This is a genomic window from Burkholderia sp. MBR-1, assembly GCF_013822785.1.
Classification (GTDB): domain Bacteria; phylum Pseudomonadota; class Gammaproteobacteria; order Burkholderiales; family Burkholderiaceae; genus Burkholderia; species Burkholderia vietnamiensis.
The window spans coordinates 1,875,879-1,986,588 of sequence record NZ_CP053609.1; the positions used below are offsets into that span (position 1 = coordinate 1,875,879).

The 110,710-nt window shown below is 66.6% G+C and carries 106 protein-coding genes, 1 other RNA gene and 1 pseudogene (2 of these 108 only partly in view); 65 read left to right on the plus strand and 43 right to left on the minus strand.

From position 1 onward, the window contains the following. Positions 1-1,008, plus strand: partial view of a glycosyltransferase family 4 protein gene (locus tag MBR110_RS08610; protein WP_011885033.1) — the 3' portion only. 57 nt of this gene lie to the left of the window's left edge; only the last 1,008 of its 1,065 coding nucleotides appear in the window; its start codon lies off the left edge, out of view; its stop codon occupies positions 1,006-1,008. 91 nt (positions 1,009-1,099) lie between these two features. On the opposite strand, the gene MBR110_RS08615 is transcribed toward MBR110_RS08610, so the two are convergent. From MBR110_RS08615 to MBR110_RS08625, 3 genes are all read right to left on the minus strand, one after another. Beyond that, positions 1,100-1,687, minus strand: a complete 588-nt coding sequence (locus MBR110_RS08615; RefSeq protein WP_011885032.1) for a BPSL1445 family SYLF domain-containing lipoprotein — start codon at positions 1,685-1,687, stop codon at positions 1,100-1,102. 202 nt (positions 1,688-1,889) lie between these two features. Then, positions 1,890-2,348 carry a hypothetical protein gene (locus MBR110_RS08620; RefSeq protein WP_034195365.1) on the minus strand — a complete coding sequence of 153 codons (459 nt, stop codon included), beginning with the start codon at positions 2,346-2,348 and terminating at the stop codon, positions 1,890-1,892. A gap of 331 nt (positions 2,349-2,679) precedes the next feature. Then, positions 2,680-2,970, minus strand: a complete 291-nt coding sequence (locus MBR110_RS08625) for a PsiF family protein (RefSeq protein ID WP_034195366.1) — start codon at positions 2,968-2,970, stop codon at positions 2,680-2,682. Between the two features lie 274 nt (positions 2,971-3,244). Between MBR110_RS08625 and MBR110_RS08630 the strand changes: the two genes are divergently transcribed. Further along, positions 3,245-4,267, plus strand: a complete 1,023-nt coding sequence (locus tag MBR110_RS08630) for an asparaginase (protein ID WP_034195367.1) — start codon at positions 3,245-3,247, stop codon at positions 4,265-4,267. 92 nt (positions 4,268-4,359) lie between these two features. On the opposite strand, the gene lysM is transcribed toward MBR110_RS08630, so the two are convergent. The 5 genes from lysM to gcl all read right to left on the minus strand — a co-directional run bounded on the left by lysM (position 4,360) and on the right by gcl (position 8,869). Next, the gene (lysM, locus tag MBR110_RS08635) at positions 4,360-4,830 is read right to left on the minus strand and encodes a peptidoglycan-binding protein LysM (protein ID WP_014723131.1); all 471 of its coding nucleotides are present in this window, start codon (positions 4,828-4,830) and stop codon (positions 4,360-4,362) included. A gap of 11 nt (positions 4,831-4,841) precedes the next feature. Further along, positions 4,842-4,964, minus strand: coding sequence for a hypothetical protein (locus MBR110_RS32075; RefSeq protein ID WP_014723130.1), 123 nt, complete (start codon positions 4,962-4,964; stop codon positions 4,842-4,844). Between the two features lie 341 nt (positions 4,965-5,305). After that, on the minus strand, positions 5,306-6,199 hold the full coding sequence (locus MBR110_RS08640) for a 2-hydroxy-3-oxopropionate reductase (RefSeq protein ID WP_046426104.1): 894 nt from the start codon (positions 6,197-6,199) through the stop codon (positions 5,306-5,308). A 40-nt stretch (positions 6,200-6,239) separates the two neighbouring features. Beyond that, the gene (gene hyi, locus MBR110_RS08645; RefSeq protein WP_011885026.1) at positions 6,240-7,049 is read right to left on the minus strand and encodes a hydroxypyruvate isomerase; all 810 of its coding nucleotides are present in this window, start codon (positions 7,047-7,049) and stop codon (positions 6,240-6,242) included. Between the two features lie 44 nt (positions 7,050-7,093). After that, positions 7,094-8,869 (minus strand): glyoxylate carboligase, encoded by a 1,776-nt coding sequence (gene gcl / locus MBR110_RS08650; RefSeq protein WP_181708989.1) that lies wholly within the window; start codon positions 8,867-8,869, stop codon positions 7,094-7,096. Positions 8,870-9,061: 192 nt separating this feature from the next. Between gcl and MBR110_RS08655 the strand changes: the two genes are divergently transcribed. The 8 genes from MBR110_RS08655 to MBR110_RS08690 all read left to right on the plus strand — a co-directional run bounded on the left by MBR110_RS08655 (position 9,062) and on the right by MBR110_RS08690 (position 14,957). Continuing rightward, complete coding sequence (locus MBR110_RS08655) at positions 9,062-9,973, plus strand: LysR family transcriptional regulator (RefSeq protein WP_011885024.1); 912 nt, start codon at positions 9,062-9,064, stop codon at positions 9,971-9,973. Between the two features lie 204 nt (positions 9,974-10,177). Then, positions 10,178-10,552, plus strand: a complete 375-nt coding sequence (gene rpsF / locus MBR110_RS08660; RefSeq protein WP_006755436.1) for a 30S ribosomal protein S6 — start codon at positions 10,178-10,180, stop codon at positions 10,550-10,552. Positions 10,553-10,592: 40 nt separating this feature from the next. Further along, complete coding sequence (gene priB / locus MBR110_RS08665) at positions 10,593-10,892, plus strand: primosomal replication protein N (protein ID WP_011885023.1); 300 nt, start codon at positions 10,593-10,595, stop codon at positions 10,890-10,892. A 4-nt stretch (positions 10,893-10,896) separates the two neighbouring features. Further along, positions 10,897-11,172, plus strand: coding sequence for a 30S ribosomal protein S18 (rpsR, locus tag MBR110_RS08670; protein ID WP_011885022.1), 276 nt, complete (start codon positions 10,897-10,899; stop codon positions 11,170-11,172). Positions 11,173-11,199: 27 nt separating this feature from the next. Continuing rightward, positions 11,200-11,652: a 50S ribosomal protein L9 gene (rplI, locus tag MBR110_RS08675; protein WP_011885021.1), complete on the plus strand. Its 453-nt coding sequence runs from the start codon at positions 11,200-11,202 to the stop codon at positions 11,650-11,652. A 136-nt stretch (positions 11,653-11,788) separates the two neighbouring features. Next, on the plus strand, positions 11,789-13,171 hold the full coding sequence (locus tag MBR110_RS08680) for a replicative DNA helicase (RefSeq protein WP_011885020.1): 1,383 nt from the start codon (positions 11,789-11,791) through the stop codon (positions 13,169-13,171). A 138-nt stretch (positions 13,172-13,309) separates the two neighbouring features. Beyond that, the gene (locus tag MBR110_RS08685; RefSeq protein ID WP_011885019.1) at positions 13,310-13,936 is read left to right on the plus strand and encodes a DUF47 domain-containing protein; all 627 of its coding nucleotides are present in this window, start codon (positions 13,310-13,312) and stop codon (positions 13,934-13,936) included. Between the two features lie 10 nt (positions 13,937-13,946). Further along, positions 13,947-14,957: an inorganic phosphate transporter gene (locus MBR110_RS08690; RefSeq protein WP_011885018.1), complete on the plus strand. Its 1,011-nt coding sequence runs from the start codon at positions 13,947-13,949 to the stop codon at positions 14,955-14,957. Between the two features lie 104 nt (positions 14,958-15,061). Here the strand turns inward: MBR110_RS08690 and MBR110_RS08695 are convergent, their stop codons facing one another. After that, positions 15,062-16,093 carry a C40 family peptidase gene (locus MBR110_RS08695; protein WP_045579041.1) on the minus strand — a complete coding sequence of 344 codons (1,032 nt, stop codon included), beginning with the start codon at positions 16,091-16,093 and terminating at the stop codon, positions 15,062-15,064. A 232-nt stretch (positions 16,094-16,325) separates the two neighbouring features. Then, positions 16,326-18,143: a PhoH family protein gene (locus tag MBR110_RS08700; protein WP_059456801.1), complete on the minus strand. Its 1,818-nt coding sequence runs from the start codon at positions 18,141-18,143 to the stop codon at positions 16,326-16,328. On the opposite strand from MBR110_RS08700, the pseudogene MBR110_RS32605 reads away from it, so the two are divergent. Then, a pseudogene (locus MBR110_RS32605) lies at positions 18,039-18,280 on the plus strand (hypothetical protein); the annotation flags it as partial. The gene MBR110_RS08700 and the pseudogene MBR110_RS32605 overlap by 105 nt on opposite strands. 195 nt (positions 18,281-18,475) lie before the next feature. Here MBR110_RS32605 and MBR110_RS08705 read toward each other — a convergent pair. The 9 genes from MBR110_RS08705 to MBR110_RS08745 form a co-directional block, all read right to left on the minus strand. After that, positions 18,476-18,937: a peroxiredoxin gene (locus tag MBR110_RS08705; RefSeq protein WP_011885015.1), complete on the minus strand. Its 462-nt coding sequence runs from the start codon at positions 18,935-18,937 to the stop codon at positions 18,476-18,478. Between the two features lie 133 nt (positions 18,938-19,070). Continuing rightward, the gene (locus tag MBR110_RS08710) at positions 19,071-19,967 is read right to left on the minus strand and encodes a polysaccharide deacetylase family protein (RefSeq protein ID WP_011885014.1); all 897 of its coding nucleotides are present in this window, start codon (positions 19,965-19,967) and stop codon (positions 19,071-19,073) included. A gap of 12 nt (positions 19,968-19,979) precedes the next feature. Then, on the minus strand, positions 19,980-21,035 hold the full coding sequence (locus tag MBR110_RS08715; RefSeq protein ID WP_011885013.1) for a bifunctional UDP-4-keto-pentose/UDP-xylose synthase: 1,056 nt from the start codon (positions 21,033-21,035) through the stop codon (positions 19,980-19,982). Continuing rightward, a complete protein-coding gene (locus tag MBR110_RS08720; protein WP_011885012.1) occupies positions 21,032-21,979 on the minus strand; it encodes a formyltransferase in 948 nt (315 codons plus the stop codon). Before MBR110_RS08720 ends, MBR110_RS08715 begins: the two co-directional genes overlap by 4 nt. Continuing rightward, entirely contained in the window at positions 21,976-22,998 is a 1,023-nt protein-coding gene (locus MBR110_RS08725; protein ID WP_034195390.1) for a glycosyltransferase, read from the minus strand. Before MBR110_RS08725 ends, MBR110_RS08720 begins: the two co-directional genes overlap by 4 nt. A 6-nt stretch (positions 22,999-23,004) precedes the next feature. After that, positions 23,005-24,156, minus strand: a complete 1,152-nt coding sequence (locus tag MBR110_RS08730) for a DegT/DnrJ/EryC1/StrS family aminotransferase (RefSeq protein WP_045579044.1) — start codon at positions 24,154-24,156, stop codon at positions 23,005-23,007. Positions 24,157-24,314: 158 nt separating this feature from the next. Next, positions 24,315-24,686: an EamA family transporter gene (locus MBR110_RS08735; RefSeq protein WP_011352303.1), complete on the minus strand. Its 372-nt coding sequence runs from the start codon at positions 24,684-24,686 to the stop codon at positions 24,315-24,317. 13 nt (positions 24,687-24,699) lie between these two features. After that, complete coding sequence (locus MBR110_RS08740; RefSeq protein WP_181708990.1) at positions 24,700-26,376, minus strand: glycosyltransferase family 39 protein; 1,677 nt, start codon at positions 26,374-26,376, stop codon at positions 24,700-24,702. 136 nt (positions 26,377-26,512) lie between these two features. After that, positions 26,513-26,887, minus strand: a complete 375-nt coding sequence (locus MBR110_RS08745; protein ID WP_014723124.1) for an Mth938-like domain-containing protein — start codon at positions 26,885-26,887, stop codon at positions 26,513-26,515. 316 nt (positions 26,888-27,203) lie between these two features. Here MBR110_RS08745 and MBR110_RS08750 point away from each other — a divergent pair, with 316 nt between their 5' ends. The 6 genes from MBR110_RS08750 (at position 27,204) to MBR110_RS08775 (ending at position 33,644) form a co-directional block, all read left to right on the plus strand. Continuing rightward, the gene (locus MBR110_RS08750; RefSeq protein WP_011885007.1) at positions 27,204-28,442 is read left to right on the plus strand and encodes a pyridoxal phosphate-dependent aminotransferase; all 1,239 of its coding nucleotides are present in this window, start codon (positions 27,204-27,206) and stop codon (positions 28,440-28,442) included. A gap of 53 nt (positions 28,443-28,495) precedes the next feature. Then, positions 28,496-29,824, plus strand: coding sequence for a homoserine dehydrogenase (locus MBR110_RS08755; RefSeq protein ID WP_011885006.1), 1,329 nt, complete (start codon positions 28,496-28,498; stop codon positions 29,822-29,824). Between the two features lie 14 nt (positions 29,825-29,838). After that, entirely contained in the window at positions 29,839-31,290 is a 1,452-nt protein-coding gene (gene thrC / locus MBR110_RS08760; protein ID WP_011885005.1) for a threonine synthase, read from the plus strand. A 295-nt stretch (positions 31,291-31,585) separates the two neighbouring features. Continuing rightward, complete coding sequence (locus MBR110_RS08765) at positions 31,586-32,833, plus strand: molybdopterin molybdotransferase MoeA (protein ID WP_041493838.1); 1,248 nt, start codon at positions 31,586-31,588, stop codon at positions 32,831-32,833. Between the two features lie 18 nt (positions 32,834-32,851). Then, on the plus strand, positions 32,852-33,109 hold the full coding sequence (gene moaD / locus MBR110_RS08770; protein WP_011885003.1) for a molybdopterin converting factor subunit 1: 258 nt from the start codon (positions 32,852-32,854) through the stop codon (positions 33,107-33,109). A 58-nt stretch (positions 33,110-33,167) separates the two neighbouring features. Further along, positions 33,168-33,644 carry a molybdenum cofactor biosynthesis protein MoaE gene (locus MBR110_RS08775; protein WP_011885002.1) on the plus strand — a complete coding sequence of 159 codons (477 nt, stop codon included), beginning with the start codon at positions 33,168-33,170 and terminating at the stop codon, positions 33,642-33,644. Between the two features lie 59 nt (positions 33,645-33,703). On the opposite strand, the gene MBR110_RS08780 is transcribed toward MBR110_RS08775, so the two are convergent. Beyond that, complete coding sequence (locus MBR110_RS08780) at positions 33,704-34,276, minus strand: group III truncated hemoglobin (RefSeq protein ID WP_059888193.1); 573 nt, start codon at positions 34,274-34,276, stop codon at positions 33,704-33,706. A 252-nt stretch (positions 34,277-34,528) separates the two neighbouring features. Here MBR110_RS08780 and MBR110_RS08785 point away from each other — a divergent pair, with 252 nt between their 5' ends. Beyond that, a complete protein-coding gene (locus MBR110_RS08785; protein WP_059460800.1) occupies positions 34,529-35,047 on the plus strand; it encodes an Rrf2 family transcriptional regulator in 519 nt (172 codons plus the stop codon). Between the two features lie 154 nt (positions 35,048-35,201). Then, positions 35,202-37,799, plus strand: a complete 2,598-nt coding sequence (clpB, locus tag MBR110_RS08790) for an ATP-dependent chaperone ClpB (protein WP_011884999.1) — start codon at positions 35,202-35,204, stop codon at positions 37,797-37,799. Positions 37,800-37,926: 127 nt separating this feature from the next. Here the strand turns inward: clpB and MBR110_RS08795 are convergent, their stop codons facing one another. Together MBR110_RS08795 and MBR110_RS08800 are read right to left on the minus strand one after the other, a co-directional pair. Then, positions 37,927-38,358: a YidB family protein gene (locus tag MBR110_RS08795; RefSeq protein WP_011884998.1), complete on the minus strand. Its 432-nt coding sequence runs from the start codon at positions 38,356-38,358 to the stop codon at positions 37,927-37,929. A gap of 75 nt (positions 38,359-38,433) precedes the next feature. Beyond that, complete coding sequence (locus tag MBR110_RS08800) at positions 38,434-39,036, minus strand: ComEA family DNA-binding protein (RefSeq protein WP_011884997.1); 603 nt, start codon at positions 39,034-39,036, stop codon at positions 38,434-38,436. 307 nt (positions 39,037-39,343) lie between these two features. Here MBR110_RS08800 and MBR110_RS08805 point away from each other — a divergent pair, with 307 nt between their 5' ends. Together MBR110_RS08805 and MBR110_RS08810 are read left to right on the plus strand one after the other, a co-directional pair. Further along, complete coding sequence (locus MBR110_RS08805) at positions 39,344-39,805, plus strand: MerR family transcriptional regulator (protein WP_034195398.1); 462 nt, start codon at positions 39,344-39,346, stop codon at positions 39,803-39,805. Further along, positions 39,789-40,223, plus strand: coding sequence for a carboxymuconolactone decarboxylase family protein (locus MBR110_RS08810; protein WP_011884995.1), 435 nt, complete (start codon positions 39,789-39,791; stop codon positions 40,221-40,223). The genes MBR110_RS08805 and MBR110_RS08810 overlap by 17 nt, the downstream gene beginning before the upstream one ends. 37 nt (positions 40,224-40,260) lie before the next feature. Here the strand turns inward: MBR110_RS08810 and MBR110_RS08815 are convergent, their stop codons facing one another. Continuing rightward, positions 40,261-42,189, minus strand: coding sequence for a sigma-54-dependent Fis family transcriptional regulator (locus MBR110_RS08815; RefSeq protein ID WP_045579458.1), 1,929 nt, complete (start codon positions 42,187-42,189; stop codon positions 40,261-40,263). Between the two features lie 513 nt (positions 42,190-42,702). Between MBR110_RS08815 and MBR110_RS08820 the strand changes: the two genes are divergently transcribed. The 6 genes from MBR110_RS08820 to lipA all read left to right on the plus strand — a co-directional run bounded on the left by MBR110_RS08820 (position 42,703) and on the right by lipA (position 48,811). Beyond that, a complete protein-coding gene (locus MBR110_RS08820; RefSeq protein ID WP_034195399.1) occupies positions 42,703-43,761 on the plus strand; it encodes an ATP-NAD kinase family protein in 1,059 nt (352 codons plus the stop codon). Positions 43,762-43,820: 59 nt separating this feature from the next. Then, complete coding sequence (locus tag MBR110_RS08825; protein WP_059456789.1) at positions 43,821-44,597, plus strand: SDR family NAD(P)-dependent oxidoreductase; 777 nt, start codon at positions 43,821-43,823, stop codon at positions 44,595-44,597. 76 nt (positions 44,598-44,673) lie between these two features. After that, the gene (locus MBR110_RS08830; RefSeq protein ID WP_014723114.1) at positions 44,674-45,657 is read left to right on the plus strand and encodes a thiamine pyrophosphate-dependent dehydrogenase E1 component subunit alpha; all 984 of its coding nucleotides are present in this window, start codon (positions 44,674-44,676) and stop codon (positions 45,655-45,657) included. 61 nt (positions 45,658-45,718) lie between these two features. Next, positions 45,719-46,723 (plus strand): alpha-ketoacid dehydrogenase subunit beta, encoded by a 1,005-nt coding sequence (locus MBR110_RS08835; protein ID WP_046426131.1) that lies wholly within the window; start codon positions 45,719-45,721, stop codon positions 46,721-46,723. 4 nt (positions 46,724-46,727) lie between these two features. Further along, the gene (locus tag MBR110_RS08840; RefSeq protein ID WP_034195400.1) at positions 46,728-47,843 is read left to right on the plus strand and encodes an acetoin dehydrogenase dihydrolipoyllysine-residue acetyltransferase subunit; all 1,116 of its coding nucleotides are present in this window, start codon (positions 46,728-46,730) and stop codon (positions 47,841-47,843) included. 2 nt (positions 47,844-47,845) lie between these two features. Next, positions 47,846-48,811, plus strand: a complete 966-nt coding sequence (gene lipA, locus MBR110_RS08845; protein ID WP_069224226.1) for a lipoyl synthase — start codon at positions 47,846-47,848, stop codon at positions 48,809-48,811. A gap of 15 nt (positions 48,812-48,826) precedes the next feature. Here the strand turns inward: lipA and MBR110_RS08850 are convergent, their stop codons facing one another. From MBR110_RS08850 to trxA, 8 genes are all read right to left on the minus strand, one after another. Further along, a complete protein-coding gene (locus MBR110_RS08850; protein ID WP_045579052.1) occupies positions 48,827-50,176 on the minus strand; it encodes an MATE family efflux transporter in 1,350 nt (449 codons plus the stop codon). A gap of 2 nt (positions 50,177-50,178) precedes the next feature. After that, complete coding sequence (locus MBR110_RS08855) at positions 50,179-51,936, minus strand: ArnT family glycosyltransferase (protein WP_181708991.1); 1,758 nt, start codon at positions 51,934-51,936, stop codon at positions 50,179-50,181. A gap of 229 nt (positions 51,937-52,165) precedes the next feature. After that, the gene (locus MBR110_RS08860) at positions 52,166-52,429 is read right to left on the minus strand and encodes a type B 50S ribosomal protein L31 (protein WP_011884985.1); all 264 of its coding nucleotides are present in this window, start codon (positions 52,427-52,429) and stop codon (positions 52,166-52,168) included. A gap of 160 nt (positions 52,430-52,589) precedes the next feature. Further along, on the minus strand, positions 52,590-53,420 hold the full coding sequence (locus tag MBR110_RS08865) for a zinc-dependent peptidase (RefSeq protein WP_011884984.1): 831 nt from the start codon (positions 53,418-53,420) through the stop codon (positions 52,590-52,592). Between the two features lie 38 nt (positions 53,421-53,458). Then, the gene (locus MBR110_RS08870; protein WP_011884983.1) at positions 53,459-55,015 is read right to left on the minus strand and encodes an MFS transporter; all 1,557 of its coding nucleotides are present in this window, start codon (positions 55,013-55,015) and stop codon (positions 53,459-53,461) included. Continuing rightward, positions 55,012-55,512, minus strand: a complete 501-nt coding sequence (locus MBR110_RS08875; protein ID WP_014723110.1) for a MerR family transcriptional regulator — start codon at positions 55,510-55,512, stop codon at positions 55,012-55,014. Before MBR110_RS08875 ends, MBR110_RS08870 begins: the two co-directional genes overlap by 4 nt. A gap of 130 nt (positions 55,513-55,642) precedes the next feature. Beyond that, positions 55,643-56,905, minus strand: coding sequence for a transcription termination factor Rho (gene rho / locus MBR110_RS08880; protein ID WP_006478662.1), 1,263 nt, complete (start codon positions 56,903-56,905; stop codon positions 55,643-55,645). Between the two features lie 194 nt (positions 56,906-57,099). Beyond that, a complete protein-coding gene (gene trxA, locus MBR110_RS08885; RefSeq protein WP_006402348.1) occupies positions 57,100-57,426 on the minus strand; it encodes a thioredoxin TrxA in 327 nt (108 codons plus the stop codon). A 390-nt stretch (positions 57,427-57,816) separates the two neighbouring features. Here trxA and ffs point away from each other — a divergent pair. The 10 genes from ffs to MBR110_RS08935 all read left to right on the plus strand — a co-directional run bounded on the left by ffs (position 57,817) and on the right by MBR110_RS08935 (position 67,679). After that, an RNA gene (ffs, locus tag MBR110_RS08890) (signal recognition particle sRNA small type) lies at positions 57,817-57,915 on the plus strand. A 127-nt stretch (positions 57,916-58,042) separates the two neighbouring features. After that, positions 58,043-60,625 (plus strand): DNA polymerase III subunit gamma/tau, encoded by a 2,583-nt coding sequence (locus MBR110_RS08895; protein ID WP_059735606.1) that lies wholly within the window; start codon positions 58,043-58,045, stop codon positions 60,623-60,625. Positions 60,626-60,739: 114 nt separating this feature from the next. Continuing rightward, a complete protein-coding gene (locus MBR110_RS08900; protein WP_006755698.1) occupies positions 60,740-61,066 on the plus strand; it encodes a YbaB/EbfC family nucleoid-associated protein in 327 nt (108 codons plus the stop codon). A 40-nt stretch (positions 61,067-61,106) separates the two neighbouring features. Then, on the plus strand, positions 61,107-61,703 hold the full coding sequence (gene recR, locus MBR110_RS08905) for a recombination mediator RecR (RefSeq protein ID WP_011884980.1): 597 nt from the start codon (positions 61,107-61,109) through the stop codon (positions 61,701-61,703). 48 nt (positions 61,704-61,751) lie between these two features. Beyond that, a complete protein-coding gene (locus MBR110_RS08910; RefSeq protein WP_011884979.1) occupies positions 61,752-62,957 on the plus strand; it encodes a CaiB/BaiF CoA transferase family protein in 1,206 nt (401 codons plus the stop codon). Between the two features lie 255 nt (positions 62,958-63,212). After that, a complete protein-coding gene (gene surE / locus MBR110_RS08915) occupies positions 63,213-63,974 on the plus strand; it encodes a 5'/3'-nucleotidase SurE (RefSeq protein ID WP_011884978.1) in 762 nt (253 codons plus the stop codon). Next, complete coding sequence (locus MBR110_RS08920; protein ID WP_181708992.1) at positions 63,971-64,915, plus strand: protein-L-isoaspartate(D-aspartate) O-methyltransferase; 945 nt, start codon at positions 63,971-63,973, stop codon at positions 64,913-64,915. Before surE ends, MBR110_RS08920 begins: the two co-directional genes overlap by 4 nt. Before the next feature lie 5 nt (positions 64,916-64,920). Continuing rightward, the gene (locus MBR110_RS08925; RefSeq protein WP_011884976.1) at positions 64,921-65,802 is read left to right on the plus strand and encodes a peptidoglycan DD-metalloendopeptidase family protein; all 882 of its coding nucleotides are present in this window, start codon (positions 64,921-64,923) and stop codon (positions 65,800-65,802) included. Positions 65,803-65,813: 11 nt separating this feature from the next. Beyond that, a complete protein-coding gene (gene rpoS, locus MBR110_RS08930) occupies positions 65,814-66,899 on the plus strand; it encodes an RNA polymerase sigma factor RpoS (RefSeq protein WP_011884975.1) in 1,086 nt (361 codons plus the stop codon). 3 nt (positions 66,900-66,902) lie between these two features. Further along, entirely contained in the window at positions 66,903-67,679 is a 777-nt protein-coding gene (locus MBR110_RS08935) for a 3'-5' exonuclease (protein WP_011884974.1), read from the plus strand. 40 nt (positions 67,680-67,719) lie between these two features. Here MBR110_RS08935 and MBR110_RS08940 read toward each other — a convergent pair whose 3' ends face one another. Continuing rightward, the gene (locus tag MBR110_RS08940) at positions 67,720-68,574 is read right to left on the minus strand and encodes an endonuclease/exonuclease/phosphatase family protein (protein WP_011884973.1); all 855 of its coding nucleotides are present in this window, start codon (positions 68,572-68,574) and stop codon (positions 67,720-67,722) included. A 254-nt stretch (positions 68,575-68,828) separates the two neighbouring features. On the opposite strand from MBR110_RS08940, the gene rlmD reads away from it, so the two are divergent. Next, entirely contained in the window at positions 68,829-70,133 is a 1,305-nt protein-coding gene (gene rlmD / locus MBR110_RS08945; RefSeq protein WP_034195427.1) for a 23S rRNA (uracil(1939)-C(5))-methyltransferase RlmD, read from the plus strand. Positions 70,134-70,196: 63 nt separating this feature from the next. Here the strand turns inward: rlmD and MBR110_RS08950 are convergent, their stop codons facing one another. After that, positions 70,197-70,895, minus strand: coding sequence for a Bax inhibitor-1/YccA family protein (locus MBR110_RS08950; protein WP_011884971.1), 699 nt, complete (start codon positions 70,893-70,895; stop codon positions 70,197-70,199). A 250-nt stretch (positions 70,896-71,145) separates the two neighbouring features. Here MBR110_RS08950 and ndk point away from each other — a divergent pair, with 250 nt between their 5' ends. From ndk to MBR110_RS09035, 17 genes are all read left to right on the plus strand, one after another. Further along, complete coding sequence (gene ndk, locus MBR110_RS08955) at positions 71,146-71,571, plus strand: nucleoside-diphosphate kinase (protein WP_006478674.1); 426 nt, start codon at positions 71,146-71,148, stop codon at positions 71,569-71,571. Positions 71,572-71,626: 55 nt separating this feature from the next. Then, positions 71,627-72,766, plus strand: a complete 1,140-nt coding sequence (rlmN, locus tag MBR110_RS08960) for a 23S rRNA (adenine(2503)-C(2))-methyltransferase RlmN (protein ID WP_011884970.1) — start codon at positions 71,627-71,629, stop codon at positions 72,764-72,766. Positions 72,767-72,928: 162 nt separating this feature from the next. After that, complete coding sequence (locus tag MBR110_RS08965) at positions 72,929-73,939, plus strand: helix-turn-helix domain-containing protein (RefSeq protein WP_059463319.1); 1,011 nt, start codon at positions 72,929-72,931, stop codon at positions 73,937-73,939. A gap of 104 nt (positions 73,940-74,043) precedes the next feature. Next, positions 74,044-75,342 carry a flavodoxin-dependent (E)-4-hydroxy-3-methylbut-2-enyl-diphosphate synthase gene (ispG, locus tag MBR110_RS08970; RefSeq protein ID WP_034195407.1) on the plus strand — a complete coding sequence of 433 codons (1,299 nt, stop codon included), beginning with the start codon at positions 74,044-74,046 and terminating at the stop codon, positions 75,340-75,342. Between the two features lie 24 nt (positions 75,343-75,366). Continuing rightward, on the plus strand, positions 75,367-76,707 hold the full coding sequence (hisS, locus tag MBR110_RS08975) for a histidine--tRNA ligase (RefSeq protein WP_011884967.1): 1,341 nt from the start codon (positions 75,367-75,369) through the stop codon (positions 76,705-76,707). Between the two features lie 55 nt (positions 76,708-76,762). Continuing rightward, positions 76,763-77,392, plus strand: coding sequence for a tetratricopeptide repeat protein (locus tag MBR110_RS08980; RefSeq protein ID WP_014723099.1), 630 nt, complete (start codon positions 76,763-76,765; stop codon positions 77,390-77,392). A 40-nt stretch (positions 77,393-77,432) separates the two neighbouring features. After that, positions 77,433-78,578 (plus strand): outer membrane protein assembly factor BamB, encoded by a 1,146-nt coding sequence (bamB, locus tag MBR110_RS08985; RefSeq protein ID WP_011884965.1) that lies wholly within the window; start codon positions 77,433-77,435, stop codon positions 78,576-78,578. 249 nt (positions 78,579-78,827) lie between these two features. Next, positions 78,828-80,165 (plus strand): ribosome biogenesis GTPase Der, encoded by a 1,338-nt coding sequence (gene der / locus MBR110_RS08990; protein ID WP_011884964.1) that lies wholly within the window; start codon positions 78,828-78,830, stop codon positions 80,163-80,165. Between the two features lie 153 nt (positions 80,166-80,318). After that, positions 80,319-80,558: an RNA chaperone Hfq gene (gene hfq / locus MBR110_RS08995; RefSeq protein WP_006399927.1), complete on the plus strand. Its 240-nt coding sequence runs from the start codon at positions 80,319-80,321 to the stop codon at positions 80,556-80,558. Positions 80,559-80,630: 72 nt separating this feature from the next. After that, the gene (gene hflX, locus MBR110_RS09000; protein WP_175984118.1) at positions 80,631-81,806 is read left to right on the plus strand and encodes a GTPase HflX; all 1,176 of its coding nucleotides are present in this window, start codon (positions 80,631-80,633) and stop codon (positions 81,804-81,806) included. A 47-nt stretch (positions 81,807-81,853) separates the two neighbouring features. Beyond that, positions 81,854-83,215 carry an FtsH protease activity modulator HflK gene (gene hflK / locus MBR110_RS09005; protein WP_011884962.1) on the plus strand — a complete coding sequence of 454 codons (1,362 nt, stop codon included), beginning with the start codon at positions 81,854-81,856 and terminating at the stop codon, positions 83,213-83,215. Between the two features lie 14 nt (positions 83,216-83,229). Further along, positions 83,230-84,129 (plus strand): protease modulator HflC, encoded by a 900-nt coding sequence (hflC, locus tag MBR110_RS09010; RefSeq protein WP_011884961.1) that lies wholly within the window; start codon positions 83,230-83,232, stop codon positions 84,127-84,129. Between the two features lie 38 nt (positions 84,130-84,167). Next, the gene (locus MBR110_RS09015; RefSeq protein ID WP_011884960.1) at positions 84,168-84,359 is read left to right on the plus strand and encodes a DUF2065 domain-containing protein; all 192 of its coding nucleotides are present in this window, start codon (positions 84,168-84,170) and stop codon (positions 84,357-84,359) included. Between the two features lie 106 nt (positions 84,360-84,465). Continuing rightward, positions 84,466-85,614 carry an ATP phosphoribosyltransferase regulatory subunit gene (locus MBR110_RS09020; RefSeq protein WP_011884959.1) on the plus strand — a complete coding sequence of 383 codons (1,149 nt, stop codon included), beginning with the start codon at positions 84,466-84,468 and terminating at the stop codon, positions 85,612-85,614. Between the two features lie 113 nt (positions 85,615-85,727). Beyond that, on the plus strand, positions 85,728-87,074 hold the full coding sequence (locus MBR110_RS09025) for an adenylosuccinate synthase (protein WP_011884958.1): 1,347 nt from the start codon (positions 85,728-85,730) through the stop codon (positions 87,072-87,074). A 7-nt stretch (positions 87,075-87,081) separates the two neighbouring features. After that, entirely contained in the window at positions 87,082-87,678 is a 597-nt protein-coding gene (locus MBR110_RS09030) for a phosphoribosyltransferase (protein WP_014723093.1), read from the plus strand. Between the two features lie 296 nt (positions 87,679-87,974). Next, positions 87,975-89,888, plus strand: a complete 1,914-nt coding sequence (locus MBR110_RS09035) for a potassium transporter Kup (protein WP_011884956.1) — start codon at positions 87,975-87,977, stop codon at positions 89,886-89,888. 388 nt (positions 89,889-90,276) lie between these two features. On the opposite strand, the gene MBR110_RS09040 is transcribed toward MBR110_RS09035, so the two are convergent. Beyond that, positions 90,277-92,604 (minus strand): Tex family protein, encoded by a 2,328-nt coding sequence (locus MBR110_RS09040; RefSeq protein ID WP_045579058.1) that lies wholly within the window; start codon positions 92,602-92,604, stop codon positions 90,277-90,279. Positions 92,605-92,764: 160 nt separating this feature from the next. On the opposite strand from MBR110_RS09040, the gene MBR110_RS09045 reads away from it, so the two are divergent. The 3 genes from MBR110_RS09045 (at position 92,765) to MBR110_RS09055 (ending at position 96,115) form a co-directional block, all read left to right on the plus strand. Continuing rightward, entirely contained in the window at positions 92,765-93,517 is a 753-nt protein-coding gene (locus MBR110_RS09045) for a hypothetical protein (RefSeq protein WP_011884954.1), read from the plus strand. A gap of 77 nt (positions 93,518-93,594) precedes the next feature. Next, on the plus strand, positions 93,595-93,810 hold the full coding sequence (locus tag MBR110_RS09050) for a YdcH family protein (RefSeq protein WP_011884953.1): 216 nt from the start codon (positions 93,595-93,597) through the stop codon (positions 93,808-93,810). A gap of 55 nt (positions 93,811-93,865) precedes the next feature. Beyond that, positions 93,866-96,115, plus strand: a complete 2,250-nt coding sequence (locus MBR110_RS09055; protein WP_011884952.1) for an ATP-dependent DNA helicase — start codon at positions 93,866-93,868, stop codon at positions 96,113-96,115. A gap of 81 nt (positions 96,116-96,196) precedes the next feature. On the opposite strand, the gene MBR110_RS09060 is transcribed toward MBR110_RS09055, so the two are convergent. After that, positions 96,197-97,021, minus strand: a complete 825-nt coding sequence (locus tag MBR110_RS09060) for an outer membrane protein assembly factor BamD (protein ID WP_011884951.1) — start codon at positions 97,019-97,021, stop codon at positions 96,197-96,199. A 41-nt stretch (positions 97,022-97,062) separates the two neighbouring features. On the opposite strand from MBR110_RS09060, the gene MBR110_RS09065 reads away from it, so the two are divergent. The 6 genes from MBR110_RS09065 to phaR all read left to right on the plus strand — a co-directional run bounded on the left by MBR110_RS09065 (position 97,063) and on the right by phaR (position 104,181). Continuing rightward, positions 97,063-98,268, plus strand: coding sequence for an RluA family pseudouridine synthase (locus MBR110_RS09065; protein ID WP_011884950.1), 1,206 nt, complete (start codon positions 97,063-97,065; stop codon positions 98,266-98,268). A 6-nt stretch (positions 98,269-98,274) separates the two neighbouring features. After that, positions 98,275-99,114: a peptidoglycan editing factor PgeF gene (gene pgeF, locus MBR110_RS09070; RefSeq protein ID WP_011884949.1), complete on the plus strand. Its 840-nt coding sequence runs from the start codon at positions 98,275-98,277 to the stop codon at positions 99,112-99,114. 365 nt (positions 99,115-99,479) lie between these two features. Beyond that, positions 99,480-101,354, plus strand: a complete 1,875-nt coding sequence (phaC, locus tag MBR110_RS09075; RefSeq protein ID WP_034195413.1) for a class I poly(R)-hydroxyalkanoic acid synthase — start codon at positions 99,480-99,482, stop codon at positions 101,352-101,354. Positions 101,355-101,453: 99 nt separating this feature from the next. Further along, positions 101,454-102,635: an acetyl-CoA C-acetyltransferase gene (locus MBR110_RS09080; protein WP_181708993.1), complete on the plus strand. Its 1,182-nt coding sequence runs from the start codon at positions 101,454-101,456 to the stop codon at positions 102,633-102,635. A 120-nt stretch (positions 102,636-102,755) separates the two neighbouring features. Further along, positions 102,756-103,496 carry a 3-ketoacyl-ACP reductase gene (locus MBR110_RS09085; protein WP_011884946.1) on the plus strand — a complete coding sequence of 247 codons (741 nt, stop codon included), beginning with the start codon at positions 102,756-102,758 and terminating at the stop codon, positions 103,494-103,496. 118 nt (positions 103,497-103,614) lie between these two features. Further along, positions 103,615-104,181 (plus strand): polyhydroxyalkanoate synthesis repressor PhaR, encoded by a 567-nt coding sequence (gene phaR / locus MBR110_RS09090; protein WP_011884945.1) that lies wholly within the window; start codon positions 103,615-103,617, stop codon positions 104,179-104,181. A gap of 82 nt (positions 104,182-104,263) precedes the next feature. Here phaR and MBR110_RS09095 read toward each other — a convergent pair whose 3' ends face one another. Beyond that, a complete protein-coding gene (locus MBR110_RS09095) occupies positions 104,264-104,518 on the minus strand; it encodes a hypothetical protein (RefSeq protein WP_034193171.1) in 255 nt (84 codons plus the stop codon). Positions 104,519-104,965: 447 nt separating this feature from the next. Between MBR110_RS09095 and MBR110_RS09100 the strand changes: the two genes are divergently transcribed. After that, positions 104,966-106,015, plus strand: coding sequence for a hypothetical protein (locus MBR110_RS09100; RefSeq protein WP_181708994.1), 1,050 nt, complete (start codon positions 104,966-104,968; stop codon positions 106,013-106,015). A 715-nt stretch (positions 106,016-106,730) separates the two neighbouring features. On the opposite strand, the gene MBR110_RS09105 is transcribed toward MBR110_RS09100, so the two are convergent. The 7 genes in view from MBR110_RS09105 to MBR110_RS09135 are tightly spaced (at most 16 nt apart) and all read right to left on the minus strand, a layout consistent with a single transcriptional unit that may run on beyond the window. Further along, positions 106,731-107,009 carry a hypothetical protein gene (locus MBR110_RS09105; RefSeq protein WP_181708995.1) on the minus strand — a complete coding sequence of 93 codons (279 nt, stop codon included), beginning with the start codon at positions 107,007-107,009 and terminating at the stop codon, positions 106,731-106,733. Between the two features lie 16 nt (positions 107,010-107,025). Further along, the gene (locus MBR110_RS09110) at positions 107,026-107,334 is read right to left on the minus strand and encodes a hypothetical protein (RefSeq protein WP_181708996.1); all 309 of its coding nucleotides are present in this window, start codon (positions 107,332-107,334) and stop codon (positions 107,026-107,028) included. 8 nt (positions 107,335-107,342) lie between these two features. Continuing rightward, the gene (locus tag MBR110_RS09115) at positions 107,343-108,086 is read right to left on the minus strand and encodes a PRTRC system ThiF family protein (RefSeq protein ID WP_258569953.1); all 744 of its coding nucleotides are present in this window, start codon (positions 108,084-108,086) and stop codon (positions 107,343-107,345) included. Then, on the minus strand, positions 108,083-108,448 hold the full coding sequence (locus MBR110_RS09120; protein WP_181708997.1) for a hypothetical protein: 366 nt from the start codon (positions 108,446-108,448) through the stop codon (positions 108,083-108,085). The genes MBR110_RS09115 and MBR110_RS09120 overlap by 4 nt, the downstream gene beginning before the upstream one ends. Positions 108,449-108,459: 11 nt before the next feature. Further along, on the minus strand, positions 108,460-109,260 hold the full coding sequence (locus tag MBR110_RS09125; protein ID WP_258569954.1) for a PRTRC system protein A: 801 nt from the start codon (positions 109,258-109,260) through the stop codon (positions 108,460-108,462). 5 nt (positions 109,261-109,265) lie between these two features. Next, the gene (locus MBR110_RS09130) at positions 109,266-109,979 is read right to left on the minus strand and encodes a PRTRC system protein B (protein WP_181708998.1); all 714 of its coding nucleotides are present in this window, start codon (positions 109,977-109,979) and stop codon (positions 109,266-109,268) included. After that, positions 109,976-110,710 carry the 3' portion of a PRTRC system protein F gene (locus MBR110_RS09135; RefSeq protein ID WP_181708999.1) on the minus strand. 327 nt of this gene lie beyond the right edge of the window, so only the last 735 of its 1,062 coding nucleotides appear in the window; its start codon lies off the right edge, out of view; it ends in the stop codon at positions 109,976-109,978. Before MBR110_RS09135 ends, MBR110_RS09130 begins: the two co-directional genes overlap by 4 nt.

The window sequence follows — 110,710 nt, forward strand, 5'->3', positions numbered from 1 at the left end:
GGCACGGAGCGCGTCGTGTCCTACATTACGGAAGCGCTCGTCGACCTCGGCCATGACGTGACGCTGTTCGCCAGCGGCGATTCGACGACCCAGGCCAAGCTGGAGCCGGTGTGGCCGCGCGCGCTGCGGCTCGATTCGTCGATCCGCGACCGCGTCGCGCCGCACATGCTGCTGATGGAGACGGTCGCGCGGCGCGCGAAGGATTTCGACGTGCTCCATTTCCACATGGACTACTACTCGTTTTCGGTGTTCAACCGGCAGGACACGCCGTTCGTCACGACGCTGCACGGCCGGCTCGACTTACCCGAGCAGCAGCCGGTGTTCGACACTTTCGACACCGCGCCGGTGATCTCGATCTCGAATTCGCAGCGTCAGCCGCTGCCGCAGGCGAAGTGGCTGACGACCGTCTACCACGGGCTGCCCGACACGCTGTATCTGCCGCAGCCGGTCGAGCCGCGTTACCTCGCGTTCCTCGGCCGCATTTCGCCCGAGAAGCGCGTCGATACGGCGATCCGCATCGCCCAGCAGTGCGGGCTGCCGATCCGCATCGCCGCGAAGATCGACGCGGCCGACCAGGAATACTTCGAGCGCGAGATCGAGCCGCTGTTTGCGCTGCCGCACGTCGAGTACATCGGCGAGATCGCCGATCATCAAAAGGCCGAGTTCCTGTCGGGCGCGCATGCGCTGCTGTTTCCGATCGACTGGCCGGAGCCGTTCGGGCTGGTGATGATCGAGGCGATGTCGTGCGGCACGCCGGTGATCGCGTTCAATCGCGGCGCCGTGCCGGAAGTGGTGGACGAGGGCGTGTCCGGTTTCATCGTCGAGGACGAGATCAGCGCGGTGGCCGCCGTCAATCGGCTGCACCTGCTGCCGCGCACCCGCGTGCGCCAGCGCTTCGAGGAGCGCTTCACGTCGCGCCGGATGGCGCAGCAGTACGTCGACGTCTACCAGTCGCTGATACGCGCGCAGAAGCGGTCGCGCTTCAAGGTCATCGACTCGACGACCTGACCGACCCGACGCGCCCATGAAAAAACGGCGATGTCCGCACTGGACATCGCCGTTTGCACATCGCCCGCGCGCGGGCGGGGACGCCGCAGCGTCAGATCTTCAGCTTCGTGACCTTCGTGCCGTTGATCGACACGTCGCCCATCAGGCCGGCGTTGGTCAGCACGACGACCTGCACTGGTGCGGTGGCCGTCGTCGTGTCGATCGCGCCGTTCGCGCCCATCTTCACGAGCGCGACCGATGCGCCGGCGCCGGCGGCCCAGCCGTCCGAGCCGCGGAATTCGTCGAGCGCCTGTTGCGTCATGAACAGGAACACGACGGACTTCGATTGCGCGCCGGCCTGCAGGCCGACCGACAGCGACGACGTGTTGTAGTAGCCGACCGTCGCGCCGCCGACGCGCAGCGCGCCGTTGCCGGTCTGGCCGCCGACGATGAAGCCGGCCTGGATCACGTCGGGGAACACCAGCACGCCGCGCGACTTCGCGACGAGTTCACGCGAGCCCTTGACCGTGGAATACAGGCGCGACAGCGTTGCGTCGACGCTCGCGTCGATCGCCTGGCGCTTCGACGCGTTGGTCGCGGCGTTGTCCGGCTTGTCGGGCGTGGTGGTGCAACCGGTCAGCGCGAGGCTGCCGACGATGAGCGCAGCGGCGGCTTTCGCCACGAGATTCCGTTTTTGCATCGTTCTTCTCCATCAGATGATGTTCGGAGTGAGTCTCGCTCACGGAGCGGATCACGTCGGACGTTATATCACAGGGGATTACAACCCCTTTTCATCGTGGAGAGAAAAAGCGTCAAATCGTGTCGGTTTGTCGCGGTGCGCCAACGGGGGCCGATGCGCCCGCGTGGGCGTCGGCGGCGAGCCACCGACGCCGCCGACGGCCTCAATGCGTGACGGGCGGTGCAGGCGGGGCGGGCGGTTTGATCGGCGGGCGTCGCAACGCGCGGCGCAGCAGCGCGATCACGACGCCGCACGCGAACAGGAACGCGGCTGGCACGACCCAGTAGCCGACGAACGCGTGCCACAGATACGCGGCGAGCGTGTTGCGGCGCAGCACATATTCGTCGCGGGCCGCCTGCTGGCGTGGTGCGTTGGCGGCCAGCACGTCGGCGGGGCAGCCGGCCGCGCGCGCGGCGTCAGCGTCGCCGTGGCACTTCGCGGCGGCCCCGGCTGCCTGCTGCGCGTCGGTGAGCTGCCAGGTGGTCAGCGCGAGTTGCAGATCGGCGTTGTTGTACGCCATTTCCTCGCGGATCTCGCGCACCGCGACGATCGCCACGGGCACGGCCCAGAATACGATCACGATCAGCCAGCGGCGGAACCAGCGGTGTTGTCTCCATGCCATCCATGCCTCCGTTTGACGCGGCTTATGCGTCCGTGTCGAGGGCGGCCCGATGGCGCTTCTTGTACTTGGATGGGCCGCGTTGCAGCCATCATAGAAGAAATCGCGGCGAATTGCCGCACCATGTGGCGGTGTTCGAACGGCGCGATGCGGCCCAGGCGACGCGGCAGCGCAGGGAGGCGCACCGGACACAACGGGGCCGGTGTGCGGGCCGGCGCGTCGAGGCAGGCTGCGCGATCGCGCCGGTCGATGCACGCGCAACGAAACGCACCGGAAATGAAAAATGCCGCGCCCGCCGAAGCGGTGCGCGGCATTCGCGCGGGAGCGCCGGGACTCAGTTGGCCGGCTGATTGCTCAGGCAGCTCTTCATGAACGTCTTGCGGTCGTCGCCCTTCTTGTCGGCGGCCTGGGTGTTGCAGGCCTTCATCTTTTCCTGCTGCGACATCTTCTTCGCGGGCTTGGCCGACAGGCAGTCCTTCATGAACGCCTTGCGTTCGTCGCCCGTCTTGCCGGCGGCCTGCGTGTTACAGGCCTTCATCTTGTCCTGCTGGCTGTTCGCCGCGAAAGCGGGGGAAGCCAGCATGCCGCCGAGAAGGACTGCGGCTACGAGCGATTGGATTTTCATTTCGACACTCCCATGGGGTGAATTGCGTTCTATATCGACGCCGTCACGAAGCGCGCCGCAGCGGCAACAGGGCCGCATCGCGCCGCGCGCTCCGATTATGGCAAATCAATGTGAAAACACCAAAACGGCCTTCCTATAACGCGGCGGCCGACTCGATCGTTGACGGCACGCGTGCGCCGATCATCGGGACAAACCATGACGCGCGGCGGCCGCGTCGAGGGTGCGCGCGCCGAACTTGGCGGCGGGCCGGCCGCAAGCCATTACAATCGCGGCCATGAACACTTCGAACATTGCATCTCCTTCGTCCGCGCCGGCGTTGCCGCGCATCGCCGTACTCGCGACCGGCGGCACGATCGCCGGCGCCGCGCCGGACGCCGCCAGCACGGCCGGCTATCAGGCCGGCGCGCTCGGCGTCAACTTCCTGCTCGACGCGGTGCCGGCGCTGGCATCGGTCGCGCGCGTCGACGCCGAGCAGGTCGCGAGCATCGACAGCAAGGACCTCGCCCTGCCGCTGTGGAATACGCTCGCGGCGCGCATCGACGCGCTGATGGCCGACCCGTCGATCGACGGCATCGTGATCACGCACGGCACCGACACGCTCGAGGAAACCGCGTACGCGCTCCATCTCGTCGTGACCGGCGACAAACCGGTCGTGCTGACCGCCGCGATGCGGCCGGCTACCGCGCTGTCGTCCGACGGCCCGCTGAACCTGCTGAACGCGGTGACGGTCGCCGCGCATCCGGCCGCGCGCGGGCAGGGCGTGCTGCTCGCCTTCAACAATCGCATCCATGCCGCGCGCGACGTCGTGAAGACGAGCACCTACGCGGTCGACGCATTCCATTCGCCGGAGCTCGGTGCGCTCGGCTGGGTGCAGGACGGTCGCGTCGAGTTCGCGCGCCGCGCGACGCGCAGCCGCGACGCGCAACTGATGATCGCGGCCGCGTGGCCGGCGGTCGAAGTCGTCGCGAGCTATGCGGGCGCGACGCGCACGGCGGTCGACGCGCTGGTCGCGGCCGGCGTGCGCGGCCTGGTCGTCGCGGGCACCGGCAACGGCTCGATCCATGCGACGCTGCAGGCGGCGCTCGCCGATGCGGCGAACGCGGGCGTTGCCGTGGTGCGTGCGTCGCGCGTCGGCTCGGGCCACGTGATGCGCAACGGCGCCGCCAACGACGATGCGCTCGGCTTCGTGAGCGCCGGGTCGCTGAATCCGTTCAAGGCGCGCGTGCTGCTGATGCTCGCACTCGCGAACGGCATCGACGGGCGCGACGCATTGCAGCGCGTGTTCGATACGCTGTGACGGCCGGCCGCTGATAGGGCGGCGCGTGTCGCGTGCAATGAAAAACGCAGGCCGACGGCCTGCGTTTTTTATGTCGGTGTCGCGCCGGACGCTCAGGACTGCGGCGGGATCACCAGCTTCTGGCCCGGATAGATCCGATCCGGACTCGACAGCATCGGCTTGTTCGCCTCGAAGATCACCGGGTACTTGTTCGCGTCGCCGTACACTTCCTTCGCGATCGCGGACAGCGTATCGCCCGGCTTCACGTCGTGGTACTGAACTTCCGGATCGTCCGGCTGGAGGTCGTCGTCGTTGACGCCGGCGACGCCCTGCACGTTGCCGGCCGCGACCTTGACCTTCGCCTTCGTGTCGAGGTCGGGCACGCTGCCCGACAGCGTGACGGTGCGCGATGCGCCGTCGAACGCGACCGTCAGGTTCGACGTGTCGAGACCTTGCGTGTTGATGTAGTGCTTGATCGCATCGGCCGCGGTCTGGTTCGCGGCATTCGGATTTTCCGCCGCTTGCGCGTCGGCATGACCCAGCAGTTTTTCACCCGCCTCTTTGATAAACGAAAGAAGACCCATCGCTGCACTCCCTAGGTGTTGAAACGAAATGCGCCGTGAAGTGGCGAAAAAAACACCGCGCTGCACGCGCTCACCGGAGTGGCGCGCGGCGCGGCGGATTTCTCGAAAGGCGTGGCGAAAGTGTAGGCGTTCATCGCGGCGATTGCATGAAAAATCGCACGCCCGAACGTAAAGAAATGTAATACGCGAAATCCGACAGGCGGACACCCGACGACGACGTCTGACCGACCAAGGCTTCCCCGGCGTCGCCGGGTGCCGCTGCGGACCCCACCACGTCGCTCTCAGCCCAGAGCGGCGTTTTTCGCCCCGTCGCGCACGCATATCGCCATGCGCGGCAGGGCGCCCCAACGTGATGCGCGTGCAGTCGCGCATCGATGCGACCGGCCGTGGCCGGGCCGCGTGTATGTCGCACGCGTTCGCTGTGTGATTCGCGTTATGCGATGCGCGATCAGCAATCAGCATTACGCACGCCGCATTACGCGTCCGGCTGTTGCCCAATCTCGAAGTTCGACATGAACTCGAGGGCGCGCACGAGCGCCGAGTGATCCCATGCGCGCCCGCCGTGCGACGCGCACACGCTGAACAGCTGCTGCGCGCTGGCCGTGTGCGGCAACGCGAGGCCGAGCTTGCGGGCGCCGTCGAGCGCGAGGTTGAGATCCTTCTGGTGCAGCTCGATGCGAAAGCCCGGCTCGAACGTGCGCTTCGTCATCCGCGCGCCGTGCACTTCGAGGATGCGCGACGCGGCGAAGCCGCCCATCAGCGCCTGGCGCACGCGTTCCGGATCGGCGCCCGAGCGCGCGGCGAACAGCAGCGCCTCGCCGACCGCTTCGATGTTCAGCGCGACGATGATCTGGTTCGCGACCTTGCAGGTCTGCCCCGCGCCGTTGTCGCCGACGAGCGTGATGTTCCTGCCCATCTTCTCGAACAGCGGTTTCGCGCGCTCGAACGCCTGCTCGGGGCCGCCGACCATGATCGTCAGCGTCGCTTCGCGCGCGCCGACTTCGCCGCCGGACACCGGCGCGTCGAGGTAGTCGCAACCGAGCGCGTTGATCTGCTTCGCGAAGGCCTGCGTGTCGAGCGGCGAGATCGAGCTCATGTCGATCACCAGCTTGCCGGCCGAGAGGCCGTTCGCGACGCCGTCGTCGGCGAACAGCACGTTGCGCACGTCGGGCGTGTCGGGGACCATCGAGATGATGACGTCCGCGTGGCGCGCGACTTCGGTCGAATTCCCGACGACCTTCGCGCGCGCGCGCAGATCGTCGGGAATCGGGAACGCGCCGTTGACGACGAGCTGGTGATCGCCGTCGAGCAGGTTGCGCGCCATGTGCGCGCCCATGATGCCGAGGCCGATGAAACCGATGTGTGCCATATGAATGTCTCCTTGCTGGGGCGGAACGGAACGGCGGGCGTCAGGCTGCGCGGCGCGCCGCGCCCGGTGCGCGGCCGGCGACGTGTTGCAGCCAGCCGAGCCCTTCCGTCGTGGTGGTGCGGGGTTTGTATTCGCAGCCGACGTAGCCGTCGTAACCGAGCCGGTCGAGCAGCGCGAACAGGAACGCGTAGTTGATCTCGCCCGTGCCCGGTTCGTTGCGGCCCGGGTTGTCGGCGAGCTGGACGTGGCCGATCGACGCGAGGTTGCGTTCGATCGTCGCGGCCAGTTCGCCTTCCATGCGCTGCATGTGATAGATGTCGTACTGCAGGAACAGGTTGTCGGAGCCGACCGCGCGGATCACGTCGAGCCCTTCCGACGAGCGGTTCAGCGCGAAGCCCGGGATGTCGAAGCGGTTGCACGGCTCGACGAGCAGGCGGATGCCTTCGCGCCGGAGCGCATCGGCCGCGAAGCGCAGGTTGTCGACCATCGTGACGAACGTCTGGTCGCGTGCCGTGCTGGCCGACGGAATGCCGACCAGGCAGTTCAGCTGCGGCACCTTCAGCGCCTTCGCATATTCGATCGCGCGGCCGACGCCGTCCTGGAATTCGCCGACGCGATCGGGCAGGCACGCGATCCCGCGCTCGCCCTGATCCCAGTTGCCGGCGGGCAGGTTGTGCAGCACGACGCGCAGCCCGTGCGCGTCGAGCCGCTCGGCCAGTTCCTCCTTCGCGTACGGGTACGGGAACAGGAATTCGACGGCGTCGAAGCCGGCATCCGCGGCGGCGGCGAAGCGATCGAGGAACGGCACTTCGTTGAACAGCATGGTCAGGTTTGCAGCGAACTTCGGCATGAGCTAAGCCTCTTTGGTCGGTCGGTGAGCGGATTGCCTGCGGGTCAGTCGAGCATCGAGATCGCGGTCGGCGCGTGCTCGGCCTTCTCGGCGAGGTCCTCGAACTCGTTGATCGCATCGATTTCGGCGCCCATCGAGATGTTGGTCACGCGCTCGAGGATCACCTCGACGATCACCGGCACGCTGAACTCGTTCGCGAGCGCTTGCGCCTGCTTCAGCGCCGGCGCGATCTGTTCCGGCTTGAACACGCGCAGCGCCTTGCAGCCGAGCCCTTCGGCCACGGCGACGTGATCGACGCCATAGCCGTTCAGCTCCGGCGCATTCACGTTGTCGAACGCGAGCTGCACGCAGTAGTCCATGTCGAATGCGCGCTGCGCCTGACGGATCAGCCCCAGATACGAGTTGTTCACGACGACGTGCACGTACGGCAGCTTGAACTGCGCGCCGGCGGCGAGCTCTTCGATCATGAACTGGAAGTCGTAGTCGCCGGACAGCGCGACGATCGGACGGCTCGGGTCGGCCGCACGCACGCCGAGCGCGGCCGGAATCGTCCAGCCGAGCGGCCCGGCCTGGCCGCAGTTGATCCAGTTGCGCGCCTTGAACACGTGCAGGAATTGCGCGGCGGCGATCTGCGACAGGCCGATCGTGCTCACGTAGCAGGTATCGCGGCTGAACACCTTGTTCATCTCCTCGTACACGCGCTGCGGCTTGACCGGCACGTCGTCGAAGTGCGTCTTGCGCTGCAGCGAGCGCTTGCGCGCCTGGCAGTCCGACACCCACGCGCTGCGGTCCTTCAGCTTGCCGGCCGCCTTCCATTCCTGCGCGACGGCGACGAACAGCTCGAGCGCGGCCTTCGCATCGGACACGATGCCGAGATCGGGGCCGAACACGCGGCCGATCTGCGTCGGCTCGATGTCGACGTGCACGAACCTGCGGCCCTTCGTGTAGACCTCGACGCTGCCCGTGTGGCGATTCGCCCAGCGGTTGCCGATGCCGAGCACGAAGTCCGCCGCGAGCATCGTCGCGTTGCCGTAGCGGTGCGACGTCTGCAGGCCGACCATGCCGGCCATCAGCGGGTGGTCGTCGGCAATCGAGCCCCACGACATCAGCGTCGGGATCACCGGCACGCCGAGCGTTTCGGCGAAGCGGACCAGCAGGTCTTCCGCGGCCGCGTTGATCACGCCGCCGCCCGACACGATCAGCGGCCGGTCGGCGTCGTTGAGCATCGCGAGCGCGCGCTCGATCTGCGCGCGGGTCGCCGCGGGCTTGTACACCGGCAGCGGCTCGTAGGTGTCGATGTCGAATTCGATCTCGGCGAGCTGGACGTCGATCGGCAGGTCCACCAGCACCGGGCCCGGACGGCCCGAGCGCATCAGGTGGAAGGCCTGCTGGAACACGCGCGGCACCAGCGCCGGCTCGCGCACGGTGACGGCCCATTTGGTGACGGGCTTGGCGATCGATTCGATGTCGACGGCCTGGAAGTCTTCCTTGTACAGCCGCGCGCGCGGCGCCTGGCCGGTGATCGCGAGGATCGGAATCGAATCGGCCGACGCGGAGTACAGGCCGGTGATCATGTCGGTGCCGGCCGGGCCCGACGTGCCGATGCAGACGCCGATATTGCCGGCTGCGGCGCGCGTATAGCCTTCGGCCATGTGCGACGCGCCCTCGACGTGGCGCGCCAGCACGTGGCTGATGCCGCCCGACTTGCGCAGCGCCGAGTAGAACGGGTTGATCGCGGCGCCCGGCACGCCGAACGCGGTCTGGATGCCTTCTTTCTCGAGCACCAGTACGGCGGCGTCGACGGCTCTCATCTTGGCCATGCATGTCTCCTTGAATGTACGGATCTGGCGAATCGGTCTGTTGGAGGCACTTTAGGGATGCAGGAAAGGTTTGATAAGATCAGCCGGAGTCGCTTATTTCGAAACTAAAAGTATGGAATCGCGGCCGGACGGGGCTTCCCGGCGGCTTCTCGGCCGCTTCCGGCCGTGTCGCAGCCGCGATGGAGACGAAAAATGGATCGTTTCAAGCAGATCGAGACGTTCGTGCGCGTGGCCGACGCCGGCAGCCTGGCCGCGGCCGCGCTCGAGGAAGGCGTGTCGCCGGTGGTGCTCGGGCGGCGCATCGACGCGCTCGAACGGCGCCTCGGCGTGAAGCTGATGTACCGCTCGACGCGGCGGCTGGTGGTCAGCGAGGAGGGCGCCGCGTTTCTCGAGCGCTGCCGCGGGCTGCTGTCCGAATGGGATCAGGCGGAGAACGAGCTGGCGGCGGGGCGGCGCGCGGTCAGCGGGCACCTGATCGTGTCGGCGCCGGCCGCGTTCGGCCGCAAGCACGTGGCGCCGCACGCGCCCGGCTTCCTCGCCGACAAGCCCGACATGCAGCTGTCGTTCAACCTGACCGATCGCGTGGTCGATCTCGTGCGCGAAGGCTACGACCTGTCGATCCGGATCGGCGGCTCGGTGGATCCGAACTTCGTCGCGGTGAAGCTCGCGTCGAACCGGCGTGTGGTGTGCGGCACGCCCGCGTATTTCCGCAAGCACGGCCGGCCGAAGTCGCTCGACGACCTGCTGCGGCACAACTGCCTCGCGTTCAACCTGCAGGGTGGCCAGAACCGCGGCTGGTATTTCCAGCGCCACGGCAAGATCGTGACGATGCGCGTGACCGGCAATCTCGACTGCAACGACGGCGAGCTGCTGCATCGCTGGGTCGCGGAGAGTCTCGGGCTCGGCTGGCGCTCGACCTGGGAAATCGCCGCGCAGCTCGAAACGGGCGAACTGGAAACGGTGCTCGACGAATACGCGCTGCCCGACTACGACATCCTCGCCGTCTATCCGCAGCAACGCTACGTGCCGGCGCGCGTGCGCTACTTCATCGACTACCTGCGCGACGCCTACGCGCGCCCCGGCTACTGGAGCAGCCCGCCGTGAGTGCCGCCGCGCCGTCGTCTCCGGAGCGAGCGAAGGCCCGCGCCGGCAGTCCGGACGATTCAAGTCGTTGAAAACACGGCCGAATCTGCCGGGAAAAGCTGGGTCGGTGTTGCATGCGGCCCGTATCCGGGTTAGAATCTTCGGCTTCTCACTTGCCACACCGGTTCAGACGCCCGGGTGGCTTCAATCCACAAGGAGTGTGTAATGCGTCATTACGAAATCGTATTCATCGTGCACCCGGATCAGAGCGAGCAAGTGCCCGCGATGATCGAGCGTTACAAGACCACGATCACGACGCACGGCGGCCAGATCCACCGTGTCGAAGACTGGGGCCGTCGCCAGCTGGCCTACATGATCGAGAAACTCGCGAAGGCTCACTACGTCTGCATGAACATCGAGTGCGACCAGACGACGCTCGACGAACTCGAACACGCGTTCAAGTTCAACGACGCCGTGCTGCGCCACCTCATCGTCAAGATGAAGAAGGCCGAAACCGGCCCGTCGCCGATGATGAAGGAAGTTCAGCGCGAAGAAGCCAAGAAGGCGGCTGCAGCTCAGCCGACCGAAGCGCAGGCTTAAGTTCGTCACTCATTAAGCCATCAAGGAGCGCGCCCCTCACGTGAACAGGTTGCAATTGACGGCGAGCGTCGTCGAACGCGCACCGGTGCGATATACGCCGGCAGGTGTTCCGATCGCAAGCGCCACGTTGCATCACCGCACGGAGGTCGTCGAAGCAGGCATTCCCCGTCAGGTCGACATGACGATCGAAGCGGTGGCGGCCGGTGAGGCGAGCGGCAAGCTGGAAAGTCGTGAAATGGGCGTCGAGACGCTGTTCACGGGCTTCCTGGCAAAAAAGAGCCGCAACGCGAGAACCTTGGTGTTTCACATCACTGCATTGCAGGACATAGGAAAGGACTGAAATCATGGCCCGCCCGACTGGTAAGAAATTCGACAAGCGTCGTCAGCAACAAAACCCGCTCTTCAAGCGCAAGAAGTTCTGCCGCTTCACGGCTGCAGGCGTCGATCAGATCGACTACAAGGACACGGAAACGCTGAAGGACTTCATCGGCGAAAACGGCAAGATCACGCCGGCTCGTCTGACGGGTACGAAGGCGCACTATCAGCGTCAGCTGGATACGGCAATCAAGCGTGCGCGTTTCCTCGCGCTGCTGCCGTACACCGATCAGCACAAGGCGTAATCAGGCGACGCAATAAGGAGAATTCGAATGCAAATCATTCTGTTGGAAAAAGTCGCCAATCTGGGCAACCTCGGCGATATCGTCAAGGTCAAGGACGGTTACGCTCGCAACTTCCTGATCCCGAACCGCAAGGCTCGCCGTGCAACGAAGGAAGCGATCGCCGAATTCGAAGTTCGCCGCGCCGAACTCGAAAAGATCGCCGCTGAAAAGCTGGCGGCATCGCAGGCAGTCGGCGAGAAGCTGAACGGCCAAGCGTTCGAAGTCACGCAGAAGTCGGGCGTCGACGGCCGTCTGTTCGGCTCGGTCACGAACGGCGACGTCGCGGAACTGCTGAAGAAGGCAGGTTTCGAAGTCGAGAAGCTGCAAGTTCGCATGCCGGAAGGCCCGCTGAAGATGATCGGCGAGCACGTCGTTCAAGTCGCGCTGCATACGGACGTCGTCGTCGACGTCACGATCAACGTGATCGGCGACCACGCATAAGCGTACGCAAGCTTGCCGGGCGGCTTCCGCCGTCCGGACAAGGGCAGGCGCCCGGGCAACCGGGGCCTGCCTTTTTTTTTGCCGATTGCCGGCAACCCGTAGCGCCGCTGCGATCTATTCGCGATAATCCCAACCCATGAACGCGCCGCAAGATCCCCAAATCGAATCGCTGAAAGTCCCGCCGCATTCGGTGGAAGCCGAGCAATCGGTGCTCGGCGGCCTGTTGCTCGACAACGCGGCATGGGACCGGATCGCCGACTTCCTGTCGCAGGGCGACTTCTATCGCTACGACCACCGGATCATCTACGAGCACATCGGCCGGCTGATCGCGGCCACGCGCCCGGCCGACGTCGTGACCGTATACGAAGCGCTGACGACGTCGGGCAAGGCCGAAGACGTCGGCGGGCTCGCCTACCTGAACGCACTCGCGCAGAACACGCCGAGCGCCGCGAACATCCGGCGCTACGCGGAAATCGTGCGCGACCGCGCGGTGCTGCGCCGGCTTGTGTCGGTCGCCGACGAAATCTCGGCCGACGCATTCAATCCGCAGGGCAAGGAAGTCCGCCAGCTGCTCGACGAGGCCGAGTCGAAGGTGTTCTCGATCGCCGAAGAGGGCGCGCGCGGCAATCAGGGCTTTCTCGAGATCGGCCCGCTGCTCACGCAGGTCGTCGAGCGGATCGACACGCTGTATCACACCGCGAACCCGAGCGACGTCACCGGCACGCCGACGGGCTTCGTCGACCTCGACCGGATGACGTCCGGGATGCACGGCGGCGAGCTGATCATCGTCGCGGGGCGCCCGTCGATGGGCAAGACCGCGTTTTCGATGAACATCGGCGAATACGTCGCGGTCGAATACGGCTTGCCGGTCGCGGTGTTCTCGATGGAAATGCCGGGCACCCAGCTCGTGATGCGGATGCTCGGCTCGATCGGCCGGCTCGACCAGCACCGGATGCGTACCGGTCGGCTGACCGACGAGGACTGGCCGAAGCTGACGCACGCGGTGCAGAAGATGAGCGAGGCGCAGCTTTTCATCGACGAGACGGGCGGCCTGAACCCGATGGAATTGCGCTCGCGCGCGCGGCGTCTCGCGCGGCAGTGCGGCAAGCTCGGGCTGATCATCGTCGACTACCTGCAGCTGATGTCGGGTTCGTCGCAGGGCGAAAACCGCGCGACCGAAATCTCGGAAATCTCGCGGTCGCTGAAGAGCCTCGCCAAGGAACTCGACGTGCCGGTGATCGCGCTGTCGCAGCTGAACCGCGGTCTCGAACAGCGGCCGAACAAGCGCCCGGTGATGTCGGATTTGCGCGAATCGGGTGCAATCGAACAGGATGCGGACGTGATCCTGTTCATTTACCGCGACGAGGTCTACAATCCGGACAGCCCGGACAAGGGCACGGCCGAGATCATCATCGGCAAGCAGCGTAACGGTCCGATCGGTCCTGTTCGGCTCACGTTCCTGGGCCAATACACGAAGTTCGACAACTTTGCGGGAGCGCAGAACTTCTACGGCGAGTGACGCCGCTTGTAAAGTCCTAAATCGCCAAACGTTGTATCCAATCCCGGCGCGTGCATGTGCACGCGTCGCGTCGCAACCGAAAACGGTACAATGTCGCCCGTTTTCGTGACAGTAGTTTGACAATCTCTCAGGAATCCCATGTTCGGTCGATTCATGCCCACCGAGGGCAAGTTCTTTGAACTCTTCAACGCGCACGCGAAGCACATCGTTTCCGGTGGCCGCGAACTCGAACTGCTGATCGACAATCTCGCCGACGCCGAGATTCACAAGCAAAACGTGCAGACCGCCGAGAAGGCCGCTGACAAGCTCACGCACGAAGCGATCGATCTGCTGCACAAGACCTTCATCACGCCGCTCGATCGCGACGAGATCCACAAGCTGATCACGACGATGGACGACATCCTCGACCTGATGGAAGACGTCGCGACGGCCGTGTCGCTGTACGACGTGCAGTCCGTCACCTCCGAGGCGAGCCAGCTCGCGCACATCGTCACGCAATCGGCGCAACACGTGCAACAGGCCGTCGGGCTGCTGTCCGACATGAAGCAGTCGGCGCAGATCCTCAAGCAGTGCGAGGAAATCGACCGCTGGGAGTCGGAGGCCGATCGCGTGCTGCGCTCGGCGATGTCGAAGCTGTTCCGCGAGGAAGACGACGTGAAGACGCTCATCAAGCTGAAGGCGATCTACGAGCTGCTCGAAGAGATCACCGACAAGTGCGAGGACGTCGCGAACATCATCGAAGGCATCGTGCTGGAAAACGCCTGAGCGGATCACGATGCATTCGATACAACTCGCCCTATGGATGGTCGCGACGCTGGTGCTCGTCGCGCTCGTATTCGACTTCATGAACGGCTTCCACGACGCGGCGAACTCGATCGCCACCGTCGTGTCCACCGGGGTGCTGAAGCCCCAACAGGCCGTGGTGTTCGCGGCCGCGTTCAACGTCATCGCCTATTTCATCTTCCACCTGAAGGTCGCGCAGACGGTCGGCAAAGGCACGATCGACCCGGAAATCGTCGACCACTACGTCGTGTTCGGTGCGCTGGTCGGCGCGATCGGCTGGAACGTGATCACCTGGTACTACGGGATTCCGTCGAGCTCGTCGCACGCGCTGATCGGCGGCCTCGTCGGCTCGGCGCTCGCGAAGTCCGGCTGGAGCGCGCTGAACATCGACGGCCTGATGAAGACCGTCGCGTTCATCTTCATCTCGCCGCTGCTCGGCTTCATCCTCGGCTCGCTGTTCATGCTCGGCGTGTCGTGGCTGTACTTCCGTACCGCGCCAAGCAAGGTCGACCGCCGCTTCCGGCGGCTCCAGTTGCTGTCGGCCGGCCTCTACAGCCTCGGCCACGGCGGTAACGACGCCCAGAAGACGATCGGCATCATCTGGATGCTGCTGATCGCGACCGGCTATGCGTCGGCGACGTCGGATGCGCCGCCCGTGTGGGTGATCGGCGCATGCTATCTGTCGATGGGTCTCGGCACGCTGTTCGGCGGCTGGCGCATCGTGCGCACGATGGGCCAGAAGATCACGAAGCTCAAGCCGGTCGGCGGCTTCTGCGCGGAGAGCGGCGGGGCGATCACGCTGTTCATCGCGTCGTTCCTCGGCATTCCGGTATCGACCACGCATACGATCACCGGCGCGATCGTCGGTGTCGGCGCGACGCAGAAGCTGTCCGCCGTGCGCTGGGGTGTGGCCGGCAACATCGTATGGGCCTGGGTGCTGACGATCCCGGCGTCCGCGCTGATCGCGGCCGGCGGATGGTGGGTCGGGCACCAGATCTTCTGATCGCGACGCCGCCCGGGTCGCATCAGAACCATGCGCCGCTAACCGTAAGGTTGCGGCGCATTTTCTTTTGCGGTGTACGGAATGCGGCGCTGCGCCGCAATGACTCAGTAGCTGCCGTTCGCGAAGCGGGCGATCGGATCGTCGGCGGTGCTGGTGCGCGGGCTGACCGGCGCCGATTGCGTCGATGCGCGCAGCACCTGCACCGGCTCGGCGCTGCCCGGCGAGCTCGGGGCAGGCATCGCGGACGGCGGTTCCGCATCGAACGCGGCCGCCTGCGCGGCCGTCAGCGCCGTCGTCGGGATCTGCGTGCCGACTTCTTCGGATGGGCCGGCCGGCGGCAAAACCGGCGTCATGGCCATCGTGTCGCCGCCCGCGGAGGAGACCGGCGCCGACATGCGCGGCGCCGGTTCGTACGGAGCGGCTGCGGCGGCCGTCGTCGTCGATACGGCCGGCACAGCAGCCTGCGCCGTCGCACGGGCCGGCGACGAAGCATAGGCAGGCCGCCGCACTGCCGCGGCCGCGACGACCGGCGCGGTGGCCGCAGCCGGCGCATCGCGCCGTGCATCGTAGATCGGGGCATCGAACGGCGTCGGCGTGCCGCGCGGCGGGGCGACGCGGCGAATGCCGTCGAAGCGCTTCGCCCAGTACGGGTTGGTCAGGTAGTCGAGCCGCACGGTGCCGCCCGTCGACGGCGCATTGACGAAGCGCAGCTTGCCGACGTAGATGCCGACGTGCGAGTGCGGCCGGCCGGTCGTGTTGAAGAAGATCAGGTCGCCCGGCGCGATCTGGTCGGGGTCGATCGACGCGCCGCGGCTGCTCATGTCGGCGGTCGTGCGCGGCAGGTTCACGTCGGCCGCGCGGCCCAGCACGTAGCGCACGAGGCCGCTGCAGTCGAAGCCGCTGGTCGGCGTGTTGCCGCCCCAGCGGTACGGAACGCCGACGAGGCTCATCGCCTGGATCGAGATTTCTTCCTGGCCGACGCTGTGATCGACGAAATTCGGGAAATTGGCCGGAGCGGGGAACGCGCGCGGTGTCGTGATCTTCATGCCCGCGCTGCGCGATGCGGACTGCGGCGGCACGCTGGAGCAGGCCGCGAGCAGTGAGACGACGGCGACGGGAACCCAGATTCGAAGCATGACAAGGTGACGAGCGCGCTGCGCGCGAATCGTATGACGACAGACACACCCGATGGTAGACGGTCCCACGGGCCTCACGCAACCATTCGTGAGAATTTACTTGAAGTTTCGCGCGTAAGTCACGCGTTTCGCGACGCAGGCGCGCGAATGCTTTCGACCCTGAAATAAAAACGGCGCTCCGAACCGGAGCGCCGCAGCAGGTCGAGCCCGGCAGAACGCCGGGCGTATCGCGTTACAGGATGTCCGATGCGTAGTCGGCGAGCCGCGAGCGTTCGCCGCGCGCGAGCGTCACGTGGCCGCTGTGGCCCCAGCCCTTGAAGCGGTCGACGACGTAGGTCAGGCCCGAGCTGCCTTCGGTGAGGTAGGGCGTGTCGATCTGCGCGATGTTGCCGAGGCACACGATCTTCGTGCCGGGGCCCGCGCGCGTCACGAGCGTCTTCATCTGCTTCGGCGTCAGGTTCTGCGCTTCGTCGATGATCAGGTACTTGTCGACGAAGGTGCGCCCGCGCATGAAGTTCATGCTCTTCACCTTCAAGCGCGAACGGATCAGCTCCTGCGTGGCCGCACGGCCCCATTCGCCGGCCGCGTCGTCGGTCTTCTGCAGCACTTCGAGGTTGTCGTCGAATGCGCCCATCCACGGCTGCATCTTCTCTTCCTCGGTACCGGGCAGGAAACCGATGTCCTCGCCGACGGGCACCGTCGCGCGCGTGACGATGATCTCGTTGTAGCGCTTGTCGTCGAGCACCTGCGCGAGGCCGGCCGCGAGCGCGACGAGCGTCTTGCCGGTGCCGGCCTGGCCGAGCAGCGTGACGAAGTCGATCTCGGGATTCATCAACAGGTTCAGCGCAAAGTTCTGCTCGCGGTTGCGCGCGGTGATGCCCCACACGTTGTTCTTGTGATGGCTGTAGTCGCGCAGCGTCTGCAGTAGCGCCGTCTTGCCGTTCAGCTCGCGCACGATCGCGTGGAACGTCGGCTCGCCGTTCTGCGGCTCGAGATAGACGAACTCGTTGACGAGCATCGACGCGACGAGCGGGCCCGTCACGCGGTAGTAGGTGGTGCCCGTCTTCGTGTCCTGCCAGCTCTCCATCCCCTTCGCGTGCTTGGTCCAGAAGTCCTGCGGCAACTCGCGCACGCCGTTATAGAGGAGATCCTTGTCCTCGAGTACCTGGTCGTTGAAGTAGTCTTCCGCGGGCAGGCCGAGCGCATGCGCCTTGATCCGCATGTTGATGTCTTTCGACACCAGCACGACCTGACGGTCCGGCCGGTCGCGCTGCAGCGCGCGCACGACGCCGAGGATCTGGTTGTCCGCCTTGCCCGCCGGCAGCCCTTCGACCGGCGCGATGTCGGCCAGCCTGGTCTGGAAGTACAGGCGGCCGAGCGCCTCGCGGCTGCCGAGTCGCGACAACGGAATGCCGGCCGAGATCGGGCCGCCGTCGGCGACCAGCGCGTCGAGCGTGCGGCTGACCTGGCGCGCGTTGCGCGCGACTTCGGACATCCCCTTCTTGTGGTTGTCGAGCTCCTCGAGCGTCATCATCGGCAGATAGACGTCGTGTTCCTCGAAACGGAACAGGCTGCTCGGGTCGTGCATCAGCACGTTGGTGTCGAGCACGAACAGCTTCTGCTGTTCGACCTCGGCCGGCTTGCGGCTGCGCGACTTCGGCGCCGCGCCGGCATCGCGCGCGGGCGCGGCAGCCGGTTTGCCGGCGGCCGGCTTGTCGTCGCGTGCGACGACCGGAGCGGGGGAGGCCGGTGCGGCGGGTTCGGCGGGCGGCTGGAGCGGCTGCAACAGCGCCGCGGTCTGTTTGGTCCTGCGACCGCGTGCGGGCGTGCTCGCGGTTTCCTGCGCCGGCGCCGCGACGGCGCGCAGCGGCGCGGCCGTATTCGCGGCTTCGGTCATCGGTTGGGCCACGCTGGCCGGGCCGTAGTCACCGGCTGTGGATGCGTCCCCTTCGGCGGATTTCTTCGCGGCTTTCGCGGGCCGCGCTTTCGCCTTGTATTCGTCGGGCGGCAGCAGGCTGCCGAGCTTGCTGGGGGGGGTAGGCAAAGGCATGGTGTCCCTCGGGAGGAATCGTGTCGCATGAAGTGCGCCGCTGATCGCATCCTGCGTGACGTAGACGCATGCAGTTTGCGCGCGGTGGCGCACAGGAATTTCGTCTAGCCGGTTCGCCTAAGTGTCGATCAACTCCTTCACGGGGTGACGGCCGGACCGAGGCCCGGCGCGCAATCCATAAAAAAAGCCGCTGCCCCGTCGACAGGGACATGCGGCTCGGCTGATACCGTCGTGATGCGCGTCAGATGCCGGAAAGCGTCGCAACGGACACCGGCGCAGCTACGAGAAATATGGGACGAACTGGCATTCATTGCGGCCCAATATAACGCGCCTCAAAGCGCTTGTACAGCACTTAGCACGTCGTCCACGTGACCGGGTACCTTGATGCCGCGCCATGCCTGGCGAAGCACGCCGTCGGCGTCGATCAGGAACGTCGAGCGCTCGATGCCGCGTACTTCCTTGCCATACATTTTCTTCATCTTGATGACATCGAACAGCGTGCACAGCGCTTCGTCGGCATCCGAAATCAGCGGGAACGGCAGCTCGAGTTTCGCCTTGAAGTTGTCATGCGAGCGCAGGCTGTCGCGCGACACGCCGATGACTTCCGCGCCGGCCTTCGTGAACTTCGGATAGAGATCGCGGAACTGCAGGCCTTCGGTCGTGCAGCCCGGCGTGTTGTCTTTCGGATAGAAATACAGGACGAGCTTGCGGCCCTTGAGGCCGGACAGCGAAATGTCGCCGCCCGTCGCGGGTGCGGTGAAATCGGGAACTTGACGGTCAACTTCGACGGACACGTGTTTCTCCTGTTGTTATGGAAAGGCGCCGCTCGGGCGGCGCGTTCGGCGGGGTGTCGCGGCGGCAAGCCGAAACGGCAGGTCGAAGCGGCAGGCCGAAACGACAGCGCCGGCTGGGCCGGCGCGCGCGAACTCAGTCGGGCTGGACGATCAGTTCGCCGGAGCGGCCGGGGATCTCACCCCACGCGACAGGGTACGATGGCAGCGAGTCGCGGTCCAGCGTTGCGTGGTAATCGCCCATCGTCGCAAACGTGTGGCCCTGCGCACGCCAGCCGGCGAGCAGTTGCTCGAACACCGGCGCGAGTTTCTGGCCTTCGAGTTCCGCATGCAGCGTGAACACCTGATCGTGCGGATTGGTTTCGGTGAACTTCAGCAGATGCGCGGCGACGTTGTGCGTGTCGATGCCGTCGATGCCGAGCACCTCGTCGAGCGTCGGCAGCGTGGTGGGCATCTGCACGTGCGACAGCGTGCGGCCGCCCACCACCGGCAGATACGGCGAATGGCCGCGACCATCGGACGCATAGTGCATCCCCCATGCGTCGATCTGCTCGAATGCCGCGTCGTTCATCTGCCAGCCGGCCGCGCCGTGCGTGACGGGCGGCGCACCGAAGATGTCGACGAAGCGCGCGTGGCTCTTCTGCATTTCACGCGTGGTCCAGTGGCGATCGCGCACGCGCACGTTGTCTTGCCAATACACGTGATCCCACGTATGGATCCCGCACTCGAAGCCGGCCTCGTGGATCGCGCGCATGTCGGCGATCGCACGGCGGCCGATGTCGGGGCCCGGCAGCAGCACGCCGTACATCAGCTGCTTCACGCCGTAGTGCTCGACCACCGACGTACGCGACACCTTCTGCAGGAAGCCCGGCCGGAACACGCGCCGCAGCGCCCAGCCCGTATGATCGGGGCCGAGGCTGAACAGGAAGGTTGCGCGCGCACTGAAGCGGTCGAAGATGCGCGCGAGATTCGGCACGCCTTCGCGCGTGCCGCGCAGCGTGTCGACGTCGATCTTGAGGACGATGCGAGCCAAGCGTGCGTCCCGTCAGTGCTGCTGCTCGACCAGCGCGCGCGCGTCGGCGACATGGCCGCGATACGCTTCGAAGATCTTGCGCAGCGCGTCGTCGAACGTCGATTGCGGCGCCCACGCGAGCTCCTGCATCGTGTTGTCGATCTTCGGCACGCGGTTCTGCACGTCCTGGTAGCCGTTGCCGTAGTACGCGCCCGAGGTCGTCTCGACGAGCTTCACCTGCTTGGCCGAATCGGCGTACTCGGGGAATTCCGCCGCCAGTTCGAGCATCTTGTGCGCGAGCTCGCGAACCGAGAAGTTGTTGTGCGGATTGCCGATGTTGTAGATCTTGCCCGACGCGACGCCGCCCTTGTTCTCGATGATCTTCATCAGCGCGCTGATGCCGTCGTCGATGTCGGTGAACGCGCGCTTTTGCGAGCCGCCGTCGACGAGGCTGATGTTCTCGCCGCGCACGATGTGGCCGAGGAACTGCGTGACCACGCGCGAGCTGCCTTCCTTCGGCGTGTAGATCGAGTCGAGGCCCGGGCCGATCCAGTTGAACGGACGGAACAGCGTGAAGTTCAGGCCTTCCATCCCGTAGCCCCAGATCACGCGGTCCATCAGCTGCTTCGAGCACGCGTAGATCCAGCGCGGCTTGTTGATCGGGCCGTAGGTGAGCGCCGATGCGTCCGGATCGAACTGCTCGTCCGAGCACATGCCGTAGACCTCGGAGGTCGACGGAAACACGAGGTGCTTGCCGTACTTGACGGCCGAACGCACGATCGGCAGGTTCGCCTCGAAGTCGAGCTCGAACACGCGCAGCGGCTGCTTCACGTAGGTGGCGGGCGTCGCGATCGCGACCAGCGGCAGGATCACGTCGCACTTCTTCACGTGATACTCGACCCACTCCTTGTTGATCGTGATGTCGCCTTCGAAGAAATGCATCCGTTCGTGGTTGACGAGGTCGCCCAGCCGGTCGGTCTGCATGTCCATGCCGAACACTTCCCAATCGGTGGTTTCAAGAATGCGCTTCGACAGGTGATGGCCGATGAAGCCGTTCACACCCAGGATCAGGACTTTTTTTGCTTTCATGAATGACGGGAAGAATGAATGAACTGCGCGAATTCGGCCGGCGTCACGACGGTTTCGCTGCCGTCGCGCTGCTGCCACAGCTCGAGAATGGATAGGGCGCGGCTGTCGCCGCAGACGCCGAATAGCGCATTATCGCTTACGTGCAGGCCGGCGGGCAAATTCGCCGCGGCCGTCGCGGCGGCGCTGCCGGGCGCCGCGAGGCGCGCGCGCGCGATCACGAAGCGCGTGCCGCCGACGTCGGTGAACGCGCCCGGATAAGGCGGCGCGACGGCGCGCACGAGGTTGTAGACCTGCGCGGCCGGCTTCGACCAGTCGATGCGGCCGTCCTCCGGCTTGCGTCCGCCGTAGTAGCTGCCGCTCGCGAGATCGTTCGGCAGGTGCGGCGCGTCGCCGGCCAGCAGCGCGGGCAGCACGCGCCAGAGCGTCTGCTCGGCGGCGACCGTGACCTTGTCGAACACCTGCGCGGCCGTGTCGTCGGGCAGGATCGGCACGGCCGTCTGGCCGAGGATCGCGCCGGCGTCGGGCTTCGCGGCCATCTCGTGCAGCGTCGCGCCGGTTTCCGTTTCGCCGTTCAGCACGGCCCAGTTGGTCGGCACGCGGCCGCGGTATTTCGGCAGCAGCGAACCGTGCATGTTGTACGCGCCGCGCGGCGCGATCGCGAGCAGGTCCACCGGCAGCATGTGGCGGTAGTAGAACGAGAAGATGAAATCGGGGCGCGCATCCGACACCGCGCGACGCAGCGCGGGGTCGGATGGATCGGCCGGCGTGACGACCGGGATGCCGTGTTCGGCGGCGACGGACGCGACGCTGCCGAACCAGATGTTCTCGCTCGGGTTGTCTTCGTGCGTGACGACGAGCGCGACGTCGACGCCGCGCGCCAGCAGCACCTGCAGGCAGCGCACGCCGACGTTGTGATACGCGAACACGACGGCGCGCGGCTTCATCGTGCGGCTCCCATACGGTCGGCGGCGGCCGGCACCGCGGGCACGCCGTCGTGCTGTTCGAGCACGGCCTGGACCAGATAGCGCGGCCGCGCGCGCACCTGCTGGTAGATGCGGCCGATGTATTCGCCGAGCAGGCCGAGCGCGAACAGGATCACGCCGAGCAGGAAGAACGTGATCGCGAACAGCGTGAACACGCCTTGCACTTCCGCGCCGACGATGAAGCGGCGCACCAGCAGCAGCACGAACAGCGCCGCGGAGCCGAGCGACAGGATCACGCCGATGAACGACAGCCACTGCAGCGGCACGACCGAGAAGCCGGTGACGAGATCGAAGTTCAGCCGGATCAGGCTGTACAGCGAGTATTTCGACTGGCCCGCGAAGCGCTCCTCGTGCGCGACCTCGATTTCGGTCGGGTTCTGCGCGAACGTATAGGCGAGCGCCGGGATGAACGTGTTGACTTCGCCGCACACGTTGATGGTGTCGATGATGCGGCGGCTATACGCGCGCAGCATGCAGCCCTGGTCGGTCATCTTGATCCGCGTGATGCGCTCGCGCAGCCGGTTCATCACCCGCGACGCCTTGCGCCGCCACAGGCTGTCCTGGCGCTGCTTGCGGATCGAGCCGACGTAGTCGTAGCCTTCGCGCATCTTCGTGATCAGCTTGCCGATCTCCTCGGGCGGATTCTGCAGGTCGGCGTCGAGCGTGATCACGATGTCGCCGCGCGACTGCGCGAAGCCCGCGAGGATCGCCATGTGCTGGCCGTAGTTGCCGTTGAGCAGCACGACGCGCGTCGTGTCGGGACGCACGTGGAACTGGTCGGCCAGCATCGCGGCCGAGCGGTCGCGGCTGCCGTCGTTGATCAGGATCACTTCGTACGACGTGCCGAGTGCGTCGAGTGCCGGGTAGAGCCGCGCGAACAGCGCGTCCAGGCCGTCTTCCTCGTTGTACACGGGGATGATGACCGATACCTCCGGGGTCGCGGCGCCCGGATGCCCGGCGCGTGCTTCAAGGTGATTCATGTACGCTTACTTTCCGTATTGTTCGCAAATCTGATTGATGGCGTCGGCCACGCGACGCACGTCGTCTTCCGTCATCTGCGTGAACAGCGGCAGCGTGACGGTCGAGGCGCCGTACCGTTCGGCGTGGGGGAACATGCCCTCCTTGAAGCCGCGCGCACGATACAGCGTGAAAAGATGGATGGCCGGATAGTGGACGCCGGTGCCGATGCCGCGCTCCTTCATCTGCGCCATGAAATCGGCGCGCGAGAGCGACAGCCGCTCGAGCGGCAGCGTGACCTGGAACATGTGCCAGTTGCTGTTCTCGAAGTCGGCGACCGGCAGGCCGAGCCCGAGCTTCACGGCCGCACCGCCGTCGAGCGCGGCGAAATACGCGCGCGCGAGCGCCCGGCGCTGCGCGGTGAAGCGTTCGAGGTGCGGCAGCTGACCGAGGCCGACGCGCGCGGCGACGTCGGTCAGGTTGTACTTGCCGCCGAGCACGTCGCAGTCCATGCCGTCGAAGCCGGTGCGCGTGATGCCCTGCAGCCGGTACTTCTGCGCGAGCGCCGCCTCGTCCTCATCGTTCAGCACGAGTGCGCCGCCTTCGATCGTCGTCAGGTTCTTGTTCGCGTGGAAGCTGAACGACACGATGTCGCCGATCGCGCCGATGCGCTGGCCTTTCCACGTCGAGCCGAGCGCCTGCGCGGCGTCTTCGATCACGCGCAGGTTGTGCGCGCGGGCGATCGCGTACAGGCGGTCCATGTCGACCGGCAGGCCGGACAGGTAGACCGGGATGATCGCCTTCGTGCGCGGCGTGATCGCCTGTTCGAGCTTGTCGAGGTCGATGTTGCGCGTGACCGGATCGATGTCGGCGAACACGGGCGTCGCGCCGGTTTCGATAATCACGTTGCTGGTCGACACCCACGTGGCGGGCGTGGTGATCACCTCGTCGCCAGGGCCGACGCCCGCGATGCGCAGGCCGATCTCGAGCGTGCAGGTGCCGGAGTTGAACGCGCGCACCGGACGGCCGCCGCAGTACTCGGACAGCGCGGCCTCGAACTTCTGGTTCTGCGGGCCGGTGGTGATCCAGCCCGAGCGCAGCACTTCGACGACGCCCTGAATGGTTTCCTCGTCGATTTCGGGGCGGGTGAACGGCAGGAACGGAGCGGTAGTCTGGCTCATGAACGCGTTGGCCTGTAATGGCGTGTAATAAAGGGGTCGGGCGATCCGGTCCGAAACCGGCATTAAACACCGGTTGTCGGATTCGTACCGTGATTTTTTGTAGGCGGGCGCTTAATGCACATCTGGCACACAGGACACGCAACGCCCGCCGCGCACGGTCAGCTGCGCGCGAGCACGAGCACGCCGATCAGGATGATGCCGATGCCGACGAGCCGCTGGACCGACAGCACTTCGCCGAACAGATACCACGCGGCGAACGCGTTGACGACGTAGCCGAGCGACAGCATCGGGTACGCGATCGACACGTCGACCCGCGACAGCCCGACGATCCATACGACCACGCTGAGCACATAGCAGCCGAGGCCGCCGATGATCGGCAACTGGGTCGCGATCTTCAGCCCGACGGGGATGATGTTCGCACGGCTGAATTCGAAGTGTCCAACGGCGTTGACGCCGGCTTTCAGCAACAGCTGGGCGCATGCATTGAGCATCACGCCGGTGATGATGCAGACGAACGAAACGGGATTCATGTGACGGACGTCCTTACGATTGCGGTTTCTCGACGATCACGCGGCGGTTGTCGCGTGCGATCACGCGCATCGGCACGCCTTGCCGGGCGAGCGCGTCGTACTGGTCGGGCGGCATGATCGCGAGCGCGTGGGTTTCCTGTTTCCAGCGTTCGATCCACTGGCCGACGGTCGGGATCCATTTGTCCGGTTCGACCGAAATGCCGAAGCCGAGCTCGTCCTTGCGCTGGACCATGATCGTCGTGTGGCCGACGTAGAACGGGAACGTGTGATCGAGCATCTCGATCGAGTAGAACGGCGTGTCCGGCGGCAGCTTCGCGAGTTCGGCGCGCACGGCCGGCGCGAGCAGCGCGCCGGAGCTGTAGCGGCCGAATTCGTCGTGACCGGTGCCGCCGATCGTGCCGAACGCGAGCCACGCGGCGCCGAACGCCGTGATCGCGGCGGCCACGCCGGCGCGCCGGTTCAGCCACGCGGCGGCGAGCGTCAGCGCGGCGGCCACCGCGAGGCCCGCGTACAGCCACATCTGGAAGGCGCGGTACAGTGCGTTCGGCGTGCGTGCGTCGCCCTGGTACGCGAGCGCGATGATCCCGAACGCCGCGGCGACCAGGAACACGAGGTAGCCGAGCAGGTGCCGGCGGAACCGCTCGGCGCTCATCAGCGGCAGGTAGGCGCCGATGATCAGCGCGAGCGACGGTGCGATCGGCAGCACGTACGAGATCAGCTTCGAATGCGAGGCGCTGAAGAACAGGAAGATGAACGCGCTCCAGACCAGCAGCACGAGCATCGGCGAGAAGCCGTTCGGCTGGCGCGGCATGCGCAGCGCGTGGCGGATGCTCTGCCAGGCGACCGACAGCCACGGCAGGAACCCGACGAGCAGTACCGGCACGAAGTAATAGAACGGGCCCGGCCGGTTCTGCTCGGGCGTCAGGTAGCGGCGAAACTGCTGGACGACGAAGAAGAAATTGAAGAACTCGGGGTTGCGCTGTTGGACCAGCAGGAACCACGGCGTGACGATCGCGAAGAAGATCACGAGGCCGCTTACCAGGTACAGCCGCTTCCACAGCGCCCAGTCGCGGGCGATCAGCGTATACAGCACCAGCACCGCGCCGGGCAGGATCAGGCCGACGAGCCCCTTGGACAGCACCGCGAACGCCATCGCGGCCCAGCAGACCCACATCCAGCCGCGCACCGAGCCGGCGCGCAGGCCCGGCCGCTGCGCGAGCAGCAGCGCGCACAGCGACAGCGCCATCCAGAACGCGAGCCCCATGTCGAGCGCGTTGAAGTGGCCCATCAGGTTCCAGTACGGCGAGCAGGCGAGCACGACGGCCGCGAGCAGGCCCGACAGCGGATTGAACAGGCGCGCGCCGGTGTAGCCGACCAGCAGCACGCCCGCGAAGCTGGCGAGGCCGGTGTAGAGGCGCGCCTGCCATTCGCCGATGCCGAACCACGCGAACGTCAGCGCGTTCAGCCAGGTCTGCAGCGGCGGCTTCTCGAAATATTTGTAGCCGTTGTAGCGCGGCGTGATCCAGTCGCCGGTGACGAACATTTCGCGCGCCATCTCCGCGTAGCGGCCCTCGTCGCTCGGGATCAGGTGGCGCAGCCCGAGCGGCGCGAACCAGACGATCGCGAGCGCGACGAGCAGGAGGGCGAGCGTGATGCGATTGAGCGGTAGCCTTGCGGGCGTATCGTTCATGGGTTTTCAGCCTGTTGGTTGTTGTATGGACCGCCGGACGGGTGGCGCCGGCGGCGGGCCGCCCGCCGGTCGATCGGCCCGGCGGGCGAGCGGGGATCGACCCGACGCGCCGGCCCGTGTTTTACCGCATTGACGATTAACGTTCAATTAAGAGCGCGGCGGCGACTTTACGGCCCTCGGCCATCAGGATGTTGTAGGTGCGGCAGGCGGCCTGGAAATCCATCGTCTCCACGCCGATCCGCTCGGCCGTGAGCGCGGCCACCAGGCGCGGGTGCGGAAAGCGCAGCCGGGCGCCGCTGCCGAAGATCACCAGCTCGGGCGCGGGCTCGAGCAGCATCGCGAAATGCTCGGGCGCGAGTGCGTCGAACGACGCCACGGGCCAGTCGCGCACCGGTGCGCCGGGCAATACGATGACGCTGCCCTCGTGGCGTTGGAGGTTGACGTCGACATAATCGGGGCCGTAGCCGGTGACGGTGTTGAGCGCGCCGCTCGTGTCCTGGTGCAGTTTCAAATCGGTGTTCCGCGGTTCCGTGGAGGGAAGGTCTGGCGCGGGCCGCACGGGCCCGCGCGGCCGATTTCGCGCGGCGCGCATGCGGGACGCCCGACGGCGCGGGCCCGCAGCGGCCATGGTGCATTGCGAAAGTCGGCCAAAATCCGCTAAATTATAACTTTTTGGTCGCCCCCGGGCGCCACTTGCGTCGAGCGTCGCCACAAGCTGCGTCCAGCCGCCCGCTTTTTCCCAGTCTAGACAGCGCGCACAGACCGGCCGCTTTCCAGTTTTGATCCCGTCCCCTCGGCCGCAAGGCCAACCCAGGAACCGTGTCGTCGTGAAACCGATTCAGAAGTCGAACAAGCTGCTCAACGTCTGCTACGACATCCGTGGCCCGGTGCTCGAGCACGCGAAGCGCCTCGAGGAAGAAGGCCACCGTATCATCAAGCTGAACATCGGCAACCTCGCGCCGTTCGGTTTCGACGCACCGGACGAGATCATCCAGGACATGATCCGCAACCTTCCCGCGTCGTCGGGCTATTCGGATTCGAAGGGCGTGTTCTCGGCGCGCAAGGCCGTGATGCACTACACGCAGCAAAAGGGCGTGGTCGGCGTGGGCCTCGACGACATCTACATCGGCAACGGCGCATCCGAGCTGATCGTGATGGCGACCCAGGCATTGCTGAACGACGGCGACGAGGTGCTGCTGCCGGCGCCCGACTACCCGCTGTGGACGGCCGCCGTGAGCCTGTCGGGCGGCACGCCCGTGCACTACGTGTGCGACGAGCAGAACGCGTGGATGCCCGACCCCGACGACATCCGTCGCAAGATCACGCCGAACACCAAGGCGCTCGTCGTCATCAACCCGAACAACCCGACCGGCGCGCTGTATTCCGACGAATTGCTGCTCGAGCTGCTCGAGATCGCGCGTCAGCACGGGCTGATCGTGTTCGCCGACGAGGTCTACGACAAGATCGTCTACGACGGCCTCGAACACACGGCGCTCGGTTCGCTGTCGGAGGACGTGATCACCGTCACGTTCAACAGCCTGTCGAAAAGCTATCGCTCGTGCGGCTACCGCGCGGGCTGGATGTCCGTGTCGGGCCTCGGCGGCGACAACCGACGGCGCGCGAACGACTATCTGGAGGGGCTCGGCATTCTGTCGTCGATGCGGCTGTGCGCGAACGTGCCGGGGCAGTTCGCGATCCAGACCGCGCTCGGCGGCTACCAGAGCATCAACGAGCTGATCGTGCCGAGCGGGCGCCTGTACAAGCAGCGCGAACTCGCGTACGACATGCTCACGTCGATTCCGGGCGTGACCTGCGTGAAGCCGCAGGCCGCGCTGTACATGTTCCCGCGGCTCGATCCGAAGCTGTATCCGATCCAGAACGATCAGCAGTTCATCCTCGACCTGTTGCTCGAGGAGCGCGTGCTGCTCGTGCAGGGCACAGGCTTCAACTGGGCGCAGCCGGATCACTTCCGCGTGGTTTTCCTGCCGAACCTCGACGATCTGGCCGATTCGATCAGCCGGATCGCGCGCTTCCTCGACGGCTACCGCAAGCGCCATTCGGTCTGAGCGGGCCGGGTTTTCGCGCATTCATTCATTCTTACTAGCGAATCACAAGCAGCATGGAACCGATCAAAGTTGGCCTGTTGGGCTTCGGCACCGTCGGTAGCGGCACCTTCACGGTGCTGCACCGCAATCAGGAAGAAATCAAACGGCGCGCGGGGCGCGGCATCGAGATCGCGCGCATTGCGGTGCGCAACCCCGCCAAGGCGCAGGCCGCGCTCGGCGCTGACGCCGGCGTCGTCGAGGTCACCGACGACTTCAACGCGGTCGTCGACGATCCGTCGATCTCGATCATCGCCGAGATGATCGGCGGCACCGGCATCGCGCGCGAGCTCGTGCTGCGCGCGATCGCCAACGGCAAGCATGTCGTGACCGCCAACAAGGCGCTGCTCGCGGTGCACGGCACCGAGATCTTCGAAGCCGCGCGCGAAAAGGGCGTGATGGTCGCGTTCGAGGCGGCCGTCGCGGGCGGCATCCCGATCATCAAGGCGCTGCGCGAAGGCCTGACCGCCAACCGCATCCAGTACATCGCCGGCATCATCAACGGCACGACCAACTACATCCTGTCGGAGATGCGCGACCGCGGCCTCGATTTCGCGACCGCGCTGAAGGCCGCGCAGGCGCTCGGCTACGCGGAAGCCGATCCGACCTTCGACATCGAAGGCGTCGACGCCGCGCACAAGGCGACCATCATGAGCGCAATCGCGTTCGGCGTGCCGGTCCAGTTCGACCGCGCTTACGTCGAAGGCATCAGCAAGCTCGACGCGACCGACATCCGCTATGCGGAAGAGCTCGGCTACCGGATCAAGCTGCTCGGCATCGCGCGCCGCGCCGAAGACGGCATCGAGCTGCGCGTGCATCCGACGCTGATTCCCGAGAAGCGCCTGCTCGCCAACGTCGAAGGCGCGATGAACGCGGTCGTCGTGCACGGCGACGCGGTCGGCACGACGCTCTACTACGGCAAGGGCGCCGGCGCGGAGCCGACCGCCTCGGCCGTCGTCGCGGATCTCGTCGACGTCACGCGCCTGCATACGGCCGACCCGGAACACCGCGTGCCGCATCTCGCCTTCCAGCCCGACAGCCTGTCGAACACGCCGATCCTGCCGATCGACGAAGTGACGAGCGGCTACTACCTGCGCCTGCGCGTGGCCGACGAGACGGGCGTGCTCGCCGACATCACGCGCATCCTGGCCGACGCCGGCATCTCGATCGACGCGCTGCTGCAGAAGGAATCGGAGCAGGTCGACGACGCGAACGGCGAAACCGACATCATCCTGATCACGCACGAAACGCGCGAAAAGCACGTGAACGCGGCGATCGCGCGAATCGAAAGCCTCTCGACGGTGGTGTCGAAGGTGACGAAGCTGCGCATGGAAGCGCTGAACTGAGGACGCGGAACGACATGAACTACATCTCCACGCGCGGCGCCGGCATCGGCGAGCGCCACACGTTTTCCGACATCCTGCTCGGCGGCCTCGCGAAGGACGGCGGGCTGTACCTGCCGAGCGAGTATCCGCAGGTGTCGGCAGACGAGCTCGCGCGCTGGCGCACGCTGCCGTATGCGGATCTCGCGTTCGAGATCCTCACGAAATTCTGCGACGACGTGCCCGCCGACGACCTGCGTGCGATCACGCGCCGCACCTACACGGCCGCCGTCTACAGCAACACGCGCCACGGCGAGAACGCGTGCGACATCACGCCGCTGAAGCCGCTCGGCACCGAGCAGGGCACGGCGCTGTCGCTGCTCGAGCTGTCGAACGGCCCGACGCTCGCATTCAAGGACATGGCGATGCAGCTGCTCGGCAACCTGTTCGAGTACACGCTCGCGAAGCATGGCGAAGCGCTGAACATTCTCGGCGCGACGTCGGGCGATACGGGCAGCGCGGCCGAATACGCGATGCGCGGCAAGGCCGGCGTGCGCGTGTTCATGCTGTCGCCGCACCGCAAGATGAGCGCGTTCCAGACCGCGCAGATGTTCAGCCTGCAGGATCCGAACATCTTCAACCTCGCGGTCGAGGGCGTGTTCGACGACTGCCAGGACATCGTGAAGGCCGTGTCGAACGATCACGCGTTCAAGGCCCGGCACAAGATCGGCACGGTCAACTCGATCAACTGGGCGCGCGTCGTCGCGCAGGTCGTCTATTACTTCAAGGGCTATTTCGCGGCCACCCGGTCCAACGACGAGCGCGTCTCGTTCACGGTGCCGTCGGGCAACTTCGGCAACGTCTGCGCCGGCCACATCGCGCGCATGATGGGTCTGCCGATCGCGAAGCTGGTCGTCGCGACCAACGAGAACGACGTGCTCGACGAGTTCTTCCGCACCGGCGTCTACCGCGTGCGCAGCGCGCAGAACACCTATCACACGAGCAGCCCGAGCATGGACATCTCGAAGGCGTCGAACTTCGAGCGCTTCGTGTTCGACCTGCTCGGTCGCGATCCGGCGCGCGTGATGCAGCTGTTCCGCGACGTCGACGAGAAGGGCGGCTTCGATCTCGCGGCGAGCGGCGATTTCGCGCGCGTCGCGCAGTTCGGCTTCGTGTCCGGCCGCAGCAGCCATGCGGACCGCATCGCGACGATCCGCGACGTGTTCGCCCGTTACGACACGATGATCGACACCCATACGGCCGACGGCGTGAAGGTCGCGCGCGAGCACCTCGACGCCGGCGTGCCGATGGTCGTGCTCGAGACGGCGCAGCCGATCAAGTTCGGCGAGACGATCCGCGAAGCGCTCGAGCGCGAGGCCGAACGACCGGCCGCGTTCGACGGGCTCGAAGCGCTGCCGCAGCGCTTCGACGTCGTGAAGGCCGACGCGCAGCAGGTGAAGGACTTCATCGCCGCGCATACGGGCGCGTAACGCGGCGCCGGGCCGCCCGCGCGGGCGGCCGGCGGCGCACTACGGCCGGAATGTCGATTCGTCGCACGGATCGGGATTCCGGCCGTTTTACTTGGCTGCGGCATTCGCGCGATGGGCGCGGGCGGCGTCTGCCGTTTGCCGTCGTCAGCCGGCGCGAAGCCGTGCGTGCGCGAGGCGCCCGCGAGCGCCTGCCGGTCGCGGCAATCGCCGTGTGCGCATGTCGGTCATACCGCGCGCGGCTGCAGCAGCGTCGCTACAATGGCGTATTGAATTCCAACGATCTCCGCTTCCATCGATGTCGAACCCGAATCCCGCGGCGCCGCGCGCGCCGATGCTGTCGACCGCCGAGGCGCTCGCCGCGCTGCTCGATGCCGCGAAGCCGCTGCCCGGCGTCGAAACCGTCGCGACGCTCGACGCGCTCGGCCGCGTGCTGGCGGCCGACGTGATCTCGCCGCTCGACGTGCCGCCGATGCATACGAGCGCGATGGACGGCTATGCGGTGCGCGTCGCCGATCTGCTGCATGGCGAGCGCCGCTTGCCGGTGTCGCAGCGGATCCCGGCCGGCCATCCGGCCGCGCCGCTCGTGGCCGGCACGGCCGCGCGCATCTTCACCGGCGCGACGGTGCCGGCCGGCGCCGATGCCGTCGTGATGCAGGAGCAGACGTCGGCCGACGGCGACGCGGTCGAGATCCTGCACACGCCGAAGGCCGGCGAATGGATCACCGCGCAGGGCGCCGACATCCGCCAGGGCTCGGTGATCCTGCCGGCCGGCACGCGGCTCACGCCGCAGGCGCTCGGGCTCGCCGCATCGGTCGGCTGCGCGCAGTTGCCGGTGGTTCGCCGGATTCGCGTCGCGGTGTTCTTCACCGGCGACGAACTGACGATACCCGGCGAGCCGCTGAAGCCCGGCGCGATCTACAACTCCAACCGCTTCACGCTGCGCGGGCTGCTGGAGCGGCTCGGCTGCCACGTGACGGACTACGGGATCGTGCCCGACTCGCTGGCCGCAACCCGCGACACGCTGCGCGAGGCCGCGCGCGATCACGACGTGATCCTGACGAGCGGCGGCGTATCGGTCGGCGACGAGGATCACGTGAAGCCCGCCGTCGAAGCGGAGGGGCGGCTCGCGCTGTGGCAGATCGCGATGAAGCCCGGCAAGCCGCTCGCGTTCGGCGCGGTGCGCCGCGGCGACGCATGCGCGGACGCGCATTTCATCGGGCTGCCGGGCAACCCCGTGTCGAGCTTCGTCACGTTCCTGCTGTTCGTCCGGCCGTTCCTGCTGCGCCTGTCGGGCGTACGTGACGTCGCGCCGCGCGCGCTGTCGTTGCGCGCCGACTTCTCGCAGCACAAGGGCGACCGGCGCAACGAATTCCTGCGTGCGCGCGTGAACGCGGCCGGCGGCCTCGATCTGTTCCCGAACCAGAGCTCGGCGGTGCTGACCTCGACGGTCTGGGGCGACGGCCTGATCGACAATCCGCCGCAGCACGCCATCAGCGCGGGCGAGACCGTGCGTTTCATTCCGTTTTCCGAACTGCTGTCGTAAGCGACGGTTTTCCGACCTATGAAGATTCAGCTGAAATTCTTTGCAAGCGTGCGCGAGGCACTGGGCGTGTCCGACGAGCAGGCCGACGTGCCCGACGGCGTGACGACCGTCGGCGACGTGCGCGCGTGGCTGCGCCTGCGCGGCGGCGCGTGGGCCGAGACGCTCGCCGAAGGGCGTGCGTTGCGGATGGCCTGCAATCACGAGATGACCGACCCGGAAACGCGGCTCACCGACGGGTGTGAAGTCGCGTTTTTCCCGCCGGTGACCGGCGGTTGACCGAGCACATGGCCGGCGTCGGCGCTGCCGTGCACGCGCCGGCCGACAGGAACAGACGATGCCGACAGTACGAATCCAGACCGCCGATTTCGACCTGAATGCCGAGGTCGCGGCATTGCGCGCGCGCAATCCGCGGATCGGCGCCGTCGCGTGCTTCGTCGGCACGGTGCGCGACCTGAACGAAGGCGATGCGGTCGCCGCGCTGGAGCTCGAGCACTATCCGGGCATGACCGAGAAGGCGCTCGAGAAGATCGCCGCCGAAGCCGGCCGGCGCTGGCCGGGGATCGACGTCGCGATCGTGCACCGGGTCGGCCGGCTGCTGCCGCTCGACCAGATCGTGATGGTCGCGACCGTCGCGGCGCATCGCGGCGATGCGTTCGCGTCGTGCGAATTCGTGATGGATTACCTGAAGACCGAGGCGCCGTTCTGGAAGAAGGAAACGACGCCGGACGGCGAGCGCTGGGTCGATGCGCGCAGCACCGACGACGCGGCGCTCGCGCGCTGGGGAATCGAGTCGGGCAACCGGCCGCGCTGAGCGGTGCGTACGAGCCCCGCGACGATCCGCCGCAGGCGCGCGCATGGGCATGGCGGGCATCAGGCGTCGGGGCCGGCATCGGGCTCGCTGCCGCGCCCGATGATCTTCGCCGGGAACGGCTCGCCGCGCGCGCGCGACGGCAGCGCGTGCCCATCGTCGTCCGCGTCGCGGCGGCGCGGCGCGATCGCATCGAGCAGCGCCTGCTGCTCGGCCGGAATCCGATAATCCCACCCGAAGCGGCTCAGCTGCAGGCTCTGCGCGATTCTGAGCGCCGGCTCCATGAAGCGCACGGCCGCCGCCGGCGTGTAGCGCGCTTCGACCGTCTTCAGGAACAGCGACAGCCAGCGGCTGAAGTGCGCGGGCTCGATCCCGTCGAGCGGCTGATGCGCTTGCTGCACGTTGCCGCGATAGCCCTTGGTGCCGAGCACGAGGCTCGACCAGAAGCTGACCATTTTCGGCAGATGCGTGTCCCAGCGCCCGTCCAGCTTTGCATCGAACACCGGCCCGAGCAGCGGATCGGCACGCACGCGATCGTAGAACGCGTACACGAGGTCGCGGATGTTGGCTTCGGTCGGTTCGGCGTCGCGGATGCGGGCCGGCGCGGTGTCGGACGAGGCGGGCAGGGAGGTCATGACGAAAAAGGGCCGGGAAAGTCGGGGCGTTGGCGGTGCGGCTGCGCGCTTCAGGCGCAGGACGCGCGCACGATTTTGACGCAAAATAGCGTCGACCAAGGCCGTAAAAATGCGCAGATGTAATGCATCTTATTGCGCGCCGGCCATTCCGGCAACCGTATCGCGTCGCGCGATCGCGCCCGCCGCCCGGCGAGCGTTCCGATTGATGCAGCGTGCATAATCGGGCCCGATCGACATTTTTGCGTACCGCTCATGAGACTCACCGACTACACCGACTACGCGCTGCGCGTGATGCTGTACCTTGCCGTGCGCGGCGACGGGCTCGCGACGATCCAGGAGATTTCGGATGCCTACGGCGTCTCGAAGAATCATTTGATGAAGGTCGTCCAGCAGCTCGGCGAGCTCGGCTGGGTCGATACCGTGCGCGGGCGCAACGGCGGCTTGCGGCTGTTTCCCGCGTCGCTGAAGCTGACGATCGGCCAGGTCGTGCGCGCCACCGAGAACGATTTCGCGCTGGTCGGCTGCTTTGCGCCGGACGGCGGCGAGTCGCGCGGCTGCGTGATTCAGCCGCAGTGTCAGCTCAAGGGCGTGCTGGCGGCGGCGCGCGACGCGTTCTTCGCCGAGCTCGACCGCCATACGATCGGCGAGCTGTCCGTGCCCGCGTCGCCGCTCGTCGCACTGCTCGGGATTCGCCCGGCCGCGCCCGCGCGCGGCGACGCAGCGCCGGACGACGCACCGGCCGCCGCCGCCTTGCCGACCAAGGCCGATTGACGTCTGCCGCGCCTGCCGCCGGGCGCCTCTGACGCCCGTGCGGGCCGCCTCCCGCCGCCCGGCAACTGTTGAGTTGAATCAACCGGATTTTCGCTTGAAACCCGTATAACGATCCTCATCTTGGTGTTAATCGAAAATTGGAGGCTTCACCCAAATGAGAATCGACAAGCTAACCACCAAGTTCCAGGAAGCGCTCGCGGACGCCCAGAGCCTCGCCGCCGGCCGCGACAATCAATACATCGAACCCGTGCACGTGCTGGCGGCGCTGGTCGCGCAGCAGGACGGCTCGGCGCGTTCGCTGATGTCGCGGGCGGGCGTACACGTGCAGGCGCTGCAAGGCGCGCTCAATGAAGCGATCGCGCGCCTGCCGCAGGTGACGGGCACCGGCGGCGACATCCAGATCGGCCGTGAACTGGCCGGGCTGCTGAACCAGGCCGACAAGGAAGCGCAGAAGCTGAACGACACGTTCATCGCGAGCGAGATGTTCCTGCTCGCCGTCTCCGACGACAAGGGCGAAGCCGGCAAGCTCGCGCGCCAGCACGGCCTCACGCGCAAGGCGCTCGAAGCCGCGATCGCCGCGGTGCGCGGCGGCTCGCAGGTGCACAGCCAGGACGCGGAAAGCCAGCGCGAGGCGCTGAAGAAATACACGGTCGACCTGACCGAGCGCGCGCGTGCCGGCAAGCTCGATCCGGTGATCGGCCGCGACGACGAAATCCGCCGCTCGATCCAGATCCTGCAGCGCCGCACCAAGAACAACCCGGTGCTGATCGGCGAGCCGGGCGTCGGCAAGACCGCGATCGTCGAAGGGCTCGCGCAACGGATCGTCAACGGCGAAGTGCCGGAGACGCTGAAGGGCAAGCGCGTGCTGTCGCTCGACATGGCCGCGCTGCTCGCCGGCGCGAAGTATCGCGGCGAGTTCGAGGAGCGCCTGAAGTCCGTGCTCAACGACATCGCGAAGGACGAAGGCCAGACGATCGTGTTCATCGACGAGATCCACACGATGGTCGGCGCGGGCAAGGCCGAAGGCGCGATGGATGCGGGCAACATGCTGAAGCCGGCGCTGTCGCGCGGCGAGCTGCACTGCATCGGCGCGACCACGCTCGACGAATACCGCAAGTACATCGAGAAGGACGCCGCGCTCGAACGCCGCTTCCAGAAGGTGCTGGTCGACGAGCCGAGCGTCGAGGCGACCATCGCGATCCTGCGCGGGCTGCAGGAAAAGTACGAGCTGCACCACGGCGTCGACATCACCGACCCGGCGATCGTCGCGGCGGCCGAGCTGTCGCATCGGTACATCACCGACCGGTTCCTGCCGGACAAGGCGATCGACCTGATCGACGAGGCCGCGTCGAAGATCAAGATGGAAATCGATTCGAAGCCCGAAGAGATGGACAAGCTCGATCGCCGGCTGATCCAGCTGAAGATCGAACGCGAGGCCGTGAAGAAGGAGCAGGACGAGGCGTCGCAAAAGCGCCTGCAGCTGATCGAGGAAGAGATCGAGCGGCTCGGTCGCGAATACGCGGACCTCGAGGAAATCTGGACCGCCGAGAAGGCAGCGGTGCAGGGCAGCGCGCAGCTCAAGGAAGAGATCGAGAAGGTGCGTGCCGACATCGTGCGTCTGCAGCGTGAAGGCAAGCTGGAGAAGGTCGCCGAACTGCAGTACGGCAAGCTGCCGCAGCTCGAGTCGCAACTGAAGCAGGTCACGCAGGCCGAAGCGCAGGAGCAGCACGCGCCGACGCGTCCGCGTCTGCTGCGCACGCAGGTCGGCGCGGAAGAAATCGCGGAGGTCGTGTCGCGTGCCACCGGGATTCCGGTGTCGCGGATGATGCAGGGCGAACGCGAGAAGCTGCTGCACATCGAGGAAAAGCTGCACGAGCGCGTGGTCGGCCAGGACGAGGCGATCAGCGCGGTGGCCGATGCGATCCGCCGCTCGCGCGCGGGGCTTGCCGATCCAAACCGTCCGTACGGCTCGTTCCTGTTCCTCGGGCCGACCGGCGTGGGTAAGACCGAGCTGTGCAAGGCGCTGGCGTCGTTCCTGTTCGACTCGGAAGAGCATCTGATCCGGATCGACATGAGCGAGTTCATGGAGAAGCACAGCGTCGCCCGCCTGATCGGCGCGCCGCCGGGCTATGTCGGCTACGAGGAAGGCGGCTACCTGACGGAAGCCGTGCGCCGCAAGCCGTACAGCGTGATCCTGCTCGACGAGATCGAGAAGGCGCATCCGGACGTGTTCAACGTGCTGCTGCAGGTGCTCGACGACGGTCGCATGACCGACGGGCAGGGCCGCACGGTCGACTTCAAGAACACGGTGATCGTGATGACGTCGAACCTCGGCTCGCAGGTGATCCAGTCGCTGACCGGCTCGCCGCAGGAAGAGATCAAGGATGCGGTGTGGATCGAGGTGAAGCAGCACTTCCGCCCCGAGTTCCTGAACCGGATCGACGACGTCGTCGTGTTCCATGCGCTCGATCGCAGCAACATCGAATCGATCGCGAAGATCCAGCTCGCCCGCCTGCACGACCGGCTCGCGAAGCTCGACATGGCGCTCGACGTGTCGCCGGCGGCGCTCGAGCAGATCGGCAAGGTCGGCTACGACCCGCTGTTCGGCGCGCGGCCGCTGAAGCGCGCGATCCAGCAGGAGATCGAGAACCCGGTCGCGAAGCTGATCCTCGCGGGCCGCTTCGGTCCGAAGGACGTGATCCCGGTCGACGTCAGCGACGGCCAGTTCGTGTTCGATCGCGTCGTGCACTGAGCGGCATCGGCCGCCCGCACGCCCGGCTCGCGCCGGGCGCGCAAAAACGAACGCCCCGCTTCGTGCGGGGCGTTTGCATATGGGCCGGCGCAACCGCCGCCGGACCGTCGGGCCGTGCGCTGCGCGCTCAGCCTTGCTTGTTGCCGCCGAACATGCCGGCGAGCTGCGTGAGCGTGCCCAGCACGTTCGACGTGTCGATCTGGCCGCCGGCCGGCACTTCGCCGTTCGGCGTCGCGCCGTTGACCACGTGCGGCAGCACCTGCGCGAGAATCGACGAGGCCTGCGACGGGTCGATGCCGACCTTGCTCGCGAGCGAGCCGACGACGTCGGAGCCGAGCACGTTCTGCAGCGTGTCGGCCGAGATCGGCTGGTTTTCGCCGGTGCCGACCCACGAGCCGATCACTTCGCCCGCGCCGCCGGCCTTGAACTTCTCGATCAGCCCGTTCAGGCCGCCCGGCTGGTTGTTGATGAATTCGAGCGCGGTCGCGATGAGCGCGCTTTGCGAGTTGCCGCCGGCCTGGCCGCCGATCAGACCGCCGACGATGTCGAGGAGACCCATGATTCTTCACCTTCACTGAAAAGGGCGCCGTACGACGGCGCCCGTTGAACGAATGCCGCGCGCACGCGGCGTATGTCAGGCGCCCGACGCCGCGGCGGCGGAGGCGGCCTTGTCCTTCTTGCTCTTCTTCTTCGAACCCTTGGTCGCTTTCGCGGACGACGCTGCGGCCGGGGCGCTCGCGCCTGCATCGGCCGACGCCGCGGCTGCTGCTGCCGCCTTGTCCTTCTTCGACGCACGCTTGCTCTTCGCCGGCTTGGCCGCCGCGTCGGACGCGCTGGCGGCAGGCGCGGTCGCGGTCGCCGGCGTGCCGGTGGTCGCGCTCGGCGACGTCGTGGCCGACGGGGCCGGAGCCGGAGCCGCCGACGGCGTCGCGGCCGGCTTCGACAGCTTCACGCCCTTCGGCGGCGTCGACGAGCCGCCGATCGTCAGACCGTTCTCCTCGAGATGGCCGACCGATTTCGTGCCGAGCCCCTTCACGCGGTTCGCGAGATCGTCCGCATCCTTGAACGGGCCGTTCTTCGTGCGTTCGTCGATGATCGCCTTCGACTTCACGGGCCCGAGGCCCTTCACCGCTTCGAGCGCCGCCTGGTCGGCGGTGTTGACCTCGACGGCAGCGGCCAGACCGGCGGCAAGCGACAACGACAGCGCGACGAACAGCATCAGCAGCTTCTTCAGCATGGCAGGCTCCCTGATTCGGACGGACGGATGGATGGCGGTAGCAATCGACGGCGACGCGACACCCGCCGCGTGCCGCCGTTAAGCATAGGTCAAATGCGTGCCCTTTTTGAGACAGGCTTCCCGCATCTTGCTGAAGGCTTGCGCCGGTGTAAAGACGCAAAGCCGCGCGGCACGGTGCTTTTGACCATTCTTGACGGTGTGCGGGGGTGCGGGCGGGTGTGTGACGCAGCGCGTGACGGCGATCGGGCCTGGCCGTTCGATCGTGCTTGACTTAGAGTGAACTCTAACTCCTAACCTTGTTCCTGCCATGTCGAAAACCGTTTCCAGATCCACCGCCGCCGGCCCGCTGACGATCGGGCAAGTCGCCGAACTGACCGGCGTGTCGACGCACACGCTGCGCTATTACGAGCAGGCCGGGCTGTTGCGCGCGATTTCACGCACGGCCGCCGGGCACCGGCTCTATGCGCCGGCCGACCTGGACTGGCTCGCGTTCGTGATGCGCCTGAAGGCGACCGGCATGCCGATCGCGCAGATGCAGCAGTTCGCGGCGCTGCGGGCCGAAGGCGAGTCGACCTTCGGCGCGCGGCGGCGCTTGCTCAGTGCGCATCGCGATGCGGTGCGCGCGCACATCGCCGAGTTGCAGGCGAGCCTCGACGCGATCGGCGACAAGATCGCGTACTACGAGCAGCAGGAGCGCGAGACGGAACGACGGGCAAATCCTACTCACTTACCCTCGGAACAGGACGGATACCATGGAACGACTCGTTGACGATCGCTTTGCGCGCGGCTGGAACAAGCTGAAGGAAATCGACGGCGAAGTGGGCGAGCGCGTCATCGCGGCGCTTGCGCCGATCGCACCGGACTTCGGACGGCTGTTGGTCGAATTCGGCTTCGGCGACATCTACAGCCGGCCGCAACTCGACCTGAAGGCGCGCGAGATCGCGACGATCGCCGCGCTGGCCGCGCTCGGCAATGCGCAGCCGCAATTGAAGGTGCACATCGAGGCCGCGCTGAACGTCGGCTGCACGCGCGACGAGATCGTCGAGGTGTTCATGCAGATGGCCGTCTATGCGGGCTTTCCGGCAGCATTGAACGCACTGTTCGCCGCGCACGAGGTGTTCACGCGGCGCGTCGACGCGGCCGGCGCCGACGCCCGCACGGAAGCGGCCGTGGCGCACTGCGGGTGAAGCGAAGCGCGCGTCGGCGGGCGGACGCGCCGACGGATCAGATCCGGTGCGGCGCGACGATCCGGTGCTTGGCGATGCGCCGGTACAGCGTCGCGCGCGAGATGCCGAGCGCGCGCGCGGCGGCGTCGGGCCGCCAGCGATGGGCGGTGAGCGCCGCGACGATGCGGCCGCGCTCGTCGTCCGGCGGCACGCCCGCGCCGTGCGCGCCGAGCCGGGCACCGAGCTGCGCGGCGAGGTCGGCCGGCAAGTCGCGCCGCGTCACGCGCGCGCCGTCGCATACCGCGCACGCGTAGCGCAGCACGTTGCGCAGCTGGCGCACGTTGCCGGGCCACGGGTAGGCGGCGAGCTCTTCGGCGAGCGTCGCGTCGAGCGTCAGCACGTGGCCGGTGGCCTGCGCCTCCTCGGCGAACACCGCGGCGATCACGTCGCGCACGTCCGCGCGCTCGCGCAGCGGCGGCAGCGCGAACGTCGCGCCGCTCAGCCGGTAGTACAGATCCTCGCGGAACGTGCCGTCGGCGACCATGCGGGCGAGATCGCGGTGCGTCGCGCAGATCACGTCGAGATCGACGCGCACCGGCGTGTCGCTGCCGAGCGGCACGACCTCGCCGTCCGCGAGCACGCGCAGCAGGCGCGTCTGCAACGCGAGCGGCATGTCGCCGATTTCGTCGAGGAACAGCGTGCCGCCGTCGGCGAGCGCGATCTTGCCGCGCGCGCCGTGCTTGCGCGCGCCGGTGAACGCGCCGGCTGCATAGCCGAACAGTTCGCTCTCGATCAGCGCCTCCGGCAGCGCGCCGCAGTTGACCGCCACGAACGGCCGCGCGCGCCGCGCGCCGGCGTCATGCACTGCGCGCGCAAACACTTCCTTGCCCGCGCCCGTCTCGCCGAGCACGAGGATCGGCAGCCGCTTGCTCGCCACGCGCAGCGCGAGTTCGGCCTGCTGCGCGACGCGCGCGTCGCTGCTGTTCAGGAACGGCGTGAGCGCGCCGACGTGACGCTGCTCGGCGCCCGGGCGGCGCGCCGTCTTGTCGGTCTCGCGGCTCGCGCGCCGCAGCGGCGCCCGCAGCCGTGCATAGAGCGGCGCGCCGGTGGCGCGCAGCCGCAGCGCGACGATCGCATCGAGGCGCGCGGCGTCGCGCAGCGGCATCTCGGTCGCATCGAAGATCTCGTCGATATGGCGCGGCTCGTTCAGCGCCGGCAGCGCGTCGCGCGCGTGCCGGTTCGCGGCGACGATGTTGCCGCATTCGTCGAACGCGATCAGCCATTCGGGTTGCGCCTCGACGTAATGACGGTTCGGATGACCGAACAGAATCCAGTGCTGCGCGGTGCTGTGCACGAAGTAGCCGTCCTCGATCAGCGCCGCGCTCTGCCGCACGAGCTGGTACACGAGGCGCTGGCTGTCGCGGCTGTCCGGCGACTGCACGGCCGATGCGTCGAGCACGCCGATCAGCTCGCCGCCCGGCGAGAAGATTGGCGCGGCGCTGCAGGTCAGCGTGGTGAACGCGGCGCGGAAGTGGTCGGTCTTGTGCACGGTGATCGGCGCGAGATCGGTCAGCACGCTCGCGACGCCGCAGGTGCCTTCCTCGCTTTCCGACCAGCAGGTGCCGATGTGCAGCCCCGCATGACGAAAATCGTTGCGGCGGTCGCGCTCGATCCGGTAGTCGATCGTCACGCCGTGCGCGTCCGTCAGCATCACGCAATAGTCTGCAACGCGAATCATGTCGTGCAGGCGCGTGAGGCACTGGCCCGACGCGCGCAGGAACGCCTCTTCCTTGTCGCGCACCTCGCGCAGCTCGGCCGCGGTGAGCACGCGCGGGCCGATCGACGACGCGGGATCGAGCGCGTAGCGCTCGAGCGAGCGCTGCCACGACGACACCAGACGCGCGGATTCGGCCGGCGCGGGCAGGCGTCCGGCAAGCGCGCCAAGGACGCGATCGGCGTGCTGCGCCTGGGGGACGGCATAGGGCATGGTCGGCTCCGGTTCCATACGGCAGGGAATTCGACCTTCTTGTAGCACATCCGCTTGCGCGGATCACATTGCATCGCAGCACGCGGCACGCGTGAGACGTTCGTCTCAGCGCGATCTCGGCCGTCTCGCGCCGTTGAGACGCGCGGGCGGGCCGGCCGCGACGTTCGGCCGGCGCGCGCCGTGCCGCGACACGCATGGCTCGGCGGCCGAACCGCGCGATGGGCGACGTCGCCGCGGCAGCCACCCGTGCGACTCGGCCGCGTGAGACGCACGGGGCGTTTCGTGCGGCGGCGAGCCGTCGCGCCGGCCTGCGTCACCGCCCGGCAGCGGTGCCGAGCCTGTATCCGCGCGGGTTTCGCGGTCGTGGTGCGCACGATGGCACGCCGCTTGCAGATGTGATCGGCAAGCCCGGCGCGTTGGCGTCGGCGACGACGATCCGCTGCCCTCGATGACGGCGGACGAGACATGCAGGGCCGCTGCGCGAGCGCCGGCCCAATGGATGGAGACAAGCCCGTGACGACGCCCGTGACCGTCGGCGTGATCGCGAACCCCGCATCGGGGCGCGACATTCGCCGTCTGACGACGCATGCATCCGTGTTCCCGACCGCGGAGAAGGCCAACATGGTCGTGCGCCTGCTCGCCGGCCTCGGCGCGATGGGCGTCGAGCGCGTGCTGACCTTGCGCGACAAGACGGGCATCGCGACGCTGCTGATGCGTGCGCTCGATACGCACCGCGCGGTCGCGCCGCACGAGCGCTGGCCCGAGGTCGAATTCGTCGATCTGCCGATCACCGACAGCGTCGCCGACACGCAGGCGGGCGCCGCCTACATGCACCGGATGGAAGTGTCGCTGATCGTCGTGCTCGGCGGCGACGGCACCCATCGCGCGGTCGCCGCCCACTGCGGCGCGACGCCGCTCGTCGCGCTGTCCACCGGCACCAACAACGCCTTTCCCGAACATCGCGAGGCAACCGTCGCGGGCGTCGCGGCCGGGCTCGCCGCGACCGGCGCGGTGCCGGCCGAGATCGCGTTCGTGCGCAACAAGCGGCTCGTCGTGCGCTGCATCGCCGGGGCGAACGCGGGGCGCGAGGAGATCGCGCTGGTCGACGTGTGCGCGGCGCGACAGCGCTTCATCGGCGCGCGTGCGGTCACCGGGCCGGCCGACATCGAGACGCTCTACCTGACCTTCGCGGAGCCGGACGGCATCGGCCTGTCCGCGCTCGGCGGCGCATGGGCGCCGCTCGAGCGCAGCGCGCCGCACGGGCTCGCGATGCGCTTTGCCGTAGACGGGCGGACGGACGGCACGCCGCTCGTCGCGCCGATCGCACCGGGGCGCGTCGATCGCGTCGTGATGCGCAGCTGCGAGCGGCTGGAGCCCGGTGCATGGCAGACCATCCCGTTCGAGCGCGGCACGCTCGCATTCGACGGCGAGCGCGAGATCGAGGTCGCGCGCGGCGAGCGCTACGAGATCGCGCTCGACTGGCACGGGCCGCTGACCGTCGACGTCGGCCGCACGCTGCGCTACGCGTCGTCACGACAGGTGCTGCGCGAAGCCGGCGCGTGGCGCGATTGAAGGTGCGTGTACCGGCAAGCCATTTCGATATCCATAACGACGAACACGGAGACATCGCCATGACAACCCCTCTGGAAGGCCAGGTCGCGATCGTGACCGGCGGTGCGCGCGGCATCGGCCGCGGCATCGCGCTGACGCTCGCGGCCGCGGGCGCCGACATCCTGCTGGCCGATCTGCTCGACGACGCGCTCGACTCGACCGCGCGCGAAGTGCGCGCGCTCGGCCGCCGGGCGGTGCTCGCGAAGGTCGACGTCACGCAGGCCGCGCAGGTCGACGCGATGGTCGCGCAGGCGCTCGCCGAGCTGGGCGGGCTCGACATCATGGTGAATTGCGCGGGCGTGATCAGCATTCATCCGGTCGAGGCGCTGAGCGAGCGCGACTGGGATTTCGTGATGGACGTGAACGCGAAGGGCACGTTCCTCGGCTGCCGCGCGGCGCTTGCGCATCTGAAGGCGCAGGGGCATGGGCGGATCATCAACGTCGCATCGATCGCCGGCAAGGAGGGCTTCCCGAATCTCGCCCACTACAGCGCATCGAAGTTCGCGGTGGTCGGTTTCACCAACGCACTGGCGAAGGAACTCGCGCGCGACGGCGTGACCGTCAACGCGATCTGTCCGGGCATCGTGCGCACCTACATGTGGGACCGGCTGTCCGACGAATGGAAGACCGATGGCGAATCGGTCGAGCAATCGTGGCAGCGGCATCAGCTCACGCTGATCCCGCAGGGCCGCGCGCAGACGCCCGAAGACATGGGCCGCCTCGCGCTGTTCTTCGCGACGATGGACAACGTGACCGGCCAGGCCGTGAACGTCGACGGCGGCTTCACGTTCCATTGACCACGCACGCCGAGCAATCCGTCGCCGCGGCGCGGCCGCGGCGGCATTCGCAGTCAGACCTACTCAGGAGACACACATGACCGTTTCGACCCAGCTCAGCAGGGACACGCTGCTGGACGCCTACCGGCTGATGCGCACCATCCGCGAATTCGAGGAGCGCCTGCACGTCGAGTTCGCGACCGGCGAAATCCCCGGCTTCGTTCACCTGTATGCGGGCGAGGAGGCGTCCGCGGTCGGCACGATGCTGCACCTCGGCCTCGAGGATTACGTCGCCACCACGCACCGCGGCCACGGCCACTGCATCGCCAAAGGCGTCGACGTGCACGGGATGATGGCCGAGATCTACGGCAAGAAGACGGGCGTCTGTCACGGCAAGGGCGGCTCGATGCACATCGCCGACCTCGCGATGGGGATGCTCGGCGCCAACGGGATCGTCGGCGCGGGCGGCCCGCTCGTCTGCGGCGCGGCGCTCGCGGCGAAGCACAAGAAGACCGGCGGCGTCGGCGTGTGCTTCTTCGGCGACGGCGCATCGAACCAGGGCGTGATCTTCGAATCGATGAACCTCGCGTCGGTGTGGCGGCTGCCGGCGATCTTCGTCGCCGAGAACAACGGCTATGCGGAAGCGACGTCGGCGAGCTGGTCGGTCGCGACCGACAACATCGCCGACCGCGCGAACGGCTTCGGGATGCCGGGCGTGATCGTCGACGGCTTCGACTTCTTCGCGGTGCACGAAGCGCTCGGCGAAGCGGTCGCACGCGCGCGCAACGGCGGCGGCCCGACGCTCGTCGAGGTGAAGTTCACGCGCTACTTCGGCCACTTCGAGGGCGACGCGCAGACTTACCGCGCGCCGGGAGAAGTGCAGAAGCTGCGCGACGAGAAGGACTGCCTGAAGCACTTCGAAACGCGCGTGGTGCGCGCCGAAGTGCTGACCACCGACGAACTGCGCGCGGTCGATGCGCAGGTGAAGGCGCTGATCGACGACGCGGTCGCGCAGGCGAAGGCCGCGCCGCTGCCCGATGCGGCGGACCTGCTCGCCGACGTGTACGTGTCGTATCCGTGAGCGCGGCCTGACCGAGCAACTGCCGGCCGACACGGCGAACCGAATATTCCAGGAGACAGACATGGCAAGGAAGATCACTTATTCGCAGGCGATCAACGAGGCGCTCGCGCAGGAAATGGCGCGCGACGACAGCGTGATCGTGATGGGCGAGGACAATGCAGGCGGCGCGGGCGCGCCCGGCGAGGACGACGCGTGGGGCGGCGTGCTCGGCGTGACGAAGGGGCTGTTCCACAAGTTTCCGGGCCGCGTGCTCGATACGCCGCTGTCGGAAGGCGGCTACATCGGCGCGGCGGTCGGCGCGGCCGCGTGCGGGATGCGGCCCGTCGCGGAGCTGATGTTCATCGACTTCATGGGCGTGTGCTTCGACCAGATCTTCAATCAGGCCGCCAAATTCCGCTACATGTTCGGCGGCAAGGCCGTCACGCCAGTGGTGATCCGCGCGATGTACGGCGCCGGCCTGCGGGCGGCGGCGCAGCATTCGCAGATGCTCACGTCGCTGTTCACGCATATCCCGGGGCTGAAGGTGGTGTGCCCGTCGACGCCGTACGACGCGAAGGGCCTGCTGATCCAGTCGATCCGCGACAACGACCCGGTGATCTTCCTCGAGCACAAGCTGCTCTACACGCGTGAAGGCGAGGTGCCCGAGGAATCGTATGCGATCCCGTTCGGCGAGGCCAGCATCGTGCGCGAAGGCGACGACGCGACGATCGTCACCTACGGCCGCATGGTCCATCTCGCCACCGACGCGGCCGCGAAGCTCGCGAAGGACGGCATTCACGTCGACGTGATCGACCTGCGCACGACGTCACCGCTCGACGAGGAAACGATCCTCGAGAGCGCGGAGCGCACCGGGCGCGTAGTGGTGGTCGACGAAGCGAACCCGCGCTGCTCGATCGCCACCGACATCGCGGCGCTCGTCGCGCAGCGCGCGTTCCGCTCGCTGCAGGCGCCGATCGAGCTGGTGACCGCGCCGCACACGCCCACGCCGTTCGCCGGCGTGCTGGAAGACTTGTACATCCCGTCCGCCGATGCGATCGCGCAGGCGGTACTGAAGACGAGGAGCTGACACGATGTCGATTCACATGATCACGATGCCCAAGTGGGGGCTGTCGATGGAGCAGGGGCAGGTCAACGGCTGGCTGAAGTCGATCGGCGAGCGCGTGACGAAGGGCGACGAAGTGCTCGACGTGGAGACCGACAAGATTTCGTCGGGCGTCGAGTGCGCGTTCGACGGCACGCTGCGCCGGCAAGTCGCGCAGGAAGGCGAGACGCTGCCGGTCGGCGCGCTGCTCGGCGTGGTCGCCGCAGCTGATGCGAGCGACGCCGACATCGACGCGGCGATCGCCGAATTCCAGCGCGATTTCGTGCCGAGCGCGGCCGCCGACGACGCGGCCGGCCCGCAGCCCGAGAAGGCGCAGATCGGCGGGCGCACGCTGCGGTTCCTGAAGCTCGGTGACGGCTCGGGCACGCCGGCCGTGCTGATTCACGGCTTCGGCGGCGATCTGAACAACTGGCTGTTCAATCACGCGGAACTCGCCGCGCATCGGCCGGTGTGGGCGCTCGACCTGCCGGGGCACGGCGAGTCCGGCAAGGCGGTCGAGACCGGCAGCCTCGACGAGCTGGCCGACGCGGTGCTCGCGCTGCTCGATGCGCAGCAGATCGAGCGCGCGCACCTGATCGGCCATTCGATGGGCGGCGCGGTGGCGATGGCGGCGGCCGAGCGCGCGCCGCAACGCGTGGCGTCGCTGACGCTGATCGCGAGCGCCGGGCTCGGCGCCGACATCAACCGCGATTACATCGACGGCTTCGTCGCGGGCAACAGCCGCAACACGCTGAAGCCGCATCTCGGCGCGCTGTTCGCGGATCACGCGCTGGTGACGCGGCAACTGGTCGAGGATCTCGTCAAGTACAAGCGGCTCGAAGGCGTGCAGGCGGCGCTCGAGAAGATCGCGAACGCGGCGTTCGACGGCGCGGCCCAGCGGCGCGTGTTCCGCGATCGCGTCGCGTCGCTCGCGCCGCGCACGCTGGTGATTTGGGGCGAGCACGACCAGGTGATTCCCGCGCAGCACGCGCAGGGCTTGCCGGACGGCGTGCGCGCCGAGGTGATCGCCGGCAGCGGCCACATGGTGCAGATGGAGGCGGCTGCCGACGTGAACCGCCTGATCGTCGCGTTTCTCGGAGACTGACGATGGCCGCCGCGCTCGAACGACCCAGCCTCACCGCGCTCGGCCAGCCGGGCGCGCGCAGCCGCGACAAGCTCGCGCGCATTCCGGTGCGCGTCGAGCCCGTGGCGGGCGCGGCGCTGCCGAAGCCGTCGTGGCTGCGGGCGCGGCCGATGTCGAGCGGGGCGGTCGCCGACATGGCGGCCGTGCTGCGCGATCATCGGCTGCATTCCGTCTGCGAGGAGGCGATGTGTCCGAATATCGGCGAATGCTTCGCGCAGCGCACCGCGACCTTCATGATCATGGGCGGGCTGTGCACGCGGCGCTGCCCGTTCTGCGACGTCGCGCACGGCCGTCCCGAGCCGCTCGATCCCGACGAGCCCGCGCGGCTCGCCGCGGCGGCGGCCGCGCTCGGGCTGCGCTACGTCGTGATCACGTCGGTCGATCGGGACGACCTGCGCGACGGTGGCGCCGCGCATTTCGCCGCCTGCATCGCGGCGGTGCGCGCGCGCGTGCCGGGCATCGGCGTCGAGGTGCTGACGCCCGATTTTCGCGGCCGCGTCGCGCGTGCGCTCGACGCGTTGTCGTCGGCATGGCCGGACGTGTTCAATCACAACATCGAGACGGTGCCGTCGCTGTATCGGGCCGCGCGGCCCGGCGCCGATTATCGCGGCTCGCTCGAACTGCTCGCGCAGGCGAAGGCCGCGCGGCCGGCGCTCGTGACGAAATCGGGCTTGATGCTCGGGCTCGGCGAGCGCGACGACGAGGTGCGCGCCACGCTGCACGACCTGCGCGCGCACGAGGTCGACGTGCTGACGCTCGGCCAGTATCTGGCGCCGTCCGCGCATCATCTGCCGGTGCGGCGCTACGTGAGCCCCGACGCGTTTGACGCGTGGCGCGACGAGGCGCTGGCGCTGGGGTTTCGCGAAGTCGTCGCAGGCCCGCTCGTGCGCTCGTCGTATCACGCGGCCGACGTGCTGAAGCCCGCGTGAGCCGCCAGCCGCGCGTCAGGCGCCAGCCTGCGCGCGGCTCACGCGGCGCAGATAGACCGCGAGGCCGGCGCCGGCGAGCATCAGGCTGAGCGTGTTCGCGAACCAGAAGCCGCGCGCACCGGTCAGCCAGGCCGGCGTGATGCCGCCCACGTTGAAGCCGAGCAGATAGCCGCCGCCGAGCCCGACGCCCCACAGCGCGATCGCGTAGATCACGGTCGGCACGACCGCGACCTTGTACGCGCGCAGCACGAACGCGGAGGTGACCTGCAGCGCGTCGAAGAAGTGGTAGCAGGTGACGATCGCGACGAGCGGCAGCGCCGCGGCGGCGACGGCCGGATCGGGCGTGTACGCGCCGACGATCAGCGGACGCAGCACGAACACCAGCACGCCGTAGGTGGCCGCGACCGCGCACGCGAGCATCACGCTGTGGCGGCCGAGCAGGCGCGCCTCGTCGTGGCGGCCGGCGCCGAGCGCACGCGCGACCAGCGTCGACGCGGCGACGCCGATCGACAGCGGCGTCATGTACAGCACGCCGCCGATATTGCCGGCGATCTGGTGGCCGGCGAGGGAGGTCGTGCCGAACTGCGCGATGAAGAGCGCCATGCAGGTGTACGACGTGACCTCGATCAGGTACGACAGCCCCATCGGCACGCCGAGCTGCAGGATCGCCTTCTGGCGTGCCCACACGGGCCAGCAAAAGCGCGAGAAGATCGCGAGCGGCGCGAACACGTCGAGCTTCGCGAGCAGCGTGAAGCCGATCGCCGCGAGCGCCCAGTTGATCAGCGTGCTCGCGAGCCCGCAGCCGGGGCCGCCGAGCGCGGGCACGCCGAAGCCGCCGAACACGAACCACACGTTGAGCGGAAACTTCAGCAGCAGCGCGCCGATCTGCAGGATCATCGCGAGGCGCGGCTTGCCGGCCGCGTTGGTGAGCGCGTTGTAGATGCGGAACACGAGGCTCGCCGGCAGGCCGTACGACAGGATGCGCAGGTATTCGACCGTGCGGTCGTGCAGCGTGGGCGGCGCGTGCGCCGCTTGCAGCAGCGCGTCGGGAAAGTGCAGCAGCAGGAAGCCGGGCACCGCGAGCAGCAGCGCGAGCCACAGCGCCTGCCGGACTTCCTCGCCGATCTCGGCATAGCGCCGTGCGCCGTACAGCTGCCCGGTGATCGGCTGCAGCGCCGACAGGATCCCGGTGAGCCCGATGTAGACCGACACGTAGATCGACGAGCCGAGTCCGAGCGCGGCGAGATCGGTGGCCGAATAGCGGCCGACCATCGCGGTGTCGATCACGCTGAACGCGATGATCGCGAGCTGGCCGACCAACACCGGCCATGCGAGGCCGACGATCCGGCGGATGTCGGCGAGCATCGTCACTCGACCGCGCGATGGCGCGGGCCACGGCGCTTGACGGGCGTCTTCGGCCGCTCGATGCGCTCGTAGAGCCGGAAGCGCTCGTCGCGGTCGGCGACGCGGCGGCCTTCCCACACGAGACGCCAGACGTATTGCGACATCGCGCTCGGCTCGCCGAAGTCCGCGCGGTCCTGGCGCAGGATCACGTCGCATTCGCCGGAGAATTCGAAGTGCATGTCGCCGAAATAGGCGAACGTCGCGAGCTGCGCGTCGCCGAGCCGCACGGGCGAGATGCATTCATAGTCTTTCGGCAGGTGCGACGCGATCTGTCGCGCGACATCGCTGTAGGTGCGGCCATAGTTGACGATCGGCAGCCACAGCGTCATCAGCAGCACCCACATCAGCGTGGTGCCGGCGCCCGACAGCACGACGCTGCGCCACAGCACCTTCGGCTGACGCGACACGCGCCAGCGCGCGAGCACGAACCAGCACACGGTGACCACCACCGCGCAGATGAACGACAGGATCTTGAAATGCGGCTCGTAGCCCGGCACGAGGCGCGCGAGGTTGCGCGCGAGCGGGTGCGGGAAGCCGGTCAGCGACGCCAGCCACACGAGCCAGACGAACGTGCCGAGGATGGTGAAGCTCAATACCGCGAACCAGTCGAACGCGTTGATCGCGCCGCGCTTGAGCGTCGGCAGCGCGAAGGTCGCGAGCACCGCGAGCGGCGGCAGCAGCAGCATGTACATCCGGTTCGACTGCTGGCTCTGCAGGATCACGAGCGCGACCAGCGGCACCACCACCGACAGCGGAATCGCGATATGCGCGCGGCGGCGCATGCCGGCCCAGCTCCACCAGGCCCAGATCGCGAGCGGCCACGCCGGCCACGTGAACAGCGGCAGGTTCTTCGCCGCGTAGCCGAGCACCGCGGTCGGCGGGCCCGAAAAGCGCATCAGGCTGCCATGGATCCACTGGTTGAAGAACCACGCGGCGTCGTCGGGCGTCGCGTTGAAGGCAGCGAGCGGCCACAGCGCGAAGATCGCGGCCGCGAGCGGGACGCCGACCAGCGGCAGGCGCAGGTTGCGCATCTCCGGCGTGACGAGCCACAGCACGGCCGTGCCGGCCAGCAACGCGGCCACCAGCACGGGATTGCCCGACAGGGCGACCAGCCCGACCGCGGCGCCCCACCACAGCGCGCCTTGCATCGGCTTGTCGATGCCGCGCACGATGCCGTACACGAACATCGCGATCCACGCGAACTGCGCGAGCTGCGGCGTGGTTTCATGGCCGCGCTCGGCGAGGCCGAAGCAGGCGACGAGAATCAGCAGCGCGCCGTCGGCGAGCGTGCGGCCGTAGTCGCGCGGCTCCGGCTCGCCGCCGAATGCGTACTTGAACGGTTGTACCTCGGGGCGTCGGCCGAGCAGGTAGGCCGCGTACCAGACGAACGCGCAGGCGATGCAGAACAGCACGCCCGTATCGACGCGCGACGCGTTGCTCGCGTCGACCCACGGCGCGAGCGCGCGGATCGACAGCGCGCCGAGCCAGTAGCCGAGCGGCCCGTCGGTCGTGATGAACTTGCCGACCAGATTGGGTAGCAGCCAGTCGTGCCAGCCGCCGGTCGCCATCGTCCACATCACGCCGAAGCCCGCGGCGTCCTCGTTCTTCCACGGGTCGCGGCCGAACAGGCCAAACGCCGCATAGACGAGGCACAGCGTGAGCAGCAGCCAGCGCGGCAGCGCGCGCGTGGCGGAGGCGGTGAGACGAACGACAGGCTTCATGCAGATCAGCGATTTGATTTGTTATGGGCAGGCGGCCGGCACGATCGTGCGCGGGCGGGCCGGATTCGAGCATCCGGCATTGTAGACGCGACGGCCGGTGCGCGTCAGACGATTGCCGCGCTGGGTGCCGGCGCGTGTGCTGTCCCGGCGAGCGGCGACAAAAAAGGGCAGCCTGGGCTGCCCTTTTGTGCGGTACCGGTGCGTTGCAACCACCGGATCGGTGCGAAGCTTACTTCGCGACCTTGCCGCTGGCGCGTGCGCCGAACTTGTTCTTGAACTTCTCGACACGACCTGCCGTGTCCATGATCTTCTGCTGGCCGGTGTAGAACGAGTGCGATTCCGACGACACTTCGATCTTGGCGAGCGGGTAGGTCTTGCCTTCGTGGTCGATGGTTTCACGCGTCTGGATCGTCGAGCGCGTGATGAACTTGAAGCCGTTCGACATGTCTTGGAAGACGACTTCGCGGTAGTCCGGGTGAATGCCAGGTTTCATGATGTTCCTTGGTGAGAGCGGTAGCCAACCCGCCGCTTGCCGTACCGGACCGCACGCATTCGTGCGATTCGGCCGCCGTCAAGCCCGGCGCGAGCCACTTGCCTAAGGTCGAAAAACGGCGATTATGCCAGAAAATCAGACGGTTGACGATTAATTTTCATCATGCGTCGAGCGCGCCCGTGCCGGCCGGATCCTGCCGATAGTAGCGGGCGAGCAGCCGGTACAGCTCCGGAAATTCGGACTCGAACGCCTGCGGCCGCACGAACAGCGCCTCGCTGCACACCGCGAAGAATTCCGACGGGTGATCGGCCGCATACGGATCGATCAGCGAGTCGCGCTCGAAGCGCGCCCACGCGCGCTCCGGCACCGCATCGACGCGCGCGCAGAACTGGTCGTAGGCGTGCTCGAACACGTCGGCCCACGCCTGCGCATCGAGGTGCGGCGCGTGCCAGCGGCGAAACAGCGGCGGGTAGCCGTCGGCCGCGCCCGTCAGCATGTCGATCTTGTGCGCGAATTCGTGGATCACCACGTTGTACGCGTCGCGGCCGTCGGTCATCTGCGCGTCTTCCCACGACAGGATCACCGGGCCGCCTTCCCAGGCCTCGCCGCTCGCGTCCTGCTCGACCTCGTGCACCACGCCGTTCTCGTCCTCCACCGTCTTGCGGATCACGAATTCGCCCGGATACACGACGATGCCGACCCAGCCGTCGTACAGCGACAAGTCGAGATTCAGCACCGGCAGGCAGGCCTGCGCCGCGATCGCGACGATCATCCGGTCGGTCAGCTCGAGCCCGTGCGCGGTCGAAAACGACTTGCGCGCGATGAACAGGCTCGTCAGCTCGCGCAGCCGGCGCTGGTCGTCCGGCGCAAGCGCGCCGAGGAAGGGCAGGCGCGCGACCGTGTCGTCCCACAGCGCATCGGGGATCGGGTGGCTGCGCAGCGCGCGATCGCGGCGGCGGTCGTCGAACCAGCGGGTCAGTTTCGAGAGCATGGAGGCGGCGCGGGAAAATCCAAAGCCTGTCTTTTAACTCAATCGATCTCTTTTTGCCATGCCGCGAACAGGCCGCCGACGAGCGCGACGCCCGCGAGGTAATAGAAACCGTCGAGCGACGCGAGGAACGACGCCTGTTGCGCGACCATCCGCGCGATCGATGCGATCGCGAGCGCGTGCGCGTCGCTGAGCGCGTGGCCGGCGGCCGCGTAGCCGCGCGTGAGCGTGTCGACGCTCTGCTGGAACAGCGGGTCGAACACGTTCGCGCGCTCGACGAGCCGCGTCTGGTGCACGGCCAGCCGGTGCTGCTCGACGATGATCACCGACGACGTCGCGAACGAGATCGTCAACTGGCGCACGATGTTCTTCAGCCGGTAGCCGTGCGTGTACTCGTCGATCGCGAAGATCCGGAACGTCAGGTTCGCGACCGGCAGCACGATGAACAGCAGCAGCAATCCGCGCAGCAGCAGCGGGACGACCAGCGCGGCGTCGCCGACCTGCGGCGTCATCCGGGTCATCCACAGCGCGGCGACGATCGCGATCGCGAACCCCGGCACCACGAACCATTTCTTGTGCGTGACGCGCTTCGCATGCCGCAGGTACGCGAACAGCGCGGTGGCCGAGATCAGCGACATCGTGCCGACCAGCCGCCCGGCGTTCTCGACCGGATAGCCGAGCCCGCGTTCGAGCAGCCGGGAGGTCAGGTAGCTGAAGCCGGTCGACTCGTAGTAATAGAACATGTACAGCAGGAGCCCGACCTGGAACGTGCGCTCGCGCAGCGCATGCAGCCGCACGAGCGGCGCCGGATGGTGCCACTGGTGATACGCGAACCATGCGAGCGCGCCGATGCCCGCGAAGGTCAGCAGCATCAGCATCGGCGAGCCGCTGTAGAGCTGGTAATGCACCTGCTGCAACACGATCTGCAATGCGCCTTGCGCCAGCGCGAACACGACGTAGGGCCAGAAATGCCCGGGGCCGCGCTCGTCGTCGAGCGTCCTGCCCGAGTCGGGCAGCGTGACGAACGCGAGCGCCGCGAACGCGATGCCGAACGGCGCCGTGCAGGCGAACAGCGCGCGCCACGTCGAATGCGCGACGAGCAGCCCGCCGACGATCGGCGCAAGCGCGCTGCCCAGCAGGATCATGATCAGGAACGCGCGCGTGGCGGGCGCGCGCTCCTGCGGCTTGAAGCTGCTCTGGATAAGGATCCGGCACGCGCCCATCATCGGGCCGATGAAATAGCCCTGGAAGCCGCGCGCGAACGCGAGCTCGAGCGACGTGTCGGCGAGCGCGGCGGCGATGGCACCCAGCGAGAACATCAGCATGCTGCCCGCCACGTAGCGGCGATGCCCGAGCCGGTCGACCCACCATTGCTGCTGCAGAATGCCGAGCACGGCCGTCACCGCATACGCGCTCGACGACCACACGAGTTCGTCCGGCGACGCATTGATGCCGCCGGCGATGTAGCTCGCGAAGAACGAGAACGCCGCGTTGTCGAAGTAGTCGATGCCGGTGACGAGCGCGAGCGCCCACGGGAGCAGGTCCGCGCGCAGGTTCGCGCGGCTCCACAGCGGCGAGCGACCGGGCGCGACGTTCATTCGCGGTCCTTGCGCGCGCGTCGCGCGCCGGCTTCGGCGCGCCGCTGCGCCATCAGCGCATCGGGGTTTTCGCCGGCCAGGCGTCGTTCGATGTAGTCGAGGTCGTGCTGCAACTCCTTGCGCAGCGCGACGGCTTCCTTCAGCTCGCGCTGCACGGCCGCGATCCGCTGGTCGAGCGTGCCGATCTGCGCGGCGAGCCCGGTGCGAATGTCGCGCAACGAGGCGTCCGAATAGCGGCGCCGGCCATCGTCCGTCTGCTCCAGCGGGCGCTTCAACATCTCGGTGATGCCGTGCAGCGAGAAGCCGAGCGCGCGCAGCCGCAGGATGCGCGCGAAGCGTTCGAGCGCGGCTTCGTCGTACAGCCGGTAGCGGCCGCCGCTGCGCGACGGCGTGACGAGCCCGCGTTCCTCGTAGTACTTCAGCGTGCGCGGCGTGACGCCGAGGCGCGCTGCGGCGTCGCTGACGGTCAGCAGTGGCGTGGGGGCTTCGTTCGACATCGGATGTTCGGGCTTGAGTGGAGACGATGGTTCGTATTATAGATAAACCTGTACGTTCACGTATAGGTTGGCGCGAAAAAACGGCCGCCGTGCGAGATGCAGGGCGGCCGTTCGGCGCGGGGGCGGGCGGTCAGCCGCCGCGGCGCATCAGGTCGAAGAACTCGGAATTGCTCTTCGTCTGGCGGATCTTGTCGAGCAGGAATTCCATTGCCTCGACTTCGTCCATGTCGTGGATGAACTTGCGCAGCACCCAGATCTTTTGCAGGATTTCCGGCTTGATCAGCATTTCTTCGCGGCGCGTACCCGACTTGTTCAGGTTGATCGACGGATAGACGCGCTTTTCGGCGAGACGGCGCTCGAGGTGCACTTCCATGTTGCCGGTGCCCTTGAATTCTTCGTAGATCACGTCGTCCATGCGGCTGCCGGTTTCGATCAGCGCGGTGCCGATGATGGTCAGCGAACCGCCTTCCTCGATGTTGCGCGCCGCGCCGAAGAAGCGCTTCGGACGCTGCAGTGCGTTCGCGTCGACACCGCCGGTGAGCACCTTGCCCGATGCCGGGATCACGGTGTTGTATGCGCGCGCGAGACGCGTGATCGAGTCGAGCAGAATCACGACGTCGTGCTTCATTTCGACGAGGCGCTTGGCCTTCTCGATCACCATTTCGGCAACCTGAACGTGACGCGTGGCCGGTTCGTCGAACGTCGATGCGATCACTTCGCCGGCGACCGAGCGCTGCATTTCGGTCACTTCTTCCGGGCGTTCGTCGATCAGCAGCACGAACAGGATGACGTCGGGGTGGTTCTGCTTGATCGCGTGTGCGATGTGCTGGAGCATCACGGTCTTGCCCGACTTCGGCGATGCGACCAGCAGGCCGCGCTGGCCCTTGCCGATCGGCGCGATCATGTCGATGATGCGGCCCGTGACGTTCTCTTCGCCGCGCATTTCACGCTCGAGCGACAGCGGCTTGTTCGGGTGCAGCGGCGTGAGGTTCTCGAACATGATCTTGTGTTTCGAGGCCTCGGGCGGCTGCCCGTTGACTTTGTCGACCTTCACCAGCGCGAAGTAGCGCTCGCCGTCTTTCGGCGTGCGGACTTCACCTTCGATGGTGTCGCCGGTATGCAGGTTGAAGCGGCGGATCTGCGACGGGCTGATATAGATGTCGTCGGTGCTCGCGAGGTACGACATTTCCGGCGAACGCAGGAAGCCGAAGCCGTCGGGCAGCACTTCGAGCGTACCGTCGCCGAAGATCGTCTCTCCCGTCTTGGCGCGCTTTTTGAGAATGGCGAACATCAACTCCTGCTTGCGCAGGCGGTTCGCGTTTTCGATCTCCAGGCCATTGGCCATTTCGATCAGTTCGGACACGTGCAGAGACTTGAGCTCGGATAAATGCATACGGAGAACCCGCCAGGGAGGAGATGCGACGAAAAGAAATAAGGGAGGAGGGCGAGCGGAGGCGCTCTGAGACTTAATGCGTCTTGTAGACGTTTTTTGATTCTAGCATATGCCGATTCGCGCTTGAGCGGCCGATCGGCGGTGTGACGGCGGGCGTGTTGTCGGTTGACAACACGCCCGCGGACTTGCCGGTATTACAGGTGGCTGTCCAGGAATGCGGTGAGCTGCGACTTCGACAGCGCGCCGACCTTCTGCGCGGCGGCCGCGCCGTTCTTGAACAGGATCAGCGTCGGGATGCCGCGCACGCCGAACTTCGCGGGCGTTGCCTGGTTGTCGTCGACGTTGATCTTCGCGATCTGCAGCTTGTCGCCGTAATCCTTCGCGACTTCGTCGAGGATCGGGGCGATCATCTTGCACGGGCCGCACCATTCGGCCCAGAAGTCGACCAGCACGGGCTTGTCGGATTTGACGACGTCCTGTTCGAACGATGCGTCGCTGATGTGTTTGATCTGTTCGCTCATTGGGTCAATACCTCTTTCGGTTCGGGGACTGCCTGCTCGGCGCGTTGGGCGCTCCGGCCGCCTCGCGGCTGCCGGCCGCTGCGGCAGGTCACTCGGCTCTCCCGAAGGAAGGGCTTAAGCGCTGCATGGCGCGGCTCGCGGGTCGTTCGGGCGTCATATTAGCCTAAATTGCTATCTGCTGCGGGCAGCGATAGTAGCCGCTACGCGAGTAGGGGTACGACGCGCCGTTCGACCGTTGCTCAGCCAACGTGGAGGCCGGTTGGCGAATTGCAAGAGCAGTGCGGAGGCGGCCGCAATTCACGCCGTTCGCATGTGTGCCATTGCGCGCCCGAATGCATTGTCGCGAACAAACGGTCGCATTCGGCCGGAAGCGGTGATAGAATATGCCGTGACGGGCCTCCTCGCATGGTGGGGCGGTGAACCTGGTCAGGTCGGGAACGAAGCAGCCACAATCGTTTTCCGCCAGTGCCGAGGGTCGGGCTCGTCACCTTTCCTCTCGCCCCGTTCGTCGGGCGTTTTTGTTTCTGCGGCAATCTCCGTTTTTCTCCACGTGTTTCCCGTCGTCGGTACCGTTTGGCGTGTCGGCGCGACGCGGCGTTACTGATACAATTTCCCGATGACCTATCAAGTTCTCGCACGCAAGTGGCGTCCGAAGGATTTCGCTTCGCTCGTCGGCCAGGAGCACGTCGTCAGGGCGCTCACGCACGCGCTCGACGGCGGGCGTCTCCATCACGCCTATCTGTTTACCGGGACCCGCGGCGTCGGCAAGACCACGCTGTCGCGGATCTTCGCGAAGGCGCTCAACTGTGAAACCGGCGTCACGTCGCAGCCGTGCGGCGTGTGCCGCGCGTGCCGCGAGATCGACGAAGGCCGCTTCGTCGACTACGTCGAGATGGACGCCGCGAGCAACCGCGGCGTCGACGAAATGGCCGCGCTGCTCGAGCGCGCGGTGTACGCGCCGGTCGATGCGCGCTTCAAGGTCTACATGATCGACGAAGTGCACATGCTGACGAATCACGCGTTCAACGCGATGCTCAAGACGCTCGAGGAGCCGCCGCCGCACGTCAAGTTCATTCTCGCGACGACCGATCCGCAGAAGATTCCCGTCACCGTGCTGTCGCGCTGCCTGCAGTTCAATCTGAAGCAGATGCCGGCCGGCCGCATCGTGTCGCACCTCGAGCGGATTCTCGGCGAAGAGCAGATTTCGTTCGAGCAACAGGCGCTACGCCTGCTTGCGCGCGCGGCGCAGGGCAGCATGCGCGATGCGCTGTCGCTGACCGACCAGGCGATCGCGTATTCGGCGAACGAAGTGACCGAATCGGCGGTGTCGGGCATGCTCGGCGCGCTCGATCAGACCTACATGGTGCGTCTGCTCGACGCGCTCGCGGCCGGTGACGGCCCCGAAATCCTCGCGATCGCCGACGAGATGTCGCTGCGCAGCCTGTCCTTTTCGACGGCGCTGCAGGATCTCGCGAGCCTGCTGCATCGGATTGCATGGGCGCAGTTCGCGCCGGGCTCGGTGCTCGACGAATGGCCGGAGGCGGCCGACCTGCGCCGGTTCGCGCAGACGCTGAGCCCCGAGAAGGTTCAGCTGTTCTATCAGATCGCAACGGTCGGGCGCGCGGAGCTCGGCTTGGCGCCCGACGAATATGCGGGCTTCACGATGACGCTGCTGCGGATGCTCGCGTTCGAGCCGGCTGTCGGCTCGGGCAGCGCGCCCGGTGGTGAGCCCGCCGTGCCGCGTGGGGTGCCGGCGGCTGCGCCGCGCGCGGCCGCTGCTGCTGCCGCTGCGACGCCGCGTGCTGCGGTATCGGGCGGGGCAGGCGAAGCGGCGCGTCCGCAGGCCGCCGCGCCGGTTGTGCCTGCGGCGCGTTCGGCGTCGGCTCAATCCACCGCGCCGGCCAAATCTTCGGCACCGAATCAATCTTCGGCGCCGAGCCAATCTTCGGGATCGGACCAATCCACGGCATCGGACCAATCCACGGCATCGAACCGATCCGCGGCATCGGCACAATCCGCGGCACCGGCCCAATCCGTGACACCGGACCAATCCACGGCACCGGCACAATCGGCGGCGCCGACCCAATCACAGGCGCCGGCCGAAACCCCGGCACCGGCCCAATCCGCCGACGCAGCCGCTACGCCCGCCGCGAACCCTGCTGCTGCGCAAGCACCGGTAGTGGCGACGCCCGAAGCACCGGTCGCTGCTTCCGCTCAAGCCGCGTCGGCAGCGCGCGCCGCACCGGCAAACGATGCACGTCCGTCGGCGCCGTCAGAGCCTGACGCGCCCGCTGTCGCATCGCGCAGCGCCGCCCCCGCACCGTCCACCGCGCCGGCCGAGCCTGCGCCGGCCGAGTCGGTACCGCGTGCCTCCGCCCGCGGCGGCGCGGCCGCCGCGCTCGACGTGTTGCGCAACGCGGGCATGCGCGTGTCGTCCGAACGCTCGCGGCCCGGCGCCGCGCCGAAGGCAGCCGCCGCACAACCGGCGGCCGAAAAGCCCGCGCCGTCGCGTCCGGCCGTCGTGGTGCCCACTCCACGTGCCGCCGCCCGCGCGCCGCAGCCTGCCGATGCGCGCCAGGCGCCGCCGCCGTGGGAAGACATTCCGCCCGACGAATACGTGCCGCTGAGCGCCGACGAGATGTTCGGCGCCGCGGCCGACGACGGCTTCGTGCCGGTATTCGACAGCGGCCCGGACGACCTGCGCATCGCGCCGAAGCCGGCGGAAGCGCGGCCGTCGGCGCCGGTCGACGCGCGCCCGCTGCCGCCCGCGATCGCGCTCGATGCGATCGGCTTCGACGGCGAATGGCCGGCGCTTGCCGCACGGCTGCCGCTGAAGGGCGTCGCGTATCAGCTCGCGTTCAACAGCGAGCTGACGGCCGTCGATGCGACCACGTTGAAGTTGTCGGTGCCGGTGCCGCAGTATGCGGACGCTGCCCAGGTCACGAAGCTGAAGGCCGCGCTCGCCGATGCGCTCGGCAAGCCCGTGGAGGTTCTGGTCGAGGTCGGTCCGGCACGGCGCACCGCGGCGGCGCTCGATGCGGCCGCGCGCGCGGCGCGCCAGCGCGAGGCCGAGCAGGAGATCCACGGCGATCCGTTCGTCCAGCAGCTGATGCGCGAGTTCGGCGCGCGTATCGTCGACGGCTCGGTGCGCCCGCTTGCGGATGCTGCGCCGGACGGCGCGTCGCCGACCTTGCATTGAACTGCATTGAACCGCATTGAACGATAGGCACCGCGACAGGCACAATCACGCCCGCACGCATTGACCGGCACGCGCCGCGTGCCGGTTTTCACACGATCAAGAAGGAGTATTCCCATGTTGAAAGGCAACCTCGCCGGACTGATGAAGCAAGCGCAGCAAATGCAGGAAAACATGAAGAAGATGCAGGAGCAGCTTGCGCAGATCGAAGTCGAAGGGCAGTCGGGCGCCGGCCTCGTCAAGGTGACGATGACCTGCCGCAACGAAGTGCGTCGCGTCGCGATCGATCCGAGCCTGCTCGCGGACGACAAGGACATGCTCGAGGATCTGGTCGCCGCCGCGTTCAACGATGCGGTGCGCAAGGCCGAAGCGACGTCGCAGGAAAAGATGAGCGGCATGACGTCGGGCCTGCCGCTGCCCCCGGGCTTCAAGCTGCCGTTCTGAGCGCAGCGTCCATTCAGCCCGCTCAGCTCTCTGCCGCCGCATGAAACAGCCGTCCGCCCTGTCCTCGCTCGTCGAAGCGCTGCGCGCGCTGCCCGGCGTCGGGCCGAAGTCCGCGCAGCGCATCGCGTATCACCTGATGCAGCACGATCGGGAGGGCGCCGAGCGGCTCGGCCGGTCGCTGCTGTTCGCGACCGAGCACCTGCAGCACTGCGAGAAGTGCAACACGTTCACCGAGGCGCAGATCTGCGAGGTGTGCAGCGACGACGAGCGTGATCCGACGCTGCTGTGCGTCGTCGAGACGCCTGCCGACCAGATCATGCTCGAGCAGACGATGACGTACCGCGGGCTGTACTTCGTACTGATGGGGCGACTGAGCCCGCTCGACGGGATCGGCCCGAAAGAAATCCACTTCGACCGCCTCGTGCGGCGCGCGTCCGACGGCGTCGTCAAGGAGGTCGTGCTCGCGACCAACTTCACGAACGAAGGCGAAGCGACCGCCCATTACCTCGGCCAGACGCTGAAGGCGCGCGGGCTCGCGGTCACGCGCCTCGCACGCGGCGTGCCGGTGGGCGGCGAGCTCGAATACGTCGACGCGGGCACCATCGCCCGCGCGATGCTCGACCGCCGCACGATGTAGGCCGGACGCCGCCGCCCGGCGGCGTCGTTCCTCATGCCAGGGAGACACATGAGCACCACCCAGGGCCCGCTCGCGGGCGTCAAAGTGCTCGAATTCGGGACGCTGATCGCGGGGCCGTTCGCGTCGCGCCTCTTTGCCGAATTCGGCGCTGAAGTCATCAAGATCGAGGATCCGAACGGCGGCGATCCGCTGCGCAAGTGGCGCAAGCTGTACCCGGAACAGGGCGGCACGTCGCTGTGGTGGTCGGTCCAGGCGCGCAACAAGAAATCGGTCACGCTGAACCTGAAATCCGAGGCCGGCAACGCGATCGCGCGGCAGCTCGCGCGCGAGGCCGACATCGTGATCGAGAACTTCCGCCCCGGCCTGCTCGAGAAGCTGGGCCTCGGCTACGACGTGCTGTCGGCCGAGAACCGCGGCCTCGTGATGGTGCGCCTGTCCGGCTACGGGCAGACCGGCCCGTACCGCGACCGGCCCGGCTTCGGCGCGATCGCCGAGTCGATGGGCGGCTTGCGCCACATCACCGGCTATCCGGACATGCCGCCGCCGCGCATCGGTATCTCGATCGGCGACTCGATCGCGGCGCTGCACGGCGTGATCGGCGCAATGATGGCGCTTCACCATCGCAACGTGAACGGCGGCGCGGGGCAGGTCGTCGACGTCGCGCTGTACGAAGCGGTGTTCAACATGATGGAAAGCGTGGTGCCCGAGTACGGCGTATACGGCATGGTGCGCGAGCGCACCGGCGCGTCGCTGCCCGGCATCGTGCCGTCGAACACCTATGCGTGCCGCGACGGCAGCATCGTGATCGGCGGCAACAGCGATCCGATCTTCAAGCGGCTGATGAAGGCGATCGGGCGCGACGACCTCGCCGACGATCCCTCGCTCGCCAGCAACGACGGGCGCGTGCCGCGCACGCAGGAAATCGACGATGCGATCGCCGCGTGGCTCGCGCCGCGCACGATCGACGACGCGCTCGCCGTGCTCAATGCGGCGGACGTGCCGGCCGGGCGCATCTACAGCGCGGCCGACATGTTCACCGATCCGCAGTTCATCGCGCGGCAGATGATCCAGCGCTTCAAGCTGCCCGACGGCACCGAGATTCCGCTGCCGAACGTCACGCCGAAGCTGTCGGACACGCCGGGCGAGACGCGCTGGCTCGGTCCCGAACTGGGCGAGCATACGGACGAGGTGCTGCGCGGTCTCGGCTACGACGCGCAGGCGATCGCCGCGCTGCGCGAGGCGGGCGCGATCTGAGCGGCGCGTGAGCGTGGTTCGGGCCTCGGCCGCGCCGCTTGCGGACCGCGCGCGTTCGCAGCGCGCGGCCCGACCGGGAACGGTGACGGGAGTCCGCCGAGCGATGCACGAAACGTCCGGCGGATCGGCATTTTCCCGAGTGCGGCGAACGCCGCCGCGCGACGCGGCGGCGCACCGTAACGGCGCTGCCCGCGCCGGGCCGGTCGGCGCCGGACTGTCGCTCTCGCGCCATCTTTCCTCGGTTACAATCGCCGGATGCGAATCCTACTCAGCAACGACGACGGCTATCTCGCCCCCGGTCTCGCCGCGCTCAGCGACGCGCTGCAGCCGCTGGCCGACGTCACGGTCATCGCGCCCGAGCAGAATTGCAGCGGCGCATCGAATTCCCTGACGCTGTCGCGGCCGCTGTCGGTGCAGCGCGCAGCCAATACGGGTTTCTTCTACGTGAACGGCACGCCGACCGACTCGGTGCACGTCGCGTTGACCGGGATGGCCGACGCGCGGCCCGACCTCGTCGTCTCGGGGATCAACAACGGCCAGAACATGGGCGAAGACACGCTCTACTCGGGGACGGTCGCGGCCGCGACCGAAGGCATCATGTTCGGCGTGCCGGCCATCGCGTTCTCGCTGGCCGACAAGGGCTGGGCGCATCTGGCGGACGCGGCGCGCGTCGCCGCCGAAATCGTCGCGCACTATCTCGCGCACCCGCTGCCCGGGCAGCCGCTGCTGAACGTCAATATTCCGAACCTGCCGTACGACGCGCTGAAAGGCTGGCAGGTCACGCGCCTCGGCAAGCGCCACCCGTCGCAGCCTGTTATTCGCCAGACCGATCCGCGCGGCGAACCGGTCTACTGGATCGGCGCGGCCGGTGCGGCGCTCGACGCCAGCGAGGGCACCGATTTCCACGCGATTGCAAACGGTTTCGTATCGATCACGCCGCTGCAACTCGACCTCACGCACACCCAAATGCTGCCCGCGACGCGCGACTGGGCGCGCGCGGCAGGGCGGGCTTCATGAGCGGCGAGCGCGCGAAGCGGTTTCCGCTCGCGCTCGAAGATCTCAAGCGAGCGCCACGCAAATCCGACGGTCGGGCCGGCGAACGCCATGCGGCAATCGCGGCGCCGAAGGCCGCCGACAAGCCGGCCGCCGTGCCGAAGCCGGTCGCGCTGAAGCCCGGCGTCGCGCGCATGCCGCCCGGCACGGCCGCCGCGAAGCCGGCCACCGCGCTGAAGCCGACCGTGCCGAAGCCCGCGATGCCCAAGCCCGCGATGCCCAAGCCGATCGCCGCGAACGCCGCACCGGCCGGCGCGTTCGCGCTCACGTCGGAACGCGTGCGCGAGCGCATGGTCGAACGCCTGCGCGCGAACGGCGTGACCGATCCGCGCGTGCTGGACGCGATGGCGGCGGTGCCGCGCCATCTGTTCGTGGACGCGGGCCTCGCGACGCAGGCCTACGAAGATTCCGCGTTGCCGATCGGCCATCAGCAAACCATTTCCAAGCCGTCGGTGGTCGCGCGCATGATCGAGCTCGCGATGGCCGGCCGCACGCTCGAGCGCGTCCTCGAGATCGGCACCGGTTGCGGCTATCAGGCCGCCGTGCTGAGCCACGTGGCGCGCGACGTGTATTCGATTGAACGCATCAAGCCGCTCTACGAGCGCGCCAAGCTGAACCTGCGGCCGCTGCGCGTGCCGAACATCCGTCTGCACTACGGCGACGGGCGGGTCGGGCTGCCATCCGCAGCGCCGTTCGACGCGATCGTGATCGCGGCGGCCGGGCTCGACGTGCCGCAGGCGCTGCTCGAGCAGCTCGCGATCGGCGGCCGGCTCGTCGCGCCGGTCGGCGCGCAGAGCGGGCAGCCCCAGGTGCTCACGCTGATCGAGCGCGTCGCGCACGCGCAGTGGCGGGAGTCGCGGCTTGATCGCGTTTTCTTTGTCCCTTTAAAATCCGGAGTGATTTGAAACCGATGAGTATGTTGCGCGTGATGCAAAACAACCGAACCAGGGAACCGCTCACGTTCGCGCAGCGCGCGATCTGTGTGGCCGCGTTCTCCACGCTGCTGGCCGCCTGTGCGACGCGGCTCGACAACGCGCCCGTCGTCGACCGCTCCGGTTCGCTCGGCACGACCGCCGCCACGCAGCCGGCGGTGCCGCTCGGTCCGCCGCCGCCCGGCTTCTATCGCGTGAAACCCGGCGACACGCTGTACCGGATCGCGCTCGAGAACGGGCAGAACTATCGCGACATCGCCGCGTGGAACAACCTCGCGAACCCGAACCAGATCGAAGTCGACCAGTTGCTGCGCGTCGCCCCGCCGGGCGGCTCAGCGACGGCCGGCGCGCCGGTCGCCGCACCGATCGGCGGCGCGGCCGTGACGACCGCGCCGCTGAGCAGCGGCCCGGCGACGCCGGCAGCCGGTTCGTCGTCGGCGAGCACGCCGCCGTCGGCCCCGGCAGCCAGCGATGGCGCGGCAGCGCCGAGCGGTCCCGTCACGTTTGCGTGGCCGGTGCGCGGCCCGGTGCTGAACGGTTTCGACGACGCGAAGAACAAGGGCGTCAATATCGGCGGCACCGCGGGCGAGGCGGTAAAGGCGGCGGCCGACGGCCGCGTCGTCTACTCGGGCAACGGCCTGCGCGGCTACGGCAACCTCATTATCATCAAGCACGACGCGACTTACCTCACGGCGTATGCACACAATCGCGCTTTGATGGTAAAAGAGGGGGACGCGGTGACGAAGGGGCAGAAGATCGCCGAGATGGGTAACAGCGATGCCGACCGCGTGATGCTGCATTTCGAGGTTCGCCGGCAGGGCAAGCCTGTCGATCCGCTGAAGTATTTGCCGCCTCAATAACCGAGACGACCATGCCGAAATCGAAGCGCCACGAGCCGCAAGCCGAGTCTGAGAAGATCAGTCGTGCCACGCAAGCATCGGTGAAGCGAGCTGGCGCTTCGACGGACGACGAAGAAGACGTCGCGGAAACCGAAACCGGTCTCGACACGCGCGAGGCCGAAGCCGACGGCGACGACGAACGCGAAGGCCGCGCGGAAGCCGCCCCCGACGTCGACGATTTCCGCGCATTGCTGCAGGCCGAGCTCACGGCCGACACGATCCAGCACTACCTGAACCGTATCAGCGTCAAGCCGCTGCTGACCGTCGAGGAGGAGCAGCGCTATTCGCGTCTCGCGAAAGCGGGCGAATTCGACGCGCGGCAGGTGATGATCGAGCGCAACCTGCGTCTCGTCGTCAGCATCGCAAAGGGCTATCTGAACCGCGGCGTGCCGCTGCTCGACCTGATCGAGGAGGGCAATCTCGGTCTGATGCACGCGATCGAGAAATTCGACCCGACGCGCGGCTTTCGCTTCTCGACCTACGCGACATGGTGGATTCGCCAGAGCATCGAGCGAGCGATCATGAATCAGGCGCGTACCGTGCGCCTGCCTGTGCACGTGATCCGCGAGCTGAACCAGGTGCTGCGCGCGAAGCGCCACCTCGAAAAGAACTCGATGTCGACGGGCGACGCGGCCGAACGCCGCGAAGCCAGCATCGACGACATCGCCTACCTCACCGGCAAGACCGCCGAGGAAGTCACCGACATTCTCGCGCTGAACGAGCACACCGCGTCGCTCGACGCGCCGCTCGATCTCGATCCCGCGAGCAGCCTGCTCGATCTGCTGCCGGACGACCAGAGCCAGTCGCCCGATGCCGAAGTGCAGCACCGCGAGCTCGAGACGCTCACGCGCGCGTGGCTGTCGCGGCTGTCCGACAAGCACCGGCACGTGATCGAACGCCGCTTCGGGCTGAATCACATCGAACCGGCCACGCTCGAGGAACTGGCCGACGAGATGGGGCTCACGCGCGAGCGCGTGCGGCAGATCCAGCAGGAAGCGCTGGTGCGCCTGAAGCGGTTCTTTGCCTCCAACGGCGTGCGCAAGGACGCCGTTCTGTAATCGATGACTCCGATTCTCGTTTTTGACATCGAGACCATTCCCGATGTCGACGGCATTCGCCGTCTGGAAGACCTGCCCGCGACGCTCGACGATGCGGCGGTGGCCGAGCATGCGTTCGCCGCCCGCCGTGAGAAGACCGGCAGCGATTTCTTGCCGCATCACTTGCAGCGCATCGCGGCGATCTCCTGCGTGTTCCGCGACAACAACGGCTTTCGCGTGCGCTCGCTCGGCACGCCGCAGGACAACGAAGCCGCGCTGGTCCAGTCGTTCTACCGCGTGATCGAGAAATACACGCCGCAACTCGTGTCGTGGAACGGCGGCGGCTTCGATCTGCCGGTGTTGCACTACCGTGCGCTCGTGCACGGCATCCCGGCGACCCGCTATTGGGATCTCGGCGAGGACGACCGAGAGTTCAAGTGGAACAACTACATCTCGCGCTATCACTCGCGGCACACCGATCTGATGGATGTGCTCGCGATGTACCAGGCGCGCGCCAATGCGCCGCTCGACGCGCTGGCGAAGCTGTGCGGCTTTCCGGGCAAGCTCGGAATGGACGGCAGCCAGGTGTGGCCGGCATTTCGGGATGGCCGGATCGACGAGATCCGCAACTACTGCGAAACCGACGTCGTCAACACGTATCTGCTGTACTGCCGCTTCCAGCTGATGCGCGGCGGGCTCACGCCGAACGAATACGCGGATGAAATCCTGCTCGTGAAGAACGCGCTCGCGCAGGAACCCGCGGCGCACTGGGCCGAATACCTGGCCGGCTTCGACGCCTGAGCACGGGCCGCCGACCGCGCGGCCGCACCGCGTTCGCCCCTCAATCGAGTTCGAGCACGACCGGCTGATGATCCGACGCGCGCACGTCGCCGTCGATCTCGCAGCGCGTGACGCGCGGCAGCAGCGTCTCGGTCACGAACACGAAATCGCACGCGAGCGGTCCGTCCGACCATTGCACCGTGTCGTAGACGCCGGCCGTCGGCGGCGGCGTGCGGCCGGGATGGCGCGCGACCCACGCGTCGACGAACGACGGCGCATCGGCGATTGGCTCCAGCATGCGCCGGTACGCGTCGCTGTCGAACGCGCTGTTGAAGTCGCCGCAGACGATCGCGTCGCGCGGCTGCGCCGTCGCGCTGAACGGTCCCGTCGCGTTTTCGGCCGGCGCCGGGTGGTCGGCGTGCGCGCAGGCCTCGCGGTGGCGGGCGCGTAACGCATCGACCTGCGCGAGCCGCTGGCGCGCCGAATAGAACTCGAGGTGCGTCGTCACCACGCGCACGGGGCCCGACGGCGCCAGCAATTCGACCTCGAGCGCGACGCGCGGCATCGACGGCGCATCGGCGTCTGCCGGCCACGGCAGCAATTGCCGCAACACGCGCCCGACCGGCAGGCGCGTCGCGATTGCGTTGCCGAATTGCCGGCGCGGCGCGCCGGGCTCGAGCGCGGGCAGGTCGGCGCCGATCGCATCGACGATCGTATAGCCGGGCAGCAGCGCGGCGAGCTCCGCGAACTGGTCCGGTCCGGGCCCGCCGGGCAGTGCGCCGAAGCCACGCGTGACCTCCTGCAGACACAGCACGTCGAAGTCGCCGAGCCGGCGAGCGGCCGCGACGGTGCGCGGCAGATCGACGACGCCGTCGGCATCGCGTCCCCATTGAATGTTCCAGTCGATCAATCGCATGGTCGAGCTCCGAGTTCGATGGCGGCCGGCAGCGCCCGCGCCGCCCGCGGGCCGGGCCGTGTCCGTTGCGCCGGCGCCCGCGCCCGCGCGACGAAAGCGGGCGACGCGGGCTTTCGTCGTCTACAATCTCGCCTTCTTCAACGTTTTGTCAGGAAAAGCTGGTGTCCGAAGCCGTCCCCACTTCTGCGCGCAAATCGAAAAATGCGCCCGTCCCGCCCGGGCCTGCCCCGGTGCTCGAGATCGAATCGCTCGACATGGAAGCGCGCGGTGTCGGCCGCACGGCGACCGAGGATGGCACGCCCGGCAAGGTGATCTTCGTCGAAGGCGCGCTGCCCGGCGAGCGCGTGACCTATTCGAGCTATCGCCGCAAGCCGAGCTACGAGCAGGCGACCGTCGTCGACATTCTGCGCCCGAGCGTGATGCGCACGAAGCCGAAATGCGAATTTTTCGGCACCTGCGGCGGCTGTTCGATGCAGCACCTCGACATGCGCGCGCAGGTGGCGATCAAGCAGCGCGTGCTCGAGGACAACCTGTGGCATCTGTCGAAGCTGCGCGCCGAGGCGATGTACGCGCCGATCCACGGCCCGTCGTGGGGCTATCGCTACCGCGCGCGCCTGACCGTGCGCAACGTCGCGAAGAAGGGCGGCGTCCTGGTGGGCTTCCACGAAAAGAAGAGCAGCTACGTCGCCGACATGACGAGCTGCGAAGTGCTGCCGCCGCACGTGTCGGCGATGCTGGTGCCGCTGCGCCGGCTGGTCGAGGGCCTGTCGATCCGCGATCGGATGCCGCAGATCGAGCTGGCGGTCGGCTCGCAGGTGACCGCGCTGGTGTTGCGCGTCCTGGAGCCGATCAATGCCGACGACGAAGCGCTGCTGCGCGCGTTCGCGGACGAGCACAACGTGCAGTTCTGGCTGCAGCCGAAGGGCCCCGACACGGTCGCGCCGTTCTATCCGCTCGACGTGGCGCTCGACTACACGCTGCCGGAGTTCGGCATCCGCATGCCGTTCAAGCCGACCGACTTCACGCAGGTCAACCATCAGATCAATCGCGTGCTGGTCGGGCGTGCGCTGCGTCTGCTCGCGCCGTCGCGCGACGATCGCGTGCTCGACCTGTTCTGCGGGATCGGCAACTTCACGCTGCCGCTGGCGCGCCTGGCGCGCGAGGTGATGGGCATCGAGGGCAGCGAAACGCTGACGACGCGCGCGCTCGCGAATGCGCGCGAGAACGGCGTCGACGGCCATACGACGTTCGCGTGCCGGAACCTGTTCGAAGTGACGGGCGACGATCTGCGCGCGCTCGGCGCGTTCGACAAGTTCCTGATCGACCCGCCGCGCGAAGGCGCGCTCGCGGTGTCCAAGGCGCTCGCCGAGATCGCGCAGAGCGGTGAAGGCCCGCTGCCGAAGCGGATCGTCTACGTGTCGTGCAACCCGTCGACGCTCGCGCGCGACGCCGGGCTGCTCGTCCACGAGGCCGGTTATCGGCTCAAGGGCGCCGGCGTGGTGAACATGTTCCCGAATACGTCGCACGTCGAATCGATCGCGCTGTTCGAGCGCGCTTGAGCCGCGGTCGCGGACGAAAAAAAACCGGCCTGCGGGCCGGTTTTTTTATGGGTGAGCCGAACGTCAGTTGCGGTTGCCGCCGAAGATGCCGAGCAGCGCGAGCAGGTTCGTGAACACGTTGTACAGGTCGAGGTAGATCGCGAGCGTGGCCGAGATGTAGTTCGTCTCGCCGCCGTTGACGACGCGCTGGACGTCGAACAGCATGTACGCGGAGAAGATCGCGATCGCGAGGACCGACACGGTCAGCATCAGCGCCGGCAATTGCAGGAAGATGTTCGCGACCGACGCCAGCAGGATCACGATGACGCCCATGAACAGCCATTTGCCGAGCCCGGAGAAGTCGCGCTTGCTGACCGTTGCGACCGTCGCCATCGCGGCGAAGATGATGCCGGTGCCGCCGAACGCCAGCATGATCAGCGACGGGCCGTTCGAAAAGCCGAGGATGAAGCTGAGCAGGCGCGACAGCATCAGCCCCATGAAGAACGTGAAGCCGAGCAGCACGAATACGCCGGCGGCGCTGTTCTTGGTGCGCTCGATCGCGAACATGAAGCCGAACGCGATCGCGAAGAACGCGAGCAGGCTCATCATCGGGCTGGTGGCGGCGAACAGCGAGAAGCCCGTCGCGACGCCGACCCACGCGCCGAGGACGGTCGGGATCATCGACAGCGCGAGCAGCCAGTACGTGTTCCGCAGCACGCGGTTGCGAACCTCCGCGGTGCTGACGGTGCCGCCGCGGCCGAAATTGTACGGATAGTCGTTCATGGTTTCTCCTAACATTGAACGCACGGGCGTTCGGGGCCGGTTCGGCGCGCGCGGTGTGCGGCGCAGCAAACCGGAGCAGCTATGGCTAAGATACGTTCCGCGCCGCTTGGTTTCAATGGCCGGGCAGCGCAAAAACACAGGGATTCCGAACCTTTCGCCGGTGTAAGGGTTCAATCGCAATGATACACGGGATCGTGCTACAATAGCGGATTCATTTGAACCTGTAACTTCTTAATTTTTTGGAGTTTTTATGGCAATCGAGCGCACCCTGTCGATCATCAAGCCGGATGCGGTGGCAAAGAACGTGATCGGCCAGATCTACAGCCGTTTCGAAGGCGCCGGCCTGAAGATCGTCGCATCGCGCATGGCGCACCTGTCGCGTGCCGACGCAGAGAAGTTCTACGCAGTTCACGCAGCACGTCCGTTCTTCAAGGACCTCGTCGACTTCATGATCTCGGGCCCGGTGATGATCCAGGTTCTGGAAGGCGAAGGCGCGATCCTGAAGAACCGCGACCTGATGGGCGCGACGGATCCGAAGAAGGCGGAAAAGGGCACGATCCGCGCCGACTTCGCCGACAGCATCGACGCGAACGCCGTGCACGGCTCGGACGCTGCTGAAACGGCAGCGGTCGAAATCGCGTTCTTCTTCCCGGAAATGAACGTCTACTCGCGTTAAGCGCTGGCTGGCAACGGTCAGGCAGGATTCGGCGCACGCGGCAAGGCAGCACATCATGACGAGCGAAACTTCCGTCAATCTTCTCGACTTCGATGCCGAGGGTCTTGTCGCGTACTGCGGCAGCCTCGGCGAGAAGCCGTTCCGCGCCAAGCAGTTGCAGCGCTGGATCCATCAGTACAACGCCGGCGATTTCGACGGCATGACCGACCTCGCGAAGTCCCTGAGAGAAAAGCTCAAGGGCCGCGCGACGATCGGCATGCCCGAGATCGCCAGCGATCACGTTTCCGCCGACGGCACGCGCAAGTGGCTGATCGACGTCGGGAACGGCAACGCGGTCGAAACCGTGTTCATCCCGGAAGAGACGCGCGGCACGCTGTGCGTGTCGTCGCAGGCCGGGTGTGCGGTCAATTGCCGCTTCTGCTCGACGGGCAAGCAGGGCTTCTCGCGCAACCTGTCGACGGCCGAAATCATCGGCCAGCTGCGGATGGCCGAATTTGCGCTGCGTGCGTCGCTGGGCCGCGCGCCCGGACCGAACGGCAAGGCGGAACGGGTCGTCACGAACGTCGTGATGATGGGCATGGGCGAACCGCTGTTGAACTACAACGCGGTCGTGCCCGCGATGCGGCTGATGCTCGACGACAACGCCTATGGGCTGTCGCGCCGCCGCGTCACGCTGTCGACGTCCGGCGTGGTGCCGATGATGGACCGCCTCGGCGCCGAATTGCCGGTCGCGCTCGCCGTGTCGCTGCACGCGCCGAACGATGCGCTGCGCGACGAGCTGGTGCCGCTCAACAAGAAGCATCCGCTGCGCGAACTGATGGCGGCGTGCCAGCGCTATCTGAAAGTCGCGCCGCGCGATTTCATCACTTTCGAATACTGCATGCTCGACGGCGTCAACGACACCGAAGCGCATGCGCGCGAATTGCTGGCCGTCACGCGTGACGTGCCGTGCAAATTCAATCTGATCCCGTTCAATCCGTTCCCGGAATCGGGCCTCATCCGCTCGAAGCCGGAGCAGATCAAGCGTTTTGCGCAGGTTCTGATCGACGCGGGTGTCGTCACGACCGTGCGCAAGACGCGCGGCGACGACATCGACGCCGCGTGCGGGCAGCTGGCCGGCGCCGTGAAGGATCGCACGCGCCTCGCCGAACGGACGGGCACAGCAGCAAAGATCATCGAAGTTCGGGCGGTTTGACGGGGCCGCGCAAATGCGGATGCCCGAACTTTTTGGCGGTACAACACGCGAATAGCGATCGGTCGCGGCGCCTTGGCGCCGCGCATGGTATGGACGGTAGCGGGTGCCGGCCGGCAGGGGCCGGCGGCGCCCCAGTGAAGAAGAATCGACGCGAGGACAAGGATGAGTGAGCCGCAGCCGACAAACGGCGCAGAGACGAATGCCGCGAAGCCGGCACCGGCGGGGCTGGAAACGCTGGCGGCCGTGGGCAGCCGGCTGGCGCAGCTACGGGAGGCGAAGGGCTGGACGGTCGACGACGTGTCGGCGCGGCTCAAGGTCGCTCCGCAGAAGCTGCGCGCGCTCGAGGCGGGCGACATCAGTCATCTGCCCGGCGTGACGTTCGCGCTCGGGGTCGTGCGCAGCTACGCGAAGATGCTCGGCGTCGATCCGGAGCCGTTCGCGCAGGCGCTGCGCCGCGAGCGCGGCGTGCCGGAAGTCGACCTGTCGATGCCCGCGTCGAGCGGCACGGATCTGCCGCGCGGCCGCGTGTCGATCCCGCTCGGCAGCTCGTCCGGCCATCATCCGTGGTTGTGGGGCACCGCGATCGTCGTCGTGGCGGTGATCGCCGTGCTCATGTGGCACACTGGCGGCGATTCGGCGAGCTGGCTCGCCCGCTTCAAGGGCGGCGCCGCCGAGCATGCGCCGGCGGCGAGCGCAGTGGCGGCATCGGCCGCGGAAGAGCCCGCGGCGGGCAGCGCGTCGACGGCAGCAGGCAACGAGGTTGTGGCTGCTTCGGCCGTAGTCGCGCAGGCGTCGGCGCCGGTCGCGGCGTCCGTGGCTGCCCCGGCGGCTGCGGCCCCAGCATCGCCCGCATCGCAGCCGGCCGCCGCGAGCGCGGCAAGCACGGCAAATGCGGCCGAGCCAGCGAGCGTCGCGGTTGCCGCGGGCCAGTCGGTGGTCGAGCTGAAGGTCAAGCAGGACTGCTGGTTCAGCGTGCGCGACAAGAACGGCAAGGAGCTGTTCTCGGCGCTGGTGCGGGCCGGCGAGACGAAGCAGGTCGCAGGCGACGGCCCGTTCAAGGTCACGATCGGCAACAAGGCCGGTCTCGATGCGGTCGCGTTCGACGGAAAACCCGTCGATCCGGCAAAATATTCGGCAGCGCGGGGTAACGTGGCGCGGTTCACGTTGCCCTGACGCCAAGCGCCGTGACGAAGGCCCGTGCTGCACGGGCCGCGAGGGCACGGCGCTTTTTCAATTCATGCGCCGTCGCGGCGCATTCCGCGTAAATGGATCTATCGATGCAATCCGAAGCTCAATCCCCACGCAGCAGTCAGATTTGTTCAACCGAGCCGGTGTTCGGCGGCCACCAGCCGCGTCGCGTGTCGCATGCGGTGGATGTTCGTTGGGGCGGGCAGCTCGTGACGATCGGCGGCAATGCGCCGGTGCGCGTGCAGTCGATGACGAATACCGACACGGCCGATGCGATCGGCACCGCCATCCAGATCAAGGATCTCGCGAACGCCGGTTCCGAACTGGTGCGCATCACGGTGAACACGCCTGAGGCGGCCGCCGCGGTGCCGGCCATCCGCGAGCAGCTCGACCGCATGGGCGTGACGGTGCCGCTCGTCGGCGACTTCCACTACAACGGCCATCTGCTGCTGCGCGACTATCCGGGCTGCGCGGAGGCGCTGTCGAAGTACCGGATCAACCCGGGCAACGTCGGCCAGGGCGCGAAGCGCGACACGCAGTTCGCGCAGATGATCGAAGCCGCGGCGAAGTACGACAAGCCGGTGCGGATCGGCGTGAACTGGGGCAGCCTCGATCAGGACCTGCTCGCGCGGATGATGGACGAGAACGCCGCGCGTTCGCAGCCGTGGGACGCGCAGAGCGTGATGTACGAGGCGCTGATCCAGTCGGCGATCGGCTCGGCCGAGCGCGCCGTCGAGCTGGGCCTCGGCCGCGACCGCATCGTGCTGTCGTGCAAGGTCAGCGGCGTGCAGGACCTGATCGCCGTGTACCGCGAACTCGGCCGCCGTTGCGGCTTCGCGCTGCACCTGGGCCTGACCGAGGCCGGCATGGGCTCGAAGGGCATCGTCGCGTCGACTGCGGCGCTGGGCGTGCTGCTGCAGGAAGGCATCGGCGACACGATCCGCATCTCGCTGACGCCGGAGCCGGGCGCACCGCGCACGGGCGAGGTGATCGTCGGCCAGGAAATCCTGCAGACGATGGGCCTGCGCTCGTTCGCGCCGATGGTGATCGCCTGCCCGGGTTGCGGCCGCACGACGAGCACGCTGTTCCAGGAGCTCGCGATGCAGATCCAGACCTACCTGCGCGAGCAGATGCCGGTGTGGCGCAAGGAGTATCCGGGCGTCGAGAAGATGAACGTCGCGGTGATGGGCTGCATCGTCAACGGCCCCGGCGAGTCGAAGCACGCGAACATCGGCATCAGCCTACCGGGCTCGGGCGAGAACCCGGCCGCACCCGTCTTCATCGACGGCGAGAAGGTCAAGACGCTGCGCGGCGAGCGGATCGCCGAGGAATTCCAGCAGATCGTCAGCGACTACGTCGCACGCAATTACGGCCGCAGCGCGGCCTGAACCATTCGTCCATACACACGAACGATGACTGAACAGAAACGCAAGATCGAGAAGCTCGCGGGCGTCAAGGGCATGAATGACATCCTTCCGCAGGATGCCGGCCTGTGGGAGTTCTTCGAAGCTACCGTGAAATCGCTGCTGCGCGCGTACGGCTATCAGAACATCCGCACGCCGATCGTCGAACACACGCAGCTGTTCACGCGCGGCATCGGCGAAGTCACGGACATCGTCGAGAAGGAGATGTACAGCTTCACCGACGCGCTCAACGGCGAAAACCTGACGATGCGCCCGGAGAACACCGCGGCCGTCGTGCGCGCGGCGATCGAGCACAACATGCTGTACGACGGCCCGAAGCGCCTGTGGTACATCGGCCCGATGTTCCGTCACGAGCGTCCGCAGCGCGGCCGCTATCGCCAGTTCCACCAGGTCGGCGTCGAGGCGCTCGGCTTCGCGGGCCCGGACGCGGACGCCGAGATCATCATGATGTGCCAGCGCCTGTGGGACGACCTCGGGTTGACGGGCATCAAACTCGAGATCAATTCGCTCGGCCTGGCCGAAGAGCGCGCCGCGCACCGCGTCGAGCTGATCAAGTACCTCGAGCAGCACGTCGACGTGCTGGACGAGGATGCGAAGCGCCGTCTGTACACGAACCCGCTGCGCGTGCTCGACACGAAGAATCCGGCGCTGCAGGAAATCGCCCAGAACGCGCCGAAGCTGATCGACTTCCTCGGCGACGAATCGCGCGCGCATTTCGAGGGGCTGCAGCGCCTGCTGCTCGCGAACAACATTCCGTTCAAGATCAATCCGCGGCTGGTGCGCGGCCTCGACTACTACAATCTGACCGTGTTCGAATGGGTGACCGACAAGCTCGGCGCGCAGGGCACGGTCGCGGCCGGCGGCCGCTACGATCCGCTGATCGAGCAGCTGGGCGGCAAGCCGACCGCCGCATGCGGCTGGGCGATGGGCATCGAGCGCATTCTGGAGCTGCTGAAGGAAGAAGACCTCGCGCCCGAGCAGGAAGGCGTCGACGTGTACGTCGTGCACCAGGGCGAGGCGGCGCGCGAACAGGCGTTCATCGCGGCCGAGCGTCTGCGCGACACGGGCCTCGACGTGATCTTCCACTGCAGCGCCGACGGCGCGCCGGCGAGCTTCAAGTCGCAGATGAAGCGGGCCGACGCGAGCGGCGCCGCGTTCGCGGTGATCTTCGGCGAAGAAGAGGTGGCGAACGGCACGGCGGGCGTGAAAGCGCTGCGCGGCGCCGGCCAGGAAGGGGAAAAGAACGTTCAGCAGACCGTACCGGTCGAAGGCTTGACCGAATTCCTAATCAATGCGATGGTTGCATCCGCCGAAGACGGCGACGACTGATCGCGCTGGCATTCGCTCGACAAGAAAAGCCCGAAAAGGAAGGAATCGCTCGCCGATGAGTTATCACGACGAACAAGAATCGATTGAAAGTCTGAAAGCGTGGTGGGCCCGCTGGGGCAATCTCACGACGTGGATCGTGCTCGCGGCGCTGGTCGTCGCGGCCGGTTTCAACGGCTGGAATTACTGGCAGCGCCGCCAGGCCGCCGAAGCGTCCGGCCTGTACGAGCAGGTGCAGAAGGCCGCCGCGGCGAACGACAAGGCCACGATGGCCCGCGCGGCCGCCGACATGGAAGACAAGTTCGGCAGCACGGCCTATGCACAAATGACCGCGCTCGCGGCTGCGAAGACGCTGTACGCGAGCGGCGATGCGGCCGGCGCGAAGGCGCAGCTGCAATGGGCCGCTGATCACGCCAAGGACGACGAGTACAAGCAGATCGCGAAGCTGCGGCTTGCGTCGCTGCTGCTCGACGAGAAGGCGTACGACGCGGGTCTCGTGCTGCTGTCGGGCACGCCGGTCGACGCATTCAAGGGCCTCGTGGCCGATCGCCGCGGCGATCTGCTGGCCGCGCAAGGCAAGACCGATGATGCGCGCGCCGCGTACAAGCTCGCGCTCGACGGCCTGTCGAAGGACGACCAGTCGGCGCGCCAGCTCGTGCAGTTCAAGCTGGACGCGCTCGGCGGCTGATGTCGGCCCCCTCAACCTCTTAACTCTGCTTCGCTAACCGATGAATTTGCTGAAACGTTACGCTGTGCCCGTAGCCTGCGCGGCGGCTGTCCTGGCATTGGCGGCCTGCTCGTCGTCGAAGGACGCGCGCCGCGTGCCGACGCCCCTCACCGAGTTCAAGCCCGTCCTCGACGTGCAACAGGTCTGGAAGGCGAGCGTCGGCAAGGGCGGACGCTACCTGTTCTCGCCGGTGGCCGTGGGCGACGCCGTCTACGCGGCGGGCGAGAACGGTTCGGTCGAGAAGATCGACGCGAAGACGGGCCAGACGGTGTGGCGCGGGAAGGTCGGTTCGGACCTGTCGGCCGGTGTCGGCAGCGACGGCAACCTGACCGCGGTCGGCGCGCTGAAGGGCGGCGTGTTCGTGCTCGGCCCCGACGGCAAGCTGCTGTGGAAGACCACCGTGCAGGGCGAGGTCTTCTCGCCGCCGCTGGTCGGCAACGGCCTCGTGATCGTGCGCACGATCGACGGCCAGGTGATCGCGTTCAACGCGCAGACCGGCGAGCAGAAGTGGAATTACCGCAACCGCGCGGTGCCGCTGAACCTGCGCGTGTCGGCCGGCATGACGTTCGCCGGCGATGCGGCCGTGCTGGCCGGCTTCCCCGGCGGCGGCCTGGTGGCGCTGAACCTGCAGACGGGCGAGCCGTTCTGGCAGACGCCCGTGTCGTTCCCGAAGGGCGTGACCGAGGTCGAGCGCATCAACGACGTCAGCGGTCCGCCGACGCTCGTGGGCGCGCAGGCATGCGCGGTCACGTTCCAGGGGCAGATCGGCTGCTTCGACGCGAACTCGGGCCGTCCGGTGTGGGAAAAGCCGTTCTCGAGCCGCAGCGGTCTCGCGCAGGACGATTCGGTCGTGGCCGCCGGCGACGACTGGTCGGTCGTGACCGCGTACGACGCGGCGAGCGGCAACCCGCTCTGGCGTAACGACAAGCTGAAGAGCCGCGACGTCGGCGTACCTTACCTGCTCGGCCATGCGGTCGTGATGGGCGACTACAAGGGCTTCGTGCACTTCCTGTCGCGCGAGGACGGCAGCTTCATCGCGCGGATGAAGACCGACGGCAGCGCGATCACCGCGGCGCCGGTGCTTGCCGGCAACACGCTGGTCGTGCAGACCCAGGACGGCGGCCTGTACGGGTTCCGCCCGCGCTGATACGCACGCAGCAAGCGCGAAGCGCGGCGTGGCGGAACGAGTTCCGCATGCCGCGAACGCGCGACATGAACGCGGCCGGTGTCCCCGGCCGCGCAGTATTTGAAAGGCAGTTCGTAGCGAAAGACGACGGCGCGCACCGCGCGCCCGGCGCGCGCATCCGGCGCGGCGCGAATTCGTGATATTTTCATTCAGCGCAGCCGCCCGCAGCAGCGGGCCTCCCGCTGCTGCGCACCACCGTAGAAAACACAGATGAAACCGGTCATTGCCCTCGTTGGGCGCCCCAATGTGGGGAAATCCACGCTGTTCAACCGGCTCACGCGCTCGCGCGATGCGCTCGTCGCCGACTTGCCGGGCCTCACGCGCGATCGCCATTACGGCGAAGGGCGAGTCGGTGAGCGGCCGTACCTGGTCGTCGACACCGGCGGCTTCGAACCCGTCGCGAAGGACGGCATCCTGCACGAGATGGCGCGCCAGACGCGTCAGGCGGTCGAGGAAGCCGACGTCGTCGTGTTCATCGTGGACGGGCGCAACGGCCTCGCGCCGCAGGACAAGTCGATCGCCGACTATCTGCGCAAGACCGGGCGGCCGATCTTCCTGGTCGTCAACAAGGCCGAAGGGATGAAGTACACGGCGGTCGCGACGGACTTCTACGAGCTCGGGCTCGGCGATCCGCGCGCGATCTCGGCCGCACACGGCGACGGCGTGACCGACATGATCAACGAGGCGCTGGAAGTCGCGTATGCGGGCCAGCCGGAGGAAGCGGACGACAATGATCCGTCGCGCGGCATCAAGATCGCGATCGTCGGCCGGCCGAACGTCGGCAAGTCGACGCTCGTGAACGCGCTGATCGGCGAGGATCGCGTGATCGCGTTCGACATGCCGGGCACGACGCGCGATTCGATCTACGTCGACTTCGAGCGCAACGGCAAGAAGTACACGCTGATCGATACCGCCGGGCTGCGGCGTCGCGGCAAGGTGTTCGAGGCGATCGAGAAGTTCTCGGTCGTGAAGACGCTGCAGTCGATCTCCGACGCGAACGTCGTCATTCTGTTGCTCGACGCGCAGCAGGACATTTCCGACCAGGACGCGCACATCGCGGGCTTCGTGGTCGAGCAGGGCCGCGCGCTCGTGATCGGCGTCAACAAGTGGGACGGCCTCGACGATCACGCGCGCGATCGCGCCAAAGCGGATTTGACCCGCAAGCTGAAATTCCTCGATTTCGCGAAATCGCACTACATTTCGGCCGCGAAGAAGACCGGCATCGGCGCGCTGATGCGCTCGGTCGACGACGCCTATGCCGCGGCGATGGCGAAGCTGCCGACGCCGAAGCTCACGCGCGCGCTGATCGAGGCCGTCGAGTTCCAGCAGCCGCGCCGTCGCGGCCCGGTGCGCCCGAAGCTGCGCTACGCGCACCAGGGCGGCCAGAATCCGCCGCTGATCGTGATCCACGGCAACGCGCTCGATGCGGTGACCGAGACATACAAGCGATATCTGGAAAACAGATTCCGCGAAACTTTCTCCCTGACCGGGACTCCATTGCGCATAGAGTTCCGCTCGTCGAACAATCCGTACGCGGACAAGGGCTGAACGAGCCTGCCGGGTACGCCCGGCAACGACCTGGCCGCATGGCCAGTGGCCGGGCGGGGCAGGCAAAATCAGCTATAGTGTAGCGATTGGCGCCGGATCTCTTTTTCTTCGTCGCCAATCCAGATCAACCTGCAAAAAAAGATGGAGTACGCCATGAGCAACAAAGGGCAATTGTTACAAGACCCGTTTTTGAACGCACTGCGTAAAGAGCACGTTCCTGTTTCGATCTATCTCGTCAACGGGATCAAGCTCCAAGGGAACATCGAATCCTTCGACCAGTACGTCGTGTTGCTCCGTAACACCGTGACCCAGATGGTCTACAAGCACGCCATTTCGACGGTCGTGCCGGCGCGCCCGGTGAATTTCCACCCGGACGCGGAAGCTTCGTCCTAACCTATCGCAGCGGCCGGCATCCGGTCGCCGCGAGCGACCGATGCCAGCCGCCTTATCTTGACACCCGACAATTTGATCAACGCAGCGCTCGTCGGCATCGACTTCGGCAAGACCGATTTCGAAGCCAGTCTCGAAGAACTCAGTCTTCTTGCCTCCAGCGCGGGAGCCCGTCCCGCCGTCACCCTCACCGGTCGTCGTGCCAGCCCTGATGCCAAGATGTTCATCGGCAGCGGCAAAGCCGCAGAATTGCGGCTCGCGTGCGACGCGCACAACGTCGAAATCGTCATCTTCAACCACGCACTCGCGCCCGCCCAGCAACGCAATCTGGAGCAGGCGCTGAACCGGCGCGTGGTCGATCGCACGAGCCTGATCCTCGATATCTTCGCGCAGCGCGCCCGCAGCCACGAAGGCAAGCTGCAGGTCGAGCTCGCGCAGCTGCAATATCTGTCGACCCGGCTGATTCGCGCGTGGACTCACCTGGAGCGGCAAAAAGGCGGTATCGGCCTGCGCGGCCCCGGCGAAACGCAGCTCGAAACCGACCGCCGGCTGATCGGCGAGCGGATCAAAATGCTGAAGGCGCGTCTCGACCGGCTGCGCCGGCAGCACAGCACGCAGCGTCGTCAGCGCGCGCGCAGCGGCACCATGTCGGTGTCGCTGGTCGGCTATACGAACGCGGGCAAGTCGACGCTGTTCAATGCGCTGACGAAGGCGCAGGCCTATGCGGCCGACCAGTTGTTTGCGACGCTCGATACGACGTCGCGACGCGTGTATCTGGGCGACGAGGTCGGCCAGATCGTCGTGTCCGATACGGTCGGCTTCATCCGCGAGCTGCCTCACCAGCTGGTTGCCGCGTTTCGCGCGACCCTCGAGGAAACGATTCATGCGGATCTGCTGCTGCACGTGGTGGACGCGTCGAGCGCCGTGCGGCTCGAACAGATCGAGCAGGTCAACGACGTGCTGCACGAGATCGGCGCGGACACCGTGCGGCAGGTGCTGGTGTTCAACAAGATCGACGCCGTGCCCGAACTGGCCGCCCGCGGCGACGCGGTCGAGCGGGACGAGTATGGTAATATTTCGCGCGTCTTTTTGAGCGCGCGCACCGGTCAGGGTCTCGACGCGTTGCGTGCCGCCATCGCCGAGATCGCCTCCGCGGAACACCTCTCCGGCGCGACGTCAGCCGACGGCGCGCTCGACGGCGCGCCCGCTGAACCACACGAAGGCCACACGATTTCCGAACACGGGCGCTAACCGGTCCCGGCCGGTTCGCCGGCGTCTAATCTGGTGAACAAACTCTGGTGAACGAATACAACGAGCGGAGTACCTGGCGGCGGATGCGCGCCTTGCTGTCGATCAACGATCCCCGCTGGGGGCGCGGCGACGGCAAAGGCAACGACGGATCCCGTCCGCGTGCCAACGAATCGAAACGTCCGCCCGGCGGCGACGGTGACGGTCCGCCCGATCTCGACGAGATGTGGCGCAACTTCAACCGGCGTCTGAGCGGCCTGTTCGGCGGCAAGGGCGGCAACGGCTTCCGGCCCGACAACGGCCGGGCTGCGCGCGTCGGCGTCGGCATCGTGATCGGCGTGCTGATCGCGGTCTATGCGGGCAGCGGGCTGTTCGTCGTGCAGGACGGCCAGACCGGCGTCGTGCTCCAGCTCGGCAAGCTGGCCGGCACGGTCGGCGAGGGCGTCCACTGGCGTGCGCCGTATCCGTTCTCGTCGCACGAAATCGTCGATACGACGCAAGTGCGCTCGATCGAGATCGGCCGCAACAACGTCGTGCGTCTCGCGAACGTCAAGGAAGCCGCGATGCTGACGCGCGATGCGGATATCGTCGACGTGCGTTTCGTCGTCCAGTACCGCGTGCGTTCGGCTACCGATTACCTGTTCCGTAGCGTCGATCCCGAGCGCAGCGTGTCGCAGGCCGCCCAGGCCGCAGTGCGCGCGATCGTCGGCACGCGCAGCGCGGCAGACATCCTGAACCAGGACCGCGATGCGCTGCGTAGCCAGCTGTCCGCCGCGATCCAGCGCGATCTCGACCGCTACCAGTCCGGGCTCGAGGTCACGGCCGTCACGATGCAAAGCGTCGCGGCGCCGGAACAGACGCAGGCCGCGTATGCCGAGGTCGCGAAGGCGCGCGACGAGCGCGAGGCCGCCAAGCGCGCCGCGCAAGCGTATACGAACGACCTGTTGCCGAAGGCGCAGGGCGACGCCGCGAAACTCGTCGACGATGCGAAGGCCTATGCCGACCGTGTCGTGACGCAGGCCGAAGGCGACGCCGACCGGTTCAAGCAGGTTTATGCGCAGTATTCGAAGGCGCCGGCCGTGATTCGCGAGCGGATGTACCTTGAAACGATGCAGGAAATCTACTCGAAGGCGACCAAGGTATTCGTCGGCAACAAGGCGGGCAGCAGCGTCGTGTACCTGCCGCTCGACAAGCTCGTCGAGCAGGGCCGGCAAAATGCCGCGAACGCCGCAGGTGCATCGAACGCGGCAGCCGGCGCAGCCGCGCCGGACACGGCGTCGGCTCCGGCCGCCGTCGCGTCGGGCGCACCGGCGAGCGGCGCTTCGGCCGCTGCCGCGCCCGCCGCGGGCAGCGACGTGCTGCGCTCGCGAGAGGCGTTCCGCAGCCGCGCGCGCGAAGACGATCTGAAGTAACGGGAGCGCAGAACATGAATCGAATCATTGCGCTCGTCGTCGCAATCGTGATCGCCGCGTTCGCGGCTTCGTCGACGGTGCTGAGCGTGGACCCGCGCCATGCGGCCGTGCTGTCCGGCCGCGACGGCGGGCAGCCGCAGCTCGCCGGCCCCGGCATCCACTTCAAGCTGCCGCCGCCGCTGCAGACGGCGACGCTGATCGACACGCGCCTGCAATCGCTCGAGTCGACGGACCCGCTGCAACTGGCCACCGAAGACAAGCACGATCTGCTCGTCGCGTATGCGCTCAAGTATCGGATCGACGATCCGATGAAGTATTTCACGGCCACCGGCGGCGACCCGACGGCCGCCACCGAACGCCTCGCCGATGCGCTGAAGGGCGCGCTCGGCGACGCCTTCGCGAAGCGCGCGCTCGACGACGCGCTCGGCGACCAGCGCGACATCGCGAACGCGGCGCGCGACGCGGTGCGGGCAAAGGCGGCGGGCTTCGGCGTGGACGTGGTCGACGTCCAGCTGACGCGCGTCGACTTGCCGGCCGCGCAGACGGACGCCGTCTATCAGCGGATGATCGCGGCGTTGCGCGACCAGGCCGCGCGCGTGCGCGCCGAAGGCGCGGCGGATGTCGAGCAGATCAAGGCCGACGCCGAGCGCGATCAGCAGGCGGTGCTCGCGAACGCATACAAGTCGGCGCAGACGATCAAGGGCGAGGGCGATGCGAAGGCCGCGTCGATCGCCGCGGACGCGTTCGGCCGCGATCCGCAGTTCTATCAGTTTTACGCGAGCCTGCAGGCTTACCGGAACACGTTCAAGCGCAACGACGTCATCGTCGTCGATCCCGACAGCGAGTTCTTCCGCTTCATGCGCAGCCCGACGGGCGGTGCCGCCGCGCCGGCGCCCGCTCCCCGCAAACACTGACTTTTTGGGGTGCCGCGACGAGCGGCGCCGTCGCTCGCATGGATCTGGCTGGCTCGTTGTTGCTCGCGGTAGCACTGATGCTGATTATCGAGGGAGCGTTCCCTTTCGTGTTTCCCGTCGCATGGCGCGACACGTTTCGTAGAATAGCGGAGCGGCCGCCGCATCATATCCGGATCGGCGGGCTCATCGTGATGGCGCTCGGGCTCGTCCTGCTGCTGTTCGCCACCTGAACCGGACGGCGCACCGGCCGTTCGTTCCGCCCGATTTCGATTTCCCATTTCCGATTCATCTCGCGGCGCGCAAAGTCGCGCTGTTTCCCGTCGTAGGACCGTACCGATGTCGACCTGGTTACTTCCCGAGAATATCGCCGACGTACTGCCGTCGGAAGCGCGCAAGATCGAGGAGCTGCGCCGCAGGCTGCTCGACCGCTTCCGTTCTTACGGCTACGAAATGGTGATGCCGCCGCTGCTCGAGTACCTCGAGTCGCTGCTGACGAGCGGCGGCGCCGACCTGCGGCTGCGCACCTTCAAGCTGGTCGATCAGCTGTCGGGCCGCACGCTCGGTCTGCGCGCCGACATCACGCCGCAGGTCGCGCGGATCGACGCGCACCTGCTGAACCGCCAGGGCGTCACGCGCCTCTGCTACGCCGGCCACGTGATGCACACGCGCCCGCGCGGTCTGCACGCGACGCGCGAGCAGATCCAGATCGGCGCCGAAATCTACGGGCATGCGGGGCTGGAAGCCGACCTGGAGATCCAGCAGCTGATGCTCGACGCGCTGCATCTCGCGGGGCTGTCGCGGATTCGTCTGGACCTTTGCCATGCGGGCGTGCTCGCGGCGCTGCTCGCGCGCGATGCGCAGGCCGCCGCGCGCGGCGAAGCGCTGTACGACGCGCTGTCGGGCAAGGATGTGCCGCTGCTGCACGAGCTGACCGACGATCTCGGCGCCGACACGCGCGCGGCGCTGCGCGCGCTGCCGCACCTGTACGGCGACGCGAGCGTGCTCGACGAAGCGCGGGCGCGGCTGCCCGTGCTGCCGGAAATCACGCGCGCGCTGGACGATCTCGCGCAGCTCGCGGCGAGCGCGAAGGGCGTCGAAGTCGCCGTCGATCTCGCCGATCTGCGCGGCTATGCGTACCACAGCGGCGCAATGTTTACCGCTTACATCGACGGCGTGCCCAACGCGATCGCGCGCGGCGGCCGCTACGACCACGTGGGTCAGGCATACGGCCGGGCGCGCCCGGCGACGGGTTTCTCGCTCGACCTGCGCGAGCTCGCGCGGATTTCCCCGGTCGAGGCGCGCGGCACCGCGATTCTCGCGCCCTGGGCGCAGGACGATGCACTCAGCGCGGCCGTCGCCGCGCTGCGCGATGCGGGCGAGGTCGTGATCCAGGCACTGCCCGGTCACGACCACGTGCTCGACGAGTTCGCATGCGACCGTTCGCTCGTCGAACGTGCGGGCGCATGGGTGGTCGAGCCCCGTTAAACAGGCGTTCGCGGGCCGTCGTTCGGCGTGCATATCGTTGAAGCGAAACGGAAAAATTCGGAATCGCCCGCGAACATAGGTAGAATACGTTTTTAACCAGCTAACGAATCAACATGTCTGCCAGCGCAGTGAACGTGACTCCCGGGCGCAACGTCGTCGTCGTGGGAACGCAATGGGGTGATGAAGGCAAGGGCAAGATCGTCGACTGGCTGACGGACCACGCTCAGGGCGTCGTGCGTTTCCAGGGCGGTCACAACGCCGGCCACACCCTCATCATCGGCGGCAAGAAGACCATCTTGCGCCTCATTCCGTCGGGCATCATGCGTGAAGGCGTTGCCTGCTTCATCGGCAACGGCGTCGTGCTGTCCCCCGAGGCACTGTTCAAGGAAATCGGCGAGCTGGAAGAGGCCGGCGTCAACGTGCGCGACCGCCTGTTCATCTCCGAAGCGACCACGCTGATTCTGCCGTACCACATCGCGATCGACCAGGCGCGCGAAGCGCGCAAGGGCGCGGGCAAGATCGGCACGACCGGCCGCGGTATCGGCCCGGCGTACGAAGACAAGGTCGGCCGCCGCGCGCTGCGCGTGCAGGATCTGTTCGATCCGAAGACCTTCGCCGACCGTCTGCGCGAAAACCTCGATTTCCACAACTTCGTGCTGACCCAGTACCTGGGCGGCGCAGCAGTCGATTTCCAGGCCACGCTCGACACGATGCTTGGCTACGCCGATCGTCTGAAGCCGATGGTGGCCGACGTGTCGCGCCGTCTGTACGACGCGAACAACGCCGGTCAGAACCTGCTGTTCGAAGGCGCGCAGGGCACGCTGCTCGACATCGACCACGGCACCTATCCTTTCGTCACGTCGAGCAACTGCGTCGCGGGCGCGGCATCGGCCGGCGCCGGTGTCGGTCCGCAAAAGCTGAACTACATCCTCGGCATCACGAAGGCGTACTGCACGCGCGTCGGCTCGGGCCCGTTCCCGAGCGAGCTGTACGACGCCGACAACCCGCAGCGCCAGGATCAGGTCGGCATCACGCTCGCTAACGTCGGCAAGGAATTTGGTTCGGTCACCGGCCGTCCCCGCCGCACCGGCTGGCTCGACGCGGCGGCGCTGCGCCGCTCGATCCAGATCAACGGCGTGTCGGGCCTGTGCATGACGAAGCTCGACGTGCTCGACGGTCTCGACGAAGTGAAGCTGTGCGTCGGCTACAAGATCGACGGCAAGGACGCGGACATCCTGCCGCGCGGCGCAGCCGACGTCGCACGCTGCGAGCCGGTGTACGAAACGTTCGCCGGCTGGAAGGAAAGCACCGTCGGCATCAAGACGTGGGATGCGCTGCCGGCCAACGCGCGCGCCTACTTGAGCCGCGTGCAGGAAGTGGCCGGCGTGCCGGTCGACATGATTTCGACGGGGCCGGACCGCGACGAAACGATCCTGCTCCGTCATCCGTTCAAGGTGTAATTCGCAGATGACGCAGCAAATGACGATGACGGCGGCAGACTTGATGACCGATCCGCGCAACGACGACAAGAACCTCTGGGTAGGCTGGGACGAGTACCACCGCCTGATCGAGCTGCTGGCGCTCAAGGTTCACGAATCGGGCTGGAAGTTCGACCAGATCCTGTGCCTCGCGCGCGGCGGTCTGCGCGTGGGCGACCAGCTGTCGCGCATCTATGACGTGCCGCTCGCGATCCTCGCGACGAGTTCGTATCGGGAAGCTGCCGGCACCGAGCAGGGCGAGCTCGACATCGCGCAGTACATCACGATGACACGCGGCCATCTCGCGGGCAACGTGCTGCTGGTCGACGATCTCGTCGATTCCGGCGTGACGCTCGCGCGTGTGCAGGAGCATCTGAAGGAGCGCTATCCGGCCGTGACGGCCGTGCGCTCGGCCGTGCTCTGGTACAAGGGTTGCTCGAAGGTCAAGCCCGACTATCACACGCAGTACCTGCCGACGAATCCGTGGATTCATCAGCCGTTCGAGGAGTGGGACACCGTTCGTCCGCACAACCTCGAGGCATGGATCAAACGCGGTCGCGCGCAGCGCGACGGTTCGGGCGCGTAAGCGTCCGGTCGTCCGACCGACAGCCTTGCACGGCGCCGCTTGCGGCGCCGTTTTTTTGTTCGCGATTCGCCCCGCACGATCCGCACGATCGGCACCGCGGCCACGGCAGCCGGACGCCGCCGGTAGGCAGATGGCGCGGCCGCGGCTATGATGGCAGCCCTGCCACAGCTTGCGCAGGAATGCATGCGCGGCGTGACTCACGTGGTTTCAGGGCAACAAGGCAGGACGGTGTTTCAGAGGGGCGCGAGTAGAATAGCGCTCGTTTCGTCCGACCCGGACCGATTATCAAGCTTCATATGAACGACACGACCCAGGCGACCGACGCAGCCCACGCGCATTCGACGCACCAACACTCGATGCAGGCGCTCGCGATAGCGGCTATCGGCGTCGTGTTCGGCGACATCGGCACGAGCCCGCTGTATTCGCTGAAGGAGGCGTTCAGCCCCGCCCACGGCATTCCGCTGACCGAGAGCTCGATCCTCGGCGTGATCTCATTGTTGTTCTGGGCGATCGTGCTCGTGGTCGGCATCAAGTACCTGCTGTTCGTGATGCGCGCCGACAACAACGGGGAAGGCGGCGTGCTCGCGCTGATGGCGCTGTCGCTGCGGCCGCTCGACTCGAAGACGCGAGTGGCCGGCGCGCTGATGGCGCTCGGGATCTTCGGCGCATGCATGTTCTACGGCGATGCCGTGATCACACCGGCGATCTCGGTGATGTCGGCGGTCGAAGGGCTCGAGATCGCGACGCCGCATCTGTCCCACCTCGTGTTGCCGATCACGATCGTGATCCTGATCGCGCTGTTCTGGATCCAGCGCCACGGCACCGCGATGGTCGGCAAGCTGTTCGGGCCGATCATGGTGCTGTGGTTCGTCGCGATCGCGGCGCTGGGCGTCTATCACATCTCGCGCGTGCCGGGCATCGTCGCGGCGATCAACCCGTATTACGCGGCGTCGTTCATGGCCGACCATCTGCTCCAGGCATACGTGGTGCTGGGTTCGGTCGTGCTGGTGCTGACCGGCGCCGAAGCGCTGTACGCCGACATGGGCCACTTCGGTGCAAAACCGATTCGCCTGGCCGCGTACGGGCTCGTGATGCCTTCGCTGGTGCTCAACTACTTCGGCCAGGGCGCGCTGCTGATGCAGAACCCGAAGGCCATCGAGAATCCGTTCTTCCTGATGGCGCCGGAGTGGGCGCTGCTGCCGCTCGTCGTGCTGTCGACGGTCGCGACCGTGATCGCATCGCAGGCCGTGATCTCGGGTGCGTATTCGCTGACGTCGCAGGCGATCCAGCTCGGCTACGTGCCGCGCATGAAGGTGCTGCATACGTCCGAGCTGGCGATCGGCCAGATCTACGTGCCGGTCGTCAACTGGCTGCTGCTGGCGGTGATCCTCTGCATCGTGATCGGCTTCAAGAGCTCAGACAATCTCGCGGCCGCGTACGGGATCGCGGTGACGGCGACGATGGTGATCACCACCGTGCTCGCGGCCGTCGTGATGGTACGGGTGTGGAACTGGAACCGCCTGCTGGTCGGCGCGATCATCGCCGTGTTCCTCGCGGTTGACCTCGGCTTTTTCGGCGCGAACCTGCTGAAGGTCGCGCAGGGCGGCTGGCTGCCGCTCGGCATCGGCGCGCTGCTGTTCTTCCTGCTGATGACCTGGTACAAGGGCCGCCACATCGTCAAGGAGCGCACGGCCGCCGACGGCATTCCGCTCGAGCCGTTCCTGCAGGGGCTGCTCGCGCACCCGCCGCACCGCGTGTCGGGCACGGCCATCTACCTGACGGGCAACGACAAGCTCGTGCCGGTCAGCCTGCTGCACAACCTGAAGCACAACAAGGTGCTGCACGAGCGGACCATTTTCCTCACGTTCGTCACGCGCGACATTCCATACGTGCGCGACGACAAGCGCCTCAGCTCGCGCGATGCGGGCGGCGGCCTCTATATCGTCAAGGCCGAGTACGGCTTCAACGAGACGCCGGACGTGAAGGCCGTGCTCGAGGAATTCGGCCGCACGCACGACATGACGTTCGAGCTGATGGACACGTCGTTCTTCCTCGCGCGCGAGACGGTCGTGCCGACGCATCTGCCGGGCATGTCGATCTGGCGCGAACGCGTGTTCGCGTGGATGCACCAGAACGCGGCGAAGCCGACCGACTTCTTCTCGATTCCGGCGAACCGCGTCGTCGAGCTCGGCACCAAGATCGAGATCTGACCAGCGGCGCGTGCTGCGCTTTCGGCAATCGTGCCGTTCAGTTGAAAAACTGAACGGCATTTTTGTTTTGGCGAAGGCGCGGGGCGGCGCGTTGCGTTTTGAGCCGATGATGGCTGGGCCGCGTGGTCGTCAGGCTCGACGCCGAGCGCATCCAATCGACGACATCCGCTTCCTCCCGTTCGGCGCGAGCTGACCTGTTCCACGCTGCGCGGCGTCCCGCAGCGGCTTCGCCGACATCTCGAATCGCTCATCAATGTAAAACGGCCCGATCGCAGATGCGATCGGGCCGTCGAGTATGCGGCCGGTAGGGCGGAAGGCGTCGTGATCGAGCCGAGCGGCACGACGCCGCAACGGCGGTCGTTGCGCTCGCCCGCGGGCGAGCGCGCGCTCAGCGCTTCAGCTTCGCGAACGCCGCAGCCATCGCGCCGGCCGGCTCCGGCTCGCGCGAGCGTTGCGGGCGGGCCGCGCCGCGGCCGGCGCTGCCGCGGTCCTGGCCGCCGCGCGGCGCGGCGCCGCCGGGGGCGGCAGCTTCGTCGTCCAGGCGCATCGTCAGTGCGATGCGCTGGCGCTTCACGTCGACGTCGAGCACCTTGACCTTGACGACCTGACCGGCCTTCACGACTTCGTGCGGGTCCTTGATGAATTTCGTCGACATCGCGGACACGTGGACGAGGCCGTCCTGATGCACGCCGATGTCCACGAACGCACCGAACGCGGCGACGTTGGTCACGACACCTTCGAGCAGCATGCCGGGCATCAGGTCGGACACCTTCTCGACGCCGTCGCGGAACGTGGCGGTCTTGAATTCGGGCCGCGGATCGCGCCCCGGCTTTTCCAGCTCGGACAGAATGTCGCGCACGGTCGGCAGGCCGAAGCGCTCGTCGACGAATTCAGCCGGCGACAGGCCCGACAGCGCGTCGCGGCTGCCCAGCACGTCGTCGATGCGCTTGTTGATCTTCGCGAGAATCCGCTCGACGACCGGGTAGGCCTCCGGGTGCACCGACGAGCGATCGAGCGGATTCTCGCCGCCGTTGATGCGCAGGAAGCCGGCTGCCTGTTCGAAGGTCTTGTCGCCGAGACGCGGCACCTTGCGCAGGTGGTCGCGCGACGGGAACGGGCCGTTCGCGTCGCGGAAGTCGACGATGTTGCGGGCGAGCGTCGCATTCAGGCCCGACACGCGCGCGAGCAGCGCGACCGACGCGGTATTCGCGTCGACGCCGACCGCGTTCACGCAGTCCTCGACCACCGCGTCGAGCGAGCGGGCCAGTTCGCGCTGGTTCACGTCGTGCTGGTACTGGCCGACGCCGATCGCCTTCGGCTCGATCTTCACGAGTTCGGCGAGCGGGTCCTGCAGGCGCCGCGCGATCGACACGGCGCCGCGCAGCGACACGTCGAGGTCCGGGAATTCCTTTGCGGCCAGCTCGGACGCCGAGTACACCGACGCACCGGCCTCCGATACGACGATCTTCTGCAAGCGCAATTCCGGATGCTTGGCGATCAGTTCGCTCGCGAGCTTGTCGGTTTCGCGCGAAGCGGTGCCGTTGCCGATGCTGATCAGCTCCGCTTGCGTCTGCGCGGCGATGCGCGCGAGCTTCGCGAGCGAGCCGTCCCAGTCGCGGCGCGGCTCGTGCGGGTAGATCGTGTCGGTTGCGAGCAGCTTGCCGGTGCGATCGACGACGGCGACCTTCACGCCCGTGCGCAGACCGGGGTCGAGGCCGATCACGGCCTTCGGGCCGGCCGGCGCGGCGAGCAGCAGATCCTTCAGGTTGCGCGCGAACACGCGGATCGCCTCGGCTTCGGCCGTCTCGCGCAGTTGCGTGAGCAGCTCGTTCTCGATATGCGGCTGCACCTTGACGCGCCAGCACCAGCGGCACACGTCGGACAGCCATTTGTCGGCCGGCCGGTTCTGGTTCGCGATGCCGAAATGGCGCGCGATCATCGCTTCGCCCGGGTGCGGAACCTGTGCGTCGAGTTCGTCGCCGAGGCCGAGCTTGACGGTCAGCACGCCGGCGTTGCGGCCGCGGAACAGTGCGAGCGCGCGGTGCGACGGCACGGTGCGGAGCGTTTCCGAGTAGTCGTAGTAGTCGCGGAACTTCTCGCCTTCCTCGTTTTCCTTGCCCTCGACGACGGCCGACGACACGACGCCCTGGCTATGCAGGTAATCGCGCAGCTTGCCGAGCAGCTCGGCCGTTTCGCCGAATTGCTCGGACAGGATGTCGCGTGCGCCGTCGAGCGCCGCCTTGACGTCGGCGACGCCCTTGTCGGCGTCGACGTATGCGGCGGCTTCCGTCTGCGGATCGAGCAGCGGGTTCGCGAGCAGTGCGTGCGCGAGCGGCTCGAGGCCAGCTTCGCGGGCGATCTGCGCGCGCGTGCGGCGCTTCGGCTTGTACGGCAGATAGAGATCTTCGAGCACCTGCTTGCTGTCGGCCGCGTCGATCGCGGCGCGCAGCTCGTCGGTCAGCTTGCCCTGTTCGTCGATGCTCGCCAGGATCGTCGCGCGGCGATCCTCGAGCTCGCGCAGATACAGCAGGCGTTCCTCGAGCTGGCGCAGTTGCGTGTCGTCCAGATTGCCCGTCACTTCCTTGCGGTACCGGGCAATGAACGGAACGGTCGAGCCTTCGTCGAGGAGTTGCACCGCCGCCGCGACCTGGCGCGGCTGGACGGACAGTTCGGTGGCGATGCGCTGTACGATCTTGAGTGCTACGGTTTCCGTCATGTCGTGGATGATCTGCCTGGCTGAAATCGCGGCGCGGGCCGGCAGGCCGCGCTGGCGGCCTGCAACACGGGCCCGCCGGACCGATGCCGCGGGTGAGTGAAGCGGGGCATTTTGCCATAAATGGCGGAGCGTCCAGCCGGGCGGTGATAGAATTTGACCCATGTCCCGCAGCTTTCCTACGACGTTGCCAACTTCCCGCATTTCTCTCGTCGCGCTCGGCGCAGCGCTGGCCGCCGCTTTGTCCGGCGGGTCTGCCGCCGCGTATGCGCAGGCGTCGGGCGCAGCCGCGCCGGATGTCGCAGCCGCCGCGCCCGTCGCCGCTTCCGCCACGCAGGATTTCGACGCCCGTCAAAAAGTGCTCAATCAGCGCTCCGCAGAAAACGATTATCGTTATGCGGTGGCGGAGCACGATTGCTACAGCAAGTTCTTCGTCAATCACTGTCTCGGCAATGCGCGCGACCGGATGCGCGAGGAGCGGGCGAGCATCCGCCAGGAGCAGCTCGCGCTCGACGACGAGCAGCGCGCGGTACGGGCGCAGCAGCGCGACCAGCAGCAGGCGCTGAAGCAGGCGCAGAACGCGGCTGAGGCGCCGCAGCGCGCGGTGACCGACGCGGCGAACGCGGCCGCGTTCCGCGACAAGCAGGAGCAGAATGCACTGAAGCAGGCGCAGCGCGGTGCGGAGGCGCCGCAGCATGCGGCGAGCAAGCAGGCATACGACCAGAAGCAGGCGGATTTCCAGCGCAAGCTCGACCAGGCGCATCAGCAGGCCGCGCAGAAGGCGCAGGAGCGCGCGGACAACGCGACGCGCTATGAGCAGAAGCAGCGCGAAGCCGCCGAGCACAAGGCCGATGTCGCGCGGCGTCAGCAGGAAGCGGCCGAGAAGGCCAAGCAGAAGCAACAGCTGGGGCAGTAACGTGTTGGATTGAACCGGAGTCAGTCTCGTGCGTGCCGGCACGCCAGCCGGCGCGCTGCTTCGATGAGGAGGCGCATATGCAAAACCGTCCCACGGAACAGCAGCAGGAATTGCACAACCGTTTGGCTGCACTGCAGGAGCAGCATCGGCAGCTCGCTCGGGAGATCGAGCTGAAGGAAGGACACTCCGACATCGACGACGTCACGTTGCACCGCCTGAAGAAGGAAAAGCTGGCGGCCAAGGACAAAATCATTTTGCTGCAATCGCAGCTGGAACCGGATAAGCGCGCCTGAGCGCGGCCTGGCAAGCGCCGGCGCCGCCCGGGCGCTGGACACAGGAACGCTTGCCTTGAACTCACCGCTTGAAGCCAATCCCGATGCCCGGCGTGACACGTCGTCCGCCGGGCGCGCCCGCGCGCCCGCAGGCACGTTCGAGCTGAGCCGCAAGCGCGTCGACGAGCTCGATACGATCTTCGGCGCCGACGGGCTGCTCGCGCGCGCGCTCGACGGCTATCATCCGCGCCAGTCCCAGATCGAGATGGCGCGGGCGGTGGCGTCGGCGATGGAGGCGTCCGCGCGTCGGATGCCCGATCCGGAAATCTTCGAAACCCGCAAGCGGCCGGCGCGCCGCCTCGGCGAAGGCGCCGCTGACAAGGCAGCGCAAGCCGGCGCGGACGACGCCGCGGCCGAGGCCGACAGCGACGCCGCGGACAACACGCTGATCGTCGAGGCCGGCACCGGCACCGGCAAGACCTACGCCTACCTGGTGCCCGCGATGCTGTGGGGCGGCAAGGTGATCGTGTCGACCGGCACGAAGCACTTGCAGGACCAGCTGTTCCAGCGCGACATCCCGACCGTGCGCAACGCGCTGGCGGTGCCCGTGACGGTCGCGATGCTCAAGGGCCGCGCCAACTACCTGTGCCATTACTACCTGCAGCGCACCGCCGACAACGGCCGCCTGCCGTCGCGGCAGGACACCGCGTATCTGCAGGAGATCGTCCGTTTCGCGAAGGTGACGAAGAGCGGCGACAAGGCCGAGCTCGCGAGCGTGCCGGAGACGGCGCCCGTGTGGTCGATGGTCACGTCGACGCGCGACAACTGCCTCGGCCAGGAGTGCCCGCATTACAAGGAGTGCTTCGTGATGCAGGCGCGTCGCGAAGCGCAGCAGGCCGACATCGTCGTGGTCAACCATCACCTGTTCTTCGCGGACATCATGCTGCGCGACACCGGGATGGCCGAACTGCTGCCGAACGCGAACACGGTGATCTTCGACGAAGCGCACCAGTTGCCGGAGACGGCCACGCTGTTTTTCGGCGAGACGCTGTCGACCACGCAGATCCTCGAACTGGCGCGCGATACCGTCGCCGAGGGCTTGAGCCATGCGCGCGATGCGGTCGAGTGGGTGAAGCTCGGCGGCGATCTGGAGCGTGCCGCGCGCGATCTGCGGCTCGCGTTCGCGAACGATCAGATCGTGCGCATGTCGCTCGCGCAGCTCGGTGACGATCACCCGATGTTCGCCGCGCTCGACGCGCTCGAGGTCGCACTCGATGCGCTCGCCTCGGCGCTCGCGGGGCAGGCCGAGCGTGCAGAATCGCTCGGCGCATGCCTGCGGCGCGCGCGCGAACTGCAGGCGCTGCTGGCGGGCTGGGTCGCGCCCGGCGCCGCGCAGGCGGCAGCGGATGCCGACGCGCGAGCGGCCGGCAACGACGGGGCTGCCGACGACCCGAACGAGAAGGTGCGCTGGGTCGAAGTGTTCGCGCATACGGTCCAGTTGCACGAGACGCCGCTGTCGGTCGCGCCGATTTTCGCGAAGCAGCGCGCCGGCGTGCCGCGTGCATGGGTATTCACGTCGGCGACGCTGTCCGTGCGCGGCGACTTCACGCACTACGCGGCGCAGATGGGGCTCAGCTCGCGCCGCTCGATGACGCTCGCGAGCCCGTTCGACTATCAGACGCAGGGGCTGCTGTACGTGCCGCGCAACCTGCCGCAACCGTCGTCGCCCGGATTCACCGACGCGGTGTTCGACGCGGCGCTGCCGGCGATCGAGGCGTCGGGCGGCGGCGTGTTCATGCTGTGCACGACGCTGCGCGCGGTCGACCGGATCGCATCGAAGCTGCGCGACGTGATCGAGTCGCGCGGCTGGAAGACGCCGCTGCTGGTGCAGGGCGACGCGAGCCGGACCGAGCTGCTCGATCGCTTTCGTGCGTACGGCAATGCGATCTTGGTCGGTAGCCAGAGTTTCTGGGAAGGCGTGGACGTGCGCGGCGATGCGCTGTCGCTCGTCGTGATCGACAAGCTGCCGTTCGCGCCGCCCGACGATCCGGTGCTGGCTGCGCGGCTCGACGCGCTGACCAAGAAGGGCCTCAGCCCGTTCGCCGTGCATCAGCTGCCGCAGGCGGTGATCACGCTGAAGCAGGGCGCCGGCCGCCTGATCCGTGCCGAAACCGACCGCGGCGTGCTGATGATCTGCGACACGCGGCTCGTGGACAAGCCTTACGGTCGCCGGATCTGGCAAAGCCTGCCGCCGTTCAAGCGCACGCGCGAGATCGCGGTCGTGCAGGACTTCTTCGACGATCATCGCGCCGGAAAGAGCGCGTGATCGAGGCGCCCGCTGCACGGGCGTCGGCAACAAAAAACCCGGCTCGATGGCCGGGTTTTTTGTTGCTGCGGCGAGCGACGCTCAGAACTGCCACCACGACCGCTTCGCGCCGGGGCGTGAATGGCCGGTGATGTACGGGCTGTCCGGGAACGTTCCTGCGAGCACGCGCTTCGTGTCTTCCGCGAGCTGCGGCTGGTTCAGCTTGCCGTACGACAGGACCATGATGTGCAGCGCGTCCTCGATCGCCGGCGCGCCCTTGTAGTCCTTGATCGCGAGCTGCGCGCGGTTGATCGCCGCGACGTACGCGCCGCGCCGATAGTAGTAATCGGCCGCATGCACTTCGTGCGACGCCAGCGCGTTGACGATGTAGCGCATCCGCGCGGCGGCGTCGGGTGCGTACTTGCTCTTCGGATAGCGGTCGACGACGACCTTGAACGCATCGTACGACTCGCGCAGCGCCTGCGGGTCGCGCTCGCTCATGTCCTGGCCGGAGAAGCGGCCGAACAGCCCGAGATCGTCGTTGAAGTGGATCATCCCCTTCAGGTAGTACGCGTACGGGATGTCCGGGTGATCGGGGTGAAGCTGGATGAAGCGGTCGACGGCCTGATCGGCGGCGGCCGCTTCGTTGTCCTTCCAGTTGCAGTACGCGACGTTGATCTGCGCCTGTTGCGCGAAATGGCCGAACGGATCGCGGCCTTGCAGCGATTCGAAATATTTCGCGCATTTGCCCCAGTCGCCGCCGGACAGTGCGTCCTGGGCCTCTGAGTATAATTTGTTGTTCGACCAGGTAGCCGTCTCGTCCTGCTTCTGCGGCAAGCCGTGGCAGCCGGCGATGAGGGCCGCGGCCGCTACCGCCGCAGCTCGGGCGGCGACGGTTTTGGCCGTACGTTTGGTCGAATTCATCATGCTCGCATGTCCTAGCTTCAAGTCTCGGTGACCCAGTCTAAATGACCCGTTCAAGTTCGCAGAATGCCCCGCGGGGCAAGTCAGATCGCGAAGATTATAGCCCAAGCGCCCGGCCCGCCGACGCTGCATCGGGGGATTCCGTCGATGACGATCTGCCCGCCGCTGCGTTGCAGCCGGCTGCCGGCCCGTCGGCGGCGGCCGACGCTGCGCCGCGCGTCGTCGAAGTGCCGCTGTCGCTCGCCGGCGAGCGCCTCGACAAGGCGCTCGCCCAGTTGTTTCCCGAATTCTCGCGCAGCCGTCTGCAGAGCTGGATCGAGGCTCAGCGCGTGCTGATCGACGGCGCGCCGGCGAAGATCCGCCAGCCCGTGCCGCTCGGCGCGAAGATCGAGCTCGTGCCCGATCTGCTTCCGGAACAGCTCGCGTTCGCCGCTGAGCCGGTGCCGCTCGACGTGATCTACGAGGACGACGCGCTCGTCGTCATCAACAAGCCGGCCGGCCTCGTCGTCCATCCGGCCGCCGGCAACTGGAGCGGCACGCTGCTGAACGGCTTGCTGCACCGCTACGGCGACGCGGCGGCCGGCCTGCCGCGGGCGGGCATCGTCCACCGGCTCGACAAGGAAACGTCGGGGCTGATGGTGGTCGCCCGCACGCTCGCCGCGCAGACGGACCTCGTGCGCCAGCTGCAGGCGCGCACGGTGAAGCGCCGCTACTTCGCGCTCGTGTGGGGCACCATGCCCGAGGAAGGCACGATCGACGCGCCGATCGGGCGCGATCCGCGCGAGCGCACGCGCATGGCGGTCGTCACCGGCGCGTCGGGCAAGCCCGCACGCACCCATTTCCGCACGGTTGACACATGCGTGTGGCAACGTCAGCCGGTGTCGGCGATCCAGTGCGACCTCGAAACCGGCCGCACGCACCAGATCCGTGTGCACTGCTCGCATGCGGGCCATCCGTTGCTCGGCGATCCGGTCTACGGGCGCGCACGCGGCAAGCGCTCGGTCACGCCGCTGCCGAACGGCTTCGCACGTCAGGCGCTGCACGCATGGCGGCTCGGTCTCGTGCATCCGGTCACGGGCAAGACGATGCAGTGGCGCTGCCCGTTGCCGGACGACATGAACGAGCTGGTCGCCGCACTCGGCTTCGGGCAGGGCGACGACGAGTTCGACGACGACGGCATATACGACGATGACGACTTCGGCGGCGAATATCACGACGATGAGTCGTATCAGGACGACGAGGAGGAGTGAGTGCCGATGACGAATCTGGCGCCGTTGACATGGCACGACTGCGTGCGGCCCGACTGGCAGGTGGCGCCGCGCGTGCGCGCGCTGATCACCACGCGCGACGGCGGCGTGAGCGAAGGCCCGTACGGGCGGTGGCAGGCGGGCGCCGCGTTGCCGGGCGGGATGAATCTCGGCCTGCACACGGGTGACGAGCCGGCGCACGTCGCCGAGAACCGCGCGCGTCTGCTCGCGCTCGCGGGGCAGTCGCAGGCGGCGTGGCTCGAGCAGGTCCACGGCGCGCGGATCGTGCGCGCGGACGAGGTGATCGACGCCACGCAGCACACGAGCGCGCCCGTGCAGGCCGACGCGAGCGTGACGGATCGCGCGGGCGTGATGTGTGTCGTGATGGTCGCCGACTGCATGCCGGTGCTGCTGTGCGACGCGCTGGGCCGCGCGGTGGGCGTGGCCCATGCCGGCTGGCGCGGGCTGGCCGCGGGCATCGTCGAGCAGACGGCGGCCCGCGTCGCGGCGCTCGCGGGCGGCGCGGCCGGTGAACTCCACGCCTACCTCGGCCCGTCGATCGGTCCGCATGCGTTCGAAGTGGGCGCCGAGGTGCGCGACGCGTTTCTCGACACGGCTGCGCAGTCGGAGCATGATGACACGCGGCAAGCGTTCGTCGCGATCGACGGCGCGCCCGGCAAGTACCTCGCCGATCTGCCCGCGCTGGCGCGCGTGCGGCTCGCGCGCGCAGGCGTCGTGCGCGTCAGCGGCGGAACCGCCTGCACGGTCGCCGAACGCACGCGCTTCTATTCCTATCGGCGCGATCGTGTGACCGGGCGGATGGCCGCAGCGATCTGGCTGTCCGATTGACACCGGGTCGCGCACTTGCGCGCGCCGCGTGTTGCGCCGCAAAATCGGTTTGTCTCGATATTACCGACGCAATGCGGCGCGGCATGCACACTGGAATGAATAATCGCAAACGCGAGTCACCGAAAATGTTTTATGTTTCCGCGCAAGCCTTGTCCTGCCTGTCGCGCGACGATTATCTCCGGGCAGAAATGTTCGGTCCTTTGATGTGGCGCTTCACATGGGGAAAACGATAATGATAAAAATACCGCACTGCGGCAGAATCTGGAGACGCCTCTCCAGAGCATGACGGCCCGGCTCGCAGCCGGCATGCCGCGCGCGAGCAGGATTTCACGATTGACGCTCACGAATCACCGGTAAGGCAGGTAATGACAGCATCGAAAAATTCGTCGACGTCCGCTCAGGCGGGCACTTCCGCGGGCAGTACGGGCTTCGATCAGGCTGCCCAGCCGATGCAGCAGATGTTCGAGTCTTGGTTGAACGCATGGCGCGGTTTTGCCGATCCGGCGCGCGCGGCCACCGCGGCGAGCGCCGCGAATCCGTTCGCCGCATTCCAGTTCCCGACAGCGCTTCCGTTCCAGATGCCGGCGATGCCCGACCTCGCGGGCCTCGGCAATTTCGCTTCGCCGTTCGCGGGGCTGAAGCTGCCGGTCGCCCCGATCCCTCCCGAGCGGCTCCAGAAACTGCAGGCCGACTACGCGCGCGACTGCATCACGCTGATGCAGCAGGCGAGCGCCGCGAAGCTCGAATCTCCCGAGTTGAAAGACCGCCGCTTCAGCGGCGACGCATGGAAGGCGTCGCCCGCGCACGCGTTCGCGGCGGCGTGGTATCTGCTCAATGCGCGTTATCTGCAGGAGCTGGCCGACGCGCTCGAGACCGATCCGAAAACGCGCGAGCGCATCCGTTTCGCGGTCCAGCAATGGACGGCCGCCGCCGCACCGAGCAACTTCCTCGCGCTCAATCCCGATGCGCAGAAATCGATCCTCGACACACAGGGCGAAAGTCTGCGTCAGGGGATGATGAATCTGCTCGGCGACATGCAGCGCGGCAAGATCTCCCAGACCGACGAATCGCAGTTCGTGGTCGGCAAGAATCTCGGCTGCACCGAAGGCGCGGTGGTCTACGAGAACGACCTGATCCAGCTGATCCAGTACAACGCGAAGGCGGACAAGGTATTCGAGCGGCCGTTGCTGATCGTGCCGCCGTGCATCAACAAGTTCTACATCCTCGACCTGCAGCCCGAGAACTCGCTCGTCGCGCATGCGCTGTCGAGTGGCCACCAGGTGTTCCTCGTGTCGTGGCGCAACGCCGATGCGTCGGTTGCGCACAAGACCTGGGACGACTACATGAACGAAGGGCTGCTCGCGGCGATCGACGCCGTGCAGCAGGTGAGCGGCCGCGAGCAGATCAACACGCTCGGCTTCTGCGTCGGCGGCACGATGCTCGCGACGGCGCTGGCGGTGCTCGCGGCGCGCGGCGAACATCCGGCCGCGTCGATGACGCTGCTGACCGCGATGCTCGACTTCACCGACACCGGCATCCTCGACGTGTTCGTCGACGAGGCGCACGTGCAGATGCGCGAGCAGACCATCGGCGGCAAGAACGGCACGGCGCCGGGGCTGATGCGCGGCGTCGAGTTCGCCAACACGTTCTCGTTCCTGCGGCCGAACGATCTGGTGTGGAACTACGTCGTCGACAACTACCTGAAGGGCCGCACGCCGGCCGCGTTCGACCTGCTGTACTGGAACAGCGACTCGACGAGCCTGCCCGGGCCGATGTACGCGTGGTATCTGCGCAATACCTACCTCGAGAACAAGCTCCGCGAGCCGAACGCACTGACGGTTTGCGGCGAGCCCGTCGACCTGTCGCGCATCGACGTGCCGACCTTCATCTACGGCTCGCGCGAGGACCACATCGTGCCGTGGCAGACGGCCTACGCATCGACGTCGATCCTGACGGGCCCGCTGAAGTTCGTGCTCGGCGCATCGGGCCACATTGCCGGCGTGATCAATCCGCCGGCGAAGAAGAAGCGCAGCTACTGGGTCAACGACGGCGATCTGCCCGAAGCCGCGGACGACTGGTTCGCGGGCGCGACCGAGCAGCCGGGCAGCTGGTGGACCACCTGGGTGGAATGGCTCGACCAGTACGGCGGCCGCAAGGTGGCGCCGCCGGCGCAGCCGGGCTCCGCGCAGTTTCCGGTGATCGAGCCGGCGCCGGGCCGCTACGTGTTGCAGCGCGATTGACGAAAGCCGGGCAGCGGCGCACGCTGTTCGGCGCATAACAGTTTTTTTAACAGGGTCGGTGGCGACGCGCCGTGTCGTGCGGGCCCGGAGGAAACGGAAATGACGGACGTAGTGATCGTATCGGCCGCGCGGACCGCGGTCGGCAAATTCGGTGGTTCGCTCGCGAAGGTTGCGGCACCGGAGCTGGGCGCGACGGTGATTCGCGCGGTGCTGGAGCGCGCAGGCGTGCAGCCCGATCAAGTGAGCGAAGTGATCATGGGTCAGGTGCTGGCGGCGGGCTCGGGGCAGAACCCGGCGCGTCAGTCGCTGATCAAGGCCGGGCTGCCGACGGCGGTGCCGGGCATGACGATCAACAAGGTGTGCGGCTCGGGCCTGAAGGCGGTGATGCTGGCGGCGAACGCGATCGCGGCGGGCGACGCGGAGATCGTGATCGCGGGCGGCCAGGAGAACATGAGCGCGGCGCCGCACGTACTGCCGGGCTCGCGTGACGGGTTCCGGATGGGCGATGCGAAGCTGGTCGACACGATGATCGTCGACGGGCTGTGTGACGTGTACAACCAGTACCACATGGGCATCACGGCGGAGAACGTCGCGAAGGAATACGGGATCACGCGCGAGGAGCAGGACGCGTTCGCGGCGCTGTCGCAGAACAAGGCGGAAGCCGCGCAGAAGGCCGGCCGCTTCGCCGACGAAATCGTGCCGGTGTCGATTCCGCAGCGCAAGGGCGAGCCGCTGCAGTTCGCGACCGACGAGTTCGTGCGTCACGGCGTGACGGCGGAATCGTTGGCGGGGCTGAAGCCGGCGTTCGCGAAGGACGGCTCGGTGACGGCGGCGAACGCGTCGGGGCTGAACGACGGCGCGGCGGCGGTGCTGGTGATGTCGGCGCAGAAGGCGCAGTCGCTGGGGCTCACGCCGCTGGCGCGCATCAAGGCGTACGCGAACGCGGGCGTGGATCCGAGCGTGATGGGCATGGGGCCGGTGCCGGCGTCGCGGCGCTGCCTGGAGCGCGCGGGCTGGACGCCGGGCGATCTGGACCTGATGGAAATCAACGAGGCGTTCGCGGCGCAGGCGCTGGCGGTGCACAAGCAGATGGGCTGGGACACGTCGAAGGTGAACGTGAACGGCGGCGCGATCGCGATCGGTCACCCGATCGGCGCCTCGGGCTGCCGGATTCTGGTGACGCTGCTGCACGAGATGGTCAAGCGCGATGCGAAGCGCGGGCTGGCGTCGCTGTGTATCGGCGGCGGGATGGGCGTGGCGCTCGCGGTGGAGCGCGCGTAAGCGGTCGTCCGTAATCGGCCGAACCGATCCGGGCGCCGGCCGAAGCCGCAATCGGCCGGCGTCACGTGAAAGTCAGAGGGGCCTTCTGCAGCTCTCGAATCTAAAAATGGAGAGAGATTTATGTCTCAGCGAATTGCGTACGTAACAGGCGGCATGGGCGGCATCGGCACCAGTATTTGCCAGCGTCTGTCGAAAGACGGCTTCAAGGTGGTTGCGGGTTGCGGCCCGAACTCGCCGCGCCGGGTGAAATGGCTCGAGGAACAGAAGGCACTCGGCTACGATTTCATCGCGTCTGAAGGTAACGTCGGCGACTGGGACTCGACCAAGGCAGCGTTCGACAAGGTCAAGGCCGAAGTCGGCGAGGTCGACGTGTTGGTCAACAACGCGGGCATCACGCGCGACGTCGTGTTCCGCAAGATGACGCACGAAGACTGGACGGCCGTGATCGACACCAATCTGACGAGCCTGTTCAACGTGACGAAACAGGTGATCGACGGGATGGTCGAGCGCGGCTGGGGCCGCATCGTCAACATTTCGTCGGTGAACGGCCAGAAGGGGCAATTCGGCCAGACCAACTATTCGACCGCGAAGGCCGGCATTCACGGCTTCACGATGGCGCTCGCACAGGAAGTTGCAACGAAGGGCGTGACGGTCAATACCGTGTCGCCCGGCTACATCGGCACCGACATGGTCAAGGCGATCCGTCCGGACGTACTGGAGAAGATCGTCGCGACGATTCCGGTGCGCCGTCTCGGCGCGCCGGAGGAAATCGGCTCGATCGTCGCGTGGCTCGCGTCGAACGACTCCGGTTTCGCGACCGGCGCCGACTTCTCGCTGAACGGCGGCCTGCACATGGGCTGAACGGGCCGGCTGCGCGGGCCGGATGGCCGCGCAGCCGGGCCCTTCCGAAGGCCCCCGCCACCCGGCTTCGGGCGGCGGGGATTCGTCACTTGCGCTACGCTGCACTCAAAGGCGTTACATGACTACTACAAAGAAGACGGCCGAGCGGCTCATCAAGAAGTACCCGAACCGCCGGCTCTACGATACCGAGACGAGCACGTACATCACGCTGACCGACGTCAAGCAGCTCGTGCTGGAACAGGAGGACTTCAAGGTCGTCGATGCGAAATCCAACGAAGACCTGACGCGCAGCATCCTGCTGCAGATCATCCTCGAAGAGGAGAGCGGCGGCGTGCCGATGTTCTCGTCGTCGATGCTGTCGCAGATCATCCGTTTCTACGGTCACGCGATGCAGGGGATGATGGGCACGTACCTGGAAAAGAACATCCAGGCCTTCATCGACATCCAGCACAAGCTCGCGGATCAATCGAAGAACCTCTACGAAGGCAACGCGATGAATCCGGAGGTCTGGTCGCAGTTCATGAACATGCAGGCGCCGATGATGCAGGGGATGATGACGAGCTACATCGAGCAGTCGAAGAACATGTTCGTGCAGATGCAGGAGCAGATGCAGAACCAGGCGAAGTCGATGTTCAGCACGTTCCCGTTCAAGCAGCCGGGCGCGCCGGAGCCGGAAAAGAAGTAAGGCCGTCGCCTGCGCGGCGGCGTGCAACGTTCAGCGTGCAGCGGCGGGTCGGCGCAAGGCCGGCACGCCGTGCCGGTTTTGCTCACAGGGCGATATCGAGGTCCTGATCGTCGTCCGACGGCGGCAGATCGAGCACGAGTTTCACCGCGCTGTAGTTCGCCTTCAGCGAAAACACGCGGCCGATCACGAGAAACGTCTGCCGCGAATTCTCCAGCTCGACGAAGTCGCCGGGTTGCGGCACCTGTGCGCCCTGATCGTACGAAAAGCTCGTGCTGGTCTGTTCACCGATGGTTTCGGCGGCGTGCTCGGTGAATTCGATCGTGATGTGCGTGGTCATGCGGATTCCGTTGGGAAAGTAAAAAAGCGGACGCTGCGATTTTCGCATGAGGGCGGGGCGGCGGAGCGCTTCGGTGTGGGCGGGAACGCGAGCCTCGGCGGCGTGTCGCATTTGCGGGGCACGCATTTTGGGGCCACTGCGGGCGGTGCGCTGCCGCCGGTTTTGTCTCGCTCACCTCTAAATCGCTGTAAACTCTCGCTTTTGCCGCCACGCCCCCACATTCCAGATGTCCCAGTCCCCCAAAGTAGGCTTCGTGTCGCTCGGTTGCCCGAAGCGTCCTAAATATATACCAATGCTGTTGCGCGCAGAACACATTGACTAGCTGCGCGCGTTCCGTACGTCTAGGCTAGCTTGCCCAATTTTCCGTTACACTTAAGTAGCCATCGTCCGGCTGAGACTGGATAGGCGTTCAATTAAAAGCGATACCAATGACCACGCGGGGGAAGTATGTCTGGCGGTAGACAAGTCAGCTTTGCAAATTTCATTTGTAAGTTTGGTGAGAAGAATCTCCTCGATGTAGCGGAGGACATCGTTATTCCTGCCTTCCTCGATTGCGACAAATTGAAACCGAGGAGTTACAGTGATACTCGATACTTCTTCTATCAGACTCAGTTGCTGAACTTGGGAAGTCGCAGGAGCCCGGTGTTGGCGATTGCTGGTAGGTTTATCAAGGATACTACTCTGCGAAGCGAGCAAGTTTTCGAAAACGGCCGTGGCTTGGTGAGAAAGGTTGGTTCGCTCGATTCCGCTCCATCAGCAATCTTTGTATTATTGTTGAATTCCCATAAGATTATATATTGCCCGGAAACTGCGCACAGCCCTTCAATTTCCAGTTTTCGAAGCACCGCTTATAATTATATCCGCCAGAGTCAAAACAAATTTATTCAAGAAGAATATGATCGGCGGGTCGAGATTCGTAATCTGGCGATCGAAGGTGGTGATGATTCGATTGAGCGTGTAACTAAGAAAAAGCTTTGGGAGGAATTCCCTCTTTCTACGTTAGACGTTGTTCCAATTCCAAGCGCATTGAGTCTTTCCGAATTTGTTAAGCGGTATAGGCAGTTGTCGTCGATTTCGTTGCGTGTTCTGCAAACGAACAGTGAGTTGGATAATTCCAAACTCTTGGAGGCCATTCGTACAACTGGTGGTCAGCTTGGTGCAAAGAATTCGCAGATCACCCATTCTGCTGGTGATAATCGTACCTTGGATACAAACGAGGCTGTTGTTCAGCTTCGTGCAGTTGCAATGGATGGTAACGTCGATGTTAGGCTATCAGGAAAAGATTCGTCCGGGAATAAATTAATTGGCAACAATGAGGAATTCAGATTGCGAGTAGAAACGGACGGGGTGTCAAGGGACGTGTCGCAAGCTGCTCTGCAACTCAATAATGTTTTGAATCAAGAGATTCGGAGAAGCAATATACGGATCGCCCAGGATGCCGACCCCCTGCAGACTGAGGTCGCGGTGAGGCGGATCGCGAGAAAATTTGATGTCTAATCAAAAATTCGTGTTCAGAAGAGAGGATCTACTAAAAGAGCATTCTCTCTTCGACGTTTACAGGATCGCTCGACTAACTCCAGCCAATGGATTTAATGTCGCGGTAACGGTTGTGGTTTTCTTTGTGTGTGTAGCTTATTGCGTTAGGTCGGGGGCGGATCAATCGACTGTCCTGAGTCTATTGCGGCAGACTACGACGGATGCAATCGCGTTTTCGGCAAGCATACTTGGGTTCTTAGTGGCAGGTTTTACGATATGCGTGTCTACTAAGTCCGAAATATTTTTCTTAATGGCGAAGCATGAAAGAGAGGATACGGGGGTAAGCTATCTAAAATATAATCTCTCGATATTTCTTCTCGTGTTCATTCACTACTTGGCGTTCACGATACTTTGTGTCTCGATTAGGATATTCTTTGCGAGTGGTGGCCCAGGTGCTATTTTTTTGCATGATCTCCCCATAGACGGGGAGGTACAGAGGCTTGTTAAGGCGAGTGGCATTGCGGTAGTTTTTATTGGTTTTGTGTCTTGGTTCTTTTATATTTTGATGTTGCTTAAATCTTTTATATTCAATGTCTATCACATCGTGATGACGGGAATTGCTATGACCATCGACGACTGACGGCACTTCTTGGTATGCGGGCGATAGGTTGAAATCCACGCACGGTCATTAAGGATCGAGATTGAAGTGAAGAAAACGGCGCCGAAGCGCCGTTTTTTATGCCGACATGGGTTTCGATAAAACGCGCAGATGCCCACTACCAATCAAGAAATTTCTATACGATCGGATTGCGATTTCCCACACTGCACGCGTCACGTCCGGTCCTGCCTCCACGATTTTTCCGTTCTGGTCGACGACGGCGAGCGTCGCGGGGTTGCCGTCCGGCGTCACGATGCTGAGCCCCTGAAAGCTGACGGCGCTGATCGTGCTCGAAATCGCTGCTGCAATCTGCGTGTCGGCAGTCGGAGCTTCACGTTTCGATTGTTGTTTCGTCATAGCGTGGTCCTCAGTGTCAGGCGTACTGTGTCATCAACATTTCGGGGAGCGACTTCGGCGGCCAGCGCTCAGCCACCTCCGCGAGCGTTCCATCGAAGATTTCGCCGGTGCGGCGGTCATGCTCGTCAACAACAGCAAATCCAACGCGGGTTGTCGGCGGCAGTTCGCCGAATTCGGCCGGCTCGTCGTTCCAATCGAGGGTGTCGTCTGCGGAAATTCCGGAACCGCACTTGCCGTCGTCTGCAAGTAGTTGGTCCCATGACAGAGCTACGAAAATTTCGGATTCCTCTCCGATCCAAAAAAATCGAATGTGTTGATGTTCCATAAATTCCTCTATACAAGTAGTGGTCGAACCTGACCGGTCTTTAGGTTGATGAATGCGCCGCACCACGTAAGGCGCGCATGCCGGAAAAACTCCCACAGGATCGCGAGCCCCTGCGTGACGACGGCCTGGTTGATGAACAACTCCTGCTGCTCAAGCGCTTCGGCGAGGCTGCAACTCGGCGTGTCGTCCTCGGGTATCGATGTGTCGGTCAGCTCGGGCAGCACGTCGTAGGGCCAGCGCAGCGGCATACTTCCGGCGGCATTCTTGGTATTGCCCGTCACCTTTTTGTGCGCGCCGAACAGCACCTGTGCATCGCTCGCTCGGTTGCCGAGGTCCATCACGTAGCAATTCGATGCGCGCAGGGTCGGCTCAAGCTTTGCGCGAGCGGCCGCGCTGTCCACGCACATGATCGTGAGGGAGGGCGCGCCGCGCACAAGCTCGTCCGGGCCCGCGTGCACGGGCCGACCGCACCAGTCGATCCCGAAAAAGGCGTTGAGCCGGTGAACGAGTACGACGCTTTTGTGCAGTCCGACGTCGGCGGGACTGAACATTTGCCGGCCGACGTTCGCGCTACTGATCGTGTCGGCGTCGAACGCGGTAACGTGCAGGCCGGGATGGCCGAGCTCGACGAGCGCATGATTGAGGCGCGCGAGCCCCGTCAGCATCTGCGAGCCAGTGCCGCCGCATCCGATCAGTGCAACCGTAACGCGCCGATCGCTGAGAAAGCGGGCCGGTGTCGTGTGATACGTCATACCGTCCTCCACCATGGCGCACCGACGTCACGCCCGATCAGCGCAGCGCATTCGGTGATCGCGCGGCGCGTCGCACGCGCACGCTCCACCTGCTGTGCGACGGCATCGTGCCGCAGATCGATGTCGTCGTGGGTGAAGTGGCGGAACGCACCTGCGCCTGCATGCGCGGTCACGTAATCAGCGAAGTGCGTCACGTCGATGCGGGCCGCGCTCGACAGCTCGAACGCGTCGGAGGGCGAGCCGATAGAATCGAACGCGCGCCAGGCGGCGGTTGCGTGCGGTCTGACGTGGATTGCGGTGCAGTCGCGGACAGTGTGGCGCTTCGCTTCCCACCCTGCGCCGCGCGCGGCGAGTTCGAGCATGTCGAGTTGGTTCACGCAGCGTTCTCCGTCGACGGGAAAAATGCCTGTACCGGCACGCGCAGCGTGATCATCTTGCCGAGTGCGCACAGGCGGAACGCAACGCTCGGATTGGCCGTGCCAACGCCGCCGATAACGCCGGCGATCTTCACTTCGCCGGCATCGTCTGCGTCGTCGGTCGCGCTGAATCCTGCCGGGCCGGTGCCGTGGCTGTGAAGGTCGAACGCGAGGCTCTCGTCGTCGGCGAGTGTCGGGCGATTGATAGTGATCGCGGTCGGCGTGGAGCTGGTCACTTCGACTTCGCGGTACACCAGTTCCTTGCTCGTCTCGTTCCAGACGATCCATGCGGCATGCTCGTTCGGCGCGGCGCCGGCGGCGTCGGTTGCGAACCGGCGAAGGTGCGGCTCGGCGGCGCTGATGCGCCCGAACGCGAATTCAATTTTTGTGTCGATCGAGCCGTACGGCGGACGCGGGCCGGCGCCTTCGATCGACGCGACCGGTTGAATCAGGTGCAGCCACGGGCGGCGGATCTCGACGAACAGGCCTTCGGCCGCGAGCAGGAAGCGGTGGCCGACGTCGAGCAGCGGCGCGAATTCAGCGTGACGCGGCACAGCGGCCACCGGCGCGCTGTCGAACAGCGCATTGTCAAGCGCGATGTTTTCGTCGTCGGCCCGCGCAGCGAGCGCGCGGCGCTGGCCGGCCGTGACTTCGTCGGCGACGGCGCGCGTGAACGTCGACAGCGCCTTGCCGAGCTGCTCGAGTACGGCGCCAGTGGCGGTTTCGAATTCGGCTTTGATGGTTTCGATTTTGCTCATGACGATTAACTCCGTTGCGTGATTTTTTTAATGGCGGCGGCGACGGTCATTTCGCTGCTGACGAGCCGCTCGGTGGGAAATTCGGCACCATCGAGTAGATCGACCCAGAGATCGGCGGCACTGCCCCCGTTGATCAGCTTCGTGGCATTCGGGTGCGTGAATCGGCTACGAAAAAATTCATCGGCTTCGTATCGTTCGATTTCTGCCGGCGTGGGGTTGGCTGCAATGTCGACATTGCCGGTGCAAATCTGGCCACCCTGACTCACGTTGAAGTAGGGCGCTTGATAGACCTGCGTGTCAGGCGTCGGCCTGCAGTTCTCTGCGAGCGCGAACACATAGCGTGCTTCCCCCCGGGCAATGAACAACAGTGCGGGGTGGTGCGTGATCGCTGAACGCTCGCCGATCGGGGGACTGGCTGAAAACCAGACCTGACGCTGCGCGGCCGGCGTCCACCAGGCGACGACGCTAGGGGCGGTGAAAATCGCCCGCTCGTGAATGAATCCTTCATGCCCGAGCTGCTTCGATGCCGCGGCGACGAATTCGGCTAATTGCGAGCGTGTGATCGGTGTGCCGGCCATCAGCGTCGGCACGCCGTCGACCACGCGGGCCGAGTGCTTCGTGACGTAGACCTGGCTTTCGAGTGCGTTCTTGTAAATCAGCAGCGCGGAGTGCAGGTCGAGTGAAACGTCGCCGTTTCCGTAAATATCAACGCGGCTCATACACGCACCTGTACCTTGACGGGTTCGCCGTCGATATCCGATCCATCGGGCGTCGATATCAGCATGACCAAGTTCGAAACGGTCTTGGCCAGCGTCGCGGTGTTGCGCATGCGATCGAGCCACGTTCCGAGAGTGCGGCCATTCGTAGAAATGTGGAGTGCTGCGCACGATTCAGGGTCGCCGCACTGCATTTCGCCTTGCCAAAAATCGTCAAGAATGCGTCCGAGGCCGTCGCCCTGATCCCAGGCGAGGATCAGTGAATAGTCCAGGCAGTATTCGCTCGTATCCTTCAGGTCGACGCGGGCAAACGGGCCGCCGGTGGTGATCGTCCGGTGGATCGCGTCGCACGCGTCGATGGCAGCCCATGCGATGAGATTTGTGTCGTAATACCGACGCACCTCGGATGCATCAAGTGCGCGCTTGGGCGCTATTGCCCAAGCTGGCGCGCTCGCGAAAAACTCGGCGCGCCGCGGAACGTCGATGTGGTCGAGGAATTCCTGATCGGGCAGCCACGGGTCGCCCGGTGCGGTATTCATGTCGCGAAGTTCCGGGAGCGCGGCAACCTCGTCTTTGTTGCTGTGCCAGTACATGTATTCGGCTAGGCTCATTGCCTCAGGTGGCGTGCACACGGACGGCAAGTAGTGGCGGCACGCCTCGTATAGAACCGCAAGCACGGTTTGTCCGAGGCCTGGTTGAATCGATTCGAGGCGTCGAATGCCCGAGCCAATGAA

What these genes read in the sequence shown, in the direction of transcription:
- MBR110_RS08615 (WP_011885032.1), bottom strand. Translation starts at nt 1,687, where the DNA reads ATGCAAAAACGGAATCTCGTGGCGAAAGCCGCCGCTGCGCTCATCGTC.
- MBR110_RS08620 (WP_034195365.1), bottom strand. Translation starts at nt 2,348, where the DNA reads ATGGCATGGAGACAACACCGCTGGTTCCGCCGCTGGCTGATCGTGATC.
- MBR110_RS08625 (WP_034195366.1), bottom strand. Translation starts at nt 2,970, where the DNA reads ATGAAAATCCAATCGCTCGTAGCCGCAGTCCTTCTCGGCGGCATGCTG.
- MBR110_RS08630 (WP_034195367.1), top strand. Translation starts at nt 3,245, where the DNA reads ATGAACACTTCGAACATTGCATCTCCTTCGTCCGCGCCGGCGTTGCCG.
- lysM (WP_014723131.1), bottom strand. Translation starts at nt 4,830, where the DNA reads ATGGGTCTTCTTTCGTTTATCAAAGAGGCGGGTGAAAAACTGCTGGGT.
- MBR110_RS32075 (WP_014723130.1), bottom strand. Translation starts at nt 4,964, where the DNA reads ATGAACGCCTACACTTTCGCCACGCCTTTCGAGAAATCCGCCGCGCCG.
- MBR110_RS08640 (WP_046426104.1), bottom strand. Translation starts at nt 6,199, where the DNA reads ATGGCACACATCGGTTTCATCGGCCTCGGCATCATGGGCGCGCACATG.
- hyi (WP_011885026.1), bottom strand. Translation starts at nt 7,049, where the DNA reads ATGCCGAAGTTCGCTGCAAACCTGACCATGCTGTTCAACGAAGTGCCG.
- gcl (WP_181708989.1), bottom strand. Translation starts at nt 8,869, where the DNA reads ATGGCCAAGATGAGAGCCGTCGACGCCGCCGTACTGGTGCTCGAGAAA.
- MBR110_RS08655 (WP_011885024.1), top strand. Translation starts at nt 9,062, where the DNA reads ATGGATCGTTTCAAGCAGATCGAGACGTTCGTGCGCGTGGCCGACGCC.
- rpsF (WP_006755436.1), top strand. Translation starts at nt 10,178, where the DNA reads ATGCGTCATTACGAAATCGTATTCATCGTGCACCCGGATCAGAGCGAG.
- rpsR (WP_011885022.1), top strand. Translation starts at nt 10,897, where the DNA reads ATGGCCCGCCCGACTGGTAAGAAATTCGACAAGCGTCGTCAGCAACAA.
- rplI (WP_011885021.1), top strand. Translation starts at nt 11,200, where the DNA reads ATGCAAATCATTCTGTTGGAAAAAGTCGCCAATCTGGGCAACCTCGGC.
- MBR110_RS08680 (WP_011885020.1), top strand. Translation starts at nt 11,789, where the DNA reads ATGAACGCGCCGCAAGATCCCCAAATCGAATCGCTGAAAGTCCCGCCG.
- MBR110_RS08685 (WP_011885019.1), top strand. Translation starts at nt 13,310, where the DNA reads ATGTTCGGTCGATTCATGCCCACCGAGGGCAAGTTCTTTGAACTCTTC.
- MBR110_RS08690 (WP_011885018.1), top strand. Translation starts at nt 13,947, where the DNA reads ATGCATTCGATACAACTCGCCCTATGGATGGTCGCGACGCTGGTGCTC.
- MBR110_RS08695 (WP_045579041.1), bottom strand. Translation starts at nt 16,093, where the DNA reads ATGCTTCGAATCTGGGTTCCCGTCGCCGTCGTCTCACTGCTCGCGGCC.
- MBR110_RS08700 (WP_059456801.1), bottom strand. Translation starts at nt 18,143, where the DNA reads ATGCCTTTGCCTACCCCCCCCAGCAAGCTCGGCAGCCTGCTGCCGCCC.
- MBR110_RS08715 (WP_011885013.1), bottom strand. Translation starts at nt 21,035, where the DNA reads ATGAAAGCAAAAAAAGTCCTGATCCTGGGTGTGAACGGCTTCATCGGC.
- MBR110_RS08720 (WP_011885012.1), bottom strand. Translation starts at nt 21,979, where the DNA reads ATGAAGCCGCGCGCCGTCGTGTTCGCGTATCACAACGTCGGCGTGCGC.
- MBR110_RS08725 (WP_034195390.1), bottom strand. Translation starts at nt 22,998, where the DNA reads ATGAATCACCTTGAAGCACGCGCCGGGCATCCGGGCGCCGCGACCCCG.
- MBR110_RS08730 (WP_045579044.1), bottom strand. Translation starts at nt 24,156, where the DNA reads ATGAGCCAGACTACCGCTCCGTTCCTGCCGTTCACCCGCCCCGAAATC.
- MBR110_RS08735 (WP_011352303.1), bottom strand. Translation starts at nt 24,686, where the DNA reads ATGAATCCCGTTTCGTTCGTCTGCATCATCACCGGCGTGATGCTCAAT.
- MBR110_RS08740 (WP_181708990.1), bottom strand. Translation starts at nt 26,376, where the DNA reads ATGAACGATACGCCCGCAAGGCTACCGCTCAATCGCATCACGCTCGCC.
- MBR110_RS08755 (WP_011885006.1), top strand. Translation starts at nt 28,496, where the DNA reads ATGGAACCGATCAAAGTTGGCCTGTTGGGCTTCGGCACCGTCGGTAGC.
- thrC (WP_011885005.1), top strand. Translation starts at nt 29,839, where the DNA reads ATGAACTACATCTCCACGCGCGGCGCCGGCATCGGCGAGCGCCACACG.
- MBR110_RS08765 (WP_041493838.1), top strand. Translation starts at nt 31,586, where the DNA reads ATGTCGAACCCGAATCCCGCGGCGCCGCGCGCGCCGATGCTGTCGACC.
- moaD (WP_011885003.1), top strand. Translation starts at nt 32,852, where the DNA reads ATGAAGATTCAGCTGAAATTCTTTGCAAGCGTGCGCGAGGCACTGGGC.
- MBR110_RS08775 (WP_011885002.1), top strand. Translation starts at nt 33,168, where the DNA reads ATGCCGACAGTACGAATCCAGACCGCCGATTTCGACCTGAATGCCGAG.
- MBR110_RS08780 (WP_059888193.1), bottom strand. Translation starts at nt 34,276, where the DNA reads ATGACCTCCCTGCCCGCCTCGTCCGACACCGCGCCGGCCCGCATCCGC.
- MBR110_RS08785 (WP_059460800.1), top strand. Translation starts at nt 34,529, where the DNA reads ATGAGACTCACCGACTACACCGACTACGCGCTGCGCGTGATGCTGTAC.
- clpB (WP_011884999.1), top strand. Translation starts at nt 35,202, where the DNA reads ATGAGAATCGACAAGCTAACCACCAAGTTCCAGGAAGCGCTCGCGGAC.
- MBR110_RS08795 (WP_011884998.1), bottom strand. Translation starts at nt 38,358, where the DNA reads ATGGGTCTCCTCGACATCGTCGGCGGTCTGATCGGCGGCCAGGCCGGC.
- MBR110_RS08800 (WP_011884997.1), bottom strand. Translation starts at nt 39,036, where the DNA reads ATGCTGAAGAAGCTGCTGATGCTGTTCGTCGCGCTGTCGTTGTCGCTT.
- MBR110_RS08805 (WP_034195398.1), top strand. Translation starts at nt 39,344, where the DNA reads ATGTCGAAAACCGTTTCCAGATCCACCGCCGCCGGCCCGCTGACGATC.
- MBR110_RS08810 (WP_011884995.1), top strand. Translation starts at nt 39,789, where the DNA reads ATGGAACGACTCGTTGACGATCGCTTTGCGCGCGGCTGGAACAAGCTG.
- MBR110_RS08815 (WP_045579458.1), bottom strand. Translation starts at nt 42,189, where the DNA reads ATGCCCTATGCCGTCCCCCAGGCGCAGCACGCCGATCGCGTCCTTGGC.
- MBR110_RS08825 (WP_059456789.1), top strand. Translation starts at nt 43,821, where the DNA reads ATGACAACCCCTCTGGAAGGCCAGGTCGCGATCGTGACCGGCGGTGCG.
- MBR110_RS08830 (WP_014723114.1), top strand. Translation starts at nt 44,674, where the DNA reads ATGACCGTTTCGACCCAGCTCAGCAGGGACACGCTGCTGGACGCCTAC.
- MBR110_RS08835 (WP_046426131.1), top strand. Translation starts at nt 45,719, where the DNA reads ATGGCAAGGAAGATCACTTATTCGCAGGCGATCAACGAGGCGCTCGCG.
- MBR110_RS08840 (WP_034195400.1), top strand. Translation starts at nt 46,728, where the DNA reads ATGTCGATTCACATGATCACGATGCCCAAGTGGGGGCTGTCGATGGAG.
- lipA (WP_069224226.1), top strand. Translation starts at nt 47,846, where the DNA reads ATGGCCGCCGCGCTCGAACGACCCAGCCTCACCGCGCTCGGCCAGCCG.
- MBR110_RS08850 (WP_045579052.1), bottom strand. Translation starts at nt 50,176, where the DNA reads ATGCTCGCCGACATCCGCCGGATCGTCGGCCTCGCATGGCCGGTGTTG.
- MBR110_RS08855 (WP_181708991.1), bottom strand. Translation starts at nt 51,936, where the DNA reads ATGAAGCCTGTCGTTCGTCTCACCGCCTCCGCCACGCGCGCGCTGCCG.
- MBR110_RS08860 (WP_011884985.1), bottom strand. Translation starts at nt 52,429, where the DNA reads ATGAAACCTGGCATTCACCCGGACTACCGCGAAGTCGTCTTCCAAGAC.
- MBR110_RS08865 (WP_011884984.1), bottom strand. Translation starts at nt 53,420, where the DNA reads ATGCTCTCGAAACTGACCCGCTGGTTCGACGACCGCCGCCGCGATCGC.
- MBR110_RS08870 (WP_011884983.1), bottom strand. Translation starts at nt 55,015, where the DNA reads ATGAACGTCGCGCCCGGTCGCTCGCCGCTGTGGAGCCGCGCGAACCTG.
- MBR110_RS08875 (WP_014723110.1), bottom strand. Translation starts at nt 55,512, where the DNA reads ATGTCGAACGAAGCCCCCACGCCACTGCTGACCGTCAGCGACGCCGCA.
- rho (WP_006478662.1), bottom strand. Translation starts at nt 56,905, where the DNA reads ATGCATTTATCCGAGCTCAAGTCTCTGCACGTGTCCGAACTGATCGAA.
- trxA (WP_006402348.1), bottom strand. Translation starts at nt 57,426, where the DNA reads ATGAGCGAACAGATCAAACACATCAGCGACGCATCGTTCGAACAGGAC.
- MBR110_RS08895 (WP_059735606.1), top strand. Translation starts at nt 58,043, where the DNA reads ATGACCTATCAAGTTCTCGCACGCAAGTGGCGTCCGAAGGATTTCGCT.
- MBR110_RS08900 (WP_006755698.1), top strand. Translation starts at nt 60,740, where the DNA reads ATGTTGAAAGGCAACCTCGCCGGACTGATGAAGCAAGCGCAGCAAATG.
- recR (WP_011884980.1), top strand. Translation starts at nt 61,107, where the DNA reads ATGAAACAGCCGTCCGCCCTGTCCTCGCTCGTCGAAGCGCTGCGCGCG.
- MBR110_RS08910 (WP_011884979.1), top strand. Translation starts at nt 61,752, where the DNA reads ATGAGCACCACCCAGGGCCCGCTCGCGGGCGTCAAAGTGCTCGAATTC.
- surE (WP_011884978.1), top strand. Translation starts at nt 63,213, where the DNA reads ATGCGAATCCTACTCAGCAACGACGACGGCTATCTCGCCCCCGGTCTC.
- MBR110_RS08920 (WP_181708992.1), top strand. Translation starts at nt 63,971, where the DNA reads ATGAGCGGCGAGCGCGCGAAGCGGTTTCCGCTCGCGCTCGAAGATCTC.
- MBR110_RS08925 (WP_011884976.1), top strand. Translation starts at nt 64,921, where the DNA reads ATGAGTATGTTGCGCGTGATGCAAAACAACCGAACCAGGGAACCGCTC.
- rpoS (WP_011884975.1), top strand. Translation starts at nt 65,814, where the DNA reads ATGCCGAAATCGAAGCGCCACGAGCCGCAAGCCGAGTCTGAGAAGATC.
- MBR110_RS08935 (WP_011884974.1), top strand. Translation starts at nt 66,903, where the DNA reads ATGACTCCGATTCTCGTTTTTGACATCGAGACCATTCCCGATGTCGAC.
- MBR110_RS08940 (WP_011884973.1), bottom strand. Translation starts at nt 68,574, where the DNA reads ATGCGATTGATCGACTGGAACATTCAATGGGGACGCGATGCCGACGGC.
- rlmD (WP_034195427.1), top strand. Translation starts at nt 68,829, where the DNA reads ATGGAAGCGCGCGGTGTCGGCCGCACGGCGACCGAGGATGGCACGCCC.
- MBR110_RS08950 (WP_011884971.1), bottom strand. Translation starts at nt 70,895, where the DNA reads ATGAACGACTATCCGTACAATTTCGGCCGCGGCGGCACCGTCAGCACC.
- ndk (WP_006478674.1), top strand. Translation starts at nt 71,146, where the DNA reads ATGGCAATCGAGCGCACCCTGTCGATCATCAAGCCGGATGCGGTGGCA.
- rlmN (WP_011884970.1), top strand. Translation starts at nt 71,627, where the DNA reads ATGACGAGCGAAACTTCCGTCAATCTTCTCGACTTCGATGCCGAGGGT.
- MBR110_RS08965 (WP_059463319.1), top strand. Translation starts at nt 72,929, where the DNA reads ATGAGTGAGCCGCAGCCGACAAACGGCGCAGAGACGAATGCCGCGAAG.
- ispG (WP_034195407.1), top strand. Translation starts at nt 74,044, where the DNA reads ATGCAATCCGAAGCTCAATCCCCACGCAGCAGTCAGATTTGTTCAACC.
- hisS (WP_011884967.1), top strand. Translation starts at nt 75,367, where the DNA reads ATGACTGAACAGAAACGCAAGATCGAGAAGCTCGCGGGCGTCAAGGGC.
- MBR110_RS08980 (WP_014723099.1), top strand. Translation starts at nt 76,763, where the DNA reads ATGAGTTATCACGACGAACAAGAATCGATTGAAAGTCTGAAAGCGTGG.
- bamB (WP_011884965.1), top strand. Translation starts at nt 77,433, where the DNA reads ATGAATTTGCTGAAACGTTACGCTGTGCCCGTAGCCTGCGCGGCGGCT.
- der (WP_011884964.1), top strand. Translation starts at nt 78,828, where the DNA reads ATGAAACCGGTCATTGCCCTCGTTGGGCGCCCCAATGTGGGGAAATCC.
- hfq (WP_006399927.1), top strand. Translation starts at nt 80,319, where the DNA reads ATGAGCAACAAAGGGCAATTGTTACAAGACCCGTTTTTGAACGCACTG.
- hflC (WP_011884961.1), top strand. Translation starts at nt 83,230, where the DNA reads ATGAATCGAATCATTGCGCTCGTCGTCGCAATCGTGATCGCCGCGTTC.
- MBR110_RS09015 (WP_011884960.1), top strand. Translation starts at nt 84,168, where the DNA reads ATGGATCTGGCTGGCTCGTTGTTGCTCGCGGTAGCACTGATGCTGATT.
- MBR110_RS09020 (WP_011884959.1), top strand. Translation starts at nt 84,466, where the DNA reads ATGTCGACCTGGTTACTTCCCGAGAATATCGCCGACGTACTGCCGTCG.
- MBR110_RS09025 (WP_011884958.1), top strand. Translation starts at nt 85,728, where the DNA reads ATGTCTGCCAGCGCAGTGAACGTGACTCCCGGGCGCAACGTCGTCGTC.
- MBR110_RS09030 (WP_014723093.1), top strand. Translation starts at nt 87,082, where the DNA reads ATGACGCAGCAAATGACGATGACGGCGGCAGACTTGATGACCGATCCG.
- MBR110_RS09035 (WP_011884956.1), top strand. Translation starts at nt 87,975, where the DNA reads ATGAACGACACGACCCAGGCGACCGACGCAGCCCACGCGCATTCGACG.
- MBR110_RS09040 (WP_045579058.1), bottom strand. Translation starts at nt 92,604, where the DNA reads ATGACGGAAACCGTAGCACTCAAGATCGTACAGCGCATCGCCACCGAA.
- MBR110_RS09045 (WP_011884954.1), top strand. Translation starts at nt 92,765, where the DNA reads ATGTCCCGCAGCTTTCCTACGACGTTGCCAACTTCCCGCATTTCTCTC.
- MBR110_RS09050 (WP_011884953.1), top strand. Translation starts at nt 93,595, where the DNA reads ATGCAAAACCGTCCCACGGAACAGCAGCAGGAATTGCACAACCGTTTG.
- MBR110_RS09060 (WP_011884951.1), bottom strand. Translation starts at nt 97,021, where the DNA reads ATGATGAATTCGACCAAACGTACGGCCAAAACCGTCGCCGCCCGAGCT.
- MBR110_RS09065 (WP_011884950.1), top strand. Translation starts at nt 97,063, where the DNA reads ATGACCCGTTCAAGTTCGCAGAATGCCCCGCGGGGCAAGTCAGATCGC.
- pgeF (WP_011884949.1), top strand. Translation starts at nt 98,275, where the DNA reads ATGACGAATCTGGCGCCGTTGACATGGCACGACTGCGTGCGGCCCGAC.
- phaC (WP_034195413.1), top strand. Translation starts at nt 99,480, where the DNA reads ATGACAGCATCGAAAAATTCGTCGACGTCCGCTCAGGCGGGCACTTCC.
- MBR110_RS09080 (WP_181708993.1), top strand. Translation starts at nt 101,454, where the DNA reads ATGACGGACGTAGTGATCGTATCGGCCGCGCGGACCGCGGTCGGCAAA.
- MBR110_RS09085 (WP_011884946.1), top strand. Translation starts at nt 102,756, where the DNA reads ATGTCTCAGCGAATTGCGTACGTAACAGGCGGCATGGGCGGCATCGGC.
- phaR (WP_011884945.1), top strand. Translation starts at nt 103,615, where the DNA reads ATGACTACTACAAAGAAGACGGCCGAGCGGCTCATCAAGAAGTACCCG.
- MBR110_RS09095 (WP_034193171.1), bottom strand. Translation starts at nt 104,518, where the DNA reads ATGACCACGCACATCACGATCGAATTCACCGAGCACGCCGCCGAAACC.
- MBR110_RS09100 (WP_181708994.1), top strand. Translation starts at nt 104,966, where the DNA reads ATGTCTGGCGGTAGACAAGTCAGCTTTGCAAATTTCATTTGTAAGTTT.
- MBR110_RS09105 (WP_181708995.1), bottom strand. Translation starts at nt 107,009, where the DNA reads ATGACGAAACAACAATCGAAACGTGAAGCTCCGACTGCCGACACGCAG.
- MBR110_RS09110 (WP_181708996.1), bottom strand. Translation starts at nt 107,334, where the DNA reads ATGGAACATCAACACATTCGATTTTTTTGGATCGGAGAGGAATCCGAA.
- MBR110_RS09115 (WP_258569953.1), bottom strand. Translation starts at nt 108,086, where the DNA reads ATGACGTATCACACGACACCGGCCCGCTTTCTCAGCGATCGGCGCGTT.
- MBR110_RS09120 (WP_181708997.1), bottom strand. Translation starts at nt 108,448, where the DNA reads ATGCTCGAACTCGCCGCGCGCGGCGCAGGGTGGGAAGCGAAGCGCCAC.
- MBR110_RS09125 (WP_258569954.1), bottom strand. Translation starts at nt 109,260, where the DNA reads ATGAGCAAAATCGAAACCATCAAAGCCGAATTCGAAACCGCCACTGGC.
- MBR110_RS09130 (WP_181708998.1), bottom strand. Translation starts at nt 109,979, where the DNA reads ATGAGCCGCGTTGATATTTACGGAAACGGCGACGTTTCACTCGACCTG.